The sequence below is a fragment of the Microbacterium sp. KHB019 genome, assembly GCF_037285405.1.
Taxonomy (GTDB): Bacteria; Actinomycetota; Actinomycetes; order Actinomycetales; family Microbacteriaceae; genus Microbacterium.
Genome location: NZ_JBBDHF010000003.1, coordinates 1 through 111,466 on the forward strand (window position 1 = coordinate 1; position 111,466 = coordinate 111,466).

Sequence of the window (111,466 nt, forward strand, 5' to 3'; positions counted from 1 at the left end):
AACCCGGAAGCTAAGCCTCACAGCGCCGATGGTACTGCAGGGGGGACCCTGTGGGAGAGTAGGACACCGCCGGACTCCTTTTAGTCAAAATGGCCACCCAAAGCAGGGTGGCCATTTTGCGTTAACACGCCGAAAGGCGATCATCGACCGGAAGGGTCAACCACATATGTCGCGTCGCGTCGTCACCGTTGCAGCAGCTCTCGTCATCGCAGGTCTGGCACTGACCGGCTGCGGCGCGAACGGCAGCTCCGGCGGCGACGCCGACAACGAGTACGGTCTCATCGCGGGCGGCACTCTGACGGTTGCGACCGAGGGCACCTATCGTCCGTTCAGCTTCCACGAGGGCGACGGTACCGGGGAGCTCGTCGGGTACGACGTCGAGATCATCGAGGCGATCGCCGAGAAGCTCGACCTCGACATCAAGTTCGAAGAGACCCAGTGGGATGCGATCTTCGCCGGACTCGATGCCGGGCGCTTCGACCTGATCGCCAACCAGGTCACGATCAACGACGAGCGCGAGGCGAACTACCTCTTCAGTGAGCCGTACACCGTCTCTCCCGGCGTCATCGTCGTGAACGCCGACGATGACTCGATCACTTCGTTCGACGACCTTGCCGGCAAGACGACCGCACAGTCGCTCACCAGCAACTGGAACGAGCTCGCGACCTCCAGCGGCGCCAAAGTCGAAGGCGTCGAGGGATGGGCGCAGGCTGTGTCTCTCCTCAAGCAGGGGCGCGTCGACGCGACGATCAACGACAAGCTCACGTTCCTCGACTACGAGAAGACCGAGGGCGACACCAGCCTGAAGATCGCGGCCGAGACCGACGAGGCCGGGCTGTCGGCCTTCGTCTTCAGCAAGGACAAGACGGATCTCGCCGAGGCCATCGACGGCGCCCTCGCCGAACTGCGCGAAGACGGCACCCTCGCTGAGATCAGCGACAAGTACTTCGGCGCCGACGTCACCGAGTAACCATGGATCTGTGGGATGTGTTCCTCAGCTCGGTCGGGCCCATCGCCCTGGCCGGCCTGGTCGCAACCATCCCACTGGCCCTGATCTCGTTCGCGATCGGGCTGGCGCTCGCACTCGGAGCCGCGCTCATGCGGATCTCCGAGCACCGCATTCTGTCCGTGATCGCCCGCGTCTACATCTCGATCATCCGCGGCACGCCGCTGCTCGTGCAGCTGTTCGTCATCTTCTACGGGCTTCCGTCCATCGGCGTCGTCGTCGATCCGTGGCCGAGCGCCGTCATCGCGCTCTCACTGAACGTGGGCGGCTACGCCGCCGAGGTCATCCGCGCGGCCATCCTGTCCGTTCCGAAGGGCCAGTGGGAGGCTGCGTACACAGTCGGCATGGGGCGCACTCGCACCCTCACCAGGGTCATCCTTCCGCAGGCTGCACGTGTGTCCGTCCCGCCCCTGTCGAACACGTTCATCTCGCTTGTCAAGGACACCTCCCTCACCTCGCTGATCCTCGTGACAGAGCTGTTCCGCGTTGCCCAGCAGATCGCTGCGTTCAACTACAAGTTCATGGCCGTGTACCTCACGGCAGCACTCGTGTACTGGGTGTTCTGCCTCGTCCTGGCATCCGGACAGAACCTGCTCGAGAGGAGGCTCGACCGTCATGTCGCGCACTGACCGACCGCGCTCCATCGGGGAGCAGCCCCTTCTCTCCGCACGGGGACTCCACAAGAGCTTCGGCTCCGATGAGGTGCTCAAGGGTCTCGACCTGACGGTGCACCGTGGGGAGGTCGTGGTGCTCATCGGCCCGAGCGGATCCGGCAAGACCACCGTCCTCCGTTCGCTCAACGGACTCGAGACGCCGGATGCCGGCACTCTCACCCTCGACGGCGGGCCGGACATCGACTTCTCGGCGCGCCTGGACAAGCCCACCCGGTTCGCGCTACGGGATCGCTCGGCGATGGTGTTCCAGCATCACAATCTTTTCCCGCACTTCACGGTGCTCCAGAACGTCATCGAGGGGCCGTGGCGCGTGCACGGCGTTCCCAAGGAGGACGCGATCGCCGCGGCGAGGGGGCTGCTCGACAGAGTGGGCCTGGCCGACAAGGAGGACGCGTACCCGCATGAACTCTCCGGCGGTCAGCAGCAGCGCGTCGGCATCGTGCGCGCGCTCGCGCTTCGACCCGCTCTGCTCCTGTTCGACGAACCGACAAGTGCACTCGACCCCGAACTCGTCGGCGAGGTGCTCCTCGTCATCAAGGAGCTTGCGGACGAGGGCTGGACGATGGTGGTCGTCACGCACGAGCTCGCGTTCGCGCGGGAGGCCGCCGACCACGTGCTGTTCCTCGATGGGGGAGTGGTCCTCGAAGAGGGGCCGCCGGACCAGCTGTTCACCGCCCCGGTCCACGAGCGCACGAAGCGCTTCCTCGCTCGGATCATGCGACCGCTCGATGCTGACGGACGCGACGGCGCCACGCCGGCATCCGGCGACGGCGACGCGAACTGATCAGCCGCTGACCGCCTGCACTATCAGGCTCACGGCCAGGGCGATCATGATCACCGCGATGACGCCATCGAGGATTCGCCACGCCCGTGCGGTGTTGAGCCAGCGACCGAGGTAGCGGGCGCCGTAGCCCAGCGCCGTGAACCACACGATGCTGGCGACGACGGCTCCGGCCGCGAAGATCCAGCGTTCGTCGCCGTGCGTGGCGGCGATCGAGCCCAGCATCAGCACGGTGTCGAGGTACACGTGCGGGTTCAGCCAGGTGAGCGCGAGTACCGTCAGCACCAGGGGGACGAGCCGGCCGCCCGGGCGCGCTCGCGTCAGGGCCTGTGCACTCAATCCCAGATCAGTGCCGCGCAGTGCTCTCCGGGCAGCGAGCAGGCCGTAGGTGAGCAGGAACGCCGCGCCCAGCCACTGCGCGACGACGACGAGCCACGGCATCCGCTCGATGAGGAACCCGAGCCCGGCGACGCCGGCCACGATGAGCACGGCATCCGACAGTGCGCAGATGATGATCACGGCGAGCACGTGCTCGCGGCGGATGCCCTGACGGAGGACGAACGCATTCTGCGCGCCGATCGCGACGATGAGGGAGAGGCCGAGACCGAGCCCGGCGAGGAAGGAGAGCACCCTTCGACGTTAGGCGGCGCGCACCATAAGAGCCAGCGCAGGAATCTTACGTTCCATTAGCCTTGCTTCATGTCGTCCATCGCTCCCGAACTCGCATCCACGGTCGCGGCCATCGTCGACGGCGGCAGTCTCGAGGCCGCGGCGCGCGCGCTGAGCATCACCCCGTCGGCCGTGAGCCAGCGTCTCAAGACGCTCGAACAGCAACTCGGCCGCGTGCTCGTCGTCCGGGGCCGCCCGGCGACCGTCACTCCGTCGGGAGAGGCGATCGTCCGCATGGCCAGGCAGATCGCACTTCTGGAGCACGAGGCTCTCTCCGAACTCGGGATGGACGAGTCCGGCGCGAGGGCGAGCGTGCCGCTCGCCGTGAACGCCGATTCGATGGCGACCTGGTTCCTCGCCCCGCTGGCGCGCCTCAGCGCAGCGCACGACATCGACTTCGACCTGCACAGGGACGACCAGAACTTCACAGCCCGCCTGCTCGAGTCCGGAGAGGTCATGGCGGCTGTGACCTCAGAGGCCGCTGCGGTCACAGGCTGCACGGTCTCGGCTCTGGGGATCCTCACCTACGAGGCGGTGGCGACGCCCGCATTCGCGGAGCGCTGGTTCGCCGACGGCATCGGCGTCGACGCCCTTCGCGTGGCGCCGTTCGTGGACTTCGACCGCCGGGACGCGCTGCAGCAGCAGTGGCTCGCGTCCCGCGGCGTCGACGCGCACAGGGTGCCGCGTCACTACGTTCCTGCATCGCACGACTTCGCCCAGGCCGTGACGCTGGGCCTCGGCTGGGGGATGCTGCCGGAGCCGCAGCTGAGCGCGGCGCTGGCATCCGGAGCAGTCAGGCCCCTGGGCGGCGAGCCCGTGCGCGTGCCGCTGTACTGGCAGCAGTGGAACCTGCGCTCCACGCTGCTGGACGCGATCGCGGCGGAGGTCGCGCAGGAGGCGGCACGCGTCCTGCGCCGCTGACTCTGAGCAACTGACCCGCGGCCGGTGAATCCTGGCAGCTCAGTCGGCGAGTGCCAGTGCCCGGAACGCGTCGCGTTCGCGGAGAGCATCGCGACGGGATGCGACGGCGGGACGCGCACTCGGCGGGCGGTTGCCGGTGGTGCGGTGGTAGAGCTCGTCGATGAGGTTCGTGGCGAGCCTGACGAGCTGATCGATCTCGCGCTCGTCGCGGTCGATCCAGACGCACCGCGGCTCGTCGTCGATGGGCCGGAAGTCGTCGTGCTCCTCCCACACGAACAGCGTGCGCTCGGCGCCGAGCACGTGCTGCTGCCACCAGACCTGACGGAGGTAGGTGCGCGGGATCGTTCGCCAGTTCTTGTTGGTGGTCTTGATCTCGGCGAGCAGGATCCGGCCACCGGCATCCTGGACGATGCCGTCGGGGGTGGCGAGATGACGCTGCTCGATCTCGGCGCGGAACAGCGCCGACGAGGGGCGGATGCCGTGCGTTGCGGCGACCCACGCGGCGATCTCGGGCTCGCGCCGGCGTCCGTGATCGGTGTACGCGTTGCCGCCGAAGCGGGCTCCGCCGCCGAGCTTCGCGTCCGCCGCGCGGATGATCGACTTCTCGCTGGAGAGCCCGGCGACATCGGTCGCGGTGATGCCGCGCGCCCGAGCCCGGAGCCAGGCGACCCGGTCGCGGGAGTCCGCGACGATTCGAGCCTGGAGTTCCGGAGTCACCATTCGAGGCTACCCCGCACCGCAGACCTCGACGACGCTGCCGCGCCGAGCTAACCGGATCGTCTGCGGCGACCGTGGAGCGGGCGGTGCGGTCAGCCGAGGAACGGCCAGTGCGCGGGGCCGGGCGATCCGGCGTTGTAGTCGTCGAGGGGGACCTCGTCCTTCGCCCACGCTTCCAGGATCGGCTGCACGATGCGCCAGCACTGCTCTGCGGCATCACCGCGGACGGACAGCATCGGATCGGCGTCCAGGATGCCGGAGAGCACCTCGGCATAGGCCAGCAGCTGGCCGGCGCCGAGGTCGGCCGACAGCGTCGCGCGCTCGAGGACCAGCGGGTCGTTGGCGCCGTTCACGTTGAACTCCAGCGACATCCGGTCGGGGCCGAGCGAGAAGCGCAGCACGGCGCCGTCGGCCGCGCCGCGCAGACCCTCCGGCACGTGGCGGACGGCTCGGAATCGGATCGTGATCTCCCGCGCAGGGTCGCCGATGGCCTTGCCCGACCTCAGCGTGAACGGCACGCCGGCCCAGCGGGCGTTGCGCACCTCGAACGTCGCCTGAGCGAGCGTCTCGGTTCCGCGCGACGGATCGACGCCCGGCTCGTCGACGTACGAGGGCTTGTCCACACCGTCGATGCTGCCTGCCGTGTAGCGTCCGCGCCGTGAGGATGCGGTCGGATCGCCCTCCCACACCCGTGTCGCCCGCAGTACGGCAGAGGTGGCTTCGCGGAAGTCCGCCTCGCCGATCGTGGCCGGTTGCTCCATGGCGATCACGGCGAGCACCTGCAGCAGGTGGCTCTGGATCATGTCCACGAGCGCACCCGCGCCGTCGTAGTAACCGGCTCTGCCCTCGAGCCCCAGCTTCTCGTCGTACACGACGCTGACCGACTCGATGCTCTCCGCCGACCACAGCGGCTCGAGCAGGCGGTTCGCGAACCGCGCGCCGAGCAGGTTCAGCGTCGTCGATTTGCCGAGGAAGTGGTCCACGCGGAACACCTGCTCCTCGGGGACGAGCGCTGCGATCCGGGCGTTGAGCTCATGGGCACCCGTCTCATCCGTGCCGAACGGCTTCTCCAGCGCGAGCATCACCCCGTCGGGCAGCATCTCGGGAGTCATCGCCTCGCACGCCGCGGCAGCGACCGACGGCGGAACGGCGAAGTACAGCGCGACCTGCCCCGACAGCCCCTTCAGCAGGCGCTTCAGATCGGCGGCCGTCGTGATGTCCGCCTTCTGGTACTCGATCTCGACGCGCTCGACGGCGTCCGCCGCATCCGAGGCGGTGAACGCCGTCTGCACGACCTTCTTCAGGTCGGCATCCGTCCAGTCCTGCGTGCCGGCGCCGATGAGGCGGACCCGGCGGTCCGGCTCGACCGTGAGCAGCTGGCCGAGCGCGGGGAGCAGGAGGCGCGAGGCCAGGTCGCCGGTGGCTCCGAAGAGGACGAGTGTGGTGGCGGCATCCATGCGCCAACCGTAACGCGCCCCCCGCATCCCGACCAGCCTCACATCCCGACCACCCAGCATCCCACCGCTCGCATCGGAACGAAGGGCGTGCGAGAATCGGGCGATGCCGGCGCCGATCGAGGACTACGCACTGCTCAGCGACTGTCGGACCGCGGCCCTGGTCTCCCGCGACGGGGCGATCGACTGGTTGTGTCTGCCGCGTTTCGATTCGCCGTCGATCTTCGGCGCGCTGCTGGGAGACCCGACGCACGGATGCTGGACGCTGCGTCCGCGCGATGAATCGGCGACAGTGCAGCGACGGTACCAGCCCGACACTTTCATGCTCGTCACACGTTGGGAGACGGCGAGCGGCGCGGCCGAGGTGCATGAGTTCCTGGCGATGACGGAGGACCGCACGGATCTCGTCCGACGCGTCGTCGGTGTGCGGGGCACTGTCGAGTTTCGCACCGAGCTGCGCATGCACTTCGACTACGCCAGGGCGCTGCCCTGGGTGCGACAGGTCGGGCAGGAGGGAGCCCCGGCGCTGAGCGCGATAGCCGGGCCGGACGCGGTGATCGTCCGCGGGATCGCGCTCGCCGCATCCGACCATGTCCACGGCGCCGACTTCTCCGTCGTCGGCGGCGAGGATCGCGATCTCGTTCTCACCTGGCATCCTTCGCACGAAGTGGAGCCGCCGCCATTGGATGTCGAGGATGCGATCGCGCGGACTCGCGCCTGGTGGCAGGGCTGGGCGAGCCCGATCGAGCGCGATGGGGCGTATCAGGATGCCGTCGTGAGATCGCTGCTGGTGCTGCGGGCTCTCACCCATCGCGATACCGGCGGCATCGTCGCCGCTCCCACGACCTCGCTACCGGAGCAGTTCGGCGGCTCGAGGAATTGGGACTACCGGTATGTCTGGCTGCGGGATGCCGCGCTCACGCTGGAATCGCTGATCGCTCACGGCTTCCTCGAAGAGGTGCACCACTGGCGGCGCTGGTTGCTGCGCGCCGTGGCGGGGGAGCCGGCCGAGGTGCAGATCATGTACGGCATCGCAGGGGAGCGCGATCTTGCGGAGCGCGAGGTGGCGAGTCTGCCCGGCTACGATGGCGCCGCACCGGTGAGAGTCGGCAACGGCGCGGTCGACCAGTATCAGGGCGACGTCCTCGGGGAGGTGCTCGTCGCGCTTGAGGCGGCTCGGATCGCGGGCCTCGAGGAGTCCGCGTCCTCATGGCCGCTGCAGCGGGCTCTGATCGAACGCGTGATGGCGGACGTCGACCGTCGGGACAACGGCATCTGGGAGATCCGCGGACCACTCCGGTGGTTCACGCAGTCGCGGGTGATGATGTGGGCGGCCCTGGACCGCGGAGTGCGGGCTGTGCGCGAGCACGGTCTGGACGGCGAGGCGGACAGCTGGGAGCAGGCGCGCGACAGGTTGCGGACCGAGATCGATCAGCGTGGCGTCCACGCTGACGGCTACTTCCTGCAGCACTACGACACCGACGAGGTGGATGCTTCGCTGCTGACGCTGCCGCAGGTGGGCTACTGCGATCCCGATGATCCCAGGATGCTGCGCACCGTCGAACAGCTGGAGAGGACGCTCGTGCGTGACGGGCTGCTGATGCGGTATCGCACGTCGTCCGGCGTCGACGGCCTCGTCGGGAGCGAGCATCCGTTCCTCGCCTGCAGCTTCTGGCTGGTCGAGCAGTACGCGGCCAGCGGCAGGACCGCCGACGCGCACGCGCTGATGGACCGTCTCGTCTCCCTCGTGAACGACGTCGGGATGCTGTCGGAGGAGTACGACGTCGGCGGAGCACGGCAGGCGGGGAACGTGCCGCAGGCGTTCTCCCACCTCGCGCTCGTTCGGGCCGCTGACGCGCTCGCCGGGCACTCAGGGCGCGCGGCGCACCGCCGGGGAGGCGTGCGAGCAGGCTGACGCGCGCGATTTGGCAGAGGTAGGCCCGTGAGGTACAGTTGTCGTAACCGAAGACCGCTGGTCATCGTCGTGCGCGCAAGCGTCAGGCGATTGAAGCACTGCACTGCAGGGGCCCGCGCAGGGGACATGATCGTTCTCCAGGAAACTGGATTCCACGCTCCGTCGCTTGCGCCGGAGCGTTTTTGTTTGCATGCGCGGTCCAAGGTCGATGTCTCACGAACGTGAGGCATCCCGTACCCACCAAGGAGTGACCATGGCGCAGAAGGATGCATCGGTTGCCGAGCTCACGAAGTCATTCGAGAACTCGAACGCCGTCCTGCTGACCGAGTACCGCGGTCTGACGGTTGCCCAGCTCAAGGAGCTGCGTAACAGCATCCGTCAGGACGCCGAGTACGCCGTGGTGAAGAACACGCTGACCAAGATCGCCGCCAACAAGGCTGGGATCTCCGCGCTGGACGACGACCTCAAGGGTCCGTCGGCTGTCGCGTTCGTGCACGGCGACTTCGTCGCCACCGCGAAGGCTCTTCGTGATTTCGCCAAGGCCAACCCGCTTCTCGTGATCAAGGGCGGCGTTTTCGAGGGCAATGCCCTCACCGCCGACGAGGTCAACAAGTACGCCTCGCTCGAGAGCCGTGAGGTTCTGCTTGCGAAGGCTGCGGGCATGATGAAGGCGACGATGGGCAAGGCTGCCGCGACCATCGACGCGCTTCGCGAAAAGCTGGAGACCGCACAGGCCGCGTGAGCGACCGGCGATCTCGTTCCACAAACCCCATCAATCTAGGAGATACATCATGGCGAAGCTCACCACTGAGCAGCTGCTCGAGCAGTTTGCAGACCTGACCCTCGTCGAGCTCAGCGAGTTCGTGAAGGCGTTCGAGGAGAAGTTCGACGTCACCGCTGCTGCACCCGTCGCCGTTGCCGGCGCTGCGGGCGCGGGTGCCGGTGCCGAGGCTGAAGAGGAGAAGGACTCCTTCGACGTCATCCTCGAGGCTGCCGGCGACAAGAAGATCCAGGTCATCAAGGCTGTCCGCGAGCTCACCTCGCTCGGCCTCGGCGAGGCCAAGGCCGTCGTCGACGGTGCTCCGAAGGCTGTCCTCGAGGGCGCCAACAAGGAGTCGGCTGAGAAGGCCAAGGAGGTCCTCGAGGCCGCCGGCGCCACGGTTACCCTCAAGTAATCGCGTTCTCGCATCACGAAGGCCCCGGGGTTCGCCCCGGGGCCTTCGTCGTGCATTCCGCGCCAAGAAGGTTGTGTTGTCGTGACCTTCGGAAGGTTGTGGGAGCGCTCTCTTGGGAATAGATTGGGCACAGGTGGTCATCGCTGACCCCAGCGCAGGAAGATCTCCTGCGTCACTCTAGGAGGCACTCATGAGTCAGTCCAAGCGGCGCGTCCTGCTCGCGTCCCTTGCAATTCCGACGGTTCTGGGGCTCACGCTCGTCGGCTGTGCCGAGGGCGGGTCCGGTGACGGCGGCGGAGACGCCGGCAACAAGACCGTTCGCATCTCGGGTGGCATCACCGGCATCGAGGCGGACGACCTCAACGCGTCGTTCGACAAGTTCACCGAGGACACCGGCATCAAGGTGGAGTACACCGGTGACAAGAGCTTCGAGGGCAACATCGTCACCAAGGTCACCGGTGGCGACGCTCCTGACATCGCCATCGTCCCGCAGCCCGGTCTGCTCAAGACCCTCGTCGAGACCGGCAAGGTCATGGCAGCCCCTGAGGCCGTCGAGGCCGCCGTCGACGAGAACTGGTCCGAGGACTGGAAGACCTACGGCACGTTCGACGACACGTTCTATGCTGCGCCGATGCTCGCGAACCTCAAGGGCTACGTCTGGTACTCCCCGGCGAGCTTCGCCGAGTGGGGCGTCGAGGTCCCCGAGACGTGGGACGACATGATCGCGCTCACCGACACCATCGTCGAGAAGACGGGCGGCCCCGCATGGTGCGCCGGCTTCGCCTCCGACGCAGCCTCCGGCTGGCCCGGCACGGACTGGATCGAGGACCTCGTCCTGCGCCAGTCCGGTCCTGACGTGTACGACGACTGGGTGGCCGGCGACGTGAAGTTCACCGACCCCGAGATCAAGGAGGCGTTCGACGCGGTCGGCTCGATCCTGCTCAACCCGGACTACGTCAACGCCGGCTACGGCGAGGTGAAGAGCATCAACTCCACCGCCTTCGGCGACGTCGCGGCGAAGGTCGCTGACGGCAGCTGCGCTCTCACGCACCAGGCCTCCTTCCTGTCAGCGAACTTCCTCGACGTGCAGAACGCCGACGGTGAGACGCCGACCGTCGCCCCCGACGGCGACGTCTACGCGTTCGTGATGCCGGGTGAGACCGCTGGCGAGCTTCAGGTCGAGGGTGGCGGCGAGTTCGTCGCCGGCTTCTCCGACGACGAGTCGACGCAGAAGGTGCTCGAGTTCATGGCATCCCCTGAGTTCGCCGACGCCCGCGTCGAGCTCGGCGGCGTGATCTCCGCCAACAAGAACGCGGACCCCAGCCTGGCATCCAGCGAGTTCCTTCAGGAAGCCATGACGATCATGCAGGACGACTCCACGGTCTTCCGCTTCGACGCCTCTGACCTGATGCCGTCCACGGTCGGCTCCGGTTCGTTCTGGAAGGGCATGGTCGACTGGATCGACGGAAAGGCAACCGATCAGGTGCTTTCCGACATCCAGGCTGGCTACGAGAACTAGCAGTCCCTATTCTCGAGACATGACGGTTCGCGGGACCGGGCGCTGCCCGGTCCCGCGAACCGCACCACTCGAGTCCAGAGTCGTACTCAGAAGGAGTGTCCATGTCGCACACTGCCGCTGACGAGGCACCAGTCGCGGAGACCCACGCGACGCAAGAGGTGTCCGCGAAGCTGCACGGCACCGATCCGCGAGGTCGCACGATCACGCGCGTCGTCGTGGTCGTCGGATTCGTGCTGATAGCAGCCCTGATCTTCCTCCTGCTCATCAGCGCACCCGTGGAGGACCCGCAGCGCATCACGATCGGGTTCTCGCTGAACAGCCTGTTCATCTGGATGGGCGGGCTGCACCCGCTGCTGCAGATCCCCGTCGTGCTCGTGCTGTTCGGCATCGTCGTCGCGATCGTGCTCGTGCTCATCGAGTACGCGCCCCGCGCCGGCCGCGGCTACTTCATCATGCGCCTGATCGCCTGCCTCGTCATCCCGGTGCTGGCGTTCCTGCTGCTGCGACCGTACTCCAACGCGCTGCTCTACGTCGTGGCCATCGCGCTGCTGGCCGGTGGGCTGCTCTTCTTCGCCGACTACCGATCGCGGCAGGGGGCGGGGTACCTGTTCCAGCTCATCCTGTTCATGGCTCCCGCGTCGATCATGCTGCTGCTCGGGCTCATCTATCCGGCGATCTCCACATTCTTCAAGTCCTTCTTCGACAAGACCGGTACGGACTTCGTCGGCCTCGAGAACTACTTCTGGGTCTTCACGAACCCCACCGGCGCGGCGTCCGTGATCAACACGCTGATCTGGGCCCTTCTAGCGCCGACGATCGCCGTCGGCATCGGCCTCGCGTACGCGGTCTTCATCGACAGGGCCCGGGGCGAGAAGCTGCTGAAGGTCCTGGTGTTCATGCCGGTCGCGATCTCGTTCGTCGGCGCCGGCATCATCTGGAAGTTCATGTACGACTACCGTCAGGGCGATCAGCTCGGCCTGCTCAACGCGATCGTGACGATGTTCGGCGGCGATCCAGTCAACTGGCTCGCGGTGAAGCCGATCATCAACACGCTCATGCTGCTGGTGGTCTTCATCTGGACCCAGACCGGGTTCGCCATGGTCATCCTCTCAGCGGCCATCAAGGCCGTGCCGATCGAGCAGATGGAAGCAGCCGAGCTCGACGGCACGAACGCCTGGCAGCGGTTCCGGAACGTCACCGTCCCCGGCATCCGGTCATCCCTGATCGTCGTGCTCACCACGATCACGATCGCATCGCTCAAGGTCTACGACATCGTCGCCGTGATGACCGGCGGCCGAGACGACACCACCGTCCTCGGCTTCGAGATGGTCAATCAGCAGCAGCGCTTCCAGAGCTACGGACACTCCTCCGCACTCGCCGTGGTGCTGTTCATCTTCGTGCTGCCCCTGATCATCTACAACGCCCAGGCCATGCGCAAGCAGAGGGAGATCCGCTGATGAGTGCCACGCAAGCCGTCGTCACGGACAACCGGACCAAGCGCCAGGTCGCGCGCGACACCCGGCGCAACGAGGCGATCGCCCATAAGAAGCTCACCTCGAAGGGGGCGACGATCGCCGCGGCGATCATCGCGATCTTCTGGACGATCCCGACGTTCGGACTCCTCGTCACGTCGTTCCGACCCGGCGCCGACACCCAGTCGACCGGATGGTGGACGGCGTTCACCGACCCCGAATTCACGTTCGACAACTACATGCAGGCGCTCAACGCCGGTGGCACGTCGACCACCCTGGCATCCGCCTTCGTGAACTCCCTCGCCATCACGATCCCGGCGACGGTCTTCCCGATCGTCATGGCGGCCCTGGCCGCCTACGCGTTCGCGTGGATCGACTTCAAGGGACGGAGCATGCTCTTCGTCTTCGTCTTCGCGCTGCAGATCGTGCCGCTGCAGATGGCGCTCGTGCCGCTGCTGAGCCTGTTCTCCGACGGCCTCACCATCGGCGATGTCATGATCTTCCCCGGGTTCGGCCTGAACGACGTCAGCTACAGCTTCGCCCGTGTGTGGATCGCGCACGCGATCTTCGCGCTGCCGCTGGCGACCTTCATGCTGCACAACTTCATCGCCGAGATCCCCGGCGAGATCGTCGAGGCCGCGCGAGTCGACGGTGCAGGCCACGGGCAGGTGTTCTTCCGGATCATCCTGCCGCTGGCGATGCCGGCGATCGCCTCGTTCGGCATCTTCCAGTTCCTGTGGGTGTGGAACGACCTGCTCGTGGCGACGATCTTCGCCTCGCCGGGTGCACTGCCGATCACGCAGGCGCTGAACTCGCTGTCCGGCACGTGGGGGAACAAGTGGTTCCTGCAGTCCGCCGGAACATTCATCTCGATCATCGTCCCGCTGATCGTGTTCTTCGCCCTGCAGCGATTCTTCGTCCGCGGCCTGATGGCCGGAGCGACCAAGGGGTAACGTCACCAGCCGACGAGGTCCGCGCCGTCTACGCTTGTGCACATGGATTACGCGGAGCACATCGTCGACCTCGTCGGCAACACCCCCCTCGTGAAGCTGCAGCATGTCACAGAGGGCGTGGAGTGCACCGTGCTCGTCAAGCTTGAGTACCTGAATCCAGGAGGGTCTGCGAAGGACCGCATCGCGCGGCGCATCATCGACGCCGCCGAGGAGTCCGGCGACCTGAAGCCCGGGGGAACGATCGTCGAACCCACCAGCGGCAACACCGGCGTCGGTCTGGCCCTGGTCGCCCAGCAGCGCGGCTACAAGTGCGTGTTCGTGCTGCCGGACAAGGTCGGCGAGGACAAGATCGACGTGCTGCGCGCCTACGGGGCCGAGATCGTCATGACCCCCACTTCGGTCGCCCCAGACAGCCCGGAGTCGTACTACAGCGTCAGCGACCGGCTCGCCGAGGAGATCCCCGGCGCCTTCAAACCGAACCAGTACGAGAACCCGAACGGCCCCCGGAGTCACTACGAGACCACCGGTCCCGAGATCTGGCGCGACACCGACGGCAGGATCACGCACTTCGTCGCCGGCGTCGGCACCGGTGGCACCATCACAGGCACCGGTCGATACCTGCGCGACGTGTCCGACGATCGGGTGCGCATCGTCGGCATCGACCCGGAGGGCAGCGTGTACTCCGGCGGGACCGGCCGCCCGTACCTGGTAGAGGGCGTCGGCGAGGACATCTGGCCAGGGGCATACGACCCGAAGGTCCCCCACGAGATCGTCGCCGTCGACGACGCCGAGTCATTCGCGATGACCCGACGTCTCGCACGGGAAGAGGGGATCCTCGTCGGCGGATCCAGCGGCATGGCGGTGGCGGGGGCGCTCCGCGTGGCGAAAGGCCTGCCGGCGGATGCCGTCATGGTCGTGCTCCTGCCGGACGGCGGTCGCGGGTACCTTTCGAAGATCTTCAACGACTCGTGGATGCGCTCGTACGGCTTCAGCGACGTCGACGCAGGCGAGACCGTCGCCGACGTGCTGGATGCCCGTCGCGCCCAGGGCCCGGCCATCCCGGATCTCGTCCACGCCCACCCCAGCGACACCGTGCACGACGCGATCGCGACGATGACCGAGTTCGCCGTGTCGCAGCTGGTCGTACTGAGCGCCGAACCGCCGGTCATGATGGGCGAGGTCGTGGGAAGCGTGGATGAGCGGAGACTGCTCGATCTGCTGTTCCGCGGAGAGGCGAAGCCCGCCGATGCACTGGCGGCGCACATCGGCGAGCAGCTGCCGCTCGTCGGCATCCACACGTCCGTCGACGACGCGCGCGCTGCGCTCGCCGACGCCGACGCCCTGCTGGTGACCGTCGACGGACGGCCGCACACCGTGCTCACCCGACAGGACCTCGTGGCCTACCTCGCGCGCTGAGGTTCGGACGCGTCCGGCGACGTAACAGGCGGATGCCGGGAGCGGGTGCGACGTAGGCTGAAGACATGTCCGATCACGCCTTCGCCACTCGTGCCATCCATGCCGGCCAGGAACCCGACCCGGTCACCGGAGCGATCATCCCGCCGATCTATCAGGCCTCCACGCACGTTCAGGACGGCATCGGCGGCTTCCGGGACGGCTACGAGTACAACCGCGCAGGCAACCCGACCCGCACGTCGCTCGAGACGCAGCTCGCCGCTCTCGAGGGCGGCATCCGAGCGCTGTCGTTCTCCTCGGGCCTCGCGGCAGAGGACGCGCTGCTGCGCGGCATCCTGAAGCCCGGCGACCACGTGGTGCTGGGCAATGACGTCTACGGCGGAACATACCGGCTGCTGACCAAGGTGCACGCGGCCTGGGGCGTCGAATCCTCGATCGTCGAGCTCGGCGACGCCGACGCGCTGCGCGCCGCGCTGCGCCCGGAGACGAAGATCATCTGGATCGAGACGCCGAGCAACCCGCTGCTCAAGATCGTCGACATCGCGAAGACCGTTGAAATCGCGCATGCGGCCGGGGTCCTGGTGGTCGTCGACAACACGTTCGCCTCACCCGCCCTGCAGAGCCCGCTGGCCCTCGGCGCCGACTTCGTCGTCCACTCGACCACCAAGTACCTCGGCGGGCACTCCGACGTGCTCGGAGGAGCGGTGATCTTCGGCGATGACCGGTTCGTCGAGCAGGTCAAGTTCCAGCAGTTCGCCGTCGGAGCCGTCTCAGCGCCGCTCGACGGGTGGCTGACGACCCGCGGGATCAAGACCCTCGCGCTGCGGATGCGCCAGCACTCTGCGAACGCCCAGGCGATCGCGGAGTGGGCTGCTTCCCGCCCCGAGTTCGAGACCGTGTACTACCCCGGACTCTCGTCCCACCCCGGGCACGAGATCGCCGCATCCCAGATGAGCGGGTTCGGCGGGATGCTGTCGCTCGGTCTCGCCGCAGGGCAGGGTGCCGCTCGCGCCTTCGCCGAATCGACCGAGCTGTTCCAGCTCGCGGAGTCGCTCGGCGGGGTCGAGTCGCTGATCGGCTACCCGCCGGACATGACGCACGCGTCGGTTCGCGGCACCGAGCTCGCGGTTCCCGAGAACGTCGTGCGTCTCTCGGTCGGCATCGAGGACATCAGCGACCTGCTCGCCGACCTCGAAGCGGGTCTCGTCCGCTCCACACGCTGACGGGCTCCTCGTCTCGCACGCGCCGATCGGGCACAATGGCCGGATGACGCGTCCGCTGTTGCTGTGGTGGGGGATCGGTGCGATCCTCGCGGCCGTCGTGCTCGGGATCGCGGTGACGGGCCCCGGTCCGAACGCGCCGTGGATCGACGCCGGCTGGAACGCCTTCATGGGCGACATCCGCACACCTGCGCTCATCGCGTTCGGGAACGTGCTCGATCACATCGGCGGCGGCTGGGTCGCGACGTATCTCGTCCCGCTCGCTGTCATCGCGGGGCTGCTCATCGCCAAGCACTGGCGCGCCGCGGTCTTCGCCGCTGTCGTGATGCTCGTGAGCGTCGCCGCCGTGCAACTGCTCAAGAGCCTGTTCGCCAGAGGGCGCCCTGAGGACATGCTCGTGCAGTCGGACTTCGGCTCATTCCCCAGCGGGCATACGGCCAACGCGGCGACCCTCGCTGCACTTGCGGTCCTGCTCCTTCCGCGCGTGTGGGTGGTGATCGCCGCCGCAGCGTGGACGCTCGCGATGGCGTTCTCGCGGACGCTGGTCTCGGTGCATTGGCTCAGCGACATCGTCGGGGGGATGCTGATCGGTGCCGGAGTCTCGCTCGTCATGGCCGGCTTCCTGCTGACCTGGGCGCGATCGCGCGGCAGAGAGCCCGACCTGCCGCGGCGCGCAGAGACGCCGTCGTGACCGGCATCCGGCCCTACCGCGCGCCGGACCGTGCTGCGCTGTTCGATGTCTGCGTTCGGACTGCCGACGCGGGAGGCGACGCGAGCGGGCTGTTCGCCGACGACGACCTGTGGGGACTCCTGTTCGCGGTGCCCTATGCCGAACGGCATCCCGATCTCACGTGGGTCGTCGAATCAGACGACGGAAGGATCATCGGATACATCGTCGCCACGGATGACACTGATGCCTTCGAGCGATGGTTCCAGGGCGAATGGTGGCCGCAGTTCGTCCAACGGTTCCCCCGGCCGGCATCAGCGCAGACCCGCGAGGAGACGATGATCGAGCACGCCTACGCGCGGGGGCGCGGCCGCGAGCCGCACGTCGACGCGTACCCGGCGCACCTCCACATCGACCTGCTGCCGGAGACGCAGGGGCAGGGCCTCGGGCGTCGGCTCATCGGGACGCTGTTCGCCGAGCTCCGGCGGCGGGGTGTGCCGGGGCTGCATCTCGGGATGGACCCCGCGAACACGGGAGCTGCCGCGTTCTACGAGCGCATCGGGATGCAGCGGCTGGCGACCGCGCCCGGCGAACTGGCCTACGGCATCCGGTTCTGAGCGTCCAGAATGCCCGGCAGCCAATAGACGAACAAAAGGCCCCGCTTGCGCGAGGCCCTTTGTTCGTCTGGCGGTGACGGCGGGACTCCGGTACTCGCTGCGCTCGTGCCTCCCCGAATCCCCGGCATCCAATAGACGACTAAAGGGCCCCGCTTGCGCGAGGCCCTTTAGTCGTCTGGCGGTGACGGCGGGATTCGAACCCGCGGTTGCTTGCACAACACACGCTTTCCAAGCGTGCTCCTTCGGCCGCTCGGACACGTCACCAGGGAACAACCTGAACAGTCTATCCGATCGCGCCCTGCACCCGTGACGCTACGGGGGCCGACAGCGTCCGCCAGTAGGCTGACCGCATGATGCGGCAGTCCACCAGAGCCACGGTCGCCCGACACGGGCAGCAGAAGCCGCCCTCCAGGGGCAGGCGCCTGCTCAAGGCACTGGGCATCGGCACGGCCGTCGTGCTCGTCGCGGTGCTCGGCGTCGTCGCCTGGCTGTACATCGACCTGAGCTCGACCTATACCGAGAACGTCGTCGAGCTGGAAGGCGACGATCCGCCCGCCTTCTCCGAGTTCGAGGGCAGCGCGAACATCCTCGTCGCCGGCACCGACAACTGCGAACCCGAGTACGCCGATCTGTTCGGCGACCGCTGCACGGACGCCGAGGACGGCGTCCGAAGCGACGTGCTGATGGTCGTGCACATCTCGGAGCTGCCGCGCAGGGTCACCGTGATCAGCTTTCCGCGTGACCTTCTCGTCGACATCCCCTCCTGCATCGATGCGAACGGCAACGCGACATCCGAGGCCTACGGTCAGATGATCAACTCGGCATTCGGCACCGGAGGGCTGGCGTGCTCGGTGAAGACCGTGGAGTCCCTCACCGGGCTCGACATCGGATACGCGGCATCCATCAACTGGGGCGGCGTCATCGATGTGACGAATGCGATCGGCGGCGTCGAGGTGTGCCTGGCCACACCGATGAAGGACGCCGATTCGGGCATCGATCTGCCAGCGGGAACGCATGAGCTCAAGGGCGCGGACGCCCTCGCGTTCCTGCGCGCACGGAAGTCCACGACCGACGGCAGCGACACCGCCCGCATCGGCAACCAGCAGCTGTACATGTCGAGTCTGGTGCGCAAGATCACCAGCGAGAAGGTGCTCACCGACCCCGCGCTCCTGCTGCGGCTGGCCAAGACGATCCTGGCGTCGGTCGACCCCAGCACGAGCCTCACCAACCCGGTCACGCTCGCACAGATGGGACTCGCGCTGAAGGACATCCCCGTCAGCGACTACGTGTTCGTGCAGTACCCGGCAGCCGAGTCGGCCGTCGACCGGAACCGCCTCGATCCGTTGCCCGACGCCGCGGCCGCGCTCTTCGACGCTCTCGAGAAGAACGAAGCGCTCGCGCTCGCCGACGAGGATGAAGGCGGCGAGCCCCCGGCGACGGAGTCTCCAGCGCCGGCGACACCGGCTCCGACGGCGTCCGCGACGCCGGAGGACGAGCCGGTCACGCTCCCCGGCGACGTGACCGGCACCACTGGCGACACCGAAGGGTGCGCGACTGGGCGCGTGTACTGAGGCTGCCCGCCTACAATCTCCAGGTGAGCACACCCAAGATCGTCCTGTTCTACGCCTTCGCGCCCCTGGCCGACCCTGACGCCGTGCGCGTCTGGCAGCGCGACCTCGGCGAGGCGCTGAAGCTCCGCGGGCGGCTCATCATCTCCGAGCACGGCATCAACGGCACGCTCGGCGGCGACCTGCACGACCTCAAGAAGTGGGCGCGGTCGTTCCGCTCGTACGCGCCGTTCAAGAACGCCGACATCAAGTGGAGCGAGGGGACGGGTCTCGACGACGACGGACGCAGCGTCGACTTCCCGAAGCTCAGCGTCAAGGTGCGCGACGAGATCGTGTCGTTCGGTGCCCCGGACGAGCTGCGGGTCGATGAAAACGGCGTCGTCGGTGGAGGCATCCACCTCTCGCCCGAGAAGCTGCACGAGCTCGTCGAGTCCAGAGACGATGTCGTCTTCTTCGACGGACGCAACGCCCTCGAGGCCGAGATCGGTCGGTTCAAGGACGCGATCGTGCCCGACACCGAGACGACGCGCGACTTCGTGGCGCTCCTCGACTCCGGCGCTTACGACGATCTCAAGGGCAAGCCGGTCGTCACATACTGCACCGGAGGGATCCGCTGCGAGGTGCTCTCGAGCCTCATGGTCTCCCGTGGCTTCGGCGAGGTGTACCAGCTCGACGGCGGCATCGTCCGGTACGGCGAGACGTTCGGGGATGACGGGCTCTGGGAGGGCTCGCTCTACGTCTTCGACAAGCGCGGCTCCATCGACTTCAGCGATCACGCCGTCGTCGTCGGCGAGTGCGTCGGCTGCGGCGCCGCGACCAAGCGGACGGCGAACTGCCCTGATGCGTCCTGCCGACGCCAGTTCGTCGTCTGCGAGGCGTGCGACGCGATCCCGTGCGAGGAGCACGCCGCAGCGACGGCGGGCTGAGATCGTCCTTGCCTCAGCGGCGCGCCGTCACGCGTGATGTGTCCGCGGCGAAGAGCGAGCGAGGCAGCAGCAGGGCGGTCACCCTGTCGCGTGCATCGACGCTCCGCCGGAGCCCGGACGTCGCCTGACGCAGCGCGTGCGCGAGATCTGCGGATGCCGGAGCGGAGCGGGCGAAGTTCGCCCGCTCGACAGCATCCACGATCAGACCGACCGACGCGGCATCCGCGCCCTGTTCGATCAGGTGGGCACCGCGTGCACGCGGGGTGTCGGCGTCCGACACTGGCAGCCTCAGATCGACGAGCGTGGCGCGCACCTCCTGCCACGCGCTCGCCGCGTCTCCACGCCCGGCGCGTCCGATCCGTCGTGCGCGGATGCCCAGTCGCACGAGCAGAGGCAGGAGCAGCACGATCAGGATGCCGGTTCCCACCAGCACGATCGGCTGAGGGTCGAGACGCCGCAGCGAATCGGAACCCTGGGCGGACGAGCTGCCGGGGTCGTCCTGGGCCTCCGGGCCGCGCGAAGGGGCCGCGGACGGAGTGGCGGACGGCTGCGGGTCCGTCGGGTCCGTGGTAGTGCCGCCGCCGGTCGTCGCAGGGAGGAAGTCGGTCGGCGTCCCGAGCGACGCCGTCGGCTCGAACGGGACCCAGCCGAGCCCGGAGAAATGCACTTCCGGCCAGGCGTGCAGCTGATCGCTGCTGACCGTGTAGATCGCCTCGTCGCCGCGCTTCTCGTCGGTCATGGACCCCGGCAGGTACCCGACCACGATGCGGACCTGCATATCGAGCGATTGCGCCATGAGCGCGAACGCGCCGGAGAAGTGGATGCAGTAACCGGAGCGGACGCGCAGGAACTCCTCGACCGCATCCGTGCCGGTGCCGTCGAAGTCGCCGTCGACCGGCGCGTCCAGCGAGTACTCGAAGTCGGACCGGAACCAGTTCTGCATCGCGATCAGCCGGTCGTAGTCGTTCGTCGCCCCCGCTGTCACCTCGCGCGCGGTCTCCGCGATGAACTCGGGGACCTCGGCATCCGCCGTCGTCGCCGACTCGGCCTGGATCTGCTCGCGGGTGGGATCGATCACCTGAGCCGTGACCGTGTAATCCTCGTCCGCGGCATCGCGGATCTCGGAGGTCACCGTGCGGTTGAACGGCATGATCTGCCACCCTGAGGTGGCGCCGACGATCTTGGTGGCGGCGTACGGCACCGGCAGCCAGGAACCGGAGATCCCCGTGATGCGGATCGAGGTGCGGCGTTCGACCGTCTCGATGTCCTCCGACCAGTCCGGGTCGCCGAACCCGTCGGTGATCTGCTGCAGATCGCCGTCGTCCGGCGACCATGTATCGCCGTCGAACTCGGACAGACTCGCAATGCGCAGGTACGGCGCCGACGCGGCGCTCGTGGCCAGGGTCATCACCGTGAAAGGTGTGGGACGCCGCAGATCCTCACCCAGGCGCAGCGACGGGTCCAGCTGGGTGCTCGTGCCGACGCCGACCCAGGTGTCCGAGACCGGGAGCACCGGAGTGATCGCGAGTGCGGCAGCGATCGCCGCTGCACCTGTCGCGGCCGAGAGCCCGACGGAGGCCCGGCGCGGCTGACGCGGATCATGCCTGACGCCGTGCCGCAGCAGGAACAGCGCGAGGAGCGCGAGGATCACGAACCACGGCACATTCGCGTCGCCGAGGGTGATGATCATCGGCAGCGCGCCGACCGCTGCGATCAGGACGATCGCCGGAAGCGCCGATCGGGCGGCGATGAGCTGGTCCACGAGGATCGTGACGAGCGCGAAGCCGATCGAGAGCATCGTGCGGAGAGCGGGCGTGTCGACGAGCGGGGCGGTGCCGTACTGCACCTGTTCGAAGGCCTCCCCGGCCGAGCGGCCAAGAGCGGAGACGGTCGTCCCGGTCGGGACGACGCCGAACAGCGCACCCTGCGGGACCAGCAGCAGCGTGAGGGCGCCGACGGCGACGACGAGCTGAGCGATCAGCGGCAGCGGCCCATCGGCGAATCGGCCGGACCGCACGAGTCGAACGATCATGCCGGTCAGGGCGACGACGGTGATCACGTAGACGCCCGCGAGGGTCCAGGCGCCTGGCGTGACGACCGATGTGTACGGCCAGAGCGCGACGTATCCCGCGCACGCCGACAGCAGCGCGATCGCGAGAGTGCGGTCGCGGCGTCGCACGCGCTGCTCGTATTCGATCGGCGTGCGCACCGCGGCGCGCGGCTCAGCGCGGAACATGACCGCCGCCGGGTGCCACGTATCCCGCGAGGGCGTCGTCCCACGCTTCTGACACGTCCTCGCCGAGCTCGGCGGCCGACCAGCCGAGGTCACCCGCTGCGGCGAACGCGCCGGGCCCTGGGGCTGTGGCGAGCAGAATCGGCGCACCGGCCCCGAAGTGGCGCAGATGCGCCGCGTCGTCCGCATCGATCCGGCCCGTGATCATCACCAGCGGGCCCGGCGGGGTGCCGTCGAACAGCGAGACGAGATCGCGCCCCTCTCCTTGCGGCGTCACCATAGCAAGCGCGACGAGCAGTGAATCGCGATCGTCCTCCTGGCCGCGCAACTGACCGAGCACCGTTCCTCCGGAGTCGCGGACGTCCACGCTGTAGCCCTCCTGGACGAGGTGCAGCGCCGCGGACGCGCACGCCGCCACCGCCGACTCGAACGTCGGGTCCGCGGTGTCGGACCGGGGAGCCCAGCGCCGCGCGGCGCGGTCGAGGATGACGATCGCGTCCGGGCTGGCTTCCTCCTCCTCCTGGCGCACCATGAGATCTCCGCGATGAGCGGTGGCGCGCCAGTGGATGCGCCGCATCGAGTCGCCGGAGACGTACAGTCGCGGAGACAGGTTGTCGCTCCCCTGGCCGAGCCGCGCCGAGGCCGTGTGGGCGGTGCCGCCGGCCGCTCCCACTTCGCTGCTCATCGGGGACAGCGGGACGACCTCTGGGACCACGGTGACCGTGCGGGTATCGCCGAACGACTGCGTGCGCTGCGCGACGCCGAATGGGTCGATGGTCCGCAGCGACAGCGGCCCGACCGGCCACACTCCTCGCCGCACGCCGGTGATGCTGTACCGGATGTGCGTGCCGTTGTCGGTGGGGAACTCTCCCGAGGCGTCACCTGCAACCGCATCCGGAAGCTCGTCGTTCCAGGCGCCGAACGGGACGCGCAATGCGCGCAGATCGAAGCGCACCGCCACCTGCGACTCCTCGCCGACGGTGAGCAGATCGGTCGAGATGCGCCGGGTGACCGAACCGCTGCGTCGGGGGACGTGCACGACGAGGATGCCGATCACGAGCACGGCGAACAGGAGCACGGCGACGTACAGCAGAATCGGGGCGGCGACCAGATTCGCCGCGATCGCCAGGAGCACGCCGACGGCCAGCACGGCGACGCCGCGAGCTGTCAGGGGCCGGCCGGAGCGCATGGCATCAGGCGCGTGCGGTCAGCGGCACGCGTACGCGGTCGACGATCTGACGCAACGCGGCCTCCACGGGCTGCGCGCCGGCGCGGTGCACCCCGCGTGCGGGGAGCAGACGGTGCGCGAATACCGGGCTGATCAGCGCCGTGAGATCGTCGGGGATGACGAACTCTCGGCCGTCCAGCGCCGCCCAGACCTTCGCGGCGCGCACCAGCTGGAGCGTGGCGCGCGGACTCGCGCCGAGGTGCAGACTCGGGTCGCTGCGTGTGGCCTGGGCCAGCGCCACCGCGTACTCCTCGACGGCGGGGGAGACGTGCACCGAGCGCGCCCACCCGATCATGCGGAGAATGGATGCCGCATCGGCCACCGGCCGGATCGCAGCGAGCGGATTGACGCTGTCGCGCTGACGGAGCATGAGTGCCTCGGCCGCGGCATCCGGGTATCCCATCGAGATGCGCATCATGAACCGGTCGCGCTGCGCTTCCGGCAGGGCGTAGGTGCCCTCCATCTCGAGCGGGTTCTGCGTCGCCACCACCAGGAACGGATCCGGCAGCATGTGGGTGCGCCCGTCGACGGTGACCTGGCCTTCCTCCATCGCCTCCAGAAGCGCCGACTGCGTCTTGGGCGAGGAGCGGTTGATCTCATCGGCCAGCACGATCTGCGCGAACACGGCGCCCGGCTTGAACTCGAACTCCCTGTCGACGGGGTTGTACACCGAGACGCCGGTGACGTCGCCCGGGAGCAGATCGGGTGTGAACTGGATGCGGCGCACCGTGGCATCCACGCTCGCGGCCAGTGCACGCGCCAGCATGGTCTTGCCGACCCCCGGGACGTCCTCGATCAGCAGGTGGCCCTCGGCGAGCAGACAGACCAGGGCGCTGCGGACCGCATCCTCCTTGCCATCGATCACGCCGCCGACGGATGCCAGGATCGCTGACGTCTGCGTCGCGAACTGCTCGGCCGTGATCAGGGAATCGTCCATGCGCTGCCTTTCGCCCGCCGTCGGGTGTCAACTGATCGTATCTCTGCCAGGGGTGCGAGGGGCGAGCGGTTCTCGACCGGTCCCTGGTGCAGGTAGACTTGCCTGCGGCTCTCCGCGTGGCAGCATCCAGGCCAATTCCCCCAGGACGGAAACGTAGCAAGGGTAACCGGGCTCTGCTGGGTGCGCGGAGGGTCCTTTCTTTTGTCCGGCGCTCTCCGGCTCGACCTGCGAGGATCGTGGTGTGACCACCCCCGTCGCCTCCCGCTGCAGCGCCGTCTCGCGCTTCGCGTCTCCTGTCGCGCTCGTGGTTCTGATGTGGGTCATCCAGTTCGCCGACGCCATCCTCCCCGGTTCGTTCACGGGATTCGGGCTTCGTTCGTGGGACCTCGGGAGCCTGCCGGGCGTCGTCCTCGGCCCGCTCCTGCATGCCGGCTGGCCCCACCTGATCGGCAACACGCTTCCCCTGCTGGTGCTGGGGTGCCTCGTCGCCGTCGAAGGTGCAGGCAGGTTCTGGCTCGTCACGGCGGCCGCCGCATTCGTCGGCGGGCTGGGAACGTGGTTCATCAACGCACCCGGCACGCTGACCGTCGGTGCCTCCGTGCTCGTCTTCGGCTACTTCGCCTACATCGTCGTCCGCGTCTTCTCGCCGCGACCGATCGCGCACCGGCTCGTCTATGCCCTCATCGCGCTGCTCGTCATCGTGCTGTACGGCGGCTCGATGCTCGCCGGCGTGCTCGGCGCTGGCCCTGGTGTCTCGTGGCAGGCGCACCTGTTCGGGGCGATAGGCGGGGCGCTCGCTGCGCTCGCCGCCAGCTCTCCTCGCGGAGGAGCGCGACGGGGACGCGGAGCGCTCGGAGCGTGAGCGTCAGATCGAAGCGGCGCCGACGTGCGCGCCGACGGGGTTGGCTCCCCGGCATACTCATCGGCGGTGCGACGCTCGTGGTGCTGCTGGCCGTCCTCGTGCCGATGGCGGCATCCCGCGACCCTCTCGCGCTGTGCGCGACCCAGCCGTCGACCTTCCCGGAATCCGGAGCCGACGGGTGGGACCGGGAGCAGCTCGAGAACGCCGCGATCATCGTGACGGCGGCACGCGATCGCGGGTTCGAGCGCGACGGTCAGGTCCTCGGCGTCATGGCGGCGATCGGCGAGAGCAGCCTGCACAACATCGACTACGGCGACTGGGAGACGTCTGGGGTGACCAACCCTGACGGCACCCGCACGAGCAGCATCGGGCTGTTCCAGCAGCAGGACTGGTGGGGGAGCGTCGAGGACCGGATGGACCCCGCGTCCGCGGCCGGCCTGTTCTACGCGCGGCTCGCGCGGCTGCCCGGCTGGCAGGAGCTGGAGCCGACCATCGCGATCCACCGGGTGCAGATCAATGCCGACCCCGGGCACTATGCGCGATTCGAAGGCGCTGCGTCCGAACTGGTCGACGTGCTGTCCGGCCCCTGCCCGGCCTGACGCCCCACCGCCTAAGCTGGAGACGTGGCGCGGAGCATCTACATCACCTCGGCCGAAGGCCATTCTGGGAAGTCCACCGTCGCTCTGGGCGTTCTGGACGCTCTGATGCGCGCCACCCCGCGCGTCGGGGTCTTCCGGCCCATCGCGAGGTCATCCGCCGAGCGCGACTACGTGCTCGAACTCCTCCTCGCCCACGACGGCGTGCATCTCGACTACGACGACTGCATCGGCGTCACCTACGACGAAGTGCGCGACGACCCCGATCGGGCCCTCGCCACGATCGTCTCGCGCTTCAAGTCGGTCGAAGCGCAGTGCGACTCCGTGGTCATCATCGGCAGCGACTACACGGATGTGGCGAGTCCCGCCGAGCTCGGGTACAACGCGCGCATCGCCGCGAACCTCGGCGCCCCGGTGCTCCTGGTGCTCGGCGGCCGCGATCAGCAGGACCGTGCTGAGCAGCTCGGCACGTCGACCGCCCGCACTGCGGCTGCCGTCGGCCAGAGCGCGGCGCTCGCGATCGCAGAACTGCAGGCCGAACGTGCGGAGCTCTTCGCGGTGATCGTCAACCGCGCCGACCCGGATTCGCTGTCTGCGACTGTCGATGCCGTGCGCGCAGTGAAGGAGCAGACGACTCCGATCTGGGCGATCCCCGAAGACCGCACTCTCGTCGCGCCGTCGATTCGCGGCATCCTCTCGGCGGTCGACGGCCATCTCATCAAGGGCGACCCCGATCTGCTCACCCGCGAGGCGCTGAGCGTCGTCGTCGCAGGCATGTCGATGGTCAACGTCCTCCCTCGACTCACCGAGGACGCCGTCGTCGTCGTGCCGGCCGACCGCACCGAGGTGCTGCTCGCGCTGCTGCTCGCCGATGCCTCCGGCACCTTCCCCTCGATCGCCGGCATCATCCTGAACGGCCCCTTCCCCCTGCCGGAGACGATCGAACGGCTTCTCGACGGTCTCGCCTCACGGGTTCCGATCATCACCACGGACCACGGCACGTACGACACCGCGGTGCGGGTGATGGGTGCGCGCGGACGCCTCGCCGCCGACTCGCGGCACCGCTACGACAAGGCGCTCGGGCTGTTCCAGACGCACGTCGACATCGCCGAACTGACCACGCAGCTGGGACTGGCGGAGTCCACGGTCGTCACGCCGCTCATGTTCGAGTACGGACTGATCGAACGCGCACGCGCCGATCGTCAGCGCATCGTGCTCCCCGAGGGGGATGATGATCGCATCCTGCGCGCCGCCGGTACGCTGCTCGCCCGCGACGTGGCTGAACTGACGATCCTCGGGGATCCGGCGGACATCCACGCCAGGGCGACCTCTCTCGGCATCGATCTGTCGGCCGCGCAGATCATCAGCCCGACGGATCCCGAGTACGTGGAGCGATTCGCCGAAGAATACGCACGGCTGCGCGCGCACAAGGGCGTAACGCTCGGCCAGGCGGCCGACACCGTCACCGACGTGTCGTACTTCGGCACGATGATGGTGCACCTCGGCCTCGCCGACGGCATGGTCTCCGGTGCGGCGCACACCACGGCTCACACGATCCGGCCCTCGTTCGAGATCATCAAGACGAAGCCCGGGGTCGACGTCGTATCCAGCGTCTTCCTCATGGCGCTCGCCGACCGGGTGCTCGTCTACGGCGACTGCGCCGTCATCCCCGATCCCACGAGTGCACAGCTGGCCGACATCGCGATCTCCTCCGCCCGGACCGCGCGGCAGTTCGGCATCGATCCGCGGGTCGCGATGCTCTCGTACTCGACGGGGGAGTCCGGAACAGGCGCCGACGTCGACAAGGTCCGCGCGGCCACGGCGCTGGTGCGCGAGCGCGCCCCCGAGCTGCCGGTAGAGGGTCCGATCCAGTACGACGCAGCCGCCGACGCAGCCGTCGCGAAGGCGAAGCTGCCGGACTCCGCGGTCGCCGGGCGGGCGACGGTGTTCATCTTCCCCGACCTCAACACGGGCAACAACACGTACAAGGCCGTGCAGCGCTCGGCCGGCGCCGTCGCCATCGGGCCGGTGCTGCAGGGCCTGAACAAGCCGATCAACGACCTTTCGCGCGGCGCGCTCGTCGACGACATCGTCAACACCGTCGCGATCACCGCGATCCAGGCTCAAGGAGGTGCGGAATGAGCGTCGTCCTCGTCATCAACAGCGGCTCGTCGTCGCTGAAGTACAGCCTCATGGACATGGAGCGCGAGGTGCCGATCGGCGAGGGCCTCATCGAGCGCATCGGCCAGGAATCCAGCGACATCGCGCACACGGTCCGCCGCGTCGCAGCCCCTGGCGAGCCGGCGCCGGCGGTTCTGGATGCCACGCACCGCAGCCAGCGGGCGGTCGCCGACCACGACGCGGCGATGACCGTCATGCTCGAGCAGTTCGCAGAGCACGGGCCGCAGCTGGCGGAGCATCCGCCGGTCGTCGTCGGACACCGCGTCGTGCATGGCGGCGCCCGCTTCTTCGCGCCGACGCTCATCGACGACCTCATCGAGATCAACATCGAAGACCTCTCGGTGCTCGCGCCGCTGCACAACCCGGGGGCCGTGGCCGGCATCCGCGCAGGGCGGCGGGCCTTCGCGGACGTCCCGCACGTCGCGATCTTCGACACCGCGTTCCACCAGACGCTGCCGCCGGCCGCGTACACGTATGCGATCGAGCGCAAGATCGCCGAGCGCCACCGCATCCGCCGGTACGGGTTCCATGGAACGAGCCACAAGTACGTCTCCGAGCAGGCCGCGGCGTTCGTCGATCGGCCGCTCGGCGCGCTGAAGCAACTCGTCTTCCATCTCGGCAACGGAGCCTCGGTCACAGCGATCGACGGCGGGCGCTCGGTCGAGACCTCGATGGGCATGACGCCGCTCGAGGGCCTCGTGATGGGCACGCGATCCGGTGACATCGATCCGGCCGTCGTGCTGCACCTCGGCCGCGTCGCCCAGCTCGACGATCGCGAGATCGATGAGCTGCTGAACAAGAAGAGCGGAATGCTCGGTCTCGCCGGCCGCATCGACATGCGCGACATCCTCGCCGGCGTCGAGGCGGGGGAGGATGCCGCGACGCTCGCGTTCGACGTGTACATCCACCGGCTCCGCGCGTACGCGGGGGCGTACATCGCCCAGCTCGGCGGGGTCGACGTGATCTCGTTCACCGCCGGGGTCGGGGAGAACGCTGCGAAGGTGCGCGCGGACGCCATGGCGACCCTCGGATTCCTCGGCATCGAGATCGATGCTGAGCGCAACGAGGAGCGCGTCCCCGGCATCCGGCGCATCTCGACGGACGCGTCGAAGGTCGACGTCCTCGTGGTGCCCACGGACGAGGAGCTCGAGATCGCCCGCCAGGCGATGAGTCTGACATGATCGCTGTGCATCCGCCTGACCTGATTGGAGAGCCGAGTGCCTGAGAACCTGCCTGACCTGCGTCGCGCCGACGGCGTCCTGTTCGACCTCGACGGTGTGCTGACCCCGACCGCCGAGGTGCACATGCGCGCCTGGAAGGCGGTGTTCGACGGCGTCTTCGCGCAGTGGGGGATCACGCCCGAGTACACGGATGCCGACTACTACGCGTATGTGGACGGCAAGAAGCGCTACGACGGCGTCGCCAGCCTGCTGCGCAGCCGCAACATCGAGATCCCGTGGGGCGAGGTGACCGACGAACCGGAAGTCGACTCGATCTGCGGCATCGGCAACCGCAAGAACGCGGCATTCGCCTCGGCCCTGCGGCGCGAGGGCATCGCGCCGTACCCGGGGTCGCTCGCGCTCATCCGGCAGCTGCGTGACGAGGGCATCCCGCAGGGGGTCGTCTCCAGCTCCAAGAACGCCGAAGAGGTGCTCGAGAGCGCCGGCATCCGCGACTTCTTCACCGTCGTCGTCGACGGCCGGGTGGCCGAGCGCGACGCACTGGCATCCAAGCCGGCGCCCGACATGTTCCGTGCCGGTGCCGTTGCACTCGGAGTGAACCCCGCTGACAGCGTCGCCGTCGAAGACGCCCTGTCCGGCGTCGCCTCGGCCGTCGCGGCCGGATTCTCGACGGTCGTCGGCGTCGACCGCGGCGCCGGTGCGCAGGCGCTGCGCGCGGCCGGTGCCACGAGCGTCATCGACGACCTCGACCGCCTGCTCATCCCCTCGACCGACGACGCCTCGTCGCTCGACGACGCCTCATCGCTCGACGACGCCTCATCGCTCGACAACGACTCGTCGACGGACAACCAGGAGAACGCATGATCGATCGCGACCGCTTCCCCGTCGACCCGTGGCGTCTCACCGAGACCCGTTACAGCGAGGACGGCGTCTCGGAGACGCTCTTCGCCGTCGGGAACGGCTATCTCGGCCTCCGAGGCAACCACATCGAGGGTCGCGGTGCGCACGAGCACGGCACGTTCATCAACGGTCTGCACGAGACCTGGCCGATCCGCCACGCCGAGCAGGCCTACGGGTTCGCCGAGGTCGGACAGACGATCGTGAACGCCCCGGATGCCAAGATCATGCGCGTCTACGTCGACGATGAGCCGATCTCGTTCGACGAGGCGGAGGTGCGCGAGTACGAGCGCACGCTCGACATGCGCACCGGCGTCCTGTCCCGCAGTTTCGTGTGGGAGACGCCGTCGGGCAAGCGCATCCGGATCCGCGACGAGCGCCTCGTCAGCTTCGAGGAGCGTCACCTCGCAGTCCTGCGCCTGGAGGTCACGGTCGAGAACGCCGACGCGCCCGTCACGGTCAGCTGCCAATTGCTGAACAGGCAGGACGGCGGCGACGTGTACGCCGGGACTCCGACGGAGGCCAAGTCGGCCGCGTTCGATCCCCGCAAGACCGAGAAGATCACCGCGCGTGTTCTCGAGCCGGTCGAGTATTGGCAGGACGGCCTGCGCTCGGCGCTGTCGTATCAGGTCGCCGACTCGGGCATGACGATCGCGCTCGTCGCCGATCACGTCATCGCCACGGACAACGAGTACAGCGCCCGCACGCTCATCGAGCAGGACATCGCCAAGAACGTCTTCCGCGTTCAGGCCAAGGCCGGCATCCCGATCGCGATCACCAAGCTCGTCAGCTATCACACATCGCGCGGCGTCCCGGCGCGCGAGCTCGTGGACCGCTGCCGTCGCTCGCTCGACCGCGCTGCCGTCGAGGGTGTGGAGGCGCAGTTCGACCGGCAGCGCGCTTGGCTCGCGGCATTCTGGGAGCGCTCAGACGTCGTCATCGAGGGCCACGACGATCTGCAGCAGGCGGCGCGTTGGTGCCTGTTCCAGCTGGCGCAGGCCGCGGCGCGCGCCGATGGCACCGGCGTGCCGGCGAAGGGCGTCTCCGGCTCCGGGTACAGCGGCCACTACTTCTGGGACACCGAGATCTATGTGCTGCCGTTCCTGACGTACACGAGCCCGCAGTGGGCGCGCAACGCGCTGCGCGCAAGGGTGCTCATGCTGCCGGCGGCGCGTCGCCGTGCGGCGCAGCTGAACGAAGCGGGCGCACTCTTCCCCTGGCGGACGATCAACGGCGAGGAGGCGTCGGCGTACTACGCGGCCGGCACCGCGCAGTACCACATCAACGCCGACGTCAGCTTCGCTCTGGGCAAGTACGTACGCGCGACGGGGGACGAGGAGTTCATCCGCCGGGAGGGCGTCGACGTCGCCGTCGAGACGGCGAGACTCTGGGCGACTCTCGGCTTCTGGCGCGGTGCGAACGGTGACGCCACCTTCCACATCCACGGCGTGACGGGTCCGGACGAGTACACCACGGTCGTCAACGACAACCTCTTCACGAACGTGATGGCTCGATACAACCTGCGCTTCGCGGCGCGGGTGGTGCGGGACATCCAGAAGCAGGATCCGCAGGCGTACGCCGGTGTGGTCGAGCGCACCGGGTTGGATGCCGGCGAGCCGGATGCCTGGGATCGTGCGGCCGAGGCGATGTTCATCCCCTTCAGCGAGGGCCTCGGCATCCACCCGCAGGATTCGCTCTTCCTCGAGCGCGAACTGTGGGACCTGGAGAACACGCCGAACGATCAGCGCCCGCTGCTGCTGCACTTCCACCCGCTGGTGATCTACCGGTTCCAGGTGCTGAAGCAGGCGGATGTCGTGCTCGCACTGTTCCTGCAGGGCAATCACTTCACGCCGGAGGAGAAACGAGCGGACTTCGACTACTACGACCCGCTGACCACCGGTGACTCGACGCTGTCTGCCGTCGTCCAGTCTGTTCTGGCCGCAGAGGTCGGGTACCAGGATCTGGCGCTGGAGTACTTCCGGCAGTCGTTGTTCGTCGATCTCGGAGACCTGCACCACAACGCCTCCGACGGCGTGCACGTCGCCTCGGCGGGTGGCGTGTGGACGGCGCTCGTCTCGGGCTTCGGTGGCATGCGCGATCACGGCGGTGAGCTCAGCTTCGATCCGCGGCTGCCGGCGGAGTGGCCGTCGCTGTCGTTCCCGCTGCAGTGGCAGGGGGCGATGCTGCAGGTCACGGTGACCAGGGACCAGTTGCGCGTGCACGTGAGATCGGGCGATCCGGTGACCTTCACGGTACGCGGTGCTGAGTACTGGGCAGCGGTCGACACCGATGCTGTGGTGACGCTCGAGGACCAGGGCCCGGTGCTGCCTGACCGTCCGAGGCTCGGGCAGTTCGAGGATGCGCGTCGCGACGACGGCACCAGGATCTCGGCATCCGTTCCTGTCGTCACGAGTGCGATTCCGGTGATCGCGGCGTACGAGGACTAGCGGCGCGGGCTGAGCCTGCCGAAGTGCGATGCGCTGAGCCTGCCGAAGTGTCGGTGGCACGCCGTAGGCTGGACGGGTGACCACAGCCCTCTACCGCCGCTACCGCCCCGAGAACTTCGGGGAGATGATCGGGCAGTCGCAGGTGACGGATCCGCTGATGACGGCGCTGCGCAGCGATCGCGTCGGCCACGCGTACCTGTTCTCCGGCCCGCGCGGGTGCGGAAAGACCACGTCAGCACGCATTCTGGCACGCTGCCTGAACTGCGCAGAGGGCCCGACGGACACTCCATGCGGAACGTGCCCGAGCTGCGTCGAGCTGTCACGGGCCGGTGGCGGCTCACTGGATGTCGTCGAGATCGACGCGGCCAGCCACAACGGCGTCGACGACGCCCGCGACCTGCGCGAGCGGGCGACATTCGCGCCGAGCCGCGACCGGTTCAAGATCTTCATCCTCGACGAGGCGCACATGGTCACGCCGCAGGGATTCAACGCCCTGTTGAAGCTCGTCGAAGAGCCGCCGGAGCACGTCAAGTTCATCTTCGCGACCACCGAGCCCGACAAGGTGCTCGGCACGATCCGCTCGCGGACGCATCACTACCCGTTCCGTCTCGTGCCGCCTGCGGCGATGCTCGAATACGTCGAGAAGCTCTGCGTCGAAGAGGGCGTGAAGGTCGCGCAGGGCGTGCTGCCGCTGGTCGTGCGCGCCGGTGGCGGATCGCCTCGAGACACGCTGTCGCTGCTCGATCAGCTCATCGCCGGTTCCGACGGCGACTCCGTGGCGTACGAGCGGGCGGTATCGCTGCTCGGCTACACGCACGGCGCGCTTCTCGACGAGATCGTCGACGCGCTCGCCGCGGGGGACGCCGCCGCTGCCTTCCCGGCGATCGACCGCGTCGTGCAGACCGGGCAGGATCCGCGCCGGTTCGTCGACGATCTGCTCGAGCGTCTGCGCGACCTCATCGTGATCGCGGCCGTCGGCGACGGGGCTTCCGCTGTGCTCCGCGGTCTTGCCGAAGACGAGCTGGCACGCATGCGCACGCAGGCGAGCGTGTACGGCGCTGCGCGCCTCTCGCGCACGGCCGACGTCGTGAGCGCCGCCCTGGATGACATGACAGGTGCCACATCGCCCCGTCTGCACCTCGAGCTCATGATCGCCCGCGTGCTCAGCGCGGCTGGGCAGGGATCTGCTCAAGCCGCTCCCGCTCAGGCCGCTCCCGCTCCGGCCGCTCCCGCTCAAGCCGCTCCCGCTCCTACAGAGTCATCCCCGCGGGTCGTTGAGCGAGCGAGCGAAGCGAACGAGACGGAACGGGTTGAGCGAGCGGAGCGAGCCGAAACCTCGACTCCGACCGAGACGTCCGCTCCGGCCGAAACCTCGGCTCCGACCGAGACGTCCGCTCCGGCCGCCTCGACTCCGGCCGAGACGCCGGCACCGGCCTCCACCCCATCCGGCCCGGTCGACATCGACCGGATCCGCGCGGTGTGGCCGGCCGTCCTCACGCGGCTCGAGAGCGTGAGCCGCACGTCGTGGCTCCTGGTCACGGCAGTGCAGCCGCTCGATTTCGAATCCGACACCGATGTACTCACCGTGGGGTTCGCGAGCCAGCAGGACCTCGCGAAGTTCAAGGGGCAGACTCCGGGCAGCGGCGCATCCGATCACCTCCGCGCGGCGATCGAGCAGGAGCTGGGCGTGAAGGTGAAGTACCGGCCGGCGCAGATCCCACCGGCGGCGCTGTCCGAGGCGGCGGCACCCGCACCGGTTCGCACCGCCCCGCCGGCGCCGAAGCCCCAAGCCGCCCCCGCGGCACCGGTCACCGACTGGGCTGTGGCCGCGATCCCTGCCGACGCTCCCGCCGACCTTCCTGCTCCGGCCGAGTCCGCACCCCAGCCGCAGTTCCCCGTTGACGACGAACCCGCCGAGGTCGAGGCATCCGCCCCCGTCGCACCGCAGGACGGCCTCGTCGACCGCGACGAGCCGCCGCTGCCCGATGACGACGAGGCTCCGCCGCCGGACGACGAGCCGCCGTACGAGCCGCCGCGCCAGGCTGCCGAGGCTTCACCGCGCGGGGCGACACCGCAGGCGCAGACTCCCGTTTCACAGGCGCCGGCCCGCATGGCGCCGGCGGTCACCGAGCGGGCGCCCGGTGGTGTCCAGCGCTACGGCGAGGCCGTGATCCGCCAGGTGCTCGGCGCGACGTTCGTGCGCGAAGAGCCCTACGAGCCCCCGACGAGGTTCGCCTGATGTACGACGGCATCGTTCAGGAGCTGATCGACGAGTTCGGTCGCCTCCCCGGCATCGGCCCGAAGTCGGCGCAGCGCATCACCTTCCACATCCTGCAGACGCCGTCGTTCGACGTCGCCCGTCTCGCCGAGCTGCTCACGGATGTGCGCGCGCGTGTGCGGTTCTGTGAGATCTGCGGCAACGTGTCGGAGCAGGACCGCTGCGCGATCTGCCGTGACCCGCGACGCAACCCCGCCCTGATCTGCGTGGTCGAAGACGCCAAGGACGTCTCGGCCATCGAGCGGACCCGTGAGTTCCGCGGTCTGTACCACGTGCTCGGCGGCGCGATCAGCCCGATCGCCGGCGTCGGTCCGGATGACCTGCGCATAGCCCAGCTCATGTCCCGGCTCGCCGACGGCACCGTGCAGGAGGTCATCATCGCCACGAACCCCAATCTCGAGGGCGAGGCGACGGCCAGCTACCTGAGCAGACTGCTGCTCACGATGCAGATCACCGTCTCGCGCCTGGCATCCGGCCTGCCCGTCGGGGGCGACCTGGAGTACGCGGACGAGGTGACTCTGGGGCGGGCCTTCGAGGGTCGGCGCACGCTGTGAGCGCGACGCGTCCGCTCAGCACGGTCGTAGCCGCGTGAACGCCCAGGGCGGCTTCACGCGCAAGGGCTGGCTCCTCTTCGCCGTGATGGCGTTCGTGTGGGGGATCACCTACCTGTTCATCAAAGAGTCGGTCCAGTCGATCACGCCACCCGCAGTCGTCGCCGGTCGCACCCTGCTCGGCGGACTCGTGCTGCTGCCGTTCGCGATACGCAGCGGAGCGCTGAAGGCGGCGTGGAAGCACTGGCCCTGGGTGCTCGCGTTCGGACTGGTCGAGATGGCAGGTCCTTTCCTGCTGCTCAGCCACGCCGAGACGCAGCTGCCCTCCGGTCTCACCGGGCTGCTCGTGGCGACGGTGCCGCTGTTCGCCGTGATCATCGCGCTGCTGCGAGGGGACCGCAGCGCGCTCGCCCCCGTGCGCCTGGGAGGATTGCTGCTCGGGTTCGTCGGTGTCGCCGTGGTCGTCGCGGGTCCCGGACTCTTTCCGAGCGAGTCGGCGAGTGTCGTGGCGATCGGCGAGATCCTGCTGACCGCGGTCCTGTACGCCATCGCGCCGTTCATCATCGCGCACAAGCTCGCCGACGTGCCGTCGATCGGCACGATCACGCTCGCCCTGTTCGCGATCGGCCTCGGATATCTGCCGGCAGCACTGCTGACGCAGCATGAGCTCCCGACGCTGCGCTCCGGCGTCTCCCTGCTGCTGCTCGGCATCATCTGCACTGCAGTGGCGTTCGTGGCGTTCTTCGCACTGATCCGCGAGGTCGGACCGGTGCGCGCGCCGCTGTTCACCTATGTGAATCCGATCGTGGCGATCCTCCTGGGCACGATCTTCCTGTCGGAGCCGATCACGCCGGGTCTCCTCATCGGCTTCCCTCTGGTCATCATCGGATGCTGGTTCGCCGGAACAGGGGGAAGGCTGCGTCCTCGCAAGGAGTCGCTGCCCCCGCCCCAGATGCCCTGACCGCGTCCGGAGCGGACTCCGCTCACTCCTCCCGGCGGATGGCGGAGAACAGCGAGATCAGCAGCAGCACGAATCCTGCGCCGACCAGCATATGGCCCATCCCGGCGATGCCGGAGATCATCTTCGACGATTCCAGACCCTGCGCCTGCAGCATCCCGTGCCAGACGAGCATCGACGACGTGAGTACTACGCCGACGTTGTAGACCCAGAAGAACCAGCGGAACAGCTTGCTCGACGACAGCGCGAACGACTTCTCGAGCGCGAGGACCAGCAGCAGCACGATCATGCCGAGCATGAGGATGTGGGTGTGCGCCAGCCCGAGTTGGCCCATCATCCCCTCTTCGTAGCCGTTGAGTTTGGTGAACTCGCGGTAGAAGAGCCCTGCGGCGAGTCCGAGCACCATGTAGACGGTGACTGCGATGAGGAGTTGGAGCTGGGCGGAGCGCGATGCGCGAGCGATGTCTGTGGTCATGAATCCAGCCTGTTCGCGCACCCGCGGATGCGGATCCATCGAAAGATCGATCTCCGCTCGCGGCATCCGCGCGTCGATCGCGAGAGAATCGGGTCATGTCCTCGTCAGCCGATCCGTCCGGCGTCTCGCGCCAGCGGATGCTGTCCATCGCGCGATTCGCGCTGCATCTGATCACGGCACTGCTGTCCGCCGTGACCGCGATACGGGCGATCGCGACCGGCGTGTCGCTGCTGCCGGCGATGCTCGCGGCCGGTGTCTTCCTCGCCTGGTATGCGGCAGGGGCCGCGTTCGCACGTGGCCGGTTCGGCGCCTGGTGGCTGGGCTTTCTCGGCATCCTGTGGGCAGGCACTCTGCTGATCTCAGCCGAATTCGTGTGGCTTTCGTTCCCGCTCTTGCTGCTCGCGGGTCACGTGCTGCATCGCTGGCCGTCGGTCGTGTTCGCGGTGCCGGTGCTGGTCGCCGCGATCCTCGCGCCGATCCTTCATCAGGTGACGATAACCTTCGCCCACATCGTCGGACCCCTGTTGGGCGGAGGCTTCGCGCTCGGCATCTCGCTCGGTTACGACGCGCTGCTGCGGGATGCCGTCGAGCGCGAGCGGCTCATCGCATCGCTCGTCCGAACACAGGACGAGATGGCATCCCTGCAGGAGGAGCTCGCCCGCACGCAGCGCGAGGCCGGCGCGACGCAGGAGCGCACGCGGCTCGCGCGCGATCTGCACGACACGATCGCCCAGGAGCTCAGTTCGATGGTGCTGATGGCGCGCAGCGGCGATGTCGAGCGACTGCCGCAGATCGAGTCGCTGGCGCAGCATTCGCTGACCGATCTGCGACGCATCGTGGCCGCCCTCGCGCCGGCCGAGCTCGAGGGGGCGGCGCTCGCCGCAGCGGTCGAGCGGATGCTGACCTCGCTGCGGGACGATACCGGCGTCCAGACCTCGCTGCACGTCGACGCCGATCTGCCGTCGTTGCCGACCTCGCACGAGGTCGCGTTCCTGCGCGTCGCCCAGTCCGCTCTGGCGAACGTCCGTCAGCACGCCGTCGCTGCGCACGTGGGCATCGAATTCGCTGTGGATGCCGGAACCGTCACGATGACGGTCGACGATGACGGCGTCGGATTCGACGCCGACGCGGCCGCCGCACCCACGACCTCGTATGGACTCGCGGCGATGCGGTCCCGACTGCGGGAGTTCGGCGGAGCGCTAGAGGTGCGTTCGGCGCCGGGCGAGGGGACGACGCTGGTCGCGGCGCTGCCCGCCGCACCCGCGCCCGAGGATGGGATGGCGCGATGACGACGAGCATCCTGCTGGTGGACGACCACCCGATCGTGCGGGCCGGTCTCCGCGCGGTCATCGAAGCGCGGGGGTTCACGGTCGTCGGGGAGGCCTCGACCGGCGAGGAGGCTGTGGAGATGGCATCCGCTCTGCATCCGGACGTCGTGCTCTGCGATCTGCGACTGGGCGACGGAATGGACGGCGTCGACACGACATCGATGCTGCGACGGATGCCGGATGCTCCTGCCGTCGTGATCCTGACGACGTTCGACCACGATGCCCAGATCATCCGAGCCATCGAGGCCGGCGCGGCCGGCTACCTGCTCAAGGATGTGGACAGCGACACGATCGTCGCCGCCATCAGCGACGCCGCTGCCGGGGCCATGGTCCTCACGCCGGGCGGCGACAGCCGCATCATCGCAGCGCTGCGCGCCCCCCGCGTCGTCCTCACCGACCGTGAGCGCGACGTGCTCGCGCTCGTCGACGAGGGCGCCGCGAACAAGGAGATCGCCGCGAGACTGTTCATCTCGGAGTCCACTGTCAAGACCCACGTCGTCCACCTGCTCGAGAAGCTCGGGGTCGCCAGCCGCGCTGCGGCGGCCAGCGAGGGCAGGCGGCTGGGGTTGCTGTAGCGGCACGTGTCACATGCGCCGGCGCGCATACGCGTCGAACGTAGAATGACGCATGGGCGAATCCGCCCGATGTCCCCGGGAGTGAACGTGGCCCTCATTGTGCAGAAGTACGGCGGCTCGTCCGTCGCCGACGCCGAGAGCATCAAGCGCGTCGCAAAGCGCATCGTCGACACTCGACGGGCCGGCCACGACGTCGTCGTCGCCGTGAGCGCTATGGGCGACACGACGGATGAGCTGCTCGACCTCGCGAACGAGGTGGCCCCCATCCCCGCTCCACGCGAGATGGACATGCTGCTCTCGAGCGGAGAGCGCATCTCGATGGCCCTGCTGGCCATGGCGATCCACTCGATGGGCTTCGACGCCCGATCCTTCACCGGCAGCCAGGCGGGGATGATCACGGACGACCACCACGGGTCGGCCCGCATCGTGGACGTGACCCCCGTGCGTCTGCGCGAGGCGCTCGACGAGGGCGCGATCGTCATCGTCGCCGGCTTCCAGGGCTTCAACCGAGACACTCGTGACATCACCACGCTCGGCCGCGGCGGCTCCGACACGACCGCGGTCGCACTGGCCGCCGCGCTCGACGCGGACGTCTGCGAGATCTACAGCGACGTGGACGGCATCTACACCGCCGACCCGCGCGTCATCCCGCGCGCGCAGAAGCTCGACCACGTCTCGAGCGAGGAGATGCTCGAGCTCGCCGCGAACGGCGCCAAGGTGCTGTACATCCGTGCTGTGGAGTTCGCGCGCCGCCACGGCGTGCTGATCCACGCTCGTTCGACGTTCTCGTCGAGCGAGGGCACCTACGTTCTGGGCGAGGGCATGAAGAACCCGCGCGAAGCTGAGGGAGAAGCCATGGAAGAACCGATCGTCGCCGGCGTCGCCACCGACAAGGGTCAGGCCAAGATCACCGTCATCGGCGTTCCGGACGTACCGGGCAAAGCCGCAGAGATCTTCAAGATCGTCGCGAAGTCCGGCGCCAACGTCGACATGATCGTGCAGAACGTGTCCGGTGCCGCCACCGGCCGTGCCGACATCTCGTTCACGCTGCCGAAGGCGGATGCGCCGGCCGCGCTCAAGGCCCTCGCAGCTGAGCAGATCGAGGTCGGCTTCGACAGCCTCGTCCATGACGACCAGATCGGAAAGCTCTCGGTCGTCGGCGCTGGCATGCGCGTGCACTCGGGCGTCTCAGCGACCCTGTTCGAGGCTCTGTCGACCGCCGGCATCAACATCGAGATGATCTCGACCTCGGAGATCCGCATCTCCGTCGTGCTCCGGGACACGGACCTCGCGGACGCCGCGCGCATCGTGCACACCGCCTACGGCCTGGATGCCGAGGACGAGGCCGTCGTGCACGCCGGCACCGGCCGCTGAGCCGGTAGACTCGCCAGAACCCTGACATCGGCGCCAGGCGCGGCATCCGCACCCCGACGCCGCGCCCTGCGCCTCGCTTGCACCATCTGCACGACGCCAAGGAACATTCATGACCCGCATCTCCGATCAAGGACACTCCGTCGCCATCGTCGGCGCCACCGGTCAGGTGGGCACCGTGATGCGCGAGATTCTCGCGGAGCGTGCTTTCCCGATTCGTGAGCTGCGGCTTTTCTCGTCGTCGCGCTCCGCCGGCACGGCCATCGACTTCGGCGGCGTCTCGGTGATCGTCGAGGACGTCGAGACCGCGGACCCCTCAGGCATCGAGATCGCACTGTTCTCGGCCGGAGCCACCGCGAGCCGCGCCTACGCCGAGCGCTTCGCCGCCGCCGGCGCCGTCGTGATCGACAACTCCAGTGCCTGGCGGAACGACCCCGAGGTCCCCCTGGTGGTGAGCGAGGTCAACCCGCACGCCATCGATGAGCGCCCCCGCGGCATCATCGCGAACCCGAACTGCACCACGATGGCCGTCATGCCGGTGCTGAAGCCTCTCGCCGAGGCAGCAGGGCTCGAACGCCTGATCGTCTCCACGTACCAGGCCGTCTCGGGCTCCGGGCTCGCCGGGGCCCAGGAGCTGCTCGGCCAGGTCGAGGGCGTGCTCGCGCAGGGCGACACCCTGCGGCTCGTGCACGACGGCTCGGCCGTCGACTTCCCCCAGCCCGAGAAGTATGTCGCTCCCATCGCGTTCGACGTCATCCCGCTCGCCGGTGCCATCGTCGACGACGGCCTGAACGAGACCGACGAGGAGAAGAAACTCCGCAACGAGAGCCGCAAGATCCTCGAGCTGCCCGACCTCCGTGTCGCGGGCACGTGCGTCCGTGTGCCGGTATTCACCGGGCACTCGCTGTCGATCCACGCCGAGTTCCGCGACGACGTGACACCGGACCGTGCGCGGGAGATCCTCGCCGACGCCCCGGGCGTCGTGCTCGAAGAGGTGCCGACGCCGCTGTATGCGGCGGGCAAGGATCCGAGCTTCGTCGGTCGCATCCGCGCCGATCAGTCCGCACCGGAGAACAAGGGCCTCGTGCTGTTCGTCAGCAACGACAACCTCCGCAAGGGCGCCGCGCTGAACGCCGTGCAGATCGCCGAGATCGTCGCCGAGCGCCTCGCGGTCTGAGTTCTGCCCAGTTCGAGCGGGAGCCGCAGGCGAACTAGGATGGATGGGTGACTGAATCCGTCGACGTCGTCCTCATCGGTGGTGGCATCATGAGCGCCACCTTGGGCACTCTGCTGCACGAACTCCAGCCGGACTGGAAGATCGTCGCCTTCGAGCGACTGTCCGATGTGGCGGAGGAGAGCTCGAACCCCTGGAACAACGCGGGCACCGGCCACGCAGCGCTCTGCGAGCTGAACTACATGCCGCAGAACGGCGATGCGCCGCTCGATCCGGCCAAGGCCGTCTCGATCAACGAGCAGTTCCAGCAGAGCCGTCAGTTCTGGTCGTCGCTCGTTGAGAAGGGCGTCCTCGACGCCCCGTCGACGTTCATCAACGCCACGCCGCACATGACGTTCGTGCGCGGCGAGAAGGATGTCGCGTACCTCAAGGACCGCTACGAGGTCCTCAAGGAGCAGCCGCTGTTCGAGGGCATCGAGTACAGCGACGATTCCCGCGTCATCAACAAGTGGGCGCCGCTCCTCATGCAGAAGCGCCGCAAGGGCGAGCCCTTCGCGGCCACCCGCGTACCGGCGGGCACCGACGTCGACTTCGGCGCGCTCACCCACCAGCTCTTCGACCACCTCGCGGATGCCGGCGTCGAGCTGCGCACCAACCATGAGGTCCGATCGCTGAAGAAGCAGAAGGACGGCAGCTGGAACCTCAAGTTCCGCAACAGCCTCGGGCACACGCCAGGACGCATCAACGCGAAGTTCGTGTTCGTCGGCGCCGGCGGCTGGGCTCTGAAGCTTCTGCAGCGCTCCGGCATCCCGGAGATCAAGGGCTACGGCGTCTTCCCGATCGGCGGGCAGTTCCTCAAGACCACCAATCCTGCCGTCGTCGCTCAGCACAAGGCGAAGGTCTACTCGCAGGCCTCTGTCGGCGCTCCGCCGATGTCGGTCCCGCACCTGGACACCCGCGTCGTCGACGGCGAGGCGTCCCTGCTGTTCGGCCCGTTCGCGACGTTCAGCCCGAAGTTCCTCAAGAACGGCTCGATGCTCGACATCGTCAGCCAGGTGCGCACGCACAACCTGTGGCCGATGCTGCGGGTCGCGTTCGCGAATCCCGACCTCATCACGTACCTGCTCGGCGAGCTCACCAAGACGCACCGCAAGAAGGTCGACAGCCTGCGCGTGTTCATGCCCACGGCGAAGGACGAGGACTGGACCCTCATCCAGGCCGGCCAGCGCGCTCAGGTCATGAAGAAGGATGCCAAGAAGGGCGGCGTCCTGCAGTTCGGAACCGAGGTCGTCGCGGCCGCCGACGGCTCGATCGCCGGGCTCCTGGGCGCATCGCCCGGGGCCTCGACGGCCGTGCCGATCATGCTCGGACTGCTCAAGAGCTGCTTCCCCGAGCACTACGCCGGGTGGGAGCCCGCGCTGCGCGAGCTCATCCCCACGTACGGACGCACGCTGAACGACGATGCGGCAGCTGCCGATGAGTCGATGTCGGCGACGGCCGACGCGCTGAACATCTCGAAGTGACGCGTCGCCGTGGCGAAGCTCTACTTCCGCTACGGAGCGATGAACTCCGGCAAGTCCACGGCGCTGCTGCAGGTCGCATACAACTATGAGGAGCGCGGTCAGCACGTTCTGCTGGCCAAGCCCGAGATCGACACCAAGGGTGCGACCCAGATCGAGAGCCGTCTCGGCGTGACCCGCGAGGTCGACTTCCTGATCCCCGCGGGCGGCGATGCCCGCGAGCTCTTCCGACAGGAACGCGAGCGGATGCAGCGCCGCAGCGCCGAGGGGCTCATCCCCGCTGACCCGATCGATGTCGCCTGTCTGCTGGTCGATGAGGCGCAGTTCCTCACTGCGGACCAGGTGGACGATCTGTTCCGAATCGCCGTTGAGGACGGCATCCCGGTCATGGCCTACGGCATCCGCAACGACTTCCTCACACATGCGTTCCCCGGATCTGCGCGGCTGCTGGCGATCGCGCACGCGCTCGAGGAGATGAAGACCATCTGCCGTTGCGGACGCAAGGCCGTATTCAACGGCCGTCTCGTCCGCGGGCGATTCGTCTTCGACGGCGACCAGGTCGCGATCGACGAGGGAGCACTCGGGGGAGCACCAGCCGACGTCGTCACCTACGAGTCCCTGTGCGGCAACTGCTACCTCGAGGAGTCCGGCGGACGCCTGGGCTGAGGTCGAGGCTTCGACTCGTTGCTGCGCTCCTCGCTCGGCTCGCTGTGCTCGCTCAACGACCCGCGCGGCGAAGCGCAGCCGCGCATTGCGTGGTCTGACCACACGAGGTACGCTGTGGTCAGACCACAGTGGCGGATGAAGGGGCGAGCAATGGCGGAACGCGCGTGGCAGCTCGTGCTCGAGCGGATCGAACGCGACCTCCTCGACGCGCGCCTCGGACCGGGCGACCGGCTCCCGTCCGAGCGCGAGCTCTCCGCCGAGCTCGGCGTCGGACGCTCGAGCGTGCGCGAGGCGTTCCGCGTCCTCGAGGTGATGGGGCTCATCCGCACAGCGACGGGTTCTGGGCCCTCCTCCGGCGCGATCGTGATCGCCGCGCCCTCCGGTGGGCTGTCGGCGCTGATGCGGCTCCAGGTGGCCGCACAGGGCTTCCCGCTGACGGATGTGGTGCAGACCCGTCTCGTCCTGGAGGATGCCGTCGCGGCATCCCTCGCCTCCGCCGACGTGCGCGACACCGCGGCCGCCCACGACATCCTCGACGCCATGGATGCCGACGACCTCACCGCGGCCGAGTTCCTCGCGCTCGACGCGCACCTGCACCTGGCACTGGCCCGATCCAGCGGCAATGCGGTGATCGCGGCGATGATGGCGGGCCTGCGCACCGCCATCGAGTCGTACGTTCTCGCCGGATCGCAGCAGATCGACGACTGGGATGCCATGACCGTTCGGCTGCGCGCCGAGCACCGCGACATCGTCGCCGCGATCGATCAGGGCGATGCGGATGCCGCGCGCACCCTGGTCCGCGATCACATCACCGGCTACTACACCGCTGCCGGGCTCACGTCCGGCGCACACCCCTGAGAGGAACGCCATGGTCCAGCGCCAGCTGCCCAACCCCGCCGAGCTCCTCGAACTGATGAAGTTCAAGAAGCCCGAGCTCGACGGCCGCAAGCGACGCCTGGAGGGTGCGCTGACGATCGCCGATCTCCGCACGATCGCCAAGCGCCGCACTCCGAAGGCCGCCTTCGACTACACCGACGGCTCAGCCGAGGGCGAGATCTCCCTGACGCGCGCCCGCCAGGCCTTCGAGGACGTGGAGTTCCACCCGGGCATCCTCAAGCCGGCACCCGATGTCGACACCAGCGCCGACATCCTCGGCGGGCTCAGCGCCCTGCCCTTCGGCATCGCCCCGACCGGATTCACCCGCCTGATGCAGACCGAGGGTGAGATCGCCGGTGCGGGGGCCGCGGCCGCTGCCGGCATCCCGTTCACGCTCTCCACGCTCGGCACGACCTCGATCGAGGGCGTGAAAGCAGCGAACCCGCACGGGCGGAACTGGTTCCAGCTGTACGTGATGCGCGACCGCGAGATCTCGTACGAGCTCACTCGCCGCGCAGCCGCCTCCGGCTTCGACACCCTGCACTTCACGGTAGACACCCCGGTCGCCGGTGCGCGCCTGCGAGACAAGCGCAACGGTTTCAGCATCCCGCCCCAGCTGACGCTGGGCACGATCATCAACGCGATTCCGCGCCCGTGGTGGTGGTTCGACTTCCTCACGACCCCGAAGCTCGAGTTCGCCTCCCTCAGCACCACAGGTGGCACCGTCGGCGAGCTGCTGGACGCCGCCATGGACCCGACGATCAGCTACGACGACCTCGCCGTGATCCGCGATCTGTGGCCGGGCAAGATCGTCATCAAGGGAGTTCAGAACGTCGAAGACGCCGTGCGACTGCAGGGTGAGGGCGTCGACGGCATCGTGCTCTCGAACCACGGCGGGCGCCAGCTCGACCGGGCGCCGGTCCCGTTCCACCTGCTGCCGAGCGTTCGCAAGGCAGTGGGCGACGACTTCACCGTCATGGTCGACACCGGCATCATGAACGGCGCCGACATCGTGGCATCCATAGCTCTCGGCGCCGACTTCACCCTCATCGGCCGTGCCTATCTGTACGGCCTGATGGCTGGCGGCAGGCAGGGCGTCGATCGCGCGATCGAGATCCTCCGCACCGAGATCGTGCGCACCATGCGCCTGCTGGGCGTCTCGAGCCTCGCCGAGCTGGAGCCGGCGCACGTCACGCAGTTGACCCGCCTCGTCCCTTTGGCGCGGAACGCGGAGGAGACGGCCTCGCGCTGAACGCTACGTCGTCGCCCGCGGGGGCAGAGGCACGATCATCGAGGTCGTGCGGCGGTACTGCGCGTACTCCGGATAGCGTGACGCCGAGATCGATTCGGTGAAGATCGTCGAGCCGATGAACAGAGCGGTCAGCAGAATCGGACCGATGATCGTCCAGTTCAGCGCTCCGCCGATGAATCCGGCACCGGATGCCACGGCCGCTGTCGCGCCGATCGCGTAGAAGATCCACCACTGGGACTGCTCGAAGAAGAAGTTCGGGTGCCGGCTGTAGCGGAACAGCCCGGCAGCGAGGAACCCGGACGCCTCGCCCGCGGCCTTTCGGCGATGGAAGTCCCACTGCTGCTGGTCCGCCACGGTCTCACCGGTGAGCAGAGCCAGGAAGAGCACGCTGAACAGCGCATCCCACGCGGTCAAGGGCGCCGGGGTCGTGAGCGCGATGTGCGCCGGAAGGGTGATGAGCACGAGCAGCGTCATCTGGAAGCCGATGATGAACAGCAGGTTGAACGCCTGGAACTGCCAGGGACGCATCCGGCCGCGAAGGATCGCCCACCGATAGTCCTCCGTGCCGGTGTAGCCGCCCTTGCGCGCGAAGTTGAACGTCAACCGAGCGCCCCAGGCCGTCGCGAGCACCGCCATCACGATCAGGCGCGCGGCATCGAAGCCGGCCGTCAGCGCGGCGATCGCGAAGATCCACACGTAGACCACCGGAACGATCGACCACGCCCTGTCCACCCACGATGTGTCGCGGGTGGCTATCGAGAGCACCCAGCAAGCGCCGCTGGCGACGGCTGCGACGACGACGACGAGCGTCAGTGGGTCCATGCCGTCATGCTACGACGGACGGGACTCCATCTGCGGCTGCAGCGTCGGAAGCAGCGCGTCGAGCTCGTCGGCGGTGTTGCGCCAGTCGCTGACGGCGATCGAGCGGACGCCGAGCGCTAGCACGGGGTAGTCGTTGCCGCCCTCATCGAGACGGTCGCCGTAGAACAGCATGTCCGAGAGCGGGATGCCGGTGTGCTCGGCGAGAGACGTCATGCCGTAGGCCTTGTCGATGCCCGCGCGGGTGATGTCGATGGAGGTCGAGCCGCCGGCACGCACCTCGAGCCCTGGCAGGCGGGCGGCGACGGCGTCACGCAGTCGGAGCCGCTTCTGTCCCGTGGGGTCCCAGGCGTGCTTCGCATCGCCGGGCGCCTGCTGGCCCAGCGCCGAGAAGGTGATCTGCGAACCGCGGTCCTCGAGGATCTCGCCCCAGGGGTTCTGCTCCCACAGCCCCAGCCGCTCCGCTTCTTCACGCAGCGCACGAAGGGCGGAGGACTTCTCATCGCCCGAGAGGTCGTGGGCGTACACGGCGACGAAGTCCTCGCCGTCGTGGCGCAGATACCGGGTGCCGCAGGTCGGGAGCAGGTGCAGGCGCGCCAGCTCGGAGGCATTCGCGTCGCCGAGGTGCGCGACCACCTGCGAGCGGAACTGCGTCTCATTGCCGCCCGAGATGATCGCGACGTCGACGACGCGGAGCAGGGCGCGCAGCTGCGCGGCGATCCGCGGGTCGATCGCGCTCTTCGATGCTGCCAGCGTGTCGTCGAGATCGAACGCGACCAGGCGCGGAGGTGTCGGACGCGGTGAAGTCATGATGTCTCCAGGATATGGAAGAAGGCCGCCCGTGAGGGCGGCCTTCCTGCAACGTCGGGGTGACAGGATTTGAACCTGCGGCCTCTTCGTCCCGAACGAAGCGCGCTACCAAGCTGCGCCACACCCCGTTGCAACCGTTTGAGTCTACAGGGAAATATCGGTTGAGCCGAATCGACGGCGGCGCCGCGATCAGGCGGGCGTGTCCCGCGCCGTCAGCGTCAGAAGCGTCGCCTCAGGGCGGCATGCGAACCGCACAGGGGCATAGATCGAGTGCCCGCAGCCGGCGCTGACGTTGAGCGGGATGCTGCGCCCGCCGTGCGTCCAGGTGCTCAGGCCCTTGGCCTGCCCGAGCGGGATGTCGCAGTTGGCGACGAGCGTGCCGTAGAACGGAAGGCAGACCTGCCCGCCGTGCGTGTGCCCTCCGAAGATCGCCTGGGCGCCCAGGTCGGTGAAGCCGTTCAGCACGCGCTGGTAGGGGGCGTGCGTCACTCCGAGCAGGGGAGTGGCGGCATCGTCGCGTCGGTCGAGTTCGGCGATGGCGGGGGGGAGCGCGCCCAGATCGTCCCAGTGGCGGTGGGCGTCGTTCACGCCGAAGAAGTCGACGTCGCGATCACCGACGCGCACGCGCGCGGCGGCGTTGTTGAGATCGGCCCAGCCGAGCTCCTCCGTGAAGAACGCGTCGAGCCCGGCGGTGTCGAGGTGCTCCGGTTTCACATGTCGCTTCGAGGGGCCGGCGAAGTAGAGCAGCGGATTCTTCGCGGTCGGCCCGTGCACGTCGTTGGATCCGTGCACGAAGACCCCTGGCGTCCCGGCGAACGGCTCGAACGCGCGGCGGATGCCGTCGAGACCGTCCCGATGCCCCAGGTTGTCGCCGGTGTTGACGACGAGATCGGGCTCGAGATCGGCCAGCGATGCCAGCCATTGCTGCTTCCGGCGCTGCCACGGCGCCATGTGCGCATCCGAGACGTGCAGCACTCGGAGCGGCGCGGAGCCTGCGGGAAGGGCGGCAGCCGTCGCCTCGCGGACCGTGAACAGGTATCGCTCGATGCCGATGCCCCACACTGCGCAGGCAGCGCCGACGGCCCCCACCGCGCCGAGCGCGATGAGGGCCGGATGCGGCGCGCGTGCGTTCAATCGTCCCCGCCGGCGCACAGCAGCATGACCGTGGTGCCTGGTGCTGCTTGACCCTTGCCCGGATTCTGCGCGGCGACGTCGTCGCCCTCGGAGCATCCATTGGAGTCGACGGTGAACCCGGCCTTCTCGATCGCGTTCTTCGCCTGCGCGAACTTCGAACCGACCACGTTCGGCACCTCAGCAGTCTTCGGCTTGCCGCTGCTCGGTGAGATCGTCACGGTCGTGCCGCTGGTGACGCGGCCGGCCCCAGGGCTCTGCTCGGCGACCATGTCCTTGGCGAGGTCGCTGTCGACGGCCGGGCCCACCGTGACGGAGAAGCCGGCGTTGCGCAGGGTCGTGGTCGCCTCGTCGACGGACATGCCGACGACGCTCGGCAGGTTCACGAGGACCTGGCGGGTGAGGTTCTTGTCCGGCTGAGGGAAGGGATCTCCGCCGCCGAGGACCTGGTTGGCGGCGCGCTGCATGTCGCGGGCGACGAGGTAGCGGATGTTCTCCAGCAGGTTTCCGTTGTACATGTAGCCCCACATGTTCTCGGAGCCTTCGGTGCGGCCGACGAACACGGCGGTGGTCGCCTTCGTGCTGGACTCGATCATCATCGTGGTGATCTTGTTGTGCGAACCGGTCTTGCCGATCAGGGGAGTGCCGTCCCAGGGGTTGGCCTGCGAACCGGTTCCGCCGGATGCCATCACGCCCTGCAGCGCGTAGGCGGCCGTGGCAGCGACCTCGGGCGTGATCACCTGAGAGCAATCGGCCGCGGGAACGGGCAACTCCTCGCCCTTCTGGTTGACGACCTTGTCGATCGCGCGGGGCTCGCAGTACACGCCCTTGTTGGCGACCGTGGCGTACGCGCCGGCCATGTCCAGAGGCGAGATGAACTTCGAACCAAGCACCGATTCGAACGAGCCGTTCGAATCGTACGTCTTCGTGCCGTCTGCGACATTCACGCCCATGCGATCGGCGACCTTGTTGATGTCGCAGAGGTCGAGCTTCGACGCCATGGCGAAGTAGCCGGAGTTCAGCGAGTTCCGCGTGAACACCATCGGAGATCCCTGGTAGCCGGGCGCGTCTCGGAAGTTGCCGACGGTCTTCGTATCGAAGGGGCCGCCCATGCCCGTGCACGAGTCGGTCATGTTCAGGCGCTGGTTGTTCCCGTTCAGGCTCTCGTTGACCGAATGACCCTTCTCGAGCCAATCGATGAGCGTGAACAGCTTGTACGACGAGCCGACCGGGAATCCGCCCGAGCCACCGTGCTTCTTGTCCGAGGCGTAGACGAGGCTCGAGTACGCCTGGTCATCCGTCTTGGTCTCACGGAACGTGGTGTTCTGCGTCATCGCCAGGATGCGCCCTGTGCCCGGCTCGACCGTGACGCCCGCGGCACCGAAGTGCTTGTTATCGAAGTTCGCGGGCACGCGATCCTTGAGCGCGGTGACGGCGGGGTTCTGGATGCGCATGTCCAGCGAGGTGTAGATCTGCAGGCCGTCCCGCTGCAGAGCACGGGTGCGCTCCGCGAGGTTCGAGCCGAAGGATTCGTCGTCGAGGATGAGCGTCTGCACGTACTTGCAGAAGTACGCGTTGTTCCCGGCCGCGCCGCATCCCTGCGTCGGCGCCTTGATGTCGGGAACAATATCCGACGCGTCGGCCTCGTCGTACTGCGCCTGAGTGATCTTGCCGTCGGCGAGCATGCGCACGAGAACGTAGTGGCGGCGGTCCTTGGTCAGGGCCCAGCCGTCCGCCTCGCCGTTGACGCCCTCGCCGGCGTCGTTCGTGAGAGTGCCGTCCTTCTTGTCGATGCGGAACGTGTTCGGGTTCTGCACGATGCCGGCCAGCGTCGCGGCCTGGGCGACGGTCAGCTTGGCGGCGCTGGTGTTGAAGTAGTAGTTCGCCGCGGCCTCGATGCCGTAGACGGTTCCGCCGAAGCTGGCGATGTTCAGGTATCCGAGCAGGATGTCGTTCTTCGAGTAGTCCTTCTCGATCTGGATCGCGTAGCGCATCTCCTGGAGCTTGCGCTCGACGCCGTCGGCGCCCGTGGCGTTCGTCGCATCGAGCCAGCACTGTGCGATCTTGTCGTCGTAGCCCTCCGTGCCGGGGAGCACGTTCTGCTCGCACTGCTGGACGAGCACGTTCTTGACGTACTGCTGGCTGATCGTCGAAGCGCCGCGCGATGAAGTGCCCCGGACGTTGTCGACGAGCGCCTTGACCGTGGCGCCGAGGTTGATGCCGCCGTGCTCGTAGAAGCTCTTGTCCTCGCTGGAGAGGATCGCGTCGTACATCACCGGGCTGATCTCGTCGAACTCGACCTGCTGACGGTTCTGATCGAAGAACGTCGCGAGCTTGAGCGGCTTGCCGTCTTCACCGACTCCGTAGATCGTGCTCGGTTCCATCGGCTCGTCCGGCTTGAGATACGAGGGGAGTTTCTCGAACAGGTCGAGAGCGCTCGAGCCGGCGGCACCGGCGACAGCGAGTGCGGGGGTGACCGTTGCGGTCACCAGGAGTCCGGCGACCACGCTGAGCCCGACCAGGCCGAGCAGTCCGCCGAGCACGCCTGATGCCGTGCGATTCTTCTGGGGCATACGCTAGATGGTAGGGGAGTTCCCTGAATAACCGCCCTTGACGCACGGGATCCCGTCGTCACCGACGCCAGGAGTGCCATGACCACGTGGGAGTACCTCACCACCCCGCTGCTGATCCACAACACCGCCGCGATCCTCAACAACTGGGGCAAGCAGGGGTGGGAGCTCGTGCAGGTCGTGCAGGGCCCTGAAGGCGGGCTCGTCGCCTACTTCAAGCGCCCGGTGACGGGGGACGGCTCGAACACCGCCGGCCTCGCCGCTGCCGAGCAGGCCGCCCGCCAGTTCGACGGAGGCACCGCATGAGCGTCGCCGCACGCCTCGCAGAGCTCGGAATCGAGCTGCCGGAGGTCGCAGCACCCGTCGCCGCGTACGTCCCCGCAGCCGTCCACGGCGGACTCGTGTACACGTCGGGTCAGCTGCCGTTCACCGCAGGAACTCTGCCGGCGACAGGCAAGGTCGGCGCCGAGGTGTCGGTGGAGGACGCACAGGGCTACGCCCGCACTTGCGCCCTGAACGCGCTCGCCGCGGCCGCATTAGCGGCCGGGGGCCTCGATCGGATCGGCGGCGTGCTGCGCGTGGGCGGATTCGTGGCATCCGACCCGTCGTTCTCCGGGCAGCCCGGTGTCATCAACGGCGCGAGCGAGGTGCTGGGCGAGATCTTCGGCGATGCGGGCAGGCATGCCCGCGCAGCCGTCGGCGTCGCCGTGCTGCCTCTGGACAGCCCCGTCGAGGTCGAGGTCACCTTCATCCTCGCCTGACCCGGTCCGTGCAGTACGGAGGCCGCCCGCGCCCATGGCGCCGGCGGCCTCCGTTGCTGTTCGAGGGTCAGACGTGCACGTGGCGCCTCGCCCGGAGAGATGAGCCGACCAGCGACCCGGCCCCGAGCGCGAGCAGTGCAGCACCCACCCAGGGAGCCGCACTCGACTCGGAGCCGGTCGCTGCCAGTTCGCCGCGCCCCACGGTCACCGCGGCGACCACGGTGAGGCCGATGTCGTCGAAGCTGATGATGACGTGGTGCTCGCCGTCCTCGACGGCGGCGAGATCGAAGTGGCCAGTGATGGCTCCGCCGTCCCACTGGACGGTGCCGATCGAGACCGGGGTCGATCGCATGTTGCCGATGATCGCCGACCGCGAGTCTTGCATCTTCTTGACGAAGTCCGTCATCATGTCGAACGATTCATTGCGCTTGTTCGACAGGCTGGCCAGCCGCAGCATGTCCATCTGCTGGGTGTTCGTGACGGAGTCGAGTTCGATGCGCAACGATGCGACGAGCGAGGCGGCGGCCGTTCTCGCCTCGGGGGAATCCGAAGTCGCCGAGAGGAGATCGTGCGACTCCACCGCCGCGCCTGCGGCCGTGACCGCAACGGCCAGCGATCCATCAGCCGGAGCGGCGACGTATGCGCGGAGGGCCGAGATGGCCTTGTTGAGTGTGGCGATGCGGGCGTTGCGTTTCTGCACATCCGTGAGCTGCGAAGACAGCTGCTGGTCGAGCAGCTGAGCGCGCCTATCCTGGACGGCGAGCAGAGCTCCCTCGAGATCGAACGCGGTGAGCGAGATCTGGTTCACTGTCAACCCCGGTATGTCGGCGACGACCGGCGACAGCAACTGGGCTGCGGCGGCCGCCTTGTCCGGCGTCGGCTGCTGTGCGAGGCCGAGCGCCTGGCCCGAGGCGTTGAGAAGGGGGACTGCGCTGTTCGGCGTGCCTGCCGCGGTCGCGAGCAGAGTTGCAAGCTCGGATTCCGATATGCCGCTGAACACGTCAGTGAGGCCAGTGCCATCGGGGCGGTGGAAGAACGCGATGTAGGGCTGCTGAACCGGGTCGATGGAGGGTGCGGTCGGAGTCGGAGTCGGAGTCGGAGTCGGAGTCGGAGTCGGAGTCGGAGTCGGAGTCGGAGTCGAGGGAGCCGGGGTCGGGGTCGGAGTCGACGGCGAGGGAGTCGGAGCCGGGGTCGGAGTCGGAGTCGGAGTCGCGCTGTCCGCGGTGAGCGCGAACGACCGGGCCACATCGACGCCGCTGGGGCTTTCGACGCCGCGGGGAAGGGCGAAGGCGGGGTTGGTCGATGGTTGCACGTCCGTGAGCGTGAAGCCCGTGGCGGGCTCGAAGGAGATGCTGTAATCGTCTGTGGATGTCGTCGGTAGGGCGCCGGAGGTGAAAGTGCCGTCGGCGGCGACGGCGATGCGCTGCACGGCCGTGCCGCCGCTGAGAATCGTGATGCTCGAGCCGGAGAGGTCTGAGACGGCTCCCGCATCCGTCGTCGCCGTCACCGACCCGCCTATGGCGCCGAATGAACCTCCCAGCACGAGGGAGACCGGATCGCCCAGGGCGGGGTTGAACTCGGTCCGCGCCGCGGAGTCGACGAGGTCGCCGATGGCGCCGCGCCAGGATGCCTCGGCGATGAAGCTGGTGTCGGTCGCCGGCACTTCGAGAGAAACGGTTCCGTCGGCGCCCGTGACGCCGGTGGCGATCACCTGCTCGGGGTCGTCTGCGGGGTGCACGCTCACGGTCGTGCCGCCCAGCGGTGCCGAGGCCACGTCGTCCGAGATCGTCGTCGTGATGAGCACACGTTCGGCTTCAGCGGCGTTGGCGGTCAACGGCAGCGTCACGAGGACGAGTCCGGTGATCGTTGACAGCGCCCCGAGGGTGCGCACACGTGGCATCCGGTCGCGACGACGTGGTTCGGTGAGGCGGGGCATGGCGATCCCTTCTGATCGTTCTCCGCTAAGTATGGACTAGGTCCAAACTTGCATACAAGCCAAGTATTGATGAACGTAGGATGGCATCCGGATCGAGGGGAGAGTGATGACCGAAGGGCTCAGAGAGCGCAAGATGCGTATCGCGCGTCGCGCGATGGAAGAAGCGGCGGTCGGGCTCGCCTACGACGACGGTGTGCAGGCGGTGACGGTCGACCGCGTCTGCGCGATTGCGATGGTTTCGCGCAGCACGTTCTTCAACTACTTCCCGTCGCTCGAACACGCGATCTTCGGACCCGCGTTGACATACGACCTCGCTCTTACCGAGCGCATCCTCGCGGCGCACGAGGACGATCTCGTGGTCGCGGCCTCATTGATCGTGATGGAGTCCGTACGCGGGCAACGGGATGACGAACTCCTGCGCAAACGATTCGCGCTCTTCGCGCGCGAGCCTGGAACGACGACGACGGTGTCGTGGGCAGCGGGGACGAGTCGCGCCGGCCTGCAGGACGTGATCAGGAGCTGGCTCGATGAGCATCCGGCATCCGCTCGTCTGGTGGACGCCGACCACGCCACCGAGGCGCGGATGATCGTGAACTTCTCCGTCACACTCGGCGACGAGGTCATGCGGCTGGTCGGCGAGGGCGGAGCGGACTTCCCGTTCGACCCTGCAGTGTTTCGCATCGTGCGCGAGCGGATGCAGGCCCTCAGCGTCCCCGCGCGGTGAGCGCCCCGCACCACGAGCAGCGGCACGAGGCGTTCGAGGACCTCGCTACTTCACCTGCGCTGAGATGATGCTCATCACCGCGGTGTCCGCGAGCGTCGTGGTGTCTCCGACTTCGCGCCCTTCGGCGACGTCGCGCAGCAGGCGTCTCATGATCTTGCCTGAGCGGGTCTTCGGCAGCTCGCCCACGATGTAGACGTCGCGCGGGCGGGCGATCGCGCCGATCTGCTCGCCGACCCAGCCGCGCAGCTGCGTGGCGAGACCGGCCGGGTCGTGGGCCGCGAGGTAGCTCTCCTTGATGATCACGAAGGCGACCACGGCCTGCCCGGTGGTCTCATCCGACGCTCCGACCACCGCGGCCTCGGCCGTGGCCTCGTGCGCGACGAGCGACGATTCGATCTCGGCGGTCGAGAGCCGGTGCCCGGAGACGTTCATGACGTCGTCCACCCGACCGAGCAGCCACAGATCGCCGTCGGCGTCGAGACGCGCACCGTCGCCGGCGAAGTAGTATCCCTGCTTCTCGAACTTCTCCCAGTAGGTCTCCTTGTAGCGCTCCGGGTCGCCCCAGATCCCGCGCAGCATGCTCGGCCACGGCTCCGTGATCACCAGCAGGCCGCCGTTGCCGTTGCCGACCTCGTTGCCGCCCTCGTCCACGACGTCGATCGAGATGCCTGGCACCGGGACCTGCGCCGAACCCGGCTTGGTGGCGGTGATGCCGGGCAGGGGAGAGACCATGATCGCTCCGGTCTCGGTCTGCCACCATGTGTCGACGATCGGCGCCCTGTTCCCGCCGATGACCTCGCGGTACCACATCCACGCCTCGGGGTTGATCGGCTCTCCGACCGATCCGAGCACACGGATCGAAGACAGGTCGAACTTCTGCGGGATCGCACGACCGGATTTCATGAACGAGCGGATCGCGGTCGGCGCGGTGTAGAAGATGCTCACACCGTACTTCTGGATGATCTCCCACCAGCGACCGGGGTGCGGGGCGTCGGGGGTTCCTTCGTAGAGCACCTGCGTGGCGCCGTTCGCGAGCGGGCCGTACGTGACGTATGTGTGACCGGTGACCCACCCGATGTCGGCCGTGCACCAGTACACGTCGCTCTCCGGCTTCAGATCGAACACGTTGCGGTGGGTGTAGGCGGCCTGGGTCAGGTACCCGCCGGAGGTGTGCAGGATGCCCTTCGGCTTTCCGGTGGTGCCGGAGGTGTACAGGATGAAGAGCGGGTTCTCGGCGGGGAACGGCTGCGCGACGTGCTCGGCGGACGCGGCCGGCACGACATCGTGCCACCACAGGTCGCGACCGTCGACCCAGTCGACCTCGTTCTCGCCGCGCTTGACCACGAGCACGTGCTCGACCGTCTGCTGCTCGCCGAAGCGGTCATCGCTGAGCGCCTGATCGACCGCTGGCTTCAATGGCGAGACCTTGCCCTTGCGGTAGCCGCCGTCGGCGGTGATGACGATCTTGGCGCCGGCGTCGTCGATGCGTGAACGGAGGCTCTCGGCACTGAATCCGCCGAACACGACCGAGTGGATCGCGCCGAGCCTGGCCACGGCGAGCATCGAGGCGACCGCCTCGGGGATCATCGGCAGGTAGATGGCGACGCGGTCGCCGGCGCCGACCCCCAGTCCCTCGAGAACGTTGGCCACGCGCTTGACCTCGTCGGTGAGCTCCGCGTAGGTGATCCGGCGCTCATCGCCGGGCTCTCCTTCCCACAGCAGCGCGACACGGTCGCCGTTGCCTGCCTCCACGTGGCGGTCGAGGCAGTTGTATGCGACGTTGAGCTCGCCGTCGTCGAACCACTTCGCGAACGGCGGTGCCGACCAGTCGAGCACGCGGGTGAAGGGCTTCTGCCAGTGCAGCAGGTCGCGCGCCTGATCGCCCCAGAACCCCTCGCGATCGGCGGCGGCGCGTTCGTAGATTTCCGGCTTCGCCACGGCCGCCGCGGCGAACCCGTCGGACGGCGGGAACTGCCGGGTCTCGTCGAGGAGATGGTCGATCTGGCTGCTCATGGCATGCGCTCCTTTGCGATGGACGAGGTCGTGCACTGGTCACGACACTGACACGTGAATCTAGTCTCGCGCACTTCCCGTCAGTACCGCCGAAAGTGGGTACGAACCGTTCACGGCAGTCTCTCTGCACCTGCCGCGGCGGTCGGAGGTTGCGCACAGAGCGTGGGAATCAGGGGCCCAGGGGAGCGTCGACCCGCATACCGTCGGGGCATGCCGCAGCCGTTCATCATCCAACCTCGAGCGTCGTCGGTCGTGCCAGGAACGCGTGCTGCTTCGGCGCCCGACCTGGATGCCGCCCTCGGGCCCCTCGCTGCGCATTGTGCGGATCCGCTCGTCACCGACCTGTTCGTCAACGGCTCCGACGGGCTGTTCATCGACCGCGGGGCGGGCGTCGAGCGCGTAGCGGGCTGGGCGGCATCCGAGCGAGAGGTCCGCGACCTCGCCGTCGCGCTCATCGGCGCCGGCGGCCGACATCTCGACGACCAGTCGCCCTGCGTCGACGTGCGGCTCGCGTCCGGCATCCGCGTCCACGCCGTGCTGTCACCGGTATCGACTTCCGGCACCGCCGTCTCCGTACGCATTCCCCGTGTCGGGGCGACCGATCTGGAAGCGCTCGCAGCCCTCGGCGCTTTCGACGCCGCCCGACGCGCCTGGCTCGAGACGCTCGTCGCCGCTCGGGCGAACATCCTCATCACCGGCGGTACCGGTACGGGCAAGACGACGCTGCTGGCAGCGCTGCTGAGAGAAGTCCCGGCCCATGAGCGGATCGTGACGATCGAGGATGTCGCGGAGCTCCGCCCCGAGCATCCGCATCACGTCGCCCTGGAAGCTCGGCAGTCGAATCTCGAGGGCGCCGGCTCCATCACGCTCGCTCGGCTGGTCAGGGAGTCGCTGCGCATGCGCCCCGATCGCCTCGTGGTCGGCGAATGTCGCGGCGAGGAGGTGCGCGAACTGCTCTCTGCGCTGAACACCGGCCACGACGGCGGAGCCGGAACCCTTCACGCGAGCGGCCTCACGGATGTGCCCGCACGGCTGGAGGCCCTCGGCGCACTCGCGGGGATGGATGCGACGGCGCTGGCGCGCCAGGTCGTCAGCGCCTTCACCGTCGTGCTGCACCTGGCGCGCGGATCGGACGGGGTGAGGCGGCTCGAGAGCGCCGGGCGGTTCCGTCTTCGCGGCGAGCGGCTCGACATCGAGCAGGTGCAGCCGTGGTGATCGGACGGCGCCGAGTCGCCGCTGTCGCCGGGGCTGAGGCCGCAGCCGTCTCGGTGCGGACGCTCGCGGTGCTGCTGCAGGCAGGAGCGGTGCCGCTGAACGCGTGGCGGCATCTCGCGAACTCCGGAGACGTGAGCGCGCAGCGGGTCATCGACCGCTGCGACGAAGGCAGTCAGCTCATCGCGGCCATCGAAGCGGAGGGCGGCGCGTGGCGCGACCTCGCTGCGGCGTGGGAGGTCGCGACGACTGTCGGCGCACCGCTCGCCGAGGTGCTCCGCTCGCTCGCCGAGAGCATGCGGGATGCCGCATCCGCCGCCGACGACGTGCGGATCGCGCTCGCGGAGCCCGCCGGCACGGCCCGGCTGCTGCTGTGGATGCCGCTCGCCGGACTGCTGCTCGGATTCGCGCTCGGGTTCGACACGCTCGGCATCCTCGTCACGAATCCGATGGGCACGGCTTGCCTGGTGGCGGGGCTGCTGCTCGTGCTGTGCGCGCGGCTGTGGACCGGACGGCTGCTGCGACGCGCTCAACCAGACCCCGGCAGCCCAGGCATGCATGCGGAACTCGTCGCGGTCGCCCTCTCAGGCGGGGCGTCGATCACTCGTTCGCTGCAGCTGGTCGACGACACTCCTGCGCGTGATCATTTGCAGGGCGATCGCACGACCGCTGTGCTCGAGCTCTCGCGTGCAGCCGGTGTGCCGGCGGGGGAACTGCTGCGCGCGGCCGCGGCTCAGGACCGGCACGACGCCCGCGTGCAGGGCCGCGTGCGGGCAGCGAAGCTCTCGTCGCAGCTGCTGATCCCGCTCGGCGCCTGCACGCTCCCGGCCTTCCTGCTGCTGGGGGTCGCGCCCCTCATCCTGTCGGTCCTCGCTTCGACCCCGCTGCCGATCTGAGCAGCACCACAAGAAAGAAGGAACACATGAACACCATCCCCACCCTCACCAGACGCCGTGCATCGTCACTGTTCACCGACGAGTCCGGGGCCGCAACGGCCGAGTACGCGATCACGACGATGGCCGCTGTGGCCTTCGCCGGGCTCCTGGTGGTCATCATGCGGTCGGACGAGGTGCGCGGCATCCTCACCGATCTCGTGCGCCGGGCGCTCACCGTGTCGTGACCGGCATGTGCGCGAAGCACGATGCGGAGCGCGGCTCCGTCGCCGCCGAACTCGCCCTCGCCCTGCCCGCGGTCGCGCTGACGCTGCTGCTGGGTGCGGGGGCGCTCGGAGCGGCGGCGCAACTGGTCTCGGTTCAGGATGCCGTCGCCGACGCCGCGCGCCTCCTCGGCCGCGGCGAGAACGAGGCGTCGGCGCACGCCACGGTCGCGGCGTCGGTTCCCGGTGCGCACGTCAGCAGTGAGATCCGTGGTGAGTTCGTCTGTGTCAGCGCGCGGATCGATGCGCGGGTCGGGCGGCTCATCAGCATCCCCCTGTCCGCGTCGAGCTGTGCTCTGACCGGAGGCCTGTGATGGCGGGCGCCGCGCTGTCGGCGAGCATCCTCGCCGTCTCGGCCGCGCTCGCGGTCGGACTCGCAGCCGTCGGCGGTGCCGCTGTCACTGCCCAGCGCGTTGCGGGAGCAGCGGATGCTGCGGCCCTGTCGGCTGCGGATGCCGCATCCGGGGCGATCATCACCGACGACGAGCCGTGCGCGCTCGCCGCGCGGGTCGCCGCGGCGTCCGGCGCGACGCTGACGGCGTGCACCGTCGACGGCTTCGTGGCGACCGTGCGTGTCGAAGCGGCGTACGCTGGTCTTGCTGCCGTCTCCCGAGCCCGCGCAGGGCCGCCCGAGGGATTCTGACGGCACCACTCCCGAGACTCCGCTCACGGCTCCGCTGTGAACGCGCCACGACCGTGGTGTGTATGGTGTGCTTCGAAGAAAGGACGCACCCTTGGCTGAAGGCAAGAAGCTCGTCATCGTCGAGTCCCCGACGAAGATGCGGTCGATTCAGGGGTACCTCGGCGACGACTACGAGGTGCTCAGCTCCGTCGGCCATATCCGCGACCTCGCAGACAAGAAGGACATCCCGGCCGCTGACAAGCAGGCGTACGGGAAGTACTCCATCGACATCGACAACGGCTTCGACCCGTACTACGTCGTCTCCGATCGCAAGACCAAGACGGTCGCCGAACTGAAGCGCGCACTGAAGCACGCCGACGAGCTCCTGCTCGCCACTGATGAGGACCGCGAGGGCGAGGCCATCGCCTGGCACCTGCTCGAGACGCTCAAGCCCAAGGTGCCCGTGAAGCGCATGGTGTTCCACGAGATCACCAAGGACGCCATCCGCGCCGCTGTCGGCAACACCCGCGAGCTCGACCTCGCGCTCGTCGACGCGCAGGAGACCCGCCGCATTCTTGATCGCCTCTACGGCTGGGACGTCTCGCCCGTGCTCTGGTACAAGGTCAAGACCGGGCTGTCCGCCGGGCGGGTGCAGTCCGCCGCGACGCGCATGATCGTCGAGCGGGAGCGCGAGCGGATGGCGTTCGTCTCCGCCGACTACTGGGACGTCGAAGCAACCGCATCGAGCGGCACCTCATTCCGTGTGCGCCTGGTGCGCGTCGACGGGGGCCAGCTGGCCCGCGGAACCGACTTCGACGACACCGGAAAGCTCAAGAAGGCCGTCGTCGTCCTTTCCGAGAAGGACGCCACCTCGCTCGCGCACGCCGTCGACGCCGCCGGTGCCGGAACCGTCACGAAGGTGGAGGCCAAGCCAGGAACGCGCAGCCCGTACGCCCCCTTCACGACCTCCACACTGCAGCAGGAAGCCGGTCGGAAGCTCTCGATGAGTGCCAAGCAGGCGATGAGCGTCGCCCAGCGTCTGTACGAGAAGGGCTTCATCACCTATATGCGAACCGACTCGGTCGCCCTCAGCACCCAGGCGGTGCAGGCTGCGCGCAGCCAGGCGGTCGCGCTCTACGGCGACAGTGCCGTGCCTCTGAAGCCGCGCGTGTACAAGTCGAAGAGCAAGAACGCTCAGGAGGCGCACGAGGCCATCCGCCCGTCCGGCGAGAACTTCCGCAAGCCCGCATCCGTCTCGGGTGAGCTCGACCGTGAAGAGCTGCGCCTGTACGACCTGATCTGGAAGCGCACGGTCGCCAGCCAGATGGCCGACGCGAAGTACGAGACCACGACGGTCACGATCTCTGTGAGCGCCGACGGCAAGAACGCCGAGTTCACGGCATCCGGCACCGTCTACACGTTCAAGGGCTTCCTCGACGCCTACGAGGAGGGCAAGGACGAGAAGCGCGGCGACGCCGACGCCGAGTCCGACCAGTCGCTTCCCGCCGTCGCGGTCGGCGACGAGCTCGCGATGTCGGATGCCGAGGCGAAGGGGCACAAGACCACGCCTAAGCCCCGCTACACCGAGGCATCGCTGGTCAAGGCGCTGGAGGAGCACGGCATCGGCCGCCCCTCGACGTTCGCCAGCATCATCGGCACGGTCATCGATCGCGGCTACGCGACCAAACGGGGCCAGGCGCTCGTGCCGACGTGGATGGCGTTCAGCGTCGTCCGGTTGCTCGAGGAGCACTTCGCCGACCTCATCGACTACGACTTCACCGCAGCGCTCGAGGACGACCTCGATGCGATCGCCCGCGGCGAGCAGAAGCGCGTCGAGTGGCTGCACTCGTTCTACTTCGGGTCCGACGCGCACGTCGGACTGCGTCAGGTCGTCGACAACCTCGGTGAGATCGACGCGCGCGCGCTGAACTCGACCCGGATCACGGAGAACGCCACGCTCCGATTCGGCAAGTACGGTCCGTACCTCGAGGTCGTCGACCCCGCCAAGCCGGATGAGCGCGGCCGCATCGTGAACGTCCCGGAGGACCTCGCGCCGGATGAGCTCACCGCGGCGAAGGCGCAGGAGCTCATCGACGCACCCGTCGCCGGTGACCGTGTTCTCGGGGAGAACCCCGAGAACGGTCGCGTCATCGTGGTCAAGGACGGCCGCTACGGCCCCTACGTGCAGGAGAACCTGCCCGAGGACGACGCCGTCGTCGACGAGGAGACCGGCGAGGTCGTCGAAGCGCCGAAGAAGAAGACGGCGAAGAAGGATGCGCCCAAGCCCCGCACCGGGTCGCTGTTCCGCTCGATGTCGGTCGACACCGTCGATCTCGACACCGCGCTGAAGCTGCTCAGCCTCCCGCGCGTCGTCGGCGTCGACCCCGAATCGGGCGATGAGATCACGGCGCAGAACGGACGCTACGGCCCCTACCTGAAGAAGGGCACCGACTCGAGGTCTCTCGAGAGCGAGCAGCAGATCTTCGACGTGACGCTCGAGCAGGCTCTGGCGATCTACGCCCAGCCGAAGTACGGCGCCGGTTCCCGCCGAGCCTCCAGCGCGCTCGCCGAGTTCGACGCCGACCCTGTGAGCGGCAAGCCGATCCGGGTGCGTGACGGACGCTTCGGCCCGTACGTCACCGACGGCGAGACGAATGTGACCATCCCTCGCGGTCAGAAGCCAGAGGACATCACGTTCGAGATCGCGGTGCAGATGCTCGCCGACAAGCGGGCCAAGGGCCCGGCTCCGAAGCGCGGCGCGAAGAAGGCTCCGGCGAAGACAGCGGCCAAGAAAGCACCGGCGAAGAAGGCCGCGGCCAAGAAGTCGCCAGCGAAGAGCGCGGCCGCCAAAACGGATGCCGAGAAGGCCGCTGCGCGCTCGGCCGCGGCGAAGAAGGCTGCTGCCACCCGCGCGGCGAACGCCGCGAAGCAGCGCACTGAGCCTGCCGAAGTGAAGGCGAACGCGTGACCGCAGGCCGCGGCCTCTGGATCACGCTCGAGGGCGGCGATGGCTCGGGCAAGACGACCCAGGCCGAACGACTGGAGGCGTGGTTGGCCGATGCCGGTCGCACGGTTCTGCGCACCCGCGAACCGGGCGGCAGCGAGGTCGGCCAGTTGATCCGCGACATCGTGCTGCATCACCGCGGCGACATCGCGCCCCGCGCGGAAGCGCTGCTCTACGCCGCCGACCGCGCGCACCATGTCGCGACGGTGGTGACCCCGGCGCTCGGGCGCGGTGAGATCGTGCTGCAGGACCGCTACCTGGACTCGTCCGTCGCCTACCAGGGCGCGGGGCGGGTACTCGACGGAACCGAGGTGCGCGACCTGTCGCTGTGGGCGACCGAGGGAGCGCTGCCCGATCTCACCGTGCTGCTCGATCTGGATCCGGTCGCAGCCAGGAAGCGGCTCGACTCGGCGGACAAGCCGTTCGACCGCCTTGAGGCGGAGAAGCTAGACTTCCACACTCGCGTCCGAGAGGCGTACCTCGCGTTGGCGGATGCCGAGCCGGATCGATTCCTCGTGCTGGATGCCGCGGCATCCGCCGATGCGATCGCCGACGCGATCCGCACTCGCGTCTCGACCCTCCTCTGACCCGCCCTCACAGGCCCGTCCGGCGAGCAGGCCGTGTCGGCGGCGACAGTTAGGCTGAGACCATGACCGCGACCCTCGCTCCGTTCCCCTGGACGGACGTGTGGGGGCAGGACGACGCGGTCGAGACGCTCAGGTCCGCGGCAGCCGATCCCGCCTCGCTGTCCCACGCATGGTTGATCACCGGCCCACCAGGATCAGGACGATCGACTCTGGCCTACGCGTTCGCCGCCGCGCTGATCGCCGACACCCCCGATGACGAGCAGACAATGCGCCAGGTGCTCGCCGGCACGCATCCCGACGTGACGGCGCTGCGCACCGACAAGGTCATCATCACGATCAAAGAAGCGCGGGCCCTGGTCGAGCGGTCGTACTTCTCGCCGTCCGCCGGGCGCTACCGGGTCATCGTCGTCGAGGATGCGGACCGCATGGTCGAGCGCACCTCGAACGTTCTGCTCAAGGCGCTCGAGGAGCCGCCGGAGAGGACCGTCTGGGTCCTGTGCGCACCGAGCGAAGCCGATCTGCTGCCGACCATCCGCTCACGGGTGCGTCCGCTGAGGCTGCGTGAACCCGACGTCGACGATGTCGCGCGCTTGATCGTGGAGCGCACCGGAGCTGCTCCCGAGGTGGCGGAGCAGGCGGCCCGCCACTCGCAGCGTCACATCGGAATGGCTCAGCGCCTCGCGACCGACGAGTCGGCCCGTCGCCGGCGCGACAGCACGCTGCGATCGGTGCTGTCCGTGCGCGGTGTCGGCAGCGCGGTCGAAGTCGCCGGCGACATCATCCAGGCAGCGACCGACGACGCCAAGGCGCTCACCGCCGAACGCGATGCGTCCGAGCGCGCGTCTCTGCTGCGCACGGTCGGTATCGCTGAGGGCCAGGCTGTGCCGCCGGCGCTGCGCGCCCAGATCTCGGCTCTCGAGGACGACCAGAAGAAGCGCGCCACCCGCAGTCTGCGCGATGGCATCGATCGTGTGCTCACCGACATGCAGTCGATGTTCCGCGACGTGGTGATGCTGCAGTACGGTCGCGGCGACGACCAGATCAACCGCGAGCTGGGATCCGAGCTCGCCGCGCTGGCCACGGCGTGGCCGGTGGAACGTACGCTGGTGGTGCTCGATCATCTGGCCGAGACCAGGGAGTCGCTGGAGCGCAACATCGCTCCGACGCTGGCCCTGGAGAGTTTGCTCGTGACGGTCGCGAGCGGGAGGAAACCGTGAACACTCGACAGACTTCTCGCCTGCGGCGGATCGCGGCGATCGCGGCAGGGCTCGTCGCGGCATCCATGATGCTGAGCGGATGCCTGTACGCGATGATCCCGGAGGGCGCGGCCCCCCGTCCGTCGGTGACGAACACCCCGGACACCGAGGGCGTGTCCGCTGAGCTTCTGCCGTACTACGAGCAGACGCTCGAGTGGACTCAGTGCGACAGAGGGGGCGCGGCCTTCGACTGCACCTACGTCAACGCTCCGCTCGATTGGGAGAACCCCGGCGACGGCGACATCCAGCTCTCGATCGTGCGGCACCAGGCGGCCGGAACGCCGGCCGGGTCGCTGCTGACGAACCCGGGCGGGCCAGGAGCGAGCGGCCGCGACTTCATCCTCGACAACCTCAGCTACGCCGTGAGCACCGACCTCGCCGACAACTACGACGTGATCGGGTTCGACCCCCGGGGCGTCGGTGATTCCACCGCCGTCCGCTGCTTCGACGCGGCGGGCATGGACGCGTACCTCTACGACATCCCGGCATCCCCCCGCGGTACCGCGGAGTGGGAGGCGGAGCTGACTCAGCGCAACAAGGCGTTCGCCGAGGCGTGCGATGCGAACAGCGAAGGCATCCTGCCGTTCATCACGACGGTGAACTCGGCACGCGACATGGACCTGATCCGCGGGGTCCTTGGTGACAAGCAGCTCAACTATCTCGGCTACTCGTACGGCACGTTCCTCGGAGCGACCTATGCCGACCTGTATCCGCAGAAGGCCGGTCGTCTCGTGCTCGACGGCGCCATCGATCCGGCCGTCTCCGGGATGAACGTCGGCACCACCCAGGCGCTCGGCTTCGAGTCCGCGCTCCGCGCATACATGCAGGACTGCCTGGACTCCGGGTCGTGCCCGTTCAACGGCACTGTCGACGAGGCGATGGCAGACCTCGGCGCGCTGTTGGCAGCTGTCGACCGCACGCCGCTGAAGAACGACGACGGGCGGATGCTCGGCGCGGATTCGCTCATGACCGGCATCATCGCCGCGCTGTACTCGGCAGACAGCTGGACCTACCTCACCCAGGCCCTCGACGGCGCCCTGCAGGGCGATCCGTACACGGCGTTCGTGCTCGCCGACTTCTACAACGCCCGCGAGGACGGCACGTACCTCGACAACTCGAGTGAGGCGTTCAGGGCGTACAACTGCATGGACTATCCGGTGGAGGATGATCAGGCGGCGCAGGACGCCGCCGACGCGAAGATCGCTGCCGGGGCTCCGACGATCGCCCCGTACTGGAGCGGTCCTGATTCCTGCGAGGTCTGGCCGTACCCGCCGACGGGCACGCGCGGAGAGATCCATGCCGAAGGCGCAGGTCCCATCCTCGTGGTCGGTACGACCAACGACCCCGCGACGCCGTACGAATGGTCCGTCTCGCTCGCGAAGCAGCTCGAAGAGGGTGTCCTCATCACGCGCGTCGGCGAGGGGCACACCGGCTACAACAAGGGCAACGTCTGCGTGGACAGCGCCGTCGACGCGTACTTCCTCGATGACACCGTGCCCGATGCCGACGTGAAGTGCGACTGATTCGCGATAGCGGCGTCGACACGGTAATATCGTTGATCGCGCCGCTTCTGCGACGCACGCCGCTTTAGCTCAGTCGGCAGAGCATTTCACTCGTAATGAAAAGGTCGTCAGTTCGATTCTGACAAGCGGCTCCACAAGCCCCGTGATGCGAAGAGCATCACGGGGCTTCTTCGTCTCCCGCGGAGCCGAAGAGGTCAGCCGAGCCGCTCGGCGAGCGCCACGATGATGCCCTCCGGCCCGCGCACGTACGTCATCAGCCAGTAGTTCTCGTATTCGCCGATGCCGCCGTCCAGGTGGTAGCCGGCTGCTGTGAGTCGCTCGACCATCTCGCGCAGCCCTGTGACCTCGAACGCGACACTGCGGATGCCGATCTCGTTCGCCATCGCCTCCGGTTGTCCTGCGCCCGGGGCTGGGCGCTCGAACGTCGACAACTCGATCCCTGTACCGCCTCCGGGTGCGTGCAGCATCACGATCGTCGTCTTCGCGTCGGGGATGCCGCACACGGTGTCGAGGAACTCTCCTTCCATGGGCATCGGTCCGCCCTCGATCTCCAGTCCGAGATCGAGGAAGAACTTCGTGGCGGCATCCAGATCGGAGACGGTGATACCGACATGGTCGAATCGCTTGATGGCAGACATGCGGCGATTCTTCTCCACCGGACAGCAGATATCCACGGGTCTCGACGGGAGCGTACGCTCGAATCATGAGCCGAGCACTCCTCATCGTCGACGTGCAGAACGATTTCACCGAAGGCGGCGCGCTTGCGGTCGCCGGAGGGGATGCCGTGGCCTCCGCCGTCTCGGAGTTCCTGTCGGCCCACGCGCCCGAGTATGACGTGATCATGGCTTCCCGCGACTGGCATGAAGCGGACAGCGACAACGGAGGACACTTCGCCGAGGCGCCCGACTTCATCGGCACCTGGCCGGTGCACTGCGTGGCAGACACCGCCGGCGCCGAGTACGACCCGCTGCTGGCGACGGATGCCGTCACGCATCACGTCCGCAAGGGCCAGGGCGTGCCGGCGTACTCGATGTTCGAAGGCGGGACCGAGGACGGCGCGACCGCTGCGGCTGTGCTGGGGGAGCACGGGGTGCTCGCTGCCGACGTCGTCGGGATCGCGACCGACCACTGCGTCCGGGCATCGGCGCTCGACGCCATCGCCCACGGCGTGCACGTGCGGGTGCTGACAGACCTGGTCGCCGGGGTGGATCAGGCGTCCAGCGATGCGGCACTCGCCGAGCTCGCCCACGCTGGGGCGGAGCTCGTCCGCAGCGACGAGGCGTTCGAGAGCCCGGCCTCGTGAGCCGCAGCGTTCTGCTGCTGCGCGCCGTGAACGTCTCGGGCCGTAACAGCGTCCCGATGGCGCGGCTCCGCGAGGTGCTGGCATCCGAGACCGACCTGCAGAACGTTTCGACGTACATCGCGAGCGGCAACATCATCTGCGACACTCCTGCCGACCCGGCCGCGGCGTGTGCAGGCGTGCGGAAGGTCATCGCCGCCGATTTCGGCGTCGACACCCCCGTCATCCCGCGCACGCACGACGAGCTCGTGGCGGCGCTGGAATCGCATCCGTTCGCAGACGGGGCTGAGAAGCTCGTGCACGCGATGTTCCTCGAAGCGGAGCCGTCAGACGGGGCCGTTGAGGCGCTGCGGGGACGCGCAGTTCCGGGGGAGGAGGTCGAACTCGTCGGACGCGACCTCTGGATCAGTTACAGCGAGAACGGCGTCCACGCGACGAAGCTCACCAAGGCGGTGCTCGACCGCGCGCTCGGCGTCGCCGGTACGGCCAGGAACCTCCGTACGACGCGCAAGCTCGCCGAACTCACAGCGTGACCCGGTACCCCGCGACGATCGCTCACGCGGTCGAACACGAGACGGTGATCAAGAAGTCCCGGTTCATCGCGTTCGTCGCCCCCGTCGCATCGCCGGAGGAAGCGGATGCGGTGATCGCCGCCGTCAAGAAGCGTACGTGGGATGCCAGGCACAACTGCTCGGCGCACGTGACCGGTTCCCTGGGGGAGCGGGCGCGCTCGTCGGATGACGGTGAGCCATCGGGGACCGCTGGCGTTCCGATGCTCGAGGTGCTTCGACGACGCGAGCTCACCGACCTCGTCGCCGTGGTGACGCGCTACTTCGGCGGGGTCAAGCTCGGTGCCGGCGGACTCGTCAGGGCGTACTCATCGGCTGTGTCGGAGGCGCTCGATCTCGCGGTGCTCGTCGACCGGCGAATGCTCACCGGGGTCGAAGTGGCGGTGATGCACGCGGATGCCGGACGCTTCGAGAACCTGCTTCGGGAGTGGATGCAGGGCCGGGATGCCGTGCTCGACGACCCCGTCTACGCCAGTCGTGCGACCTTCACGCTCTGGGTCGCGCCGGACGAACTCGATGCGCTCCGTGCAGAGGTGGCCGCGGCATCCGCCGGCGCTGTGCCGGTGCATCCGACCGGCGTGGAGCGCCTCATCGACGTGCCGCGGTCATGATGCAGTGTCGACGCTGCGGCTGAGGGCGACGGGTGGCAGCTGCGGCCTCGACTGCAGGTCGACGCGCCTCGCCGTGCACCCTGCGCAGCGCACGTAGATCACGAAGCCTTCGCTGGTGCGATGTCTCGACTCGGTGAGCCAGGCGTGCTCGTGCATCGTGAGGGTCGTCTGCTGGGGGATCGGCCGAGTGTGCAGTGTGGTCATGAGACCAGCGTGATGTAATGGTCTTATGCATCTCAACCCTTACGGTGAGTACGCGGTGCTGCTGGCAGCGTCTCTCGCGAACGAGTGGCCGGACGACCGGCAGGGTATCGAGGATCGCACTCTGGATCTCGGCATGACCATGACGTTCCCGCCGGCGCAGGACGACCACGCCCGTGTGCGCGACGTGATCGACGACTGGCTCCGAATCGTCGACGAGCCGGATCACGCTGCTCGCGCCGAGCTGCTGAACGTGCAGCTCGCTCAGGCGGCTGCCTACCCGCGGCTCACCGATCACGACGGTGAGGGCTGGCATCTGCACTATCGCGACGACGTGCAATCACTGCCGTACGTGCTGCGCGCGATCATCAGCGTCGGCACCTCACTGCACCTGGTCACACGTGGCATGGACCGGCTCGGACGATGCGCTGCAGCGCCCTGCACGAACGTCGTGGTCGACGTCACGCGCAATGGCCGGCAGAGATTCTGCTCCGTGCGATGCGCGAACCGCGCCGCAGTGCGCCGGCACCGGGCGCGCCAGTGAGCACAGTCACAGGCCTCGTCCGTGCATCGCGGCGGACCGCCAGTTGCGCCCCATGCGCTGGTACGTGACGATCGCATGGCAATTGCGGCAGCGAACGTCGCACTTGCCAATCTCCTCGACGACTGTTCGAGTGCTGAATCCATCGCGCACGAGTTTCATCACGGCGTCACGTTTCGATGTTCCTGGACGATGGTCGAAGTCGAGAACTCGGAGGTCGGCGTTGCCGCAGTCTATGCAGGGATGGGCCAGGAGGAACTCGGATTGAAGTCGGTCAACGGTCTGACCCTCCGGCAGGTGCCGCATTTCTTCATGGCGTCACACTAACGCCGGGGTCAGACGTAATTGCGGTGGGCCCCATGGGGCTCGAACCCATGACCCGCGGATTAACATGCCACTTCGGCTTTCGCCGCCGTCCAATGGACGTTCGTGGTCTGGACTGTCCCTTCACCCTGGCTTGCGCTGTAGGTGCCACCCGTCCAGTCTCTACACCTTCCGGACTTTCATCCGGCTTGGCTCGGGATTGCCAACTGGTCTCCCAGGAAGGGTTCCCCGACTTTGAGTGGTGTCATCCCCGGAGTTTCCCCCGAGGCGCTCCTATTTTTTGTTGAAGTCCGATGCTCTGCCAACTGAGCTAGAGGCCCGCGTATGCGAGTCTATCGGTTCTTCTCGAGGCCCAGCCACGCGCCGGCGGCGACGACCAGTGCGGCCGTCCCCGTCGCGAGCGTCGGCTGCATCACCGGCAGGAACAACGGCGAATGGTTGGCCGGGATGTCGGAGAACACCGTGCCTCTGCGCTCGGCCTCGGCCCAGGCATCCGGATCCGTGCCGCCGATCGACCAGTACGTGTAAGGAGCGCCGAGGGCGCGTGGCACGTCGCTGAAGTCCTCGCTGGCGGTCTGCAGCTCCATGGGCAGCGCGCGATCGCCGAAGTGCTCGGTGAACGCGAGAGCCACGCGCGTCGTCGCAGCATGATCGTTCTCGGTGAGCGGGAAGCTATCGTGCACCTCGATGGTGGGCTCCTTCGGCGAGCCGCTCGCCTGGCTCTCTCCACGGGCGATCCGCTCGATCGCCTCGAGCATGTGGGCGCGGGTCGCATCGGTGTAGGTGCGGAGGTTCAACTCGAGCACGGCGTCATCCGGGATGATGTTGCTCCTCGACCCCGCCCTGATGCTGCCTACCGTCAGCACCGCCGGCTCGGTCGGCGCGATCTCGCGCGAGACGACCGTCTGCAGCCGCACCACGATGAGGGCGGCCAGCACCACCGGGTCGACCGTCTTCTGAGGCATCGACCCGTGTCCGCCCCTCCCGAACACGGTGATCCGCACGCTGTCGGCGCTGGAGAGCACCGGGCCCGGCCGGGTCAGGACTGTGCCTGCGGGGCCGGGGAGCACATGCTGCCCGAGCGCGACGTCGGGTTTCGGGATGATGCCGGCCAGCCCGTCATCCAGCATCCCCCTCGCCCCGTCGCCCGTCTCCTCCGCCGGCTGGAACAGCGCCACCAGCGTCCCCTGCCACGAGTCCTGATGCGCGGCGAGCAGCCGCGCGGCGCCCAGAAGGCAGGCGACGTGCACGTCATGCCCGCACGCGTGCATCACGGCATCCACCGTGCTCGCGTACTCGACGCCGGTCGCCTCCGTGATCGGCAGAGCGTCCATGTCGGCGCGCATCAGCACGGTCGCACCATCCCCGTTGCGCAGGATGCCGACGACTCCCGTTCCGCCGATGCCGGTGTGCACCTCGAAACCCCACTCGGTCAGCCGCTGGGCGACCTCGCCCGCGGTCCGCATCTCGTGGTGCGAAAGCTCGGGATGCGCGTGCAGGTCGCGGTACAGCGCCTCCTGATCCTCTCGGATGGAGTCGTAGTCGTTCAGGATGCCGACGGCGATGCTCATTCGGATGCCCTTCCTCTTCTCGGCTGTCCCTGCGCGTGCGGGATGCGCCAGTGGAATCGCAGCGACAGCACGCGGAACACGAAGACGACGATCGCCGCAGCCAGCACCGTCGCGATGTTCGGGAGCACGGTGAACCAGAGGACAGCGACGATCGCGGCCCCCAGGAACGCCGGCACGGCGTACAGATCGGAGGAGTTGAACAGCTGCGGATCGCGGTTGGCGACGACGTCGCGCAGCAGCCCTCCGCCGACGCCTGTGGTGACGCCGAGCAGCATCCCGGCGACCGGGTTCATTCCTGCTTCGAGCGCCTTGACCGTCCCGGTCGTGCAGAACAGCGCGAGGCCCGCCGCGTCGAAGATCAGCAGCGGGCGCGAGTAGCGTTCGATGCCGCCTGCGAGGAAGAACACCAGCACGGCGGCCGCGACAGGAGCGGCGAGATGGACCGGTTCGGCGAACGCGGTCGGGGGGACGCCGATGATCAGGTCGCGGATCACGCCGCCGCCGAGCCCGGTCAGGCTTCCCAGCAGCAGCGAGCCGACGATGTCGTAGCCGCGCTGCGCGGCCAGAAGCGACCCGGAGATCGCGAAGAAGAAGGTTCCCAGCAGATCGGCCGTCAACGCCCAGTTCATGCGCGTGTGCCGCCGTCATCCGCTGAGAACCGCATGAGGCAAGGATATGCGGCGCGCCCCGTCGCGAGAACGAAGGGCGCGCCGCATGGGTGGGTCACTCAGCCGGCGGCATGAGGACCGAGTCGATCAGGTACACGGTGGCGTTCGCGGTCTGCACACCACCGCAGACGATGTTGGCGTCGTTCACCATCCACATGTCTCCCTCACCCGTGACCTCGAGGTCGGCGCCCTGCACGGTCTTGTGCATGCCGGCGATGTCGGCGGGCTCGATCTGACCGGGGACGACGTGGTACGTCAGGATCGACGAGAGCATGTCCGAGTCGGTCTTCAGCGTCTCGATCGTGGCGGGGTCGATCTTCGCGAAGGCGTCGTCGACCGGCGCGAACACCGTGAACTCGTCGCCGTTGAGCGTATCGACGAGGTTCACGTCGGGGTTGAGCTCTCCGCTCACTGCCGAGACGAGCGTGGTCAGCATCGGGTTGTTGGATGCTGCGACCGCGACGGGATCCTGCGACATGCCCTGGATGGAACCTGCGCCATCCGGCACGGCCTCAGCGTAGGCCTCGCAGCCGGGGCCGACGAGGTTGGCGGCCGGGTCCATCGTGTCGGGCGCAGCCTCAGACGTCTCAGGGGCGGACGGCTCGGTGGACTCCTCGGCCGTGCTGCCGCCGCCCATCGAACATCCGGCCAGCAAGAGCACGCTGGCGAATCCGAGCGACAGTGCTGCGGTCATCTTCTTCTTGGTGCTGAACATCTCTACCTCCGGGGTTCGGAGCCGCGACATCTCCGCGGCGTTGATTGCTGTTCGGAACCCCTGGCGGTTCGGATGGGAAGAATCTCAGATTCGTTTCGGTCAATCCGAATGACCCTCGACGCCGAAGAACTCGCAACAGAAGCGAGGAGCTCATGGACCTGGTACTCATCGGCCTGCTCGGAGGGCTCATCACCGGCATCTCGCCGTGCATCCTGCCCGTCCTGCCCGTCATCTTCCTGACCGGAGGCGCGCAGTCCGCGAGCTTCGAAGGCGACGGCGAGGTGATCCCTGCGCGCCGAAGCCGCCCCTATCTCGTGATCGCCGGGCTCGTCCTCAGCTTCACGCTCGTCACGCTCGTCGGCTCGCTGATCCTCGGCCTGCTGGGGCTCCCGCAGGACGTGCTGCGCTGGGCGGGCATCATCGTGCTGATCATCATCGGCGTCGGCCTGCTCATCCCGCGGTTCGAGCAGCTGCTCGAGAAGCCCTTCCAGTGGCTGCCCCGCAAAGAGGTCAAGAACCAGGGGAGCGGCTTCGGCGTCGGGCTCGCGCTCGGAGCGGTGTTCGTGCCGTGCGCCGGCCCCGTGCTCGCCGCGATCATCGTGGCCGGGTCCACCGGGCAGATCGGCCCCGGCACAGTGCTGCTGACGGTGTCCTTCTCGATCGGAGTCGCAGTTCCGCTGCTGATCTTCGCACTGGCCGGCCGCAGCGTCGTGAACCGCATCCGTGCCTTCCGCACCCGCGAGCGCGGCCTGCGGATCGCCGCCGGCATCGCGATGATCGCGCTCGCCGTCGGCCTCGTGTTCAATGTGCCGCAGATGCTGCAGCGGCTGCTGCCCGACTACACCGCTCCGCTGCAGCAGGAGCTCACCGAGAACGACGCCGCAGAAGAGGCGCTCGGCCTCGGCGGCCTCGTCAACGACGAGAACCAGGACCTCGACAAGTGCACGAACGGTGCGGAAGAGCTCGAGTCCTGCGGCACCGCGCCGTCGATCCGCGGGATCGAGCATTGGCTCAACACTCCTGACGGTGAGGCGATCGAACTCGACGACCTGCGCGGCCAGGTCGTGCTCATCGACTTCTGGGCGTACTCGTGCATCAACTGCCAGCGATCGATCCCGCATGTCGTCGGCTGGGATGAGACCTATCGCGACGCCGGGCTGCAGGTCATCGGCATCCATTCGCCGGAGTACGCGTTCGAGAAGGACGCCGGAAACGTCGCGGCCGGCATCCGCGATTTCGGGATCGAGTATCCCGTCGCACTCGACAACACCCTCTCGACCTGGACCAACTACCGCAACCGCTACTGGCCGGCGCACTACCTGATCGACGCCGAGGGCACCGTGCGGCACATCTCGTTCGGCGAGGGCAACTACGAGGCCACTGAGAAGATGATCCGCGAGCTTCTCGTCGACGCCGATCCCGACGTCCGGCTTCCCGCCGAATCCGGCGTGGAGGACGAGACGCCGGAGCTCGGCTCGACGACGCCTGAGACATTCCTCGGGTCGTCCAAGGACGTCAACTACGGCGGCGGGGACGAGTACGGCGCGGGGACGTCGGAGTTCTCCTTCCCCGCGGACCAGGACGAGGACACGTTCGCGCTCGACGGCACGTGGGAGATCGCGTCGCAGTACGCCACACCGGCAGAATCCGGCGCCGAAGTGCGTCTCAGGTATCGGGCGTCCGAGGTGCGGATGGTGCTGGCCGGCGAGGGCGAGGTCACTGTGACCGCTGACGGCGACAGCCGCACGATCGACGTCTCGGGAACCCCGCGATCGTATCGCCTGCTCCAGGGGGAGCCGGGTTCGGGGGAGCTGACGGTGCAGATCCCCGAGGGCATCCAGGCCTACTCGTTCACCTTCGGATGAGCTGATGATCGGTGAGTGGTCAGGGCGAAGGGGATTGATACGGCATGCTTGTGGAGATGGTCATCGACGGTGTGGACGTGCCGGAGGACGGTTCGGCGGGGGATCCCGTCGCCGATCTCCTGGTCAGCGTCGCGCGCGGAGACCAGCGGGCGTTCGCCGAACTCTACGATCTGCTCTCCTCGCGCGTGTTCGGACTCATCCTCCGCGTGCTCGTCAACCGAGCGCAGAGCGAAGAGGTGCTCCAGGAAGTGTTCCTGGAGATCTGGCAATCCGCTGGCCGGTTCGCTCCGAACAAGGGGCAAGGACGCACCTGGGTTCTCACGATGGCCCACCGCCGCGCGGTCGATCGTGTGAGGGCGTCGCAGTCCAGCACGGATCGGGACGTCCGGGCCGGGATCCGAGACGTCGCGGTTTCCCACGACAGCGTCGCCGAGCAGGTGGAGCTGAGCATCGAGGGCGAGCGGGTCGTGACAGCCCTGAGAACGCTGCCCGAACCGCAGCGTGAGGCGATCGTGCTGTCGTACTACGGCGGTTACAGTCAGAGCGAGATCTCCGTGCTCATCGGTGCTCCGCTGGGAACGGTCAAGACGAGGATGAGAGACGGACTCTCACGACTGAGGAACGAGATGGGGGTGAACGCATGAACGAGAACGAGTTCGCTGAGCTCGCGGCAGGTCGCGCCCTGCACGCGCTGTCGGATGCTGACGAGCGCCGCTATGCGGACGCCCTCGCCGCGCATCCCGAATGGGCGGCTATCGCCGAACACGACGCCGAGACGGCTGCGCTCCTGGCTGATGCCGCGCAGGCGTCCGTGCCGCCCGCCGGCATCAGAGACGCCCTGCTCGCGAAGATCGCCGTGACTCCTCAGACGGATGCCGCTGAACCAGCGCCCGCGCGCACGTCTGCGCCCGGACCCGCTTCTGCGCCCGATTCCGCGGAGCGTCCGCGGCGCTGGAGCCGCCGACTGTTCACGCTCGCCGCATCCGTCGTCCTGATCCTGGGACTCGGCATCGGCGCCGCTGTTCTCATCCCGCAGCTCGTGCAGCCGGCATCCGTGGTGGCACTCGAGAAGATCGAAGCGGCGTCCGACGCGCAGCAGGCCACCGTCGAACTCGAGTCGGGTGCTGAGGCGACGGCTCACTGGTCCGCATCCGTCGGCAGTGCGGTCCTCGTCACCGCTGGGCTGGATGCTCTGGACGAAGACCAGACCTACCAGCTCTGGTTCGTCCGCGGTGAAGAAGCGCTCCCCGCAGGGCTCTTCGAGACGGAGGCGGGCGCGGCCACCGCGCTGCTGGACGGCGCCATGCACGAGGGCGACGTGATCGCCGTCACCGTGGAGCAGGCCGGCGGATCCCCGACCGGGCTCCCCACCACGGATCCGATCATCGCGATCCCCACCGCCTGAAGCGCGAGTAGCCTGGACGGATGCCTGAGCATCACCGGCCCATTCGTCGACCCACTGCGGCGTTCGACAACCTCGTCGGCTCAACCGATTCGGCTGAGGCCATGAGGGTCGCGCACGCCACGGCGTCCGCGCTGCTCATGCGCGCGCGCGAGGATGAGAGCGGCGAGAGCACTGAGCGCCTGATCGCCTTCACCGCGGAGCACGGCATCGACGACATCGCCGAGCTGTGGGCGCAGGCACCTGCTGTGTCGCTGCCGGGCGCGTTGTGGCGGTTGTACCTGCTGCAACTGGCGATACACACGGATCCGCAGACCTCTGCGCTGCTGTACGAGCGAGGGCGTGTCGAGCTGGCGTCGGCGGATGCCGTCGTCGCAGGGGCGCCGGTGCCGGCGAGCCCGGAAGAGATCGTCGCGCTGATCGACACGATTCTGCGCGGCGCGTTCCGCGGGGACTTCTCCGTCGCGCTCGAGCGGGCGGCCGCGTTCTGTCGGGTGCAGGTGTCGGGCGCGACGTATCTTGCCGACGACTACGACGCCACGGAGCCTGACCGGGCGACAGAGCTGACCGCGAGGGCGCGCAGGCTGCACCTGTACGCGAACGACCTGACCGCGGCGGCGATGCTGTGGCGGGCCGACGCGCTCGCCTGAACGGACGGCCCGACCTGTCGCACCCGGATCCGTGCGTGCACAGCTTCGGATGCCGGAGGTGACACGCCGTGCGATCGCTCAGGTCGGCGGCGTGTCGTCGTCCACGTCCGAAGTTGTGCCCGGCTCCGGCCCGTTCGCGGGATCGGCTCTCGCCCCGAAACAGGAAGACCGGGCCGCAAGAACGCCTCTCGGCGGAAGGCCGCTCTAAGCGGCAGAAGTTGGAGCCCGGGGTTATGCGGCCCGGCCACTCCAGTGTAACGTCCCCGCGCCCTGGGTATTCCTGAGTGGCCGTAGAGTCTTCTCATGGCCCAGCGCTTCGCTCTGATTCTCGACCCAGCCGATGCCGCTGAGGAGCGCGCCGACTTCTCCGACACCTTCACGGTGGTGGATGCCGGGGCGCCGGCGCTCAGCGTGAGCGAACTGAGCACCCAGCGCGGCGACGGCGTCTTCGAGTCGATCGGCGTGGTCGATGCGCACGCGCAGGAGGTCGTGCCGCACCTGGAGCGCTTGGCGAATTCCGCCCGGATCTGCGATCTGCCGGCGCCGAACCTGGAGCAGTGGCGTCAGGCGGTCGCCGTGGCCGCTGCGGAATGCCCTGCCGGCGAGTGGGTCATCAAACTGATCCTCAGCAGGGGAGTGGAGCACGGCCCGACGCCGACCGCCTGGGTGACGGCCGCCCCAGCGGCGGTCTTCACCGCGGTGCGAACATCGGGCGTCTCCGTCGTGACGCTGGACCGCGGCTACCCGCTCGACGCTGCAGAGCGCGCGCCGTGGCTGCTCCTCGGAGCCAAGACACTGTCGTACGCGGTGAACATGGCGGCGCTCCGCGAGGCGCACCGCCGGGGCGCCGATGACGCCGTGTTCCTCTCCAGCGACGGCTTCGTGCTCGAGGCACCGACGGCATCCCTCATTCTGCGCTTCGGCGACCGATTCGTCACACCGGTGCCGAGCGGCGGCATCCTGCAGGGCACGACGCAGCTCAGCGTTTACGAGTACCTGGAGGGGCGCGGGTTCGAGGCGGGCTACGAGCAGGTGCCTGCGTCGCGGATCGCCGAGGCGGATGCCGCATGGCTCGTCTCGAGCGTCCGCCTGGCCGCGCCCATCACGGCCGTCGACGATCGCCCGCTGCCCGTCGACCATGCGCTGACCGAGTCCCTGAACCAGTACCTCCTCTCTCCGCGCGACTGACCCGGCGGTCGGCGTCCCCCCCCCCCCCGCCCCCCCCGGAGCCCGCCCCGGCCCCGGGCGTGCATAACTTCGGATGCCGGGGACGACACGCCGCGACTCGGGCTGCAGCCGCGGCGTGTCGAACGACCCGGCCCGAAGTTGTGCACGAGGAGGTGGTGGGGTCAGGTGGTGGGGTGAGCGGCCATGGCAGCGAGGATCGCGCGTTCGACGGCATCCCAATCGTGGACGATCATGGCGTAGTCGAAGCGCAGCGTCACGTAGCCCCACGCAGCGGAGTTCGCGTCTCTGACAAGATCCTTGTGCCGATGGCTCTCGCCGTCGTGGTTCTCCTTGCCGTCGGCCTCGACGATCAGCCATCCGTCGATGAGGAAGTCGACCTTGCCGGTGCCGAAGATCCATACCTGGCACTGCAGATCCCAGCCGTGATGCCTCGTTCGCAACCGGATGAGCGACTCCAGACCGCTGTCCGCGTCGTCGCGGGAGAACTCGATCAGATCCTGGCCGCGACGATCGATCAGGCGGTGCAACCGCCGCAGAGCCGGTGCGGAGATGAGGCCTTTCCTGCGGGCCGACTCCAGCGCGACGAAGAAGCTCTCTCCGCCGCGGCATCCATAGACCTGCAGGAGCACGCGTTCGACTGGGGGCAAGCCGAAAGCGGATGGGGCGTCGGCGTGATCCCAGTGCGGTGTGCAGTCGCACTCGGCCTTCTCGCCGTGCTCGTACTGATGGCGCTCCCCGCGCATCCACACGTGCACGCCGTCGACGTCGTCGAGCACCCAGAGGCCGAGATGACGGGCCGCGCTCTCGCACGCGAGCGAACCGCCGTGCGCAGCGGCATCCACAGCATCCGTGCACGCGTCGACGCCGGCATAGACGCCTCGGCGCACCCGTCGGAGGAGTCCGACGGAGTGCTGCGACTCGATCTCGCGGCGGCTGAGGTCACCGCGCAGCTCGGCATAGGTCCAGATCGCCGGGGCCCAGGTCTCGCACATGCCGCTGAGCCTGCAGCATCCGTCAGTCTCTCTGCGGTCTGCTTCGCGCATTCCGTGGAGCATCCGCTCATTCGCCTCATTGTGCAGAGCAACTCGCCCCGGGCACGACTTCGGATCCAAACGGTGACACGCCGCCGATCAGAGCGATCGTGCGGCGTGTCGTGCGCGGCATCCGAAGTTGCGCCCGGGAGCACGGATGCGAGGGGGCGGCCGGGCCGGGCCTACCCGAAGCGGCCGGAGACGTAGTCCTCTGTGGCCTGCACCGACGGCGTCGTGAAGATCGTGGCGGTGTCGTCGTACTCGATGAGCTTGCCGGGCTTGCCGGTGCCGGCGATGTTGAAGAACGCCGTGCGGTCCGACACCCGCGAGGCCTGCTGCATGTTGTGCGTCACGATGACGACCGTGTACTGGCTCTTGATCTCGGCGATGAGCTCCTCGATCGCGAAGGTCGAGATCGGGTCCAGGGCCGAGCACGGCTCGTCCATGAGGATGACGTCGGGGGAGACGGCGATCGCGCGAGCGATGCACAGACGCTGCTGCTGACCACCCGAGAGGCCAGAACCCGGCTTGTCGAGACGGTCCTTGACCTCGTTCCACAGGTTCGCGCCGCGCAGCGACTTCTCCACGAGGGCGTCCTGGTCGGACTTCGCCATGCGCGAGTTGTTCAGCTTGACCCCGGCGAGCACGTTCTCCTTGATCGACATCGTCGGGAACGGGTTGGGGCGCTGGAACACCATGCCGACCTGGCGGCGCACGAGCACGGAGTCGACACCCGGCCCGTAGAGGTTCTTGCCGTCGATGAGCACCTCGCCCTCGACACGGGCACGCGGAATGACCTCGTGCATGCGGTTGAGGGTGCGCAGGAACGTCGACTTGCCGCAGCCGGACGGGCCGATGAACGCCGTCACCGTGTTCGGCTTGATGTCGATGCTGACGCCCTCGACGGCGAGGAAGTCGCCGTAGTAGACGTTGAGGTCGTTGACTTCAATGCTCTTTGACACTTGAATCCTTCTTGTTCAGTCGGGTCGGTTGGGCCGCTCAGCGGCCGGTCTTGGGGGCGAACACCTTCGCGATGAGGCGGGCGACGAGGTTGAGGACCATGACGACGAGGATGAGCGCGAGTGCGGACGCCCATGCGCGATCGATGAACGCCTCGGCGGGGATGCCCGGGTACTTGGCCTGCATGTAGGTGAACACCGGCAGTGTCGCCATCTGTCCGCTGAACAGGTTCACGTTCAGGCTCTGCACCATGCCGACGGTGAGCAGCAGCGGGGCGGTCTCTCCGATGACGCGGGCGATCGCGAGCATGATGCTCGTGGTGATGCCGGCGATGGCGGTGGGCAGCACCACCTTGAGGATCGTCAGCCACTTCGGCACACCGAGTGCGTACGCCGCCTCGCGGAGCTCGTTGGGCACGATGCGCAGCAGCTCCTCCGAGCCGCGCACGACGACGGGGATCATCAGCACCGACAGCGCGAGCGAGCCCATGATGCCCATACGCGTCCCCGGCCCGATGAGCAGCGCGAACACCGAGTAGATGAACAGACCCGCGACGATCGACGGGATGCCGGTCATGACGTCGACGAGGAAGGTGATCCCGCGGGCGAGCTTCTTGCCCTCGCCGTACTCGACCAGGTAGATCGAGGTCATCAGGCCGATCGGCACCGAGATGATCGTGGCTGCGAGCGTGATGAGCAGCGTGCCCCAGAGCGCGTGGACAGCGCCGCCGCCCTCGCCGACCACGTTGCGCATCGATGAGCTGAAGAACTCGGCGTCGAAGCGCACCAGTCCGTTGAGGACGACGGTGTAGAGCAGCGAGACCAGCGGCAGCAGTGCGATCACGAACGCCGTCGACACCAGGGCGGTCATGAGCCGGTCCATCGCGTGACGGCGGCTCTCGGCGACCGTCGAGACGATGAAGATCAGCGCCATGTAGAGGATCATTCCCACGACGAGGGCCATGGCGATGTTGAAGTCTGCAGGGTCGCCGCCGGTGTTGGCGAACGCGAAGATCACGGCGCCGATGGCGAAGCAGACCAGCAGGAGCATCCACGGCGCCCACTTGGGCAGGTGGCCGGCGGTGTACGTGCGAGTGGACGGAGCGACAGCGGTGGCGGTCATGTCAGTTGGCTCCCGAGAACTCGGCGCGTCGCGAGACGATCCAGCGTGCGACGAAGTTGACCGCGAAGGTCACGATGAACAGGATGAGACCGGCGGCGATCAGGGTGTTGACGCCCTCATCGTGAGCCTCGGGGAATCGCAGGGCGATGATCGCGGGGATCGTCGTCGGGTTCTCCGGGTTCAGCAGGTTGAAGGTGACGATGCCGAGCGGCGAGAGCACCAGGGTGACGGCCATCGTCTCGCCGAGCGCGCGGCCGAGGCCGAGCATCGCACCCGAGACCATGCCGCTGCGGGCGAAGGGGAGAACGGCCATGCGGATCATCTCCCAGCGCGTCGCGCCGAGCGCGAGAGCCGCCTCTTCGTGGAGCTTCGGGGTCTGGAGGAAGACCTCGCGGCAGATGGCGGTCATGATCGGGAGGATCATCACCGCGAGCACGAGGGATGCCGTGAGGATCGTCTTGCCCGTGCCGGAGGGCGTGCCGCCGAAGATAGGGATCCAGCCGAGGTTCGTGTTCAGCCACTTGTAGAACGGCACGAGCATGGGCGCGAACGTGAGCGCCCCCCAGAGGCCGAAGACCACGGAGGGGACAGCAGCCAGCAGGTCGATGATGTAACCGAGCACACCGGCGATCTTGCGCGGGGCGTAGTGCGAGATGAACAGCGCGATGCCGATCGCGAGGGGCGCTGCCACGATGAGGGCGATCGCGCTCGCGTACAGCGTGCCGAAGACGAACGGCCAAACCCAGGAGATGAAGGACTGGCCCTCGAGGATGTGGTTGTTGCTCGTGTCGGCCTTGAACGCGGGGATCGACTGGACGATCAGGAAGACCGCCACCGCCGCCAGCGTCACGAGGATGATGATGCCGGCAGCGAGTGCCGTGCCGGAGAAGACGCGGTCTCCCACTCGTCTCACGGCTCTGGGCTCCGCAGACGGGCGGGTGGTTTCGGGTCCCGTCGTGGTGGTTGTCATCTGAGCGGCTCCACGGTGTTCAGAGGGAAGATCTCGGGTTCAGAGAAATGCCTGGGCTCGGAGGGTGTTCGGGTCATTCATGCGGGTGCCCCCGTGGCGCTTGTCGATCCAGTCGATCAGCGCCACGGGGGCGTGTGACTTTCTCAGCCTCGGCTGAGGGTCAGATTACTCGGTGACGATGGCGTCGATCGCGGCGTTGACCTTCTCGCGGAGGTCGTCCGAGATCGGGGCGCTGCCGGCAGCCTCGGCCGAAACGTCCTGGCCCTCTGCCGATGCGACGTACTGGAAGTACGCCTTGACGAGCGAGGCGACCTCAGCGTCCTCGTAGTTGACGCAGCCGATCAGGTACGAGACCAGGGCGATCGGGTAGGAGCCGGCGGGTGCGGCGGCCGGGTCGACGGCGAACGCGAGGTCGTGGTCCGAACGGCCCTCCTCGAGCGGCGACGCGGCGACGAGAGCCGAAGCGGCCTCGGCGGAGTATGCGACGTACTCGCCCTCGACCTCGATGGCGACCTGGCCGAGGCCGGAAGCCTGCGAAGCGTCGGCGAAGCCGATGTAGCCCACGCCGTTGGTGATGGCGTTCACGACACCGGAGGTGCCATCGGCTGCCTCACCGGTCGAGAGCGGCCACTCGTCGCTGGCCTCGTTCGTCCACACATCGGGCGCGACGGCCTCGAGGTAGGAGGTGAAGGTCTCCTGCGTGCCGGAGGCGTCGGCGCGGTGAACGGGGACGATCGCCTGGTCGGGGAGTTCGACGCCCTCGTTCTGCGACGCGATGGCCTCGTCGTTCCAGTTGGTGATGTCGCCGGCGAAGATGCCCGCGATGGTTGCGCCGTCGAGGTTCAGCGTGTCGATTCCGTCGAGGTTGAAGGCGACGGCGACGGGCGAGATGTAGACGGGGACCTCGACGATCTCGTCGTCGGTGCAGGCGCCGAAGCCGCCGGCTGCGATCTCGTCAGCGTTGTAGGCGCGGTCCGAGCCGATGAAGTTGGAAGAACCGGCGATGAAGTTCTCGCGGCCGGTGCCCGAGCCGGTGGAGGTGTAGTTCACCGTGGCGTCGGGGTTGGCGGTCTGGAAGGCGGCGACCCAGGCCTGCTGAGCGGCCTCCTGCGACGAGGCGCCGGTGGCCTCGATCGTGCCGGAGACGGTCGACTCGGGAGCGTCGGAGGCGTTGTCCTGAGGAGCGGCTTCGTTCGCAGCACAGCCGGCGAGGGCAAGAGCGGCGACGGCGCCGATGGCGCCGATGCGAGCGATTCGGGAGATCTTCACTGTGGGATCCGTTCGATCGTGGATGGTTGAGGCCCGGTGCAGGGCACACAGTGACGCTAAGTGCGGCGGTTAACGAGATTCGCGCGCACGGGTAAACGGGAGGTGAACGGGAGCCGTCCCCTTGGGGGAGCCGCCCGACGCCGACTCGTTCGCTGCGGGGTCCGTCGAAGCGTCAGACCTTCGGAACGTGCGTCTCGATCGAGATGATTCCGGAGCCGGGATTGGTCGCCGACAGATGCGCGACGGAGAATGCGCCGACCTCGAGCGCCGATGCGCTGCCGAGATAGGACCCGTGCATGGTGCCGGTCGCCAGAGCGAGTTCGGAGAGGATGCCGGGGAGAACGGGGCCATGGCTGCAGATTACCGCGGGCTTCCCCGAGCGCACTCGCTTGCCGACGACGCTGCGGACGTCGGAGACGCCCTCCTCCCACGCATCCTGACTGATCCGCGCCGTCCCCGTCGGGGTTCGTCCGAGTGCTAATGCGAGCGGGGCGACCGTCTGCACGCAGCGGACCGCGTCGCTGGTGACGATCTTGCGGATGCCGAAGGCGCGCAGCGGCGCGACGATCGCCTGGGCCTGACGGAGCCCTCGCTCGGTGAGCGGTCTTGCGGCATCCGACCTGTCCCACTCCGAACGCGAGACGGCTTTCGCGTGCCGGAGGGCCACGATGGGGAACGTGCGCAGCACGCCGTCCGAGACGAGACGCTCGAACTCGTCGAGGATCTCGAGATCGACGGGATAGCTGAGATGCTTGCGGGCTTTCTTCAGGCTCACCCACTCGAGCGCCGCGACTTCGCTGTTCGGCACGAACGTCGACCGGCGGATCGCATCGTCGGTGGCCTCGGCCGCCCAGTAGTGCACGACCTTCTGGCGTTTGGGTCGCATGAAGTAGCGGCTGACGCCGACCGGAACGCCGAGATGCACCCGGATCCCGGTCTCTTCGAACACCTCGCGCACAGCCGTCTCGGCGAGCATCTCGCCGGGGTCGACCTTGCCCTTGGGCAGCGTGACGTCCTGGTACTTCGTGCGGTGGATGAGCAGGATGCGGAGCTTGTCCTCCGTGAGCCGCCACACCACCGCGCCGGCGGCGTACACAGCCTTGTCGTCGCGGACGACCTGGACCTCCTGAGTCATCGCACCGAGCGGGAACGGCGGCGGCGACGGATCTGGTTCATGGTCTTATCCTGCAGATCGACCAGCGGCGTGCCGTCGGCATCCTCGGAGTGTCGCTCCCAGATGCCCTCCGCCCCGAGATGCCAGGAGCTCGTGCCGTCGTCCTGGGACAGGTCGAAGAACGCGAGCAGCTCTGTCACGTGCGCCGGATCGTTCACCCGCACCAGGGCCTCGACGCGGCGGTCGAGGTTGCGGTGCATCATGTCGGCGCTGCCGATGTACACCTGCGGATCGCCGTCGTTCTCGAAAGCGAAGATCCGGGAGTGCTCGAGGTAGCGGCCCAGGATGCTGCGGACGGTGATGTTGTCGCTGATGCCCGGCAGATCGGTGCGGATGCTGCAGATGCCGCGCACCCAGATGTCGACCTTCACGCCGGCCTGGCTCGCGCGGTAGAGCGCGTCGATGATCTCCTCGTCCACCATCGAGTTCACCTTGATGCGGATGTGCGCCGGCTTGCCGTCCACGACGTTCTTGCGCTCGCCGTCGATCAGGCGGAGCAGGCCCTTGCGCAGGTGGAGGGGCGCGACCAGCAGCCGCTTGAACTTCTTCTCGATCGCGTACCCGGACAGTTCGTTGAACAGCCGGGTCAGGTCCTTGCCGACCTGAGCGTCGGCGGTGAACAGTCCGAAGTCCTCGTAGATCCGGCTGGTCTTCGGGTTGTAGTTTCCCGTGCCGACGTGGGAGTAGTGGCGCAGTTGCCCTTCCTCCTCGCGGATCACCAGGGCGAGCTTGCAGTGGGTCTTCAGGCCCACGAGACCGTAGACGACGTGCACGCCCGCCTTCTCGAGCTTGCGGGCCCAGACGATGTTGTTCGCCTCGTCGAATCGGGCCTTCACCTCGACCAGGGCGAGAACCTGCTTACCCGCCTCCGCCGCGTCGATCAGCGCCTGCACCACGGGGCTGTCGCCCGACGTGCGGTACAGCGTCTGCTTGATGGCGAGCACGTGCGGGTCTCTGGCCGCCTGCTCGAGGAAGGCCTGCACACTCGTCGCGAACGACTCGTACGGGTGGTGCACGAGCACGTCGCTCTTGCGGATCGCGGCGAAGATGTCGGCGCGGCTGTTGGAACCCGTCGGCTGGAACGCGACAGGAGTCGTCGGCAGATGCGGGGGGTAGCGCAGATCGGGACGATTCACGCGCGAGAGCGAGAAGAGTCCGCGCAGGTCGAGAGGGCTCGGGAGGCGGTAGACCTCCTGATCGGTGATGTCGAGCTCCTTGATCAGAAGATCGAGGGTGAGGTCGTCCATGTCGTCGGCGATCTCGAGCCGGATCGGCGGACCGAACCGGCGCCGCAGCAGCTCGGCCTCGAGCGCCTGGATCAGGTTCTCGCTCTCGTCCTCTTCGATCACCACGTCCTCGTTGCGAGTGAGCCGGAACGCATGGTGGTCGAGGACCTCCATGCCCGGGAACAGGTCGCCGAGGTGGTTCGAGATCAGGTCTTCGAGGGGGAGGTAGCGGGCGATCTCGCTCGTGCCTGGCACCTCGACGAGGCGGGGGAGCATCGGCGGCACCTTGAGGCGGGCGAACTCCTGCCGCCCGGTGCGCGCGTTGCGGATGCGGATGGCGAGGTTCAGCGAGAGCCCCGAGATGTACGGGAACGGATGCGCCGGGTCCACGGCGAGTGGCATGAGCACAGGGAACACGTGCAGCTGGAAGTACTCGGTCAGACCCGACTGCTCCGACTCGGTGAGCTGATCCCATTCGGTGATCTCGATGCCGGCATCTGCGAGTGCGGGCCGTACCAGTTCGGTCCACGCCCGCGCATGGCGGAGCTGCAGCGCGTGCGCCTCTTGAGAGATGTCGGCGAGGACGTCCGCCGGTGATCGGCCCACGTTCGTGGGGATCGCGAGGCCGGTCACGATGCGGCGCTTGAGTCCGGCGACGCGGACCATGAAGAACTCGTCGAGGTTGCTGGCGAAGATGGCCAGGAAGTTGGAGCGCTCGAGCTCCGGCAGGCTCGGGTCCTCGGCGAGTTCGAGAACGCGCTGATTGAACGCCAGCCAGCTGATCTCGCGGTCGTGATACCGATGGTCGGGCAGCAGGGAGTCCGGGGCCTCGATGGCGTCGAAGTCGTCGTCCTCGGAGTCGCCGAGCCCGGCATCGGTGATTGCGGCATCGATCATGGGTTACATCTTTGCACCGCGAAGTGACGGGCGTGTGAACGGACCCGAACCGCGGTCAGGAGGCCGGAGCGCTGACCTGCTCGTCGTCGTGCACGTTGAAGCGGTAGCCGACGTTGCGGACCGTCCCGATGATCTGCTCCTGGTCGCCGAGTTTGGCGCGCAGTCGCCGCACGTGCACGTCGACGGTGCGGGTGCCGCCGAAGTAGTCGTACCCCCACACCTCGCTCAGCAGCTGCTCGCGGGTGAACACTCGGGCAGGGTGGGTGGCGAGGAAGTGCAGGAGCTGGAACTCCTTGTACGTCAGGTCCAGCGGGCGTCCGTGCAGCTTCGCCGAGTAGGACTGCTCGTCGATCGTGACTCCGGATGCCTGCACCCTCGTCGGCGCGGCGGTCGATTCCGCCCTGGCGATCGCGAGCCGGATGCGGGCATCGGTCTCGGCCGGGCCCGCATCCGCGAGCAGCACGTCGTCGATGCCCCACTCGCCGGACACGGCCGTCATGCCGCCCTCGGTGACCACGAGCAGCAGCGGGGAGTCCTGGCCGGTGGCCCGCAGCAGACGGCACAGGGACTTCGCCCCGGCGAGGTCGGTTCGTGCGTCGACGATCACGACGTCGCTCTCCGGCGCGTCGACGAGCTGGGCTGGTTCAGCAGGGATGCGGCGGACGTGGTGGCTGAGCAGATCCAGCGCGGGCAGCACCTGCTCGGAGGGGACCGAAGACAGAATCAGGATCGAAGCCACGCGCATTCCTTTCGAGCGGCGAGGCGGCCGCCCAGGTCGGCTGCCAGCACGGCGCCGTGCGCCAATGATACCGATGGGTGAGAATGGAGGCATGTCGGAACCCGCTCTCGCACCGCGCAACGCCCTCGGTGGCGTGATGATCGTGTGGGCCGTCGCACTCGTCGCGGCGGTCGTGATCGGCCTCGCCGTGCCGGAGGAGTGGCGCGTGACATGGTTGCTCATCGGCTTCGGGGGCTCCATCCTCCTCTCGTTCGCCATGCAGCTCTGGTACGGGCAGACGACGGGCTTCATCTTCCGAGTCGCAGCCAGCACGATCGGCGCTCTCGTCCTGCTGGGCGTCGTATCGGCCGGATTCGGGCTCGCCGCGCTGATCCCCGCGTGACGGCCGCACGGTAGAGTGGGGCCCATGGATCTCGTCGCCCTCGAATTCTTCTTCATCGGCCTGCTCGGTCTCGCAAGCCTCGCGATCGTCTTCGTCGCAGGCGTCGTGCTGCGGAACCTGTTCCGCGGCCAGCGCTGACCCCTGGTCGAACCGAGCCGTCATGCTCGAGCTGCCCACGGATCTCCCTGCCGACCTCGCCCCGCTGAGCTGGCTCATCGGCGTGTGGGAGGGCACCGGCGTCATCGAGTACACGGCCGGCGACCGCCGCTTCCAAGGCGAGTTCACGCATCGCGTGAGCTTCAGCCACGACGGCACCGGCCACCTGAACTATTCGGCTGCCGGCTGGATGGATCCCGCTGACGGCGAGACGCGGATCCCCCTGGTCGCCGAGACCGGCTTCTGGCGTCTCTCGCGACCGGCGACGCCGGCGGATGCCGGCCCTGCTCTGCTGCCGCCGATCGAAGAGCCGCCCGTCCGCACCGTCGACGACGTCGAGCTGCTGCGTGCGCCATCCGGCGGGTTCCCGATCGAGGTTTCGCTGACGCACTCGGACGGCGTCCTCGAGCTGTACCTGGGCGAGATCAACGGGCCGCGCATCGACATCGCGACAGACGCCATCGTCCGGCCGGCAGGCGGCAAGGAGTACGGCGCGGCCAGCCGGATGTACGGACTGGTCGATGGCCATCTGCTCTGGGCGTGGGACATCGCCGCGCTCGGCTCGGGGATGGCATCGCACGCCTCGGCGCGACTGGCTCGGGTCTGATCGTGTCCGCTCTCCACGACGCGCTGGCCGCGCGGCAGGGCGCGGTCGTCGACGGCGGACTCATCGCGCACTACGGCGACCCGATGCGCGAGCAGCGCCGCCTCGCCGACGGGTCGGCGATCGCCCTGCTCGGTGACCGGACGGTCATCGAAGTGGCCGGCGAAGACCGACTGACCTGGCTCGACTCGATCACCTCGCAGGCATTGACCCGGCTGGCGCCGGGCGACAGCACCGAGTTGCTCATCCTCGACCCGCAAGGGCGGGTCGAACACGCCGCTGCGGTTCTCGAGGACGGCGCGTCGACGTGGCTCATCGCGGACGCCGCCGATGCTGAAGGTCTGGCCACCTGGTTGCAGCGCATGGTGTTCCGGTCGCGGGCCGCGGTGACGCTGCGTCCCGAACTCGCGCTGCTGGGCTTCTTCGCAGGCGGCGACGCCGAGGCCGCCGTCAGCGCCGCGGCCTCGGCTCCGCATGACGCGACGCTGGTGTGGTCCGACCCGTGGCATTCCGTGCAGGCCGGCGGATATCAGTACTCGGCCGTGGAGCAGCACCCGGGCGCCGAGTACCGCTGGCGAGTGGCGATCGTCGAGGAGGATGCCGTGGCATCCGCTCTGTCGGAGATCGACGCGGCCGGCCTTCTCGCGACCGAAGCGCTCCGCATCGCGGCCTGGCGCCCCCGCTGGTCCGGCGAGGTGGATGAGCGACTGCTCCCACATGAGGCCGACTGGATCCGCAGCGCCGTGCACCTGAACAAGGGCTGCTACCGGGGCCAGGAGACCGTCGCCAAGGTGCACAACCTCGGGCACCCGCCGCGCCGGCTCGCCGCGCTCCACCTGGACGGCAGCGACGATGTGCTCCCCTCGACGGGAGACACCGTGTTCGCAGGCGAGAACGAAGTCGGGCAGATCACCTCGGTCGCCCGCCACTACGAAGACGGGCCGATCGCATTGGCGATGCTGTCGCGCCGAGCGCCAGCCGGAGATCTCGTCGTGCGCACCGACGGCACCGACATCGCGGCGGCTCAGCAGGTGATCGTTCCGGCGGATGCCGGTGCCACCGCCGACGTGCCGCGCCTGACGCGCCTCTCCCGACGACCGGCCGGCCAGGATCCGCGCAGGGTCTAAAGCACCTGGGCGGGCGCCACGGCGTCCCACGGGACGGTGAGCTCGCCGAGCCGCCACCGGCTGCGATCTCCGAGCACGGGCCAGCCCTGTTCCTTCAGCGCCTTCACCGCGGCGAGGAACCGCTGCGTCGCACCGAACGTCGACAGAGGCGCTGCCCTGTCCCACTCGCGGTCGAGCGTGACGAGCAGATCGTGGATGCGCTCGCCGGGGACGTTGCGATGGATCAGCGCCTTGGGCAGTCGCTCTGCGACGATTCCGGGATGCTCCAGCCCGGCCAGGCGCAGGGAGACGGTGAGGCGGACCGGGTCGCCGTCCGGCATGACGTCGACCCAGCTGGCGATACGACCGATCTCGTCACAGGTGCCCTCGCACAGCATCCCACCGGGGGAGAGTCGTGCGCTCATCGTGCGCCACGCGTCGCGCACGTCCTCCTCGTCGTACTGGCGGAGCACGTTCATGGCGCGGATCACGGCAGGACGGCGTCCGCCGGCGATCGGGACCTCGAAGCCGCCACGGGCGAACGCGACGGGCAGAGCGGGCGAGAACGAGGTCCGTCCGAGCCGGACCTCGTCGAGCTGGCCGCGGGCTGTCGCGACGCGCTCGGGGTCGAGCTCGAAGCCGATCACCTCGGCGTCAGGGCGCACCTTCGTCAGCCGGGTGGCGAGTTCGAAGGCCGTGACACCGCTGGCGCCGTATCCGAGGTCGACCACGAGCGGGTCGGATGCTGTGCGGAAGGCAGCGCTCGACGCGATCCAGCGGTCGTTGCGCCGCAGCCGGTTCGTCCCCGTCGTGCCCCGGGTGGGGCGACCGATCGGCGAAGGGGGCATGGGCCCATTCTTCCATCGGGCGGCTGGCGGCGAGAGCCATAGACTGGGGCCATGACCCGCACTCTCATCCTGCTCCGCCACGGCCAGAGCGAGTGGAACGAATTGAATCTGTTCACCGGTTGGGTGGACGTCCGTCTCACCGAGAAGGGCAAGGAAGAAGCGCGCCGCGGTGGCGAGCTGCTCGCCGAGTCCGGCCTGCTGCCCGACGTGCTGCACACCTCGGTGCTCAGCCGCGCGATCCAGACCGCGAACATCGCTCTGGATTCGGCCGATCGCCTGTGGATCCCCGTGAAGCGCACCTGGCGTCTCAACGAGCGCCACTACGGCGCGCTGCAGGGCAAGGACAAGGCGCAGACGCTCGAGGAGTTCGGCCCCGAGCAGTTCCAGCTGTGGCGTCGCTCGTTCGACGTGCCGCCGCCCCTGCTCGATGACGACAGCGAGTTCAGCCAGGTGAACGACCCGCGCTACGTCGGGATCGACGGCGAGGTGCCCCGCACCGAGTCGCTGAAGATCGTCATCGACCGGATGCTGCCCTACTGGGAGAACGAGATCGTCCCCGACCTCGAGGCGGGCAAGACCGTGCTGGTCGCAGCCCACGGCAACTCGCTGCGCGGCCTCGTCAAGCATCTCGACGGGATCAGCGACGACGACATCGCCGAGCTGAACATCCCCACCGGCATCCCGCTGGTGTACGAGCTCGACGACGACAACGTCCCCACCGGCCCCGGCCGCTACCTCGACCCCGAGGCCGCCGCCGCAGGAGCGGCAGCGGTCGCCGCGCAGGGCAAGAAGTAGCCTCGCCGAGACCCCGCTTTCACGCCGAGACCCCTGGCTGCTGACGTCAGCAGCCAGGGGCCTCGGCGGTAACAGGGGGTTTCAGGCCTCTTCGGTCTTGCGGATCTCTCCGTGCGCCTCGGCGGCAGCGGCGATGTCGTCGTCGCCGACTGCCCAGTCGCCGGTGGCCAGGTACACGACCTTCTTGGCGACGGCCACAGCATGGTCGGCGAAGCGCTCGTGGTAGCGGCTGGCCAGGGTCGCGTCGACTGTCGCCGTCGGCTCGCCCTTCCAATTGTCGCTGAGGACCTTCTCGAACACGCGTGCGTGGAGCTCGTCGACCTCGTCGTCGGCGTTGCGGATGACGTCGGCCAGGCGGAGGTCCTGTGTGCGGAGCAGTTCGGAGAGCGTGCGCGAGATCTCCACGTCACGCTCGCCCATCTTCGTGAAGGTGCCCTTCAGGCCCTTCGGGATGGCGCGCTCGGGGAAGCGCAGACGCGCGAGCTGAGCGATGTGCTCCGCCATGTCGCCCATGCGCTCGAGCGAGGCGCTCACGCGGAGGGCGAAGACGACGATGCGCAGGTCTCGGGCCACCGGCTGCTGACGGGCGAGGACCTCGATGGCCAGCTCGTCCAGGCTGACGGCCAGTTCGTCGATCTGCACGTCGTTGGCGATGACCTCTTCGGCCATCGCCACGTCGCTGTTCGCGAAGGCGCGGGTGGCCTTGTCGATGGCGACGGTGACGAGGTCGGTGATCTCCACGAGGCGGGACTGAATCTCCTCGAGTGACTGATGGAAGACTTCGCGCATGACGGCGCAACCTTTCGTTCGGTTCGGGCGGTTCCGGCCGGCCGATGGAGGGCGAGGCCGCATTCGCAGGCCCTCAGTGATTCTGTGCGCCGAAGGTTAACGAACGGTGCCCATCGTGTGAATACTACTTCGCGGCACCCAGGAGTGGCGCGGAAACCTGCGGAAGAGGAGGTGAACGGGCTCTACGCTGGAGGCATGAGCCCGGGGACAATCGCCATGATCGCGTTGGCCGCCGGCGTCGTCATCGGCCTCGGCCTCGCCGCGGTCGTCGCATGGGCCTATTACACTCGTGCCCAGTTCGCCGAGGCCACATCGACGGTCGTTCCGCAGGGAACCGTCGACGTCCTCAACAGCATGGACGACGCGGCCTGCGTCGTCGACTCCTCCGGGCTCGTGCTCGCCATCTCGCACGCCGCAGCGAAGTTCGGCATCGACGTCGGTTCGACGCTCGACAATCAGGAGCTCAGGCAGCTGGTGCGGACGGTGCGGTCGACCCAGACGTCGAAGACCGAGACGCTGCGCCTGACGCGCTCCGGGGTCAGCCTCGATCCTCGTCTGGTCTCGGCCCGTGCCAGCGCCCTCGGTGCGCAGCTCACCCTGCTCATCATCCGGGACGTCACCGAGCAGGAGCGTCTCGATCAGATGCGGCGTGACTTCGTCGCCAACACCAGTCACGAGCTGAAGACGCCTGTTGGCGCCGTCAGCCTGCTCGCCGAGGCGATCGAGTCCGCCGCGGATGATCCTGCTCAGGTGCGGATCTTCGCCTCTCGGATCTCCGCCGAGGCCAATCGGCTCGGCCAGCTCACCGGCCGGATCATGAGCCTGTCGCGGCTGCAGGCCTCGGACGGCGTCGCCGACTTCGCAGCGGTGGCCGTCGACGAGGTGATCGCGGCATCGATCGAGGCGCACACGGTCCAGGCGGATTCAGCCGGCGTCGAGCTCGTGCGCGGCGGCGACCGAGGGACGTTCGTGCGCGGCGACGCGCAGATCCTCATCGAGGCCGTCGGCAACCTGATCGCGAACGCGATCCTGTACTCCCCGCGGAGCTCTCGCGTGGGGGTGGGGGTCAAGGTCGAGGGCGAGACGATCGAGATCGCAGTCTCGGACCAGGGGATCGGTATCACCGAGTCCGACCGTGAGCGCATCTTCGAGCGCTTCTACCGTGCAGACGAGGCGCGCTCTCGTCGTACAGGCGGCACAGGTCTCGGACTGTCGATCGTGAAGCACGCGACGCAGCGGCACGGGGGAGAGGTGCGGCTCTGGTCGCGCCCCGGCCGTGGATCCACCTTCACGATGGTCCTCCCGCGCATCGACGCTCCGATGACGGAGGCCGAGAAGAAGGCCAAGAAGAAGAAAAAGAAGAAGCGCGCGCAGCAGGCTCTCCGAGCCGCCGAAGCGGCGCGTGTTCGAAACGGAGAGAACGCATGACCCGCATCCTTCTCGTCGAGGACGAGCCAGACCTCGCCGACCCGCTCGCCTACCTTCTTCGCCGTGAAGGCTATGAGGTCGAGATCGCCGAGGACGGCCCGGGCGCGCTCAGCGCATTCCGGGAGCGGGGTGCAGACATCGTGCTGCTCGATCTGATGCTGCCGGGGATGCCCGGCACCGAGGTGTGCCGTCAGATCCGATCGACATCCGCGGTGCCGATCATCATGCTCACCGCCAAGGACTCCGAGGTGGACATCGTCGTCGGACTCGAGCTGGGCGCCGACGACTACATCACCAAGCCGTACTCGTCGCGCGAGCTGCTCGCGCGCATGCGTGCCGTGCTGCGCCGTGTCGTCCAGGCAGAAGGCGACCTCGACGAACGCGTGCTGGAGGGCGGCAGGGTCTCCCTCGACATCGACCGCCACACCGTGACGGTCGCCGGCTCGGAGATCAACATGCCGCTCAAGGAGTTCGAGCTGCTCGAGGTGCTCATGCGCAACTCCGGCCGCGTGCTCACCCGCGGCCAGCTCATCGACCGGGTGTGGGGCAGCGACTACTTCGGAGACACGAAGACGCTGGACGTCCACATCAAGCGCATCCGCTCACGTATCGAGGAGAACCCGGGAGAGCCGGTCATGCTCGTCACCGTGCGCGGCCTGGGGTACCGATTCGAGGGCTGAGCGCGCCGCGTACGACGAGAGGCCGGCACCCGACGGGGTGACCGGCCTCTCGTGATGTCAGATCGTCACGCTGCGGGGATGAGATCGGCGTAGTACGGCAGAGTGCCGTCGAGAACCTGAACCTCGGCCGTCTTCCCGGTGGCTCCGCCGGACTGGAAGTACATCTCGACGGTCGCCCCGGGCATGGTGTTGAGATCGTCGATGCGCAGCGGCTCGGCGTTCGCGCCGAGGCTCAGCGTGTCGCGCGCTCCGACGCGGACCGTGAGAGGGGACAGGCCCTCGATCTCGACGGTGAGCACCTCTGCCTGATCGGTGTCGTTCACGATCGCGGCGATCAGGTTGCCCGTCGAGCCGTCTTCGGTGGCGATGACCATCACGTTGCGGATCTGGAGGGGGCCGTCGGAGTCCGGGATGTTGATGCCGTCCGAGGCCGGATAATCGATCTCTGTCGACTGCGGCGTGATGAACGTGCATCCGGTCGCGCCGAGCAGAACGAGGGCGCTGAGGGCGGCAGACGCTACAAGGCGCGATTTCACGGATCCTCCTGGAGCTGTGGGATGTCCAGTCCATTCTATGGGTATCGATCGCGCCGGCACGGACGATGCGGAGGCAAACCTTAGCGCATGTCGCCTGTGGTATTCTGGAGGTTGCCGAAAGGACACGATTTTATGCTTTTTGAGGTTGGCGAGACGGTCGTCTATCCGCACCATGGGGCCGCGACGATCATCGAGGTCAAGGATCGCGTCATCAAGGGCGAGACGAAGAAGTATCTGAAGCTCAATGTCACTCAGGGCGACCTGATCATCGAGGTTCCCGCAGAGAATGTCGACCTCGTCGGCGTTCGCGATGTGATCGGCCAGGAGGGCCTCGATCACGTGTTCGAGGTGCTGCGCGCCCCGTTCACGGAGGAGCCCACGAACTGGTCGCGTCGCTACAAGGCGAACCTCGAGAAGCTCGCCTCCGGTGATGTGATCAAGGTCAGCGAGGTCGTGCGCGACCTGTGGCGCCGGGATCAGGACCGCGGTCTGTCCGCTGGTGAGAAGCGGATGCTGGCGAAGGCTCGTCAGATCCTCATCTCCGAGCTCGCGCTCGCTGAGAAGTGCGACGAGGAGAAGGCCGGCGCGCTGCTCGACGAGGTCCTCGCATCGTAATCTGAGAGTGTGACTCTCCTTCCCGTGCCGACGACGGCGATCATCGTCGTCGCTGCCGGCTCTGGAACGCGATTGGGCGCCTCGGCTCCCAAGGCGTTCGTCGGCATCGATGAGCTGTCGGTGCTGCGTCACGCCCTGAACGGCGTGTTCGCCGCGTCGCCCGCTCAGGTGATCGTCGTCGTACCAGACGGGCATCAAGGGGATGCCGAGACCGAGCTGCGTGCGGCCGCCGGAGACCGTGCCGATCTCGGACGCGTCGTGGTCGGCGGCGAGACAAGACAGGCGTCGGTCGCCGCTGGACTGCACGCGCTGTGGGGCGACATCACGACGGTTCTCGTGCACGACGCCGCGCGCGCCCTGACGCCGCCCGCTCAGATCGACGCTGTCGCCGCGGCGGTCACTCCGACGTCCGGGGTGATCCCGGCACTCCCTGTCGTCAACACACTCAAGCGCGTCGCCGGCGCGGACGTCGTCGAGGCCGTGGATCGCAGCGAACTCGTCGCCGCGCAGACCCCGCAGGGCTTCCCGCGCGATCTCCTCGAGGCGGCGTACGCGGCTGCCGGCGCCTCTGGCGCCGAGTACACCGACGACGCCGCGCTGTTCGCGGCTGCGGGTCGTCAGGTGTCTCACGTGACCGGATCTCCGCTGGCCTTCAAGATCACGGTTCCCGCCGACCTCGAGCGCGCCCGCCAGCTGCTCTCGCGCAGCGACCGGGTCGCGGCATCCATCCCGCGCGTCGGCGTCGGGACAGACGTGCACGCCTACGGCGGTGAGGGCGACCTCTGGCTCGCCGGACTGGAATGGCCGGGGGAGCCGGCGCTCTCCGGGCACTCCGACGGGGACGCCGTCTCCCACGCCATCGTGGACGCGCTCCTGGGCGCCGCCGGCCTCGGCGACATCGGCGAGCACTTCGGCACTTCCCACCCCGAGTACGCCGGAGCGCACGGGGCGGTCTTCCTGGCCCGCACTCGCGAGATCCTCGCGGAGGCGGGCTTCGCGATCGGCAGCGTTTCGGTGCAGCTGCAGGCGAATCGGCCGCGCTTCAGCACCCGTCGCGCCGAGGCTCAGACGGCCCTGTCGGCTGCGCTCGGCGCCCCGGTGTCGGTCACCGCGACCACGACCGACGGCCTCGGATTCACGGGCCGTGGCGAAGGTGTCGCTGTGACCGCCGTCGCGCTCGTTCTGCCTGGTTCTGCAGGTGCTCCGAGTACGCTGGAGCAGTGACTCTCCGCCTGTATGACACCCGCGCACAGCAACTGCGCGATTTCGTGCCTCTCGACCCCGAGAACATCACGATGTACGTGTGCGGACCCACCGTTCAGTCCGGCCCGCACATCGGGCACGTCCGCGGCGCCCTCAGCTTCGACATCCTGCGCCGCTGGCTGACCCACCGGTACGGGCGCGTGACCTTCGTGCGCAACGTCACCGACATCGATGACAAGGTGATCGCGAACGCCACGGACTCCGAGCCGTGGTGGGCGCTCGCGTATCGAATGGAGCAGGAGTTCACCGCCGCGTACGCCGGCATCGGCGTGCTGCCGCCCACGTACGAGCCGCGCGCGACGGCATCCATCCCGCAGATGCAGGAGCTCATCGCGAGCCTCATCGAACGAGGTCATGCGTACCCCGCGCCCGACGGATCGGGGGACGTCTACTTCGACGTGCGCTCCTGGACCGACTACGGGGCTTTGACGCACCAGTCGCTCGACGCGATGGAGGCCGCTGAGGATGCCGATCCTCGCGGCAAGCGGAATCCGCAGGACTTCGCCCTCTGGAAGGGCGCCAAGGCCGGTGAGCCGGCCGATGCCACCTGGTCCTCACCCTGGGGGGCGGGGCGCCCCGGCTGGCACATCGAATGCTCGGCCATGTCGAAGCGCTACCTCGGCGCCGAGTTCGACATCCACGGCGGCGGACTCGACCTGCGCTTCCCGCATCACGAGAACGAGCTCGCCCAGTCGACGGCAGCCGGCGACGGGTTCGCGAACTACTGGGTGCACAACGGACTCGTCACCGTCGGCGGGCAGAAGATGTCCAAGTCGATCGGCAACTTCACGCTGGCGGCCGACGTGCTCGCCGCGCACGACCCGCTCGTCGTCCGCTACGCGCTTGCGGCGGCGCACTACCGTTCGAGCCTGGATCTCGTGGAGTCGTCCTGGGCCGAGGCCGAGGCCGCTGTGGGACGCATCCGCACCTTCCTCGAGCGCGGGCAGCGCATGGCGGCTGCCGGGTGGGGCCAGCACAAGGAGGGCCTCCCCGCGGCGTTCACCGAGGCGATGGACGATGATCTCGGAGTGCCGCGCGCGCTCGCTGTCATCCACGAGAGCATTCGGTCCGGCAACGCCCACCTGGATGCCGGACGCATCGACGCGGCACGTCAGGACGTGTCCGACGTGACGGACATGACGCTCGTGCTCGGCATCAACCCCCTGGCGGCGCAGTGGCGTGCGAACGGCGCAGGCGCCGAGGGCTCGGCGCTCGACGCCCTCGTGCAGGAGATGATCACCCAGCGCGCACAGGCCCGCGCTGACAAGGACTGGGCGGCAGCGGATCGCATCCGCGACGCGATCGCCGCAGCAGGAATCACGCTGGAGGACACTCCGGCCGGAACTCATTGGAGTATTGATGGCTAAGCCAGGACGCCCCGGAGCGGGCAACAGCAAGAAGAAGGGCGCTCTCAAGGGCACCGGCGGACTCGGACGCAAGTCGCTCGAGGGCCGCGGTCCGACGCCCAAGGCCGAGGACCGTGCGTGGCACGTCGCGGGCAAGCGCAAGGCCGCGAACGAGCGCTACGCAGCAGCCGGCGGCAAGGGTCGCCCTGGGGCGGGCTCGGGCGGTGGGCGCAGCAGTGGCAGCAACCCGAACCGCGCGCCTAAGGCGAAGGCCGGCGACGACACCGAGAACGTGACCGGCCGCAACTCGGTGCTCGAGGCGCTGCGCGCCAAGATCCCCGCCACGGCGTTCTACATCGCGCAACGCGTCGAGATGGACGACCGCGTCAAGGAGATGCTGTCGATCGCGACGCACCGAGACATCCCCGTGCTCGAGGTCACCCGACAGGAGCTCGACCGCATGGCCGGCTTCGACGGCGTCCACCAGGGCGTCGCCCTGAAGGTGCCGCCGTACGAGTACGCGCACCCGCAGGATCTGCTTGAGCAGGTGATCGATCGCGGTCAGATGCCGCTGTTCGTCGCCCTCGACGGCATCACCGATCCGCGCAACCTCGGCGCCATCATCCGGTCGACCGCCGCATTCGGCGGGCACGGCATCATCCTGCCTCAGCGCCGCTCGGCGGGTGTGAACTCCGCAGCCTGGAAGACGAGCGCCGGCGCTGCCGCACGCATCCCTGTGGCGATGGCGACGAACCTGACGACCCAGCTGAAGGAGTTCAAGAAGCAGGGCGTCTTCGTCCTCGGCCTGGACGGCGGCGGCGACGTCGCGCTGCCCGCGCTCGAACTGGCCGATCGTCCCGTGGTGGTCGTCGTCGGCTCCGAGGGCAAGGGGCTGTCGCGTCTGGTCACCGAGAACTGCGATCAGATCGTCTCGATTCCGATCTCCGCAGCAACCGAATCCCTGAACGCCGGCATCGCGGCATCCGTCGCGCTGTACCAGATCTCCACGTTCCGCGCCGCAGGCGGGAATTGATCCATCGGTCGCGGAATACTTGCCGAGGCAGGTTGTTTCCCTGAGCGGGCCGCATTCAGCGACCGACGTCCACGAAGGGAACGCACATGGCACGCATCGCCGTCATCGGAGGCACCGGCTACGCCGGCTCGAACATCGTCGCAGAGGCGGTGTCGCGCGGTCACTCGGTGGTGTCGATCGCTCGAACCGTTCCCGCCGAGCGCGTCGAGGGCGCGGTGTACCTCGAGGGCAACATCCTCGACGTCCCCGGCCTCCTCACGCAGATCGGCGAGGCCGATGTCGTCATCCAGGCACTCTCGCCGCGCGGCGACATGGTCGGCAAGGTACGCCCCGCGACGGCGGAGCTGTTCGCAGCGCTCCCCGAGAACGTGCGTCTCGGGGTGGTCGGCGGCGCCGGAGGCAGCCTGGTCTCCCCTGACGGGCCCCGCCTGGTGGATGCAGGCTTCCCCGACGAGTTCAAGGCCGAGGCGCTCGAGGCCATCGGCGTACTCGAGGACCTGCAGGCCGACACGAGCGGGCGCGACTGGTTCTTCGTCCACCCGGCCGGCGGCTTCGGCAACTGGGCGCCGGGGGAGCGCACCGGCACGTACCGGGACGGCGGACCCGTTCTGGTCTCCGACGAGAAGGGCGAATCGTTCATCTCGGGCCCGGACCTCGGCGTCGCGTTCGTCGACGAGATCGAGAACCCCCAGCACCACCGCGAGAACTTCGCCGTCGGCTACTGATCCCTGGCCCCTCGGGCTCGAGAGTCAGACCAGGTCGCGCCAGTCGACCGCTTCCTCCTCGTCGGTCACCGGCACGGCGCCGGTGACCACGGGGAGGGACACCGTCTCCGTCGGCGGGCCCATGATGGTGGCCTCGTCGCGACGGTGACGCAGCACGTCGTTGATGTACGAGGTCAGAACCTCGGCCAGCGGCACTGATCGGCCGTTCGCCTGCGAGAGATACCAGCGGTGCTCCAGCACCTGGTGGAACACCTCGGCGGGCTCGAGCTTCGCGCGGAGCTCGTAGGGGATGGCGCGCACGACCGGCTCGAACACGCGGGTGAGCCACTCATGCGCGTACATCTCCTCGTCGGCCCACTCCTTCGTCGAGCGGGCGCGGAACTCGTCGAGGTCGTTGAGCAGGCGTCGTGCCTGGTTCTCCTCGACATCGAGGCCGGTGAGGCGGATGAGACGGCGCTGGTGGTGCCCGGCGTCGACCACCTTCGGCTGGATCTCGACGACCGTGCCGTCGGCGGTCGTGGCCATCGACATCTCGTCGATGTCGAAGCCCAGGGCGTTGAGCCGCTCGACGCGCTCGGTGATGCGCCACGTCTCGTTGGCCGAGAAGGACTCCTCGGCCGTCAGTGCAGCCCACAGCGAGTGGTAAGAGGACACGATGCCGTCGGCGATCGCGACGGCGTCGACACCGTGCTCCAGGCGTCCGCCCGCAGCGAGGTCCATGATCTCCCCGGCGATGTTCGTCCGCGCGAGGTCCAGGTCGTAGAGGCGCTGCCCCTCGGTGAGACCCTCCTCGTGCAGCTCTCCGGTCTCGGCGTCCACCAGGTAGGCGGCGAACGCACCGGCGTCGCGACGGAAGAGCGTGTTCGACAGCGACACATCGCCCCAGTAGAAGCCGACGTTGTGCAGCCGCACGAGCAGGAGAGCGAGGGCGTCGACGAGGCGGGTGGCGGTGTCGGGCCGAAGCACGCGCGTGAACAGTGCGCGGTACGGCATCGAGAACCTCAGGTGCGAGGTGACCAGGACCGCTGGAAGATGCGCGCCCCCGGCATCCGTTCGCCCGGCGATGACCGCGACGCGCTCGACGCACGGCACAGCGAGCCTGGCGAGGTTGCCGAGCATGTCGTACTCGCGCTGGGCCATCTCGGCCGTGGTCTCCTTGAGCGCGACGACACGGCCGGACAGATCGGCGAAACGCACCAGGTGGCGGGAGAGTCCCTTGGGCAGTGAGACGATCCGCTCCGATGGCCACTTGGCGAGCGGAGTCGACCAGGGCAGGGCGAGGAGTTCAGGGTCGACCTTGCTGGCGGTGATGCGCAGGGCGTTCTGCATGTTGACCTCCCTGGATGACGCGGCCGGGAAACGACGCGGCGCGGGTGACCGTGAGGTCAGCCCGCGCCGCGTGTGTGGCAAACCTACGAGGCCGAGACGACCGGCTTGTCGTTGAGGCGCTCGCCCGACTCGATGTCGAACGCGTGCACGTGGCCGGCGTTGGCGGCCAGCGTGACGGTCTCGCCGGCGTTCGGGTGGCTGCGGCCGTCGACGCGAGCGACGATGTCGGTGCGCTTGCCGTTGATGTCGGTGTGGCCGTAGAGGTAGCCGTCGGCACCGAGCTCCTCGACGAGGTCGACGGTGACCGAGAGGCCCTTGCCGTCGGCCGGGCCGACGGTGATGTCCTCGGGGCGAACACCCACGGTGACCTGCGAGCCGTTCGCGCGGCCGACGGTGTCGCGGTCCAGCGGCACGACCTCGGTGCCGAACTGCACGCCTCCCTCAGCGAGGTCTGCGGCGAACAGGTTCATGGCGGGCGAGCCGATGAAGCCGGCGACGAACACGTTCTCGGGCTTCTCGTACAGGTCGCGCGGGGTGCCGACCTGCTGCAGGAGACCGTCCTTGAGAACCGCGATGCGGTCACCCATCGTCAGTGCCTCGGTCTGGTCGTGGGTGACGTAGACCGTGGTGACGCCGAGGCGACGCTGCAGCGAGGCGATCTGCGTACGGGTCTGGACGCGGAGCTTTGCGTCGAGGTTCGACAGCGGCTCGTCCATGAGGAACACCTGCGGCTGGCGGACGATCGCGCGGCCCATCGCGACGCGCTGACGCTGACCACCCGAGAGCGCCTTCGGCTTGCGGGTCAGGTACTCCTCGAGGTCGAGGAGCTTGGCTGCCTCGAGAACGCGAGCGGCGCGCTCCTCCTTGCCGACACCGGCGATCTTGAGCGCGAAGCCCATGTTCTCGGCGACGGTCATGTGCGGGTACAGCGCGTAGTTCTGGAAGACCATCGCGATGTCGCGATCCTTCGGGGGCACATCGGTGACGTCGCGGTCACCGATGAGGATGCGTCCCTCGTTGACCTCTTCGAGGCCGGCGAGCATGCGCAGCGAGGTGGACTTACCGCAACCGGAGGGGCCGACCAGGACGAGGAACTCGCCGTCAGCGACTTCGAGGTTGAGCTTGTCGACAGCCGGGCGGGTTCCGCCTGGGTACAGCCGCGTGGCGCTGTCGAAAGTTACCGATGCCATTGTTTTCTCCTTCACCGGCAGGTACGTGCCGGACGATCCGTTGTGATGGAAGCGGCGAGGTGACCCGCCGTGGCCCGCCATCGGGCCGGTTTCAGTATGGCACGGGGCGGCCCCACCTGGGTATTTCCCAGCCTGGCTCGATACCATCGAAGACGGTCCGGTCAGGCATGCAGATCGCGTGTTCGGCGGATGCCGGGGAACCCGTCCCCGATCAGATCTTCAAGAGGAACGATGTCGAGCGACGAAACGCCGAACGTCCCCACCCCTCGCAATTCCCGTGAGGCGGTCAGGGAGAAGGCCCAGCAGATGCACGCGAAGCAGTCGCGCGCGCGCATCATGCGACGCATCATCATCGGCGCTGTCGCGATCGTGGCAGTCGGCGCCATCGGCACCGCCGTCACCATGGCAGTGACCTCGAGCGTGTCCAAGCCGGTCATGAACCCGCAGGGCCTCGAAGGCGACGGCATCGTCGTCGGCAGCGTTTCGGACACAGTCGCCGAGAGCGTGCCGAGCACTCCTGCTCCGGAGGAGTCCGGTGCCGGCGAGGAGAGCGCAGCGCCGACGCCGACGCCCGTGCCGACGACCGCTCCTGTCGACGTGCACATCTACGTCGACTACCTCTCACCGGGCGCAGGAGAATTCGAGCGCGCGAACACGCGCCAGCTCGCCGGCTGGATCAACGAGGACGCGGTCACCGTGACCTACCACCCGGTCGCGATGCTCACGGCCAGCTCGAACGGCACGAAGTACTCGCTGCGCGCCGCAGCGGCCGCCGCGTGCGTCGCAACGCACTCACCCGACCAGTTCTACGCCTTCAACCACGAGCTGCTCGTCGACCAGCCGGAGGTCGACAGCAGCGGGCGCACCGACGTCGAGCTCGCGGACCTCGCCGTCGCCGTCGGCGCTCAGACGCCCAAGGCGGTGCGCTCCTGCATCGAGGACCAGGACTTCCTCACGTGGGCCAAGGAAGCGACATCCCGCGCACTCGAGGGCCCGCTGGACGGTTCGGACGACCTCGTCCTCACCAGCGCGCCGATGATCGTCGTGAACGGCGAAGCCTATGTCGGATCGCTCAAGGACCCGGCGGAGTTCTCGCAGTTCGTTCTCACGGTCGCGGCCGAGACCGATTCGACCGCGACGCCGACTCCGACTCCGACCGCAACCGAGACGCCGGCCCCCTAGTCTCAGAGCGTCCTGGTTTCAGACTCGCGCGTCCTGCTCGCTAAGCTGGACGGCGTTCGCCGACTTAGCTCAGCTGGTAGAGCACCTGTCTTGTAAACAGGATGTCACGGGTTCGAATCCCGTAGTCGGCTCCACAGAATCACCGAGAGTTCGACGCGTCACTGCGCGCTGTTCGGCCTGCGGCCCCTGCGGGGGCGGTTGTGCCACGCGTCGATGGCCTCCGGCGTGAGATCGTCGCGATCCCACAGATACCCGGACACGTTGCCGATCGGATCGATGAACGCGTCGCTCGCGGACGACGCCTCACCGGCATCCCGCCGTCGCATCGTCTGGCGCAGTGACACCGGCGTCACGCCGAGCAACTCGGCGACCTCGTCGATCGTCGCGTAGCGCGCCGCGAAACGGGGCTCTGCCGTGCCGTCGCGCAGTGCGCGCGGGCGCGGTTTGTCGTCCTCGGAACCCATGAGCCCACGATAGTCGACGACTAGCATGGCGCCATGGTCCTAGAACCCCCTGGCGATGCCGCAGGCCGACTCGACGTGCCGGGGACCTACAACTTCCGCGAGGTGGCTCCAGGGGTGCTGGCGTCCGGTCGGCTGTACCGCTCCGACGCGCTTCACCGTCTCGACAAGGCCGGCCGGCGGCGCATCGGCGAACTCGGCATCCGCACGGTGCTCGACCTGCGGTCGGCGATCGATCGGCGTCTCGGCGGCCGCGACAGGCTGCGCGGCACTGGTGCGATCCGCGTGAGTGTCCCGATCGACGGGACGCCGCGCGCCGTGGATCTCGCCACCATCACGCTCGCCGACGTCTACCGGGTCATCCTCACCCGCCACCAGCCGATCCTCGGCCGGATCATCCGCGAGATCGCGGCGTCCGACGGCCCGGTTCTCGTGCACTGCACGGCGGGCAAGGATCGCACCGGCCTGATCGTCGCACTCACGCTCGCGGCGCTCGACATCGACCGCCGCGTCATCCTCGCGGATTACGCGGCGACCGCGGCCAACCTGGCGGGGGAGTGGACCGAGCGGATGCTGCGCAAGGTGCGACGCTTCCGGGTGCCTGTGACCGACGAGATCGTCGCTGTGCTCACCGGCTCGCCGGCCGAGGTTCTCGATGAGACGCTCGACTGGATCGACAGCGAGTACGGCGGCATGAGCGCGTACCTGGACGGCGCGGGGGTGGATTCTTCCACCAGGGCGGCGCTGCGGGCGAAGCTGCTGCCGCCCGCCTAGCGGTCGGACGCTCGTGGCGCCACGCTGATCCGCTCCGCCATCTCGGCCGATGCCGCCAGCGCCTCGTCGATGAGTTCTCGTCCCGGCTCTGCGGTGAGCCAGTCAGCGCTCATCTCTGCGGGGATGAGCACGGGCATCCGGTCGTGGACCTCTGCCAGGTGATCAGGAGCCGGGGCCATCACGATCGAATAGCAGGTGACCCAGTCCCCGCCGGGAGTGCGTCCGCGCTGCGTGACGGCCGCCATGCCGAACAGCACGCCGTCGTCGAGGGTGAACTCGTTCCACACCCGCTCCGGCTTGCGCATCTCGAACCACCCGGTCGTCGGGACGATCGCGCGGGTGCGCAGATTGCCCGGCCGATCCTGGAGGCGCTCCGAGCGGGTGTTGATCGAGGGGAACCGTGAGGGCTGGCCGTCGATCAAGTACCCCCACCACGCCGGCTCGAGCGCGGCTCGGCCGCTGCCGGGAACCACGACCGGGTTCAGGTTGCGCAGGTTCTTGCCGGTGGGCCGCAGGGTCTCGCCGTCGTTCTGCTGCGCCCACTCGCGCAGACCCTCGAGGATGTCGGCGTCGGCTTCGGCCAGCAGCTCGGCGTCGGTGAAGCGGGGATCGAGTCCATAGCTCGCGCACATGCCGTTAGCGTACCGCCGGCCACCGACACGGAACTCGCGCGCATGCTCGGGTAGGGTGCTCTGGTGCCCCAGACGTCCCGCCGCATGCCCGCCTCTGTCGCGCTCGGCGGTGCGGTGTCGATCGGTGCGATGACCGCGATCCAGGCGCGCATCAACGGCGTTCTCGGAGTCCGCCTGGACGATGGCATCGTCGCGGGTCTCGTCTCCTTCAGCGTCGGGCTCGTCGTTCTCATCATCGTGACGATCGCGCTGCCGACCTCACGTGCCGGAGCCGCACGGCTGTGGCGAGGAGTCCGCTCTCGACACGTGCCGATCTGGATGCTGCTCGGCGGCGTGTGCGGCGCGCTGACGGTCTCCACGCAGGGCCTCACAGCCGGCGTCCTCGGCGTATCGCTGTTCACCGTCGGCGTCGTCGCGGGGCAGACGGTGAACGGGCTGCTCCTGGACCGCATCGGCGTCGGACCGGCCGGTGTGGTCGCGGTGACACCCGGTCGGGTGCTCGGCGGCGTCTTCGCGCTCGCCGCCGTCGGGATCTCGCTCAGCGGCGACGCGCTCACGCGGGCGCCCTGGTGGCTGCTGGTGCTGCCGTTCGCCGCCGGGGTCGGCATCGCCTGGCAGTCCGCGGCGAACGGGCGTCTGGCTCAACGGGTGCAGTCGCCGATGACGGCCACCCTGATGAGCTTCGTCGGCGGGACGCTCGTGCTCGCCGTCGCGGCATCCATCAGCGTCGCCGTGAACGGGATGCCGGCCGCCCTGCCGAACGAGCCCTGGCTGTACACGGGCGGGCTGCTCGGATTCGCGTACATCCTGCTCGGTGCGACGATCGTCGCTCACACCGGGGTGCTGCTGCTCGGGCTCGGCTCAGTGCTCGGACAGCTGGTCACATCCGTCATCATCGATCTGCTCTGGCCCGCAGCAGCCGTGCCTGCGCTCTGGCAGCTGCTGGCAATGGTGGCTGTGGCGGTGGCATCCGTCGTCGTGGCGGTGCCGTGGCGCCGACGTCGGTGACTACTGCTTCTTCGACGGCATCCGCGAGATGAACGCCTCGGCGTCGACGGACTTGCGCCTGCTTGGCTTCCGGTCGGCGGGTTTCTCGCCGACGTAGAGCCAGCCCAGCAGCTCTTCGTTCTTCTTCAGCCCGTGAGCTTTCGCGACGGGCTTCGAGCGCGTATACCCGCCCGTGCGCCAGAAGACGCCCCAGCCGGCCTCGTCCAGCAGCAGGCTGAGTGTGTGCGCGACCCCGGCCGCCACCGCCTCCTGCTCCCAGTGCGGCACCTTGGAGCTCTTCTGGAAGCTGGCCACCACCGCGATCAGAACCGGCGCGCGCATCGGCTTCGACGACGGATGCCGGTCTTTCTCGGCCTTCGCGATCGCCTTGCCGAGCCGCACACGGTCATCGCCGCGCAGCTCGATCAGCCGCCACGGCCGCAGCGAGGAATGGTCGGCGACGCGTCCTGCCGCGGCGACGAGGCGAACCAGTTCTTCGTGCGTCGGCCCGTCGCCGGTGACCTTCGACCACGACTGCCGCGCGAGCGCGGCCTCATAGGCGCTCACGCCTCGGGGGCCTCGGGGGCCTCGGGGGTGAAGTTCAGGGCCAGCGAGTTCATGCAGTAGCGGTCACCGGTCGGGGTTCCGAAGCCGTCGGGGAAGACGTGGCCGAGGTGCGAGCCGCAGTTCGCGCAGCGGACCTCGGTGCGCTGCATGCCGAGGGTGTTGTCCTCGAGCAGCTGCACGGCGTCAGGACGGATCGACTCGTAGAAGCTCGGCCAGCCGCAGCCGGAGTCGAACTTCGTCCCGCTCTTGAACAGCTCGGTGCCGCACGCGCCGCAGGTGTACAGCCCTGCACGCGATTCGTCCAGCAGCTCGCCCGTCCAGGCGCGCTCGGTCGCAGCCTCGCGCAGCACTGCGAACTGCTCGTCGCCGAGCTCCTCGCGCCACTCGTCGTCGGTCTTCTTCACGCTGTAGTCCATCAGTCCTCCTGAGTCCTCTCCATTGTCCACCGTGCACAGGGCACGCGGGCCATCATGACGAGAGGTGACAATGGACGCATGACGGATGCTGTGCGCGAGCGCTACGAGCGATTCGCCCGCGAGGAGGCACCGGGGCGTTCAGAGCTGTACGAGGAGTGGGCGCAGGGTGCGGCATCCGATCCGGAGGTCCGCCGGGTCCTCGCTCGCATCCCTGAGGCGCACAGGCAGCCTCCGCTCGTCTTCGCGGTGACGCGGACGCTGGGCGCGCCGCTCGAGGGATTCTCCACCTGGCGCGCCTTTCTGCTCGCGCACGAGGACGCGGTGGTGGCGGAGTGCGCCGCGCGCAGCGTGCAGACCAATGAGCCGCTGCGGCTCGCGCCGCTGCTCCCGGTGCTGTCCGAGATCGACGGGCCCATCGCGCTGCTCGAGATCGGCGCGTCCGGTGGGCTCTGCCTGTACCCCGACAGGTATTCGTACCGTTTCGTCGGCGAGGACGGCGCACTGCGCTCGAGTCTCGACCCTGCGGACGGCCCCTCGGCTGTCGTGCTGACCAGCGAGGTCCGCGGGGCGATGCCCGCCGTCAGCATGCCGGAGATCGTCTGGAGAGCGGGAATCGATCTCGCGCCGCTCGATGCGCGGAGTCCGCGCGATCGCGCGTGGTTGCAGGGGCTCGTGTGGCCAGGGGAGCGCGGTCGGGAGGAGCGGATCGCAGCAGCGCTGGACGTCGTCGCGGCCGATCCGCCTCGGATGACCCAGGGCGACGCCCTCGACCTCGTCGCCGAGGTGGCGGCATCCGCGCCTCGGCACGCGACCCTCGTGATCACCACACCCGGTGTCCTCGCGCACATTCCGCGCGCGGCCAGGCTCGCGCTGATCGACCGTGTTCGCGCCCTGCCGGCGCGATGGATCACGATCGATGCCCCGACGCTGCACGAGGCATGGGAGCCGCCGGTGGATGCTGCGGCGTGGCCGGGCTTCGTGGTCGCCCTCGACGGGGACGTGCGCGCGTCAGCGGATCCACTCGGACGATGGTGGGAGTGGCGCGCGGACGAGGCGGCATCTCGGACCTAGCCTGGAGCCATGCTCGGAGATCTCACCGATCGCGATCGCGCGATCCTCGCCCTGGAGGCCGCATGGCCGCGCCACGGCGGGACCAAGGAGGAGGTCATCCGCAGCACGCTCGGGATGAGCCCTGCGCGCTACTACCAGCTGCTGGGGCGTCTGATCGACACCGAGCAGGCGCTCGAGCACGACCCGCTTCTCGTCCGGCGCCTGCGGCGCCTGCGGGAGCATCGGGTCGACCAGCGCGTTGCGCGAATGCGCGGCTTCGCCGGGTAACATCGACGCGTGCCCCAGCCCGTGAGAGACCGCTTCGACGACGTCCCCCGTACCTCAGGTCGGGTAGGCGCGCATCGGGCCGAAGCTCCCGGCATGAACGGCTGGGCCGTGCTGCTGTGGTCGTTCGTAGCCGCTCTCATCCTGATCGTCGTCGGCATCTTCGCCACGCTCGTCGCGCAGCAGCGCATCACCCTGTTCCCGGTCGCCGAGGAATCGGTCGCTCCCGCACCGGAGGAGACAGGCGTGGTCGACATGACCTACTCGGTGCTCGTCCTGAACGCGACGCCGGAGGACGGGCTCGATGCGCAGGTGCGCGAGACCCTGATCAACGCGCAGTGGCCGGACGAGCTCATCAGCTACGGCGACGCCGGCACGCAGGACTTCGCCGAGACGACCGTGTACTACGTATCGGATGCCGAGCGCGAAGCCGCCCTCGGACTCGCCGATCTGATCGGCGGGGCGCTGGTCGATCAAAGCGATATCTACGCAGACCCGAACGACCCCGAGCAGAAGCAGCTCGTCGTCGTGGTGGGGCTGGACCGCTCGAGCGCGCAGCCGGAGTCCACGGAGACGCCCGCGGAGTAGACACCGCCTCGGCGGCTTGCACTCGATGGGGTCGAGTGCCAGAATGGCGTTAGCACTCTCTCACTCTGAGTGCTAAACCCAACGTCTACGTCCAGGAGGGACGACAAAACTCATGGCAAAGATCATCGCTTTCGATGAGGAGGCCCGCCGCGGCCTCGAGCGTGGCCTGAACATCCTCGCCGACGCTGTCAAGGTGACCCTCGGCCCGCGCGGTCGCAACGTCGTGCTCGAGAAGAAGTGGGGCGCCCCCACGATCACGAACGACGGTGTGTCGATCGCCAAGGAGATCGAGCTGGACGACCCGTACGAGAAGATCGGCGCGGAGCTCGTCAAGGAGGTCGCCAAGAAGACCGACGACGTCGCCGGCGACGGAACCACCACCGCGACCGTTCTCGCCCAGGCGCTCGTGCGCGAGGGCCTGCGCAACGTCGCAGCCGGTGCCGACCCGATCTCGCTCAAGCGCGGTATCGAGAAGGCTGTCGCCGCCATCACCGACGAGCTGCTCTCCAGCGCCAAGGAGATCGAGTCGAAGGAGCAGATCGCCGCTACCGCATCGATCTCCGCGGCCGACGCTGAGATCGGCGAGCTGATCGCCGAGGCCATCGACAAGGTCGGCAAGGAGGGCGTCGTCACCGTCGAGGAGTCGCAGACCTTCGGCACCGAGCTCGAGCTCACCGAGGGCATGCGCTTCGACAAGGGCTACCTGAACCCCTACTTCGTCACGGACCCCGACCGCCAGGAGGCCGTGTTCGAGGAGCCCTACATCCTCATCGCGAACTCGAAGATCTCGAACATCAAGGATCTTCTCCCCGTCGTCGACAGGGTGATCCAGGACGGCAAGGAGCTCGTCATCATCGCTGAGGACGTCGAGGGCGAAGCTCTCGCCACTCTCGTCCTCAACAAGATCCGCGGCATCTTCAAGTCGGCTGCGGTCAAGGCTCCCGGCTTCGGCGACCGTCGCAAGGCTCAGCTGCAGGACATCGCGATCCTCACCGGTGGTCAGGTCATCACCGAAGAGGTCGGCCTCAAGCTCGAGAACACCACGCTCGACCTGCTCGGCCGTGCGCGCAAGGTCATCATCACCAAGGATGAGACGACCATCGTCGAGGGTGCTGGCGAGTCCGACCAGATCGAGGGTCGCGTGACCCAGATCCGTCGCGAGATCGAGAACACCGACAGCGACTACGACCGCGAGAAGCTGCAGGAGCGTCTTGCCAAGCTCGCCGGCGGCGTCGCCGTCATCAAGGCGGGTGCAGCCACCGAGGTCGAGCTCAAGGAGCGCAAGCACCGCATCGAGGACGCCGTCCGCAACGCGAAGGCGGCCGTCGAAGAGGGCATCGTCGCCGGTGGTGGCGTCGCACTCATCCAGTCCGGCACCAAGGCGCTCGACGCTCTCGAGCTGACCGGTGACGAGGCGACCGGTGCGAACATCGTTCGCGTCGCCATCTCGGCTCCGCTGAAGCAGATCGCGATGAACGCCGGCCTCGAGCCGGGTGTCGTCGCCAACAAGGTCGCCGAGCTTCCGATCGGTGAGGGCCTCAACGCCGCCACCGGCGAGTACGTCGACATGTTCGGTGCAGGCATCATCGACCCGGCCAAGGTGACCCGCTCCGCGCTGCAGAACGCGGCATCGATCGCCGGTCTCTTCCTCACCACCGAGGCCGTCGTGGCCGACAAGCCCGAGAAGGCGGCGGCTCCGGCCGGCGACCCGACGGGTGGCATGGACTTCTGAGTCGTAGCCCTACGCAGGAACGCCCCGGCCTCACGGCCGGGGCGTTCCTGCGTTCCGGGGCGGGGTCACTGCCGGAACAGGCTCGCCGAGTACTGATCGGCGTCCGAGTACTGCGTCGCCGCAGACCCGAGGGCCGTGCCGATCGAATCGAGCACCTGCTCGACGTGCAGCTGGGCGGCGGCCCACTGATCGCTGCACCCCTGGAACGCGGCGGATGCGGCACCGGTCCACGATGACTGCAACTGCGTCAGCTGGCCTTTGAGAGCCTGGGATTCGCTGCGCAGACGTTCGATCGTGGCCCTGGTCGCACCGTTCGCGGCGAAGACCGCCTCGGTGTCGACGGTGTAGACGGACATGGGAACTCCTCTCGTCGGGCTTCACACGCTAGAAGAGCGCGTGAACGCGCGAGAGCCGGGGAAGCGGCATCCGTGGAGGAACCCAGCGGAGGGGACGAAGTGCAGAGCGGGTCAGGCGCCGTCCAGATCGACCCGCTCCAGGGGCTGCGTGTCCTCGAGCAGGTGCTCGGGCGTCGCCTGCGACGGGGCGAGCGGCAGGGTCACCGTGAAGGTGGCGCCGCCGCCGGAGGTCTCGTCGACCCGGACGCTCCCGCCCAGCGCGGAGACGATCGACGCGACGATCGCCAGGCCCAGGCCCGAGCCGCCGGTCTCCCGCGCACGCGAGGTGTCCGCGCGCCAGAACCGCTCGAAGATCTGCTCGCGGATCTGAGGGGGGATGCCCTCGCCGTGGTCCACGATCGCGATGCTCGCCGTTCCCGCGGTGCGGTCCGAATCGACGACGAGCTCGATCGGGGCATCGTCCGGCGAGAACCGGCGTGCGTTGCCGAGCAGGTTGGCGACGACCTGGCGCACCTTGTTCTCCTCGCCGAGGACGATCGGAGGGGTGCGCACCGGCACGTCCTCCGCTTCGGTGAAGTCGATCTGCGGCATGGGCTCGCCGGCGCCCCGAGGGCGGCGTCGCAGACGCGCAAGCGCTCCGGCGCGCGGTTTCGTCACCGGGGGAGTGAGCTTCGGGAGCGTCGGGCGGCTGGGCGCCGGTGCAGAGGTCTTGGCATCCGCTGTCCTGTCGATCACCGTGATCGTCCGCCCGGGAGCCGCCGCACGCACATCCAGGGCGGCATCGCGGGCGAGCGGCCGCAGATCGAGCGGCCCGATCTGAAGCTCCGGTTCCTCATCCAGACGGGCGAGGTCGAGAAGATCCTCGACGAGCACGCCCATCCTGATCGCCTCCTTCTCGATGCGCTCCATCGCGCGCGCCGTGTCCTCCTCGCCGCGGATGGCGCCCATCCGGTACAGCTCCGCGTATCCGCGCACACTGACCAGCGGGGTGCGCAGTTCGTGGCTCGCGTCGCCGATGAACCGTCGCATGTGCTGCACGGTGCGGTCGCGCTGAGCCAGGGAGCGGTCGATCCGGTCGAGCATGGTGTTGATGGCGAAGTTGAGCCGCCCCACCTCTGTGCTGGGCTCGAGGTCGGTGAGGCGCTGACTGAAGTCTCCTGAGGCGATCAGCATCGCCGTGGATTCGACCTGGCCGAGGCGACGGAACGTCAGGGTCACCAGGCCGCGGATGAGGAGGGCGG

At 68.2% G+C, this 111,466-nt stretch carries 110 protein-coding genes, 4 tRNA genes, 1 rRNA gene and 1 other RNA gene (1 of these 116 cut by a window edge); 77 read left to right on the forward strand and 39 right to left on the reverse strand.

Annotated elements, in window-relative coordinates:
• The 4 genes from rrf to KHB019_RS11180 all read left to right on the forward strand — a co-directional run.
• A 5S ribosomal RNA gene (rrf, locus tag KHB019_RS15135) occupies positions 1-75 on the forward strand; the annotation flags it as partial.
• A gap of 91 nt (positions 76-166) precedes the next feature.
• The gene (locus tag KHB019_RS11170; RefSeq protein WP_337459002.1) at positions 167-970 is read left to right on the forward strand and encodes an amino acid ABC transporter substrate-binding protein; all 804 of its coding nucleotides are present in this window, start codon (positions 167-169) and stop codon (positions 968-970) included.
• Between the two features lie 2 nt (positions 971-972).
• Positions 973-1,635 carry an amino acid ABC transporter permease gene (locus tag KHB019_RS11175; RefSeq protein WP_230103667.1) on the forward strand — a complete coding sequence of 221 codons (663 nt, stop codon included), beginning with the start codon at positions 973-975 and terminating at the stop codon, positions 1,633-1,635.
• Entirely contained in the window at positions 1,622-2,464 is an 843-nt protein-coding gene (locus tag KHB019_RS11180) for an amino acid ABC transporter ATP-binding protein (protein WP_337459003.1), read from the forward strand. The genes KHB019_RS11175 and KHB019_RS11180 overlap by 14 nt, the downstream gene beginning before the upstream one ends.
• On the opposite strand, the gene KHB019_RS11185 is transcribed toward KHB019_RS11180, so the two are convergent.
• Positions 2,465-3,091: a LysE/ArgO family amino acid transporter gene (locus tag KHB019_RS11185; RefSeq protein ID WP_337459004.1), complete on the reverse strand. Its 627-nt coding sequence runs from the start codon at positions 3,089-3,091 to the stop codon at positions 2,465-2,467.
• A 69-nt stretch (positions 3,092-3,160) separates the two neighbouring features.
• Here KHB019_RS11185 and KHB019_RS11190 point away from each other — a divergent pair, with 69 nt between their 5' ends.
• Entirely contained in the window at positions 3,161-4,051 is an 891-nt protein-coding gene (locus KHB019_RS11190) for a LysR family transcriptional regulator ArgP (protein ID WP_337459005.1), read from the forward strand.
• Between the two features lie 39 nt (positions 4,052-4,090).
• Here the strand turns inward: KHB019_RS11190 and KHB019_RS11195 are convergent, their stop codons facing one another.
• Complete coding sequence (locus KHB019_RS11195; protein WP_337459006.1) at positions 4,091-4,768, reverse strand: YqaJ viral recombinase family protein; 678 nt, start codon at positions 4,766-4,768, stop codon at positions 4,091-4,093.
• A gap of 92 nt (positions 4,769-4,860) precedes the next feature.
• Positions 4,861-6,225, reverse strand: a complete 1,365-nt coding sequence (locus tag KHB019_RS11200) for a glucose-6-phosphate dehydrogenase (protein WP_337459007.1) — start codon at positions 6,223-6,225, stop codon at positions 4,861-4,863.
• Between the two features lie 58 nt (positions 6,226-6,283).
• Between KHB019_RS11200 and KHB019_RS11205 the strand changes: the two genes are divergently transcribed.
• The 10 genes from KHB019_RS11205 (at position 6,284) to KHB019_RS11250 (ending at position 17,173) form a co-directional block, all read left to right on the forward strand.
• Positions 6,284-8,137: a glycoside hydrolase family 15 protein gene (locus KHB019_RS11205; protein WP_337459158.1), complete on the forward strand. Its 1,854-nt coding sequence runs from the start codon at positions 6,284-6,286 to the stop codon at positions 8,135-8,137.
• A 253-nt stretch (positions 8,138-8,390) separates the two neighbouring features.
• Entirely contained in the window at positions 8,391-8,879 is a 489-nt protein-coding gene (gene rplJ / locus KHB019_RS11210; RefSeq protein ID WP_175985310.1) for a 50S ribosomal protein L10, read from the forward strand.
• A gap of 49 nt (positions 8,880-8,928) precedes the next feature.
• The gene (gene rplL / locus KHB019_RS11215; RefSeq protein ID WP_230103660.1) at positions 8,929-9,312 is read left to right on the forward strand and encodes a 50S ribosomal protein L7/L12; all 384 of its coding nucleotides are present in this window, start codon (positions 8,929-8,931) and stop codon (positions 9,310-9,312) included.
• Between the two features lie 190 nt (positions 9,313-9,502).
• Positions 9,503-10,831: an ABC transporter substrate-binding protein gene (locus KHB019_RS11220; RefSeq protein ID WP_325471946.1), complete on the forward strand. Its 1,329-nt coding sequence runs from the start codon at positions 9,503-9,505 to the stop codon at positions 10,829-10,831.
• 101 nt (positions 10,832-10,932) lie between these two features.
• Entirely contained in the window at positions 10,933-12,288 is a 1,356-nt protein-coding gene (locus tag KHB019_RS11225; protein WP_230103658.1) for a carbohydrate ABC transporter permease, read from the forward strand.
• Positions 12,288-13,256: a carbohydrate ABC transporter permease gene (locus tag KHB019_RS11230; protein WP_230103657.1), complete on the forward strand. Its 969-nt coding sequence runs from the start codon at positions 12,288-12,290 to the stop codon at positions 13,254-13,256. Before KHB019_RS11225 ends, KHB019_RS11230 begins: the two co-directional genes overlap by 1 nt.
• A 42-nt stretch (positions 13,257-13,298) precedes the next feature.
• Positions 13,299-14,672 (forward strand): cystathionine beta-synthase, encoded by a 1,374-nt coding sequence (locus KHB019_RS11235; RefSeq protein ID WP_230103656.1) that lies wholly within the window; start codon positions 13,299-13,301, stop codon positions 14,670-14,672.
• A gap of 65 nt (positions 14,673-14,737) precedes the next feature.
• Positions 14,738-15,892 carry a cystathionine gamma-synthase gene (locus tag KHB019_RS11240; protein ID WP_337459008.1) on the forward strand — a complete coding sequence of 385 codons (1,155 nt, stop codon included), beginning with the start codon at positions 14,738-14,740 and terminating at the stop codon, positions 15,890-15,892.
• A gap of 43 nt (positions 15,893-15,935) precedes the next feature.
• Complete coding sequence (locus tag KHB019_RS11245; RefSeq protein WP_337459009.1) at positions 15,936-16,580, forward strand: phosphatase PAP2 family protein; 645 nt, start codon at positions 15,936-15,938, stop codon at positions 16,578-16,580.
• The gene (locus KHB019_RS11250) at positions 16,577-17,173 is read left to right on the forward strand and encodes a GNAT family N-acetyltransferase (protein ID WP_325471943.1); all 597 of its coding nucleotides are present in this window, start codon (positions 16,577-16,579) and stop codon (positions 17,171-17,173) included. Before KHB019_RS11245 ends, KHB019_RS11250 begins: the two co-directional genes overlap by 4 nt.
• Before the next feature lie 176 nt (positions 17,174-17,349).
• Here the strand turns inward: KHB019_RS11250 and KHB019_RS11255 are convergent.
• Positions 17,350-17,437: transfer RNA gene (locus KHB019_RS11255), tRNA-Ser, on the reverse strand.
• Positions 17,438-17,523: 86 nt separating this feature from the next.
• Here KHB019_RS11255 and KHB019_RS11260 point away from each other — a divergent pair.
• Both KHB019_RS11260 and trhO read left to right on the forward strand, forming a co-directional pair.
• Positions 17,524-18,744 (forward strand): LCP family protein, encoded by a 1,221-nt coding sequence (locus tag KHB019_RS11260; protein WP_230103652.1) that lies wholly within the window; start codon positions 17,524-17,526, stop codon positions 18,742-18,744.
• 23 nt (positions 18,745-18,767) lie between these two features.
• Positions 18,768-19,667 (forward strand): oxygen-dependent tRNA uridine(34) hydroxylase TrhO, encoded by a 900-nt coding sequence (trhO, locus tag KHB019_RS11265; RefSeq protein WP_325471942.1) that lies wholly within the window; start codon positions 18,768-18,770, stop codon positions 19,665-19,667.
• Between the two features lie 13 nt (positions 19,668-19,680).
• On the opposite strand, the gene KHB019_RS11270 is transcribed toward trhO, so the two are convergent.
• The 3 genes from KHB019_RS11270 to KHB019_RS11280 are packed head-to-tail and all read right to left on the reverse strand — an operon-like array spanning position 19,681 to position 24,065.
• Positions 19,681-21,903, reverse strand: coding sequence for a transglutaminase family protein (locus KHB019_RS11270; RefSeq protein ID WP_230103650.1), 2,223 nt, complete (start codon positions 21,901-21,903; stop codon positions 19,681-19,683).
• On the reverse strand, positions 21,890-23,089 hold the full coding sequence (locus tag KHB019_RS11275; RefSeq protein ID WP_337459010.1) for a DUF58 domain-containing protein: 1,200 nt from the start codon (positions 23,087-23,089) through the stop codon (positions 21,890-21,892). Before KHB019_RS11275 ends, KHB019_RS11270 begins: the two co-directional genes overlap by 14 nt.
• Positions 23,090-23,093: 4 nt before the next feature.
• Positions 23,094-24,065 carry an AAA family ATPase gene (locus tag KHB019_RS11280; protein ID WP_230103648.1) on the reverse strand — a complete coding sequence of 324 codons (972 nt, stop codon included), beginning with the start codon at positions 24,063-24,065 and terminating at the stop codon, positions 23,094-23,096.
• A gap of 103 nt (positions 24,066-24,168) precedes the next feature.
• Here KHB019_RS11280 and ffs point away from each other — a divergent pair.
• From ffs to KHB019_RS11330, 10 genes are all read left to right on the forward strand, one after another.
• Positions 24,169-24,265: signal recognition particle sRNA small type (gene ffs / locus KHB019_RS11285), an RNA gene on the forward strand.
• A 41-nt stretch (positions 24,266-24,306) separates the two neighbouring features.
• The gene (locus KHB019_RS11290) at positions 24,307-24,927 is read left to right on the forward strand and encodes a rhomboid family intramembrane serine protease (protein WP_230103647.1); all 621 of its coding nucleotides are present in this window, start codon (positions 24,307-24,309) and stop codon (positions 24,925-24,927) included.
• Positions 24,924-25,526 (forward strand): hypothetical protein, encoded by a 603-nt coding sequence (locus tag KHB019_RS11295; protein ID WP_337459011.1) that lies wholly within the window; start codon positions 24,924-24,926, stop codon positions 25,524-25,526. The genes KHB019_RS11290 and KHB019_RS11295 overlap by 4 nt, the downstream gene beginning before the upstream one ends.
• A gap of 24 nt (positions 25,527-25,550) precedes the next feature.
• Positions 25,551-27,665 (forward strand): phosphate acetyltransferase, encoded by a 2,115-nt coding sequence (gene pta / locus KHB019_RS11300; RefSeq protein ID WP_230103645.1) that lies wholly within the window; start codon positions 25,551-25,553, stop codon positions 27,663-27,665.
• Positions 27,662-28,885, forward strand: a complete 1,224-nt coding sequence (locus KHB019_RS11305) for an acetate/propionate family kinase (RefSeq protein ID WP_230103644.1) — start codon at positions 27,662-27,664, stop codon at positions 28,883-28,885. The genes pta and KHB019_RS11305 overlap by 4 nt, the downstream gene beginning before the upstream one ends.
• 36 nt (positions 28,886-28,921) lie before the next feature.
• Positions 28,922-29,749 carry an HAD family hydrolase gene (locus tag KHB019_RS11310; protein WP_337459012.1) on the forward strand — a complete coding sequence of 276 codons (828 nt, stop codon included), beginning with the start codon at positions 28,922-28,924 and terminating at the stop codon, positions 29,747-29,749.
• Entirely contained in the window at positions 29,746-32,229 is a 2,484-nt protein-coding gene (locus KHB019_RS11315; RefSeq protein WP_337459013.1) for a glycoside hydrolase family 65 protein, read from the forward strand. The genes KHB019_RS11310 and KHB019_RS11315 overlap by 4 nt, the downstream gene beginning before the upstream one ends.
• 76 nt (positions 32,230-32,305) lie before the next feature.
• The gene (locus KHB019_RS11320; protein ID WP_337459014.1) at positions 32,306-34,468 is read left to right on the forward strand and encodes a DNA polymerase III subunit gamma and tau; all 2,163 of its coding nucleotides are present in this window, start codon (positions 32,306-32,308) and stop codon (positions 34,466-34,468) included.
• Positions 34,468-35,061: a recombination mediator RecR gene (gene recR / locus KHB019_RS11325; protein WP_230103640.1), complete on the forward strand. Its 594-nt coding sequence runs from the start codon at positions 34,468-34,470 to the stop codon at positions 35,059-35,061. Before KHB019_RS11320 ends, recR begins: the two co-directional genes overlap by 1 nt.
• A 34-nt stretch (positions 35,062-35,095) precedes the next feature.
• Positions 35,096-36,019 (forward strand): DMT family transporter, encoded by a 924-nt coding sequence (locus KHB019_RS11330; protein ID WP_230103639.1) that lies wholly within the window; start codon positions 35,096-35,098, stop codon positions 36,017-36,019.
• 22 nt (positions 36,020-36,041) lie between these two features.
• Here KHB019_RS11330 and KHB019_RS11335 read toward each other — a convergent pair whose 3' ends face one another.
• Positions 36,042-36,491 carry a DUF2871 domain-containing protein gene (locus KHB019_RS11335; protein ID WP_337459015.1) on the reverse strand — a complete coding sequence of 150 codons (450 nt, stop codon included), beginning with the start codon at positions 36,489-36,491 and terminating at the stop codon, positions 36,042-36,044.
• Positions 36,492-36,586: 95 nt separating this feature from the next.
• Here KHB019_RS11335 and KHB019_RS11340 point away from each other — a divergent pair, with 95 nt between their 5' ends.
• From KHB019_RS11340 to KHB019_RS11375, 8 genes are all read left to right on the forward strand, one after another.
• On the forward strand, positions 36,587-37,780 hold the full coding sequence (locus KHB019_RS11340) for a sensor histidine kinase (protein WP_337459016.1): 1,194 nt from the start codon (positions 36,587-36,589) through the stop codon (positions 37,778-37,780).
• Positions 37,777-38,394 (forward strand): response regulator, encoded by a 618-nt coding sequence (locus KHB019_RS11345; protein ID WP_230103637.1) that lies wholly within the window; start codon positions 37,777-37,779, stop codon positions 38,392-38,394. Before KHB019_RS11340 ends, KHB019_RS11345 begins: the two co-directional genes overlap by 4 nt.
• An 87-nt stretch (positions 38,395-38,481) precedes the next feature.
• Positions 38,482-39,768 carry an aspartate kinase gene (locus tag KHB019_RS11350; RefSeq protein WP_230103636.1) on the forward strand — a complete coding sequence of 429 codons (1,287 nt, stop codon included), beginning with the start codon at positions 38,482-38,484 and terminating at the stop codon, positions 39,766-39,768.
• A gap of 109 nt (positions 39,769-39,877) precedes the next feature.
• Complete coding sequence (locus tag KHB019_RS11355) at positions 39,878-40,942, forward strand: aspartate-semialdehyde dehydrogenase (protein WP_337459017.1); 1,065 nt, start codon at positions 39,878-39,880, stop codon at positions 40,940-40,942.
• 89 nt (positions 40,943-41,031) lie between these two features.
• Complete coding sequence (gene mqo / locus KHB019_RS11360) at positions 41,032-42,462, forward strand: malate dehydrogenase (quinone) (protein ID WP_230103678.1); 1,431 nt, start codon at positions 41,032-41,034, stop codon at positions 42,460-42,462.
• A 9-nt stretch (positions 42,463-42,471) separates the two neighbouring features.
• Complete coding sequence (locus KHB019_RS11365; protein WP_325471938.1) at positions 42,472-43,125, forward strand: thymidine kinase; 654 nt, start codon at positions 42,472-42,474, stop codon at positions 43,123-43,125.
• A gap of 150 nt (positions 43,126-43,275) precedes the next feature.
• Positions 43,276-43,983 carry a FadR/GntR family transcriptional regulator gene (locus KHB019_RS11370; RefSeq protein WP_325471937.1) on the forward strand — a complete coding sequence of 236 codons (708 nt, stop codon included), beginning with the start codon at positions 43,276-43,278 and terminating at the stop codon, positions 43,981-43,983.
• A 10-nt stretch (positions 43,984-43,993) separates the two neighbouring features.
• Complete coding sequence (locus tag KHB019_RS11375; protein WP_230103632.1) at positions 43,994-45,253, forward strand: alpha-hydroxy acid oxidase; 1,260 nt, start codon at positions 43,994-43,996, stop codon at positions 45,251-45,253.
• A 3-nt stretch (positions 45,254-45,256) separates the two neighbouring features.
• Here KHB019_RS11375 and KHB019_RS11380 read toward each other — a convergent pair whose 3' ends face one another.
• The 5 genes from KHB019_RS11380 to KHB019_RS11400 all read right to left on the reverse strand — a co-directional run bounded on the left by KHB019_RS11380 (position 45,257) and on the right by KHB019_RS11400 (position 50,586).
• Positions 45,257-46,075: a DUF1295 domain-containing protein gene (locus KHB019_RS11380; RefSeq protein WP_337459018.1), complete on the reverse strand. Its 819-nt coding sequence runs from the start codon at positions 46,073-46,075 to the stop codon at positions 45,257-45,259.
• Between the two features lie 9 nt (positions 46,076-46,084).
• Complete coding sequence (locus tag KHB019_RS11385; RefSeq protein ID WP_230103630.1) at positions 46,085-46,882, reverse strand: HAD-IIB family hydrolase; 798 nt, start codon at positions 46,880-46,882, stop codon at positions 46,085-46,087.
• 54 nt (positions 46,883-46,936) lie between these two features.
• Positions 46,937-47,010 (reverse strand) — tRNA-Pro (locus tag KHB019_RS11390).
• Positions 47,011-47,071: 61 nt separating this feature from the next.
• Positions 47,072-48,016, reverse strand: a complete 945-nt coding sequence (locus KHB019_RS11395) for a metallophosphoesterase (protein ID WP_230103629.1) — start codon at positions 48,014-48,016, stop codon at positions 47,072-47,074.
• Positions 48,013-50,586, reverse strand: a complete 2,574-nt coding sequence (locus KHB019_RS11400; protein ID WP_230103628.1) for a transglycosylase domain-containing protein — start codon at positions 50,584-50,586, stop codon at positions 48,013-48,015. Before KHB019_RS11400 ends, KHB019_RS11395 begins: the two co-directional genes overlap by 4 nt.
• Positions 50,587-50,664: 78 nt before the next feature.
• Between KHB019_RS11400 and KHB019_RS11405 the strand changes: the two genes are divergently transcribed.
• Both KHB019_RS11405 and KHB019_RS11410 read left to right on the forward strand, forming a co-directional pair.
• A complete protein-coding gene (locus tag KHB019_RS11405) occupies positions 50,665-50,889 on the forward strand; it encodes a DUF4177 domain-containing protein (protein ID WP_230103627.1) in 225 nt (74 codons plus the stop codon).
• On the forward strand, positions 50,886-51,344 hold the full coding sequence (locus KHB019_RS11410) for a RidA family protein (RefSeq protein WP_337459019.1): 459 nt from the start codon (positions 50,886-50,888) through the stop codon (positions 51,342-51,344). The genes KHB019_RS11405 and KHB019_RS11410 overlap by 4 nt, the downstream gene beginning before the upstream one ends.
• 67 nt (positions 51,345-51,411) lie before the next feature.
• Here KHB019_RS11410 and KHB019_RS11415 read toward each other — a convergent pair whose 3' ends face one another.
• Positions 51,412-53,280, reverse strand: coding sequence for a hypothetical protein (locus KHB019_RS11415; protein WP_337459020.1), 1,869 nt, complete (start codon positions 53,278-53,280; stop codon positions 51,412-51,414).
• 106 nt (positions 53,281-53,386) lie between these two features.
• On the opposite strand from KHB019_RS11415, the gene KHB019_RS11420 reads away from it, so the two are divergent.
• Complete coding sequence (locus tag KHB019_RS11420; protein ID WP_337459021.1) at positions 53,387-54,004, forward strand: TetR family transcriptional regulator; 618 nt, start codon at positions 53,387-53,389, stop codon at positions 54,002-54,004.
• Between the two features lie 45 nt (positions 54,005-54,049).
• On the opposite strand, the gene acs is transcribed toward KHB019_RS11420, so the two are convergent.
• Positions 54,050-56,017, reverse strand: a complete 1,968-nt coding sequence (gene acs / locus KHB019_RS11425; RefSeq protein ID WP_230103623.1) for an acetate--CoA ligase — start codon at positions 56,015-56,017, stop codon at positions 54,050-54,052.
• Positions 56,018-56,227: 210 nt separating this feature from the next.
• Between acs and KHB019_RS11430 the strand changes: the two genes are divergently transcribed.
• The 10 genes from KHB019_RS11430 (at position 56,228) to KHB019_RS11475 (ending at position 65,511) form a co-directional block, all read left to right on the forward strand.
• Positions 56,228-57,232: a TadA family conjugal transfer-associated ATPase gene (locus KHB019_RS11430; RefSeq protein ID WP_230103622.1), complete on the forward strand. Its 1,005-nt coding sequence runs from the start codon at positions 56,228-56,230 to the stop codon at positions 57,230-57,232.
• Complete coding sequence (locus KHB019_RS11435; protein WP_290368265.1) at positions 57,226-58,125, forward strand: type II secretion system F family protein; 900 nt, start codon at positions 57,226-57,228, stop codon at positions 58,123-58,125. The genes KHB019_RS11430 and KHB019_RS11435 overlap by 7 nt, the downstream gene beginning before the upstream one ends.
• A 26-nt stretch (positions 58,126-58,151) precedes the next feature.
• Positions 58,152-58,349 carry a DUF4244 domain-containing protein gene (locus tag KHB019_RS11440; protein ID WP_230103621.1) on the forward strand — a complete coding sequence of 66 codons (198 nt, stop codon included), beginning with the start codon at positions 58,152-58,154 and terminating at the stop codon, positions 58,347-58,349.
• 5 nt (positions 58,350-58,354) lie between these two features.
• Positions 58,355-58,699, forward strand: coding sequence for a TadE family type IV pilus minor pilin (locus KHB019_RS11445; protein ID WP_325471928.1), 345 nt, complete (start codon positions 58,355-58,357; stop codon positions 58,697-58,699).
• Positions 58,699-59,028 (forward strand): helicase, encoded by a 330-nt coding sequence (locus KHB019_RS11450; RefSeq protein WP_230103619.1) that lies wholly within the window; start codon positions 58,699-58,701, stop codon positions 59,026-59,028. The genes KHB019_RS11445 and KHB019_RS11450 overlap by 1 nt, the downstream gene beginning before the upstream one ends.
• Before the next feature lie 91 nt (positions 59,029-59,119).
• Complete coding sequence (topA, locus tag KHB019_RS11455) at positions 59,120-61,975, forward strand: type I DNA topoisomerase (RefSeq protein WP_337459022.1); 2,856 nt, start codon at positions 59,120-59,122, stop codon at positions 61,973-61,975.
• The gene (gene tmk / locus KHB019_RS11460; RefSeq protein WP_230103617.1) at positions 61,972-62,598 is read left to right on the forward strand and encodes a dTMP kinase; all 627 of its coding nucleotides are present in this window, start codon (positions 61,972-61,974) and stop codon (positions 62,596-62,598) included. The genes topA and tmk overlap by 4 nt, the downstream gene beginning before the upstream one ends.
• A 62-nt stretch (positions 62,599-62,660) precedes the next feature.
• Positions 62,661-63,815 (forward strand): DNA polymerase III subunit delta', encoded by a 1,155-nt coding sequence (locus KHB019_RS11465; RefSeq protein ID WP_325471926.1) that lies wholly within the window; start codon positions 62,661-62,663, stop codon positions 63,813-63,815.
• Complete coding sequence (locus KHB019_RS11470; protein ID WP_414684044.1) at positions 63,812-65,377, forward strand: alpha/beta hydrolase; 1,566 nt, start codon at positions 63,812-63,814, stop codon at positions 65,375-65,377. The genes KHB019_RS11465 and KHB019_RS11470 overlap by 4 nt, the downstream gene beginning before the upstream one ends.
• A gap of 58 nt (positions 65,378-65,435) precedes the next feature.
• A tRNA-Thr gene (locus KHB019_RS11475) sits at positions 65,436-65,511 on the forward strand.
• Between the two features lie 60 nt (positions 65,512-65,571).
• On the opposite strand, the gene KHB019_RS11480 is transcribed toward KHB019_RS11475, so the two are convergent.
• Positions 65,572-66,015 carry a VOC family protein gene (locus tag KHB019_RS11480; protein ID WP_230103615.1) on the reverse strand — a complete coding sequence of 148 codons (444 nt, stop codon included), beginning with the start codon at positions 66,013-66,015 and terminating at the stop codon, positions 65,572-65,574.
• Positions 66,016-66,080: 65 nt separating this feature from the next.
• Here KHB019_RS11480 and KHB019_RS11485 point away from each other — a divergent pair, with 65 nt between their 5' ends.
• Genes KHB019_RS11485 through KHB019_RS11495 form a run of 3 tightly spaced genes read left to right on the forward strand, consistent with a single transcriptional unit; the run spans position 66,081 to position 67,857 of the window.
• Positions 66,081-66,680, forward strand: a complete 600-nt coding sequence (locus tag KHB019_RS11485; RefSeq protein ID WP_230103614.1) for an isochorismatase family protein — start codon at positions 66,081-66,083, stop codon at positions 66,678-66,680.
• A complete protein-coding gene (locus tag KHB019_RS11490) occupies positions 66,677-67,210 on the forward strand; it encodes a DUF1697 domain-containing protein (protein ID WP_230103613.1) in 534 nt (177 codons plus the stop codon). Before KHB019_RS11485 ends, KHB019_RS11490 begins: the two co-directional genes overlap by 4 nt.
• On the forward strand, positions 67,207-67,857 hold the full coding sequence (locus tag KHB019_RS11495; protein ID WP_230103612.1) for an IMPACT family protein: 651 nt from the start codon (positions 67,207-67,209) through the stop codon (positions 67,855-67,857). Before KHB019_RS11490 ends, KHB019_RS11495 begins: the two co-directional genes overlap by 4 nt.
• On the opposite strand, the gene KHB019_RS11500 is transcribed toward KHB019_RS11495, so the two are convergent.
• Positions 67,852-68,061 carry a hypothetical protein gene (locus KHB019_RS11500; RefSeq protein ID WP_325471924.1) on the reverse strand — a complete coding sequence of 70 codons (210 nt, stop codon included), beginning with the start codon at positions 68,059-68,061 and terminating at the stop codon, positions 67,852-67,854. The two genes, KHB019_RS11495 and KHB019_RS11500, sit on opposite strands and share 6 nt — an antisense overlap.
• A 25-nt stretch (positions 68,062-68,086) precedes the next feature.
• Between KHB019_RS11500 and KHB019_RS11505 the strand changes: the two genes are divergently transcribed.
• Positions 68,087-68,602, forward strand: a complete 516-nt coding sequence (locus tag KHB019_RS11505; protein WP_325471923.1) for a CGNR zinc finger domain-containing protein — start codon at positions 68,087-68,089, stop codon at positions 68,600-68,602.
• Positions 68,603-68,677: 75 nt separating this feature from the next.
• Complete coding sequence (locus tag KHB019_RS11510) at positions 68,678-68,926, forward strand: hypothetical protein (RefSeq protein WP_230103609.1); 249 nt, start codon at positions 68,678-68,680, stop codon at positions 68,924-68,926.
• A gap of 329 nt (positions 68,927-69,255) precedes the next feature.
• On the opposite strand, the gene KHB019_RS11515 is transcribed toward KHB019_RS11510, so the two are convergent.
• From KHB019_RS11515 to KHB019_RS11525, 3 genes are all read right to left on the reverse strand, one after another.
• Positions 69,256-70,494: an amidohydrolase gene (locus KHB019_RS11515; RefSeq protein WP_337459023.1), complete on the reverse strand. Its 1,239-nt coding sequence runs from the start codon at positions 70,492-70,494 to the stop codon at positions 69,256-69,258.
• Entirely contained in the window at positions 70,491-71,123 is a 633-nt protein-coding gene (locus KHB019_RS11520; protein WP_325471922.1) for a trimeric intracellular cation channel family protein, read from the reverse strand. The genes KHB019_RS11515 and KHB019_RS11520 overlap by 4 nt, the downstream gene beginning before the upstream one ends.
• Positions 71,124-71,217: 94 nt before the next feature.
• Complete coding sequence (locus KHB019_RS11525; protein ID WP_230103606.1) at positions 71,218-71,877, reverse strand: fasciclin domain-containing protein; 660 nt, start codon at positions 71,875-71,877, stop codon at positions 71,218-71,220.
• A gap of 152 nt (positions 71,878-72,029) precedes the next feature.
• Here KHB019_RS11525 and KHB019_RS11530 point away from each other — a divergent pair, with 152 nt between their 5' ends.
• The 5 genes from KHB019_RS11530 (at position 72,030) to KHB019_RS11550 (ending at position 76,982) form a co-directional block, all read left to right on the forward strand.
• On the forward strand, positions 72,030-73,742 hold the full coding sequence (locus tag KHB019_RS11530; RefSeq protein WP_337459024.1) for a cytochrome c biogenesis protein DipZ: 1,713 nt from the start codon (positions 72,030-72,032) through the stop codon (positions 73,740-73,742).
• 44 nt (positions 73,743-73,786) lie between these two features.
• On the forward strand, positions 73,787-74,386 hold the full coding sequence (sigK, locus tag KHB019_RS11535) for an ECF RNA polymerase sigma factor SigK (protein WP_230103604.1): 600 nt from the start codon (positions 73,787-73,789) through the stop codon (positions 74,384-74,386).
• Positions 74,383-75,147 (forward strand): anti-sigma factor, encoded by a 765-nt coding sequence (locus KHB019_RS11540; protein ID WP_337459025.1) that lies wholly within the window; start codon positions 74,383-74,385, stop codon positions 75,145-75,147. Before sigK ends, KHB019_RS11540 begins: the two co-directional genes overlap by 4 nt.
• Before the next feature lie 20 nt (positions 75,148-75,167).
• Positions 75,168-75,794, forward strand: a complete 627-nt coding sequence (locus KHB019_RS11545; protein ID WP_230103602.1) for a DNA-directed RNA polymerase subunit beta — start codon at positions 75,168-75,170, stop codon at positions 75,792-75,794.
• Positions 75,795-76,097: 303 nt separating this feature from the next.
• Positions 76,098-76,982, forward strand: coding sequence for an aminodeoxychorismate lyase (locus KHB019_RS11550; protein WP_337459026.1), 885 nt, complete (start codon positions 76,098-76,100; stop codon positions 76,980-76,982).
• Positions 76,983-77,143: 161 nt separating this feature from the next.
• Here the strand turns inward: KHB019_RS11550 and KHB019_RS11555 are convergent, their stop codons facing one another.
• From KHB019_RS11555 to KHB019_RS11590, 8 genes are all read right to left on the reverse strand, one after another.
• A complete protein-coding gene (locus tag KHB019_RS11555) occupies positions 77,144-77,974 on the reverse strand; it encodes an endonuclease domain-containing protein (RefSeq protein WP_325471920.1) in 831 nt (276 codons plus the stop codon).
• Between the two features lie 221 nt (positions 77,975-78,195).
• Positions 78,196-78,975, reverse strand: coding sequence for a phosphate ABC transporter ATP-binding protein PstB (pstB, locus tag KHB019_RS11560; protein WP_337459027.1), 780 nt, complete (start codon positions 78,973-78,975; stop codon positions 78,196-78,198).
• A 37-nt stretch (positions 78,976-79,012) separates the two neighbouring features.
• Complete coding sequence (pstA, locus tag KHB019_RS11565; protein WP_230103598.1) at positions 79,013-80,095, reverse strand: phosphate ABC transporter permease PstA; 1,083 nt, start codon at positions 80,093-80,095, stop codon at positions 79,013-79,015.
• Between the two features lies 1 nt (position 80,096).
• Positions 80,097-81,065: a phosphate ABC transporter permease subunit PstC gene (gene pstC / locus KHB019_RS11570; RefSeq protein ID WP_230103597.1), complete on the reverse strand. Its 969-nt coding sequence runs from the start codon at positions 81,063-81,065 to the stop codon at positions 80,097-80,099.
• Between the two features lie 165 nt (positions 81,066-81,230).
• The gene (locus KHB019_RS11575; RefSeq protein WP_230103596.1) at positions 81,231-82,334 is read right to left on the reverse strand and encodes a phosphate ABC transporter substrate-binding protein PstS; all 1,104 of its coding nucleotides are present in this window, start codon (positions 82,332-82,334) and stop codon (positions 81,231-81,233) included.
• Between the two features lie 172 nt (positions 82,335-82,506).
• A complete protein-coding gene (locus KHB019_RS11580; RefSeq protein ID WP_230103595.1) occupies positions 82,507-83,469 on the reverse strand; it encodes an NUDIX hydrolase in 963 nt (320 codons plus the stop codon).
• On the reverse strand, positions 83,466-85,631 hold the full coding sequence (locus KHB019_RS11585) for an RNA degradosome polyphosphate kinase (protein ID WP_325471917.1): 2,166 nt from the start codon (positions 85,629-85,631) through the stop codon (positions 83,466-83,468). The genes KHB019_RS11580 and KHB019_RS11585 overlap by 4 nt, the downstream gene beginning before the upstream one ends.
• Before the next feature lie 55 nt (positions 85,632-85,686).
• Complete coding sequence (locus KHB019_RS11590) at positions 85,687-86,370, reverse strand: winged helix-turn-helix transcriptional regulator (protein WP_230103593.1); 684 nt, start codon at positions 86,368-86,370, stop codon at positions 85,687-85,689.
• A 91-nt stretch (positions 86,371-86,461) separates the two neighbouring features.
• On the opposite strand from KHB019_RS11590, the gene KHB019_RS11595 reads away from it, so the two are divergent.
• The 3 genes from KHB019_RS11595 to ygfZ all read left to right on the forward strand — a co-directional run bounded on the left by KHB019_RS11595 (position 86,462) and on the right by ygfZ (position 88,639).
• Positions 86,462-86,752 (forward strand): hypothetical protein, encoded by a 291-nt coding sequence (locus KHB019_RS11595; protein WP_230103592.1) that lies wholly within the window; start codon positions 86,462-86,464, stop codon positions 86,750-86,752.
• Between the two features lie 160 nt (positions 86,753-86,912).
• The gene (locus KHB019_RS11600) at positions 86,913-87,515 is read left to right on the forward strand and encodes an FABP family protein (RefSeq protein WP_230103591.1); all 603 of its coding nucleotides are present in this window, start codon (positions 86,913-86,915) and stop codon (positions 87,513-87,515) included.
• 2 nt (positions 87,516-87,517) lie between these two features.
• The gene (gene ygfZ, locus KHB019_RS11605; protein ID WP_337459028.1) at positions 87,518-88,639 is read left to right on the forward strand and encodes a CAF17-like 4Fe-4S cluster assembly/insertion protein YgfZ; all 1,122 of its coding nucleotides are present in this window, start codon (positions 87,518-87,520) and stop codon (positions 88,637-88,639) included.
• Here the strand turns inward: ygfZ and KHB019_RS11610 are convergent.
• Positions 88,636-89,466 (reverse strand): class I SAM-dependent methyltransferase, encoded by an 831-nt coding sequence (locus KHB019_RS11610; RefSeq protein WP_230103589.1) that lies wholly within the window; start codon positions 89,464-89,466, stop codon positions 88,636-88,638. The genes ygfZ and KHB019_RS11610 overlap by 4 nt on opposite strands.
• A 51-nt stretch (positions 89,467-89,517) precedes the next feature.
• Here KHB019_RS11610 and KHB019_RS11615 point away from each other — a divergent pair, with 51 nt between their 5' ends.
• Positions 89,518-90,261: a phosphoglyceromutase gene (locus KHB019_RS11615; protein WP_230103588.1), complete on the forward strand. Its 744-nt coding sequence runs from the start codon at positions 89,518-89,520 to the stop codon at positions 90,259-90,261.
• 81 nt (positions 90,262-90,342) lie between these two features.
• Here KHB019_RS11615 and phoU read toward each other — a convergent pair whose 3' ends face one another.
• Complete coding sequence (phoU, locus tag KHB019_RS11620) at positions 90,343-91,050, reverse strand: phosphate signaling complex protein PhoU (protein ID WP_325471914.1); 708 nt, start codon at positions 91,048-91,050, stop codon at positions 90,343-90,345.
• Positions 91,051-91,245: 195 nt separating this feature from the next.
• Between phoU and KHB019_RS11625 the strand changes: the two genes are divergently transcribed.
• Positions 91,246-92,478, forward strand: coding sequence for a sensor histidine kinase (locus KHB019_RS11625; protein WP_230103586.1), 1,233 nt, complete (start codon positions 91,246-91,248; stop codon positions 92,476-92,478).
• On the forward strand, positions 92,475-93,158 hold the full coding sequence (locus tag KHB019_RS11630) for a response regulator transcription factor (protein ID WP_230103585.1): 684 nt from the start codon (positions 92,475-92,477) through the stop codon (positions 93,156-93,158). The genes KHB019_RS11625 and KHB019_RS11630 overlap by 4 nt, the downstream gene beginning before the upstream one ends.
• Before the next feature lie 65 nt (positions 93,159-93,223).
• On the opposite strand, the gene KHB019_RS11635 is transcribed toward KHB019_RS11630, so the two are convergent.
• Positions 93,224-93,694, reverse strand: coding sequence for a DNA modification methylase (locus KHB019_RS11635; protein ID WP_337459029.1), 471 nt, complete (start codon positions 93,692-93,694; stop codon positions 93,224-93,226).
• A 132-nt stretch (positions 93,695-93,826) separates the two neighbouring features.
• Between KHB019_RS11635 and KHB019_RS11640 the strand changes: the two genes are divergently transcribed.
• The 5 genes from KHB019_RS11640 to KHB019_RS11660 all read left to right on the forward strand — a co-directional run bounded on the left by KHB019_RS11640 (position 93,827) and on the right by KHB019_RS11660 (position 98,676).
• Positions 93,827-94,309 carry a CarD family transcriptional regulator gene (locus KHB019_RS11640; protein WP_147039792.1) on the forward strand — a complete coding sequence of 161 codons (483 nt, stop codon included), beginning with the start codon at positions 93,827-93,829 and terminating at the stop codon, positions 94,307-94,309.
• A 9-nt stretch (positions 94,310-94,318) separates the two neighbouring features.
• Positions 94,319-95,533, forward strand: coding sequence for a 2-C-methyl-D-erythritol 4-phosphate cytidylyltransferase (ispD, locus tag KHB019_RS11645; protein ID WP_230103583.1), 1,215 nt, complete (start codon positions 94,319-94,321; stop codon positions 95,531-95,533).
• Entirely contained in the window at positions 95,530-96,939 is a 1,410-nt protein-coding gene (gene cysS, locus KHB019_RS11650) for a cysteine--tRNA ligase (protein WP_325471912.1), read from the forward strand. Before ispD ends, cysS begins: the two co-directional genes overlap by 4 nt.
• Positions 96,932-97,951 carry a 23S rRNA (guanosine(2251)-2'-O)-methyltransferase RlmB gene (rlmB, locus tag KHB019_RS11655; protein ID WP_325471911.1) on the forward strand — a complete coding sequence of 340 codons (1,020 nt, stop codon included), beginning with the start codon at positions 96,932-96,934 and terminating at the stop codon, positions 97,949-97,951. Before cysS ends, rlmB begins: the two co-directional genes overlap by 8 nt.
• Before the next feature lie 86 nt (positions 97,952-98,037).
• Positions 98,038-98,676: an NAD(P)-dependent oxidoreductase gene (locus tag KHB019_RS11660; RefSeq protein WP_230103580.1), complete on the forward strand. Its 639-nt coding sequence runs from the start codon at positions 98,038-98,040 to the stop codon at positions 98,674-98,676.
• A gap of 24 nt (positions 98,677-98,700) precedes the next feature.
• Here the strand turns inward: KHB019_RS11660 and KHB019_RS11665 are convergent, their stop codons facing one another.
• Complete coding sequence (locus KHB019_RS11665) at positions 98,701-100,005, reverse strand: DUF4032 domain-containing protein (protein WP_337459030.1); 1,305 nt, start codon at positions 100,003-100,005, stop codon at positions 98,701-98,703.
• Positions 100,006-100,088: 83 nt separating this feature from the next.
• The gene (locus tag KHB019_RS11670; RefSeq protein ID WP_230103578.1) at positions 100,089-101,195 is read right to left on the reverse strand and encodes an ABC transporter ATP-binding protein; all 1,107 of its coding nucleotides are present in this window, start codon (positions 101,193-101,195) and stop codon (positions 100,089-100,091) included.
• Positions 101,196-101,426: 231 nt separating this feature from the next.
• On the opposite strand from KHB019_RS11670, the gene KHB019_RS11675 reads away from it, so the two are divergent.
• Together KHB019_RS11675 and KHB019_RS11680 are read left to right on the forward strand one after the other, a co-directional pair.
• Positions 101,427-102,377 carry a DsbA family protein gene (locus tag KHB019_RS11675; RefSeq protein ID WP_230103577.1) on the forward strand — a complete coding sequence of 317 codons (951 nt, stop codon included), beginning with the start codon at positions 101,427-101,429 and terminating at the stop codon, positions 102,375-102,377.
• A 58-nt stretch (positions 102,378-102,435) separates the two neighbouring features.
• Positions 102,436-102,511 (forward strand) — tRNA-Thr (locus tag KHB019_RS11680).
• A 24-nt stretch (positions 102,512-102,535) separates the two neighbouring features.
• On the opposite strand, the gene KHB019_RS11685 is transcribed toward KHB019_RS11680, so the two are convergent.
• On the reverse strand, positions 102,536-102,841 hold the full coding sequence (locus KHB019_RS11685; protein ID WP_230103576.1) for a hypothetical protein: 306 nt from the start codon (positions 102,839-102,841) through the stop codon (positions 102,536-102,538).
• Between the two features lie 33 nt (positions 102,842-102,874).
• Here KHB019_RS11685 and KHB019_RS11690 point away from each other — a divergent pair, with 33 nt between their 5' ends.
• Positions 102,875-103,612: a tyrosine-protein phosphatase gene (locus KHB019_RS11690; RefSeq protein WP_325471910.1), complete on the forward strand. Its 738-nt coding sequence runs from the start codon at positions 102,875-102,877 to the stop codon at positions 103,610-103,612.
• On the opposite strand, the gene KHB019_RS11695 is transcribed toward KHB019_RS11690, so the two are convergent.
• Entirely contained in the window at positions 103,609-104,244 is a 636-nt protein-coding gene (locus KHB019_RS11695) for an SOS response-associated peptidase family protein (RefSeq protein ID WP_230103574.1), read from the reverse strand. The two genes, KHB019_RS11690 and KHB019_RS11695, sit on opposite strands and share 4 nt — an antisense overlap.
• Before the next feature lie 84 nt (positions 104,245-104,328).
• Between KHB019_RS11695 and KHB019_RS11700 the strand changes: the two genes are divergently transcribed.
• Entirely contained in the window at positions 104,329-105,252 is a 924-nt protein-coding gene (locus tag KHB019_RS11700) for a DMT family transporter (RefSeq protein WP_325471949.1), read from the forward strand.
• Here KHB019_RS11700 and KHB019_RS11705 read toward each other — a convergent pair whose 3' ends face one another.
• Positions 105,253-105,798 carry a nitroreductase family protein gene (locus KHB019_RS11705; protein ID WP_337459031.1) on the reverse strand — a complete coding sequence of 182 codons (546 nt, stop codon included), beginning with the start codon at positions 105,796-105,798 and terminating at the stop codon, positions 105,253-105,255.
• Positions 105,795-106,214, reverse strand: a complete 420-nt coding sequence (msrB, locus tag KHB019_RS11710; RefSeq protein ID WP_337459032.1) for a peptide-methionine (R)-S-oxide reductase MsrB — start codon at positions 106,212-106,214, stop codon at positions 105,795-105,797. The genes KHB019_RS11705 and msrB overlap by 4 nt, the downstream gene beginning before the upstream one ends.
• Before the next feature lie 78 nt (positions 106,215-106,292).
• Here msrB and KHB019_RS11715 point away from each other — a divergent pair, with 78 nt between their 5' ends.
• The 4 genes from KHB019_RS11715 (at position 106,293) to groL (ending at position 109,869) form a co-directional block, all read left to right on the forward strand.
• Positions 106,293-107,285, forward strand: a complete 993-nt coding sequence (locus KHB019_RS11715; protein WP_325471908.1) for a DUF2332 domain-containing protein — start codon at positions 106,293-106,295, stop codon at positions 107,283-107,285.
• Positions 107,286-107,294: 9 nt separating this feature from the next.
• Positions 107,295-107,552, forward strand: coding sequence for a DUF3263 domain-containing protein (locus tag KHB019_RS11720; RefSeq protein ID WP_230103570.1), 258 nt, complete (start codon positions 107,295-107,297; stop codon positions 107,550-107,552).
• A 93-nt stretch (positions 107,553-107,645) separates the two neighbouring features.
• Positions 107,646-108,137: a LytR C-terminal domain-containing protein gene (locus tag KHB019_RS11725; RefSeq protein ID WP_230103569.1), complete on the forward strand. Its 492-nt coding sequence runs from the start codon at positions 107,646-107,648 to the stop codon at positions 108,135-108,137.
• Between the two features lie 112 nt (positions 108,138-108,249).
• Positions 108,250-109,869, forward strand: coding sequence for a chaperonin GroEL (gene groL / locus KHB019_RS11730; protein ID WP_337459033.1), 1,620 nt, complete (start codon positions 108,250-108,252; stop codon positions 109,867-109,869).
• Between the two features lie 65 nt (positions 109,870-109,934).
• Here groL and KHB019_RS11735 read toward each other — a convergent pair whose 3' ends face one another.
• Both KHB019_RS11735 and KHB019_RS11740 read right to left on the reverse strand, forming a co-directional pair.
• Positions 109,935-110,225: a WXG100 family type VII secretion target gene (locus KHB019_RS11735; RefSeq protein WP_230103567.1), complete on the reverse strand. Its 291-nt coding sequence runs from the start codon at positions 110,223-110,225 to the stop codon at positions 109,935-109,937.
• A 111-nt stretch (positions 110,226-110,336) separates the two neighbouring features.
• Positions 110,337-111,466 carry the 3' portion of a sensor histidine kinase gene (locus KHB019_RS11740; RefSeq protein ID WP_325471905.1) on the reverse strand. The gene runs 577 nt beyond the window's last position, so the window shows 1,130 of its 1,707 coding nt (coding positions 578-1,707); the start codon falls outside the window, past its right edge; the stop codon is at positions 110,337-110,339.

Excerpts from the sequence above, each read along its gene's own strand:
- KHB019_RS11170 (WP_337459002.1), top strand. The coding sequence starts at position 167 with ATGTCGCGTCGCGTCGTCACCGTTGCAGCAGCTCTCGTCATCGCAGGT.
- KHB019_RS11175 (WP_230103667.1), top strand. The coding sequence starts at position 973 with ATGGATCTGTGGGATGTGTTCCTCAGCTCGGTCGGGCCCATCGCCCTG.
- KHB019_RS11180 (WP_337459003.1), top strand. The coding sequence starts at position 1,622 with ATGTCGCGCACTGACCGACCGCGCTCCATCGGGGAGCAGCCCCTTCTC.
- KHB019_RS11190 (WP_337459005.1), top strand. The coding sequence starts at position 3,161 with ATGTCGTCCATCGCTCCCGAACTCGCATCCACGGTCGCGGCCATCGTC.
- KHB019_RS11200 (WP_337459007.1), bottom strand. The coding sequence starts at position 6,225 with ATGGATGCCGCCACCACACTCGTCCTCTTCGGAGCCACCGGCGACCTG.
- rplJ (WP_175985310.1), top strand. The coding sequence starts at position 8,391 with ATGGCGCAGAAGGATGCATCGGTTGCCGAGCTCACGAAGTCATTCGAG.
- rplL (WP_230103660.1), top strand. The coding sequence starts at position 8,929 with ATGGCGAAGCTCACCACTGAGCAGCTGCTCGAGCAGTTTGCAGACCTG.
- KHB019_RS11220 (WP_325471946.1), top strand. The coding sequence starts at position 9,503 with ATGAGTCAGTCCAAGCGGCGCGTCCTGCTCGCGTCCCTTGCAATTCCG.
- KHB019_RS11225 (WP_230103658.1), top strand. The coding sequence starts at position 10,933 with ATGTCGCACACTGCCGCTGACGAGGCACCAGTCGCGGAGACCCACGCG.
- KHB019_RS11230 (WP_230103657.1), top strand. The coding sequence starts at position 12,288 with ATGAGTGCCACGCAAGCCGTCGTCACGGACAACCGGACCAAGCGCCAG.
- KHB019_RS11235 (WP_230103656.1), top strand. The coding sequence starts at position 13,299 with ATGGATTACGCGGAGCACATCGTCGACCTCGTCGGCAACACCCCCCTC.
- KHB019_RS11240 (WP_337459008.1), top strand. The coding sequence starts at position 14,738 with ATGTCCGATCACGCCTTCGCCACTCGTGCCATCCATGCCGGCCAGGAA.
- KHB019_RS11245 (WP_337459009.1), top strand. The coding sequence starts at position 15,936 with ATGACGCGTCCGCTGTTGCTGTGGTGGGGGATCGGTGCGATCCTCGCG.
- KHB019_RS11260 (WP_230103652.1), top strand. The coding sequence starts at position 17,524 with ATGATGCGGCAGTCCACCAGAGCCACGGTCGCCCGACACGGGCAGCAG.
- KHB019_RS11270 (WP_230103650.1), bottom strand. The coding sequence starts at position 21,903 with ATGTTCCGCGCTGAGCCGCGCGCCGCGGTGCGCACGCCGATCGAATAC.
- KHB019_RS11275 (WP_337459010.1), bottom strand. The coding sequence starts at position 23,089 with ATGCGCTCCGGCCGGCCCCTGACAGCTCGCGGCGTCGCCGTGCTGGCC.
- KHB019_RS11280 (WP_230103648.1), bottom strand. The coding sequence starts at position 24,065 with ATGGACGATTCCCTGATCACGGCCGAGCAGTTCGCGACGCAGACGTCA.
- KHB019_RS11305 (WP_230103644.1), top strand. The coding sequence starts at position 27,662 with ATGAGCGTCGTCCTCGTCATCAACAGCGGCTCGTCGTCGCTGAAGTAC.
- KHB019_RS11315 (WP_337459013.1), top strand. The coding sequence starts at position 29,746 with ATGATCGATCGCGACCGCTTCCCCGTCGACCCGTGGCGTCTCACCGAG.
- recR (WP_230103640.1), top strand. The coding sequence starts at position 34,468 with ATGTACGACGGCATCGTTCAGGAGCTGATCGACGAGTTCGGTCGCCTC.
- KHB019_RS11335 (WP_337459015.1), bottom strand. The coding sequence starts at position 36,491 with ATGACCACAGACATCGCTCGCGCATCGCGCTCCGCCCAGCTCCAACTC.
- KHB019_RS11340 (WP_337459016.1), top strand. The coding sequence starts at position 36,587 with ATGTCCTCGTCAGCCGATCCGTCCGGCGTCTCGCGCCAGCGGATGCTG.
- KHB019_RS11345 (WP_230103637.1), top strand. The coding sequence starts at position 37,777 with ATGACGACGAGCATCCTGCTGGTGGACGACCACCCGATCGTGCGGGCC.
- KHB019_RS11355 (WP_337459017.1), top strand. The coding sequence starts at position 39,878 with ATGACCCGCATCTCCGATCAAGGACACTCCGTCGCCATCGTCGGCGCC.
- mqo (WP_230103678.1), top strand. The coding sequence starts at position 41,032 with ATGAGCGCCACCTTGGGCACTCTGCTGCACGAACTCCAGCCGGACTGG.
- KHB019_RS11370 (WP_325471937.1), top strand. The coding sequence starts at position 43,276 with ATGGCGGAACGCGCGTGGCAGCTCGTGCTCGAGCGGATCGAACGCGAC.
- KHB019_RS11375 (WP_230103632.1), top strand. The coding sequence starts at position 43,994 with ATGGTCCAGCGCCAGCTGCCCAACCCCGCCGAGCTCCTCGAACTGATG.
- KHB019_RS11380 (WP_337459018.1), bottom strand. The coding sequence starts at position 46,075 with ATGGACCCACTGACGCTCGTCGTCGTCGTCGCAGCCGTCGCCAGCGGC.
- KHB019_RS11385 (WP_230103630.1), bottom strand. The coding sequence starts at position 46,882 with ATGACTTCACCGCGTCCGACACCTCCGCGCCTGGTCGCGTTCGATCTC.
- KHB019_RS11400 (WP_230103628.1), bottom strand. The coding sequence starts at position 50,586 with ATGCCCCAGAAGAATCGCACGGCATCAGGCGTGCTCGGCGGACTGCTC.
- KHB019_RS11405 (WP_230103627.1), top strand. The coding sequence starts at position 50,665 with ATGACCACGTGGGAGTACCTCACCACCCCGCTGCTGATCCACAACACC.
- KHB019_RS11410 (WP_337459019.1), top strand. The coding sequence starts at position 50,886 with ATGAGCGTCGCCGCACGCCTCGCAGAGCTCGGAATCGAGCTGCCGGAG.
- KHB019_RS11415 (WP_337459020.1), bottom strand. The coding sequence starts at position 53,280 with ATGCCCCGCCTCACCGAACCACGTCGTCGCGACCGGATGCCACGTGTG.
- KHB019_RS11420 (WP_337459021.1), top strand. The coding sequence starts at position 53,387 with ATGACCGAAGGGCTCAGAGAGCGCAAGATGCGTATCGCGCGTCGCGCG.
- acs (WP_230103623.1), bottom strand. The coding sequence starts at position 56,017 with ATGAGCAGCCAGATCGACCATCTCCTCGACGAGACCCGGCAGTTCCCG.
- KHB019_RS11430 (WP_230103622.1), top strand. The coding sequence starts at position 56,228 with ATGCCGCAGCCGTTCATCATCCAACCTCGAGCGTCGTCGGTCGTGCCA.
- KHB019_RS11440 (WP_230103621.1), top strand. The coding sequence starts at position 58,152 with ATGAACACCATCCCCACCCTCACCAGACGCCGTGCATCGTCACTGTTC.
- KHB019_RS11445 (WP_325471928.1), top strand. The coding sequence starts at position 58,355 with ATGTGCGCGAAGCACGATGCGGAGCGCGGCTCCGTCGCCGCCGAACTC.
- KHB019_RS11450 (WP_230103619.1), top strand. The coding sequence starts at position 58,699 with ATGGCGGGCGCCGCGCTGTCGGCGAGCATCCTCGCCGTCTCGGCCGCG.
- KHB019_RS11465 (WP_325471926.1), top strand. The coding sequence starts at position 62,661 with ATGACCGCGACCCTCGCTCCGTTCCCCTGGACGGACGTGTGGGGGCAG.
- KHB019_RS11480 (WP_230103615.1), bottom strand. The coding sequence starts at position 66,015 with ATGTCTGCCATCAAGCGATTCGACCATGTCGGTATCACCGTCTCCGAT.
- KHB019_RS11485 (WP_230103614.1), top strand. The coding sequence starts at position 66,081 with ATGAGCCGAGCACTCCTCATCGTCGACGTGCAGAACGATTTCACCGAA.
- KHB019_RS11500 (WP_325471924.1), bottom strand. The coding sequence starts at position 68,061 with ATGACCACACTGCACACTCGGCCGATCCCCCAGCAGACGACCCTCACG.
- KHB019_RS11505 (WP_325471923.1), top strand. The coding sequence starts at position 68,087 with ATGCATCTCAACCCTTACGGTGAGTACGCGGTGCTGCTGGCAGCGTCT.
- KHB019_RS11510 (WP_230103609.1), top strand. The coding sequence starts at position 68,678 with ATGGCAATTGCGGCAGCGAACGTCGCACTTGCCAATCTCCTCGACGAC.
- KHB019_RS11515 (WP_337459023.1), bottom strand. The coding sequence starts at position 70,494 with ATGAGCATCGCCGTCGGCATCCTGAACGACTACGACTCCATCCGAGAG.
- KHB019_RS11520 (WP_325471922.1), bottom strand. The coding sequence starts at position 71,123 with ATGAACTGGGCGTTGACGGCCGATCTGCTGGGAACCTTCTTCTTCGCG.
- KHB019_RS11525 (WP_230103606.1), bottom strand. The coding sequence starts at position 71,877 with ATGTTCAGCACCAAGAAGAAGATGACCGCAGCACTGTCGCTCGGATTC.
- KHB019_RS11530 (WP_337459024.1), top strand. The coding sequence starts at position 72,030 with ATGGACCTGGTACTCATCGGCCTGCTCGGAGGGCTCATCACCGGCATC.
- sigK (WP_230103604.1), top strand. The coding sequence starts at position 73,787 with ATGCTTGTGGAGATGGTCATCGACGGTGTGGACGTGCCGGAGGACGGT.
- KHB019_RS11540 (WP_337459025.1), top strand. The coding sequence starts at position 74,383 with ATGAACGAGAACGAGTTCGCTGAGCTCGCGGCAGGTCGCGCCCTGCAC.
- KHB019_RS11545 (WP_230103602.1), top strand. The coding sequence starts at position 75,168 with ATGCCTGAGCATCACCGGCCCATTCGTCGACCCACTGCGGCGTTCGAC.
- KHB019_RS11550 (WP_337459026.1), top strand. The coding sequence starts at position 76,098 with ATGGCCCAGCGCTTCGCTCTGATTCTCGACCCAGCCGATGCCGCTGAG.
- KHB019_RS11555 (WP_325471920.1), bottom strand. The coding sequence starts at position 77,974 with ATGTGCGAGACCTGGGCCCCGGCGATCTGGACCTATGCCGAGCTGCGC.
- pstA (WP_230103598.1), bottom strand. The coding sequence starts at position 80,095 with ATGACCGCCACCGCTGTCGCTCCGTCCACTCGCACGTACACCGCCGGC.
- pstC (WP_230103597.1), bottom strand. The coding sequence starts at position 81,065 with ATGACAACCACCACGACGGGACCCGAAACCACCCGCCCGTCTGCGGAG.
- KHB019_RS11580 (WP_230103595.1), bottom strand. The coding sequence starts at position 83,469 with ATGACTCAGGAGGTCCAGGTCGTCCGCGACGACAAGGCTGTGTACGCC.
- KHB019_RS11585 (WP_325471917.1), bottom strand. The coding sequence starts at position 85,631 with ATGATCGATGCCGCAATCACCGATGCCGGGCTCGGCGACTCCGAGGAC.
- KHB019_RS11595 (WP_230103592.1), top strand. The coding sequence starts at position 86,462 with ATGTCGGAACCCGCTCTCGCACCGCGCAACGCCCTCGGTGGCGTGATG.
- KHB019_RS11600 (WP_230103591.1), top strand. The coding sequence starts at position 86,913 with ATGCTCGAGCTGCCCACGGATCTCCCTGCCGACCTCGCCCCGCTGAGC.
- KHB019_RS11610 (WP_230103589.1), bottom strand. The coding sequence starts at position 89,466 with ATGCCCCCTTCGCCGATCGGTCGCCCCACCCGGGGCACGACGGGGACG.
- KHB019_RS11615 (WP_230103588.1), top strand. The coding sequence starts at position 89,518 with ATGACCCGCACTCTCATCCTGCTCCGCCACGGCCAGAGCGAGTGGAAC.
- phoU (WP_325471914.1), bottom strand. The coding sequence starts at position 91,050 with ATGCGCGAAGTCTTCCATCAGTCACTCGAGGAGATTCAGTCCCGCCTC.
- KHB019_RS11625 (WP_230103586.1), top strand. The coding sequence starts at position 91,246 with ATGAGCCCGGGGACAATCGCCATGATCGCGTTGGCCGCCGGCGTCGTC.
- KHB019_RS11630 (WP_230103585.1), top strand. The coding sequence starts at position 92,475 with ATGACCCGCATCCTTCTCGTCGAGGACGAGCCAGACCTCGCCGACCCG.
- KHB019_RS11640 (WP_147039792.1), top strand. The coding sequence starts at position 93,827 with ATGCTTTTTGAGGTTGGCGAGACGGTCGTCTATCCGCACCATGGGGCC.
- rlmB (WP_325471911.1), top strand. The coding sequence starts at position 96,932 with ATGGCTAAGCCAGGACGCCCCGGAGCGGGCAACAGCAAGAAGAAGGGC.
- KHB019_RS11660 (WP_230103580.1), top strand. The coding sequence starts at position 98,038 with ATGGCACGCATCGCCGTCATCGGAGGCACCGGCTACGCCGGCTCGAAC.
- KHB019_RS11665 (WP_337459030.1), bottom strand. The coding sequence starts at position 100,005 with ATGCAGAACGCCCTGCGCATCACCGCCAGCAAGGTCGACCCTGAACTC.
- KHB019_RS11670 (WP_230103578.1), bottom strand. The coding sequence starts at position 101,195 with ATGGCATCGGTAACTTTCGACAGCGCCACGCGGCTGTACCCAGGCGGA.
- KHB019_RS11675 (WP_230103577.1), top strand. The coding sequence starts at position 101,427 with ATGTCGAGCGACGAAACGCCGAACGTCCCCACCCCTCGCAATTCCCGT.
- KHB019_RS11685 (WP_230103576.1), bottom strand. The coding sequence starts at position 102,841 with ATGGGTTCCGAGGACGACAAACCGCGCCCGCGCGCACTGCGCGACGGC.
- KHB019_RS11690 (WP_325471910.1), top strand. The coding sequence starts at position 102,875 with ATGGTCCTAGAACCCCCTGGCGATGCCGCAGGCCGACTCGACGTGCCG.
- KHB019_RS11695 (WP_230103574.1), bottom strand. The coding sequence starts at position 104,244 with ATGTGCGCGAGCTATGGACTCGATCCCCGCTTCACCGACGCCGAGCTG.
- KHB019_RS11700 (WP_325471949.1), top strand. The coding sequence starts at position 104,329 with ATGCCCGCCTCTGTCGCGCTCGGCGGTGCGGTGTCGATCGGTGCGATG.
- msrB (WP_337459032.1), bottom strand. The coding sequence starts at position 106,214 with ATGGACTACAGCGTGAAGAAGACCGACGACGAGTGGCGCGAGGAGCTC.
- KHB019_RS11715 (WP_325471908.1), top strand. The coding sequence starts at position 106,293 with ATGACGGATGCTGTGCGCGAGCGCTACGAGCGATTCGCCCGCGAGGAG.
- KHB019_RS11720 (WP_230103570.1), top strand. The coding sequence starts at position 107,295 with ATGCTCGGAGATCTCACCGATCGCGATCGCGCGATCCTCGCCCTGGAG.
- KHB019_RS11725 (WP_230103569.1), top strand. The coding sequence starts at position 107,646 with ATGAACGGCTGGGCCGTGCTGCTGTGGTCGTTCGTAGCCGCTCTCATC.
- groL (WP_337459033.1), top strand. The coding sequence starts at position 108,250 with ATGGCAAAGATCATCGCTTTCGATGAGGAGGCCCGCCGCGGCCTCGAG.
- KHB019_RS11735 (WP_230103567.1), bottom strand. The coding sequence starts at position 110,225 with ATGTCCGTCTACACCGTCGACACCGAGGCGGTCTTCGCCGCGAACGGT.